The sequence below is a fragment of the Nitratireductor sp. GZWM139 genome (assembly GCF_030068685.1).
In the GTDB taxonomy this organism is placed as follows: domain Bacteria; phylum Pseudomonadota; class Alphaproteobacteria; order Rhizobiales; family Rhizobiaceae; genus Nitratireductor; species Nitratireductor aquimarinus.
The window spans coordinates 230,111-344,015 of record NZ_JAMQML010000003.1 but is presented as its reverse complement, the minus strand read 5'-3'; the positions used below and the strand labels follow the sequence as shown (position 1 = coordinate 344,015).

113 protein-coding genes (2 of these 113 cut by a window edge) are annotated in these 113,905 nt (G+C 62.7%); 67 read left to right on the top strand and 46 right to left on the bottom strand.

From position 1 onward, the window contains the following. The 10 genes from NDI72_RS05725 to NDI72_RS05680 all read right to left on the bottom strand — a co-directional run. Positions 1-614, bottom strand: the 5' portion of a protein-coding gene (locus tag NDI72_RS05725; RefSeq protein ID WP_206553658.1) for a 4-hydroxyproline epimerase. It extends 388 nt beyond the left edge of the window; 614 of the gene's 1,002 nt are visible here — the first part of the coding sequence; its start codon is at positions 612-614; its stop codon lies off the left edge, out of view. 2 nt (positions 615-616) lie between these two features. Beyond that, positions 617-1,846, bottom strand: a complete 1,230-nt coding sequence (locus NDI72_RS05720; protein WP_283799901.1) for an NAD(P)/FAD-dependent oxidoreductase — start codon at positions 1,844-1,846, stop codon at positions 617-619. Next, entirely contained in the window at positions 1,847-2,569 is a 723-nt protein-coding gene (locus NDI72_RS05715) for an amino acid ABC transporter ATP-binding protein (protein WP_283799900.1), read from the bottom strand. Continuing rightward, complete coding sequence (locus NDI72_RS05710; protein ID WP_206553660.1) at positions 2,562-3,215, bottom strand: amino acid ABC transporter permease; 654 nt, start codon at positions 3,213-3,215, stop codon at positions 2,562-2,564. Before NDI72_RS05710 ends, NDI72_RS05715 begins: the two co-directional genes overlap by 8 nt. 12 nt (positions 3,216-3,227) lie before the next feature. After that, complete coding sequence (locus NDI72_RS05705) at positions 3,228-3,893, bottom strand: amino acid ABC transporter permease (protein WP_206544109.1); 666 nt, start codon at positions 3,891-3,893, stop codon at positions 3,228-3,230. Between the two features lie 58 nt (positions 3,894-3,951). Beyond that, entirely contained in the window at positions 3,952-4,761 is an 810-nt protein-coding gene (locus tag NDI72_RS05700) for an ABC transporter substrate-binding protein (protein WP_113152818.1), read from the bottom strand. A 132-nt stretch (positions 4,762-4,893) separates the two neighbouring features. After that, positions 4,894-6,207: a TRAP transporter large permease gene (locus NDI72_RS05695; RefSeq protein WP_113152819.1), complete on the bottom strand. Its 1,314-nt coding sequence runs from the start codon at positions 6,205-6,207 to the stop codon at positions 4,894-4,896. A 1-nt stretch (position 6,208) separates the two neighbouring features. Next, on the bottom strand, positions 6,209-6,730 hold the full coding sequence (locus tag NDI72_RS05690) for a TRAP transporter small permease subunit (protein ID WP_113152820.1): 522 nt from the start codon (positions 6,728-6,730) through the stop codon (positions 6,209-6,211). A 16-nt stretch (positions 6,731-6,746) separates the two neighbouring features. Continuing rightward, positions 6,747-7,808, bottom strand: coding sequence for a TRAP transporter substrate-binding protein DctP (dctP, locus tag NDI72_RS05685; RefSeq protein ID WP_222474002.1), 1,062 nt, complete (start codon positions 7,806-7,808; stop codon positions 6,747-6,749). A gap of 250 nt (positions 7,809-8,058) precedes the next feature. Further along, positions 8,059-9,576 carry an aldehyde dehydrogenase (NADP(+)) gene (locus NDI72_RS05680; protein WP_283799899.1) on the bottom strand — a complete coding sequence of 506 codons (1,518 nt, stop codon included), beginning with the start codon at positions 9,574-9,576 and terminating at the stop codon, positions 8,059-8,061. A gap of 150 nt (positions 9,577-9,726) precedes the next feature. Between NDI72_RS05680 and NDI72_RS05675 the strand changes: the two genes are divergently transcribed. Continuing rightward, positions 9,727-10,755: an Ldh family oxidoreductase gene (locus NDI72_RS05675; protein WP_283799898.1), complete on the top strand. Its 1,029-nt coding sequence runs from the start codon at positions 9,727-9,729 to the stop codon at positions 10,753-10,755. Positions 10,756-10,840: 85 nt separating this feature from the next. On the opposite strand, the gene NDI72_RS05670 is transcribed toward NDI72_RS05675, so the two are convergent. The 3 genes from NDI72_RS05670 to NDI72_RS05660 all read right to left on the bottom strand — a co-directional run bounded on the left by NDI72_RS05670 (position 10,841) and on the right by NDI72_RS05660 (position 13,801). Continuing rightward, on the bottom strand, positions 10,841-11,803 hold the full coding sequence (locus tag NDI72_RS05670) for a dihydrodipicolinate synthase family protein (RefSeq protein WP_113155991.1): 963 nt from the start codon (positions 11,801-11,803) through the stop codon (positions 10,841-10,843). Between the two features lie 212 nt (positions 11,804-12,015). Further along, positions 12,016-12,720, bottom strand: a complete 705-nt coding sequence (locus NDI72_RS05665; RefSeq protein ID WP_283799897.1) for a GntR family transcriptional regulator — start codon at positions 12,718-12,720, stop codon at positions 12,016-12,018. A 163-nt stretch (positions 12,721-12,883) separates the two neighbouring features. Further along, entirely contained in the window at positions 12,884-13,801 is a 918-nt protein-coding gene (locus NDI72_RS05660) for a LysR family transcriptional regulator (protein WP_283799896.1), read from the bottom strand. 83 nt (positions 13,802-13,884) lie between these two features. Here NDI72_RS05660 and NDI72_RS05655 point away from each other — a divergent pair, with 83 nt between their 5' ends. Next, positions 13,885-14,808: a carbon-nitrogen hydrolase family protein gene (locus NDI72_RS05655; RefSeq protein WP_283799895.1), complete on the top strand. Its 924-nt coding sequence runs from the start codon at positions 13,885-13,887 to the stop codon at positions 14,806-14,808. Between the two features lie 73 nt (positions 14,809-14,881). Next, positions 14,882-15,061, top strand: a complete 180-nt coding sequence (locus NDI72_RS05650; protein WP_206994839.1) for a hypothetical protein — start codon at positions 14,882-14,884, stop codon at positions 15,059-15,061. A 40-nt stretch (positions 15,062-15,101) separates the two neighbouring features. On the opposite strand, the gene NDI72_RS05645 is transcribed toward NDI72_RS05650, so the two are convergent. Both NDI72_RS05645 and NDI72_RS05640 read right to left on the bottom strand, forming a co-directional pair. Continuing rightward, positions 15,102-16,769, bottom strand: a complete 1,668-nt coding sequence (locus tag NDI72_RS05645) for a ShlB/FhaC/HecB family hemolysin secretion/activation protein (protein WP_283799894.1) — start codon at positions 16,767-16,769, stop codon at positions 15,102-15,104. Positions 16,770-16,796: 27 nt separating this feature from the next. Continuing rightward, complete coding sequence (locus NDI72_RS05640) at positions 16,797-18,065, bottom strand: serine hydrolase domain-containing protein (RefSeq protein ID WP_283799893.1); 1,269 nt, start codon at positions 18,063-18,065, stop codon at positions 16,797-16,799. A gap of 224 nt (positions 18,066-18,289) precedes the next feature. On the opposite strand from NDI72_RS05640, the gene NDI72_RS05635 reads away from it, so the two are divergent. Then, on the top strand, positions 18,290-21,061 hold the full coding sequence (locus NDI72_RS05635; RefSeq protein ID WP_283799892.1) for an AAA family ATPase: 2,772 nt from the start codon (positions 18,290-18,292) through the stop codon (positions 21,059-21,061). 17 nt (positions 21,062-21,078) lie between these two features. Here NDI72_RS05635 and NDI72_RS05630 read toward each other — a convergent pair whose 3' ends face one another. Further along, on the bottom strand, positions 21,079-21,849 hold the full coding sequence (locus tag NDI72_RS05630) for a GGDEF domain-containing protein (RefSeq protein WP_224924567.1): 771 nt from the start codon (positions 21,847-21,849) through the stop codon (positions 21,079-21,081). A gap of 111 nt (positions 21,850-21,960) precedes the next feature. Beyond that, a complete protein-coding gene (locus tag NDI72_RS05625; protein ID WP_206547765.1) occupies positions 21,961-22,647 on the bottom strand; it encodes an outer membrane protein in 687 nt (228 codons plus the stop codon). 249 nt (positions 22,648-22,896) lie between these two features. On the opposite strand from NDI72_RS05625, the gene NDI72_RS05620 reads away from it, so the two are divergent. The 11 genes from NDI72_RS05620 to NDI72_RS05570 all read left to right on the top strand — a co-directional run bounded on the left by NDI72_RS05620 (position 22,897) and on the right by NDI72_RS05570 (position 35,902). Further along, a complete protein-coding gene (locus tag NDI72_RS05620; protein ID WP_206544121.1) occupies positions 22,897-23,670 on the top strand; it encodes a DeoR/GlpR family DNA-binding transcription regulator in 774 nt (257 codons plus the stop codon). A 35-nt stretch (positions 23,671-23,705) separates the two neighbouring features. Beyond that, positions 23,706-24,515 carry a BtpA/SgcQ family protein gene (locus NDI72_RS05615; protein WP_113152834.1) on the top strand — a complete coding sequence of 270 codons (810 nt, stop codon included), beginning with the start codon at positions 23,706-23,708 and terminating at the stop codon, positions 24,513-24,515. Between the two features lie 76 nt (positions 24,516-24,591). After that, positions 24,592-25,524 (top strand): ABC transporter permease, encoded by a 933-nt coding sequence (locus NDI72_RS05610; RefSeq protein ID WP_222473999.1) that lies wholly within the window; start codon positions 24,592-24,594, stop codon positions 25,522-25,524. Beyond that, a complete protein-coding gene (locus tag NDI72_RS05605) occupies positions 25,521-26,621 on the top strand; it encodes a M42 family metallopeptidase (protein ID WP_283799891.1) in 1,101 nt (366 codons plus the stop codon). The genes NDI72_RS05610 and NDI72_RS05605 overlap by 4 nt, the downstream gene beginning before the upstream one ends. Continuing rightward, positions 26,621-28,135 (top strand): FGGY-family carbohydrate kinase, encoded by a 1,515-nt coding sequence (locus tag NDI72_RS05600; RefSeq protein ID WP_283799890.1) that lies wholly within the window; start codon positions 26,621-26,623, stop codon positions 28,133-28,135. Before NDI72_RS05605 ends, NDI72_RS05600 begins: the two co-directional genes overlap by 1 nt. A gap of 56 nt (positions 28,136-28,191) precedes the next feature. Continuing rightward, the gene (locus tag NDI72_RS05595; protein ID WP_206544124.1) at positions 28,192-29,190 is read left to right on the top strand and encodes an autoinducer 2 ABC transporter substrate-binding protein; all 999 of its coding nucleotides are present in this window, start codon (positions 28,192-28,194) and stop codon (positions 29,188-29,190) included. 152 nt (positions 29,191-29,342) lie between these two features. Then, complete coding sequence (locus NDI72_RS05590; protein WP_283799889.1) at positions 29,343-30,857, top strand: sugar ABC transporter ATP-binding protein; 1,515 nt, start codon at positions 29,343-29,345, stop codon at positions 30,855-30,857. Further along, on the top strand, positions 30,854-31,870 hold the full coding sequence (locus tag NDI72_RS05585) for an ABC transporter permease (protein ID WP_283799888.1): 1,017 nt from the start codon (positions 30,854-30,856) through the stop codon (positions 31,868-31,870). The genes NDI72_RS05590 and NDI72_RS05585 overlap by 4 nt, the downstream gene beginning before the upstream one ends. A gap of 36 nt (positions 31,871-31,906) precedes the next feature. Further along, a complete protein-coding gene (locus NDI72_RS05580) occupies positions 31,907-32,902 on the top strand; it encodes a dihydroxyacetone kinase subunit DhaK (protein ID WP_283799887.1) in 996 nt (331 codons plus the stop codon). Positions 32,903-32,914: 12 nt separating this feature from the next. After that, the gene (locus NDI72_RS05575; protein WP_283799886.1) at positions 32,915-33,511 is read left to right on the top strand and encodes a dihydroxyacetone kinase subunit L; all 597 of its coding nucleotides are present in this window, start codon (positions 32,915-32,917) and stop codon (positions 33,509-33,511) included. A gap of 393 nt (positions 33,512-33,904) precedes the next feature. Then, the gene (locus NDI72_RS05570; protein ID WP_283799885.1) at positions 33,905-35,902 is read left to right on the top strand and encodes an alpha/beta fold hydrolase; all 1,998 of its coding nucleotides are present in this window, start codon (positions 33,905-33,907) and stop codon (positions 35,900-35,902) included. A 67-nt stretch (positions 35,903-35,969) separates the two neighbouring features. On the opposite strand, the gene NDI72_RS05565 is transcribed toward NDI72_RS05570, so the two are convergent. From NDI72_RS05565 to NDI72_RS05540, 6 genes are all read right to left on the bottom strand, one after another. Continuing rightward, entirely contained in the window at positions 35,970-36,650 is a 681-nt protein-coding gene (locus NDI72_RS05565; protein ID WP_206547771.1) for an SH3 domain-containing protein, read from the bottom strand. A gap of 91 nt (positions 36,651-36,741) precedes the next feature. Continuing rightward, complete coding sequence (locus NDI72_RS05560; protein ID WP_283799884.1) at positions 36,742-37,287, bottom strand: hypothetical protein; 546 nt, start codon at positions 37,285-37,287, stop codon at positions 36,742-36,744. Positions 37,288-37,403: 116 nt separating this feature from the next. Further along, positions 37,404-38,582 carry an OpgC family protein gene (locus NDI72_RS05555; RefSeq protein WP_283799883.1) on the bottom strand — a complete coding sequence of 393 codons (1,179 nt, stop codon included), beginning with the start codon at positions 38,580-38,582 and terminating at the stop codon, positions 37,404-37,406. 9 nt (positions 38,583-38,591) lie between these two features. After that, positions 38,592-40,388, bottom strand: coding sequence for a glucans biosynthesis glucosyltransferase MdoH (gene mdoH / locus NDI72_RS05550; RefSeq protein ID WP_283799882.1), 1,797 nt, complete (start codon positions 40,386-40,388; stop codon positions 38,592-38,594). An 81-nt stretch (positions 40,389-40,469) separates the two neighbouring features. Continuing rightward, positions 40,470-40,625: a hypothetical protein gene (locus tag NDI72_RS05545; protein ID WP_162742196.1), complete on the bottom strand. Its 156-nt coding sequence runs from the start codon at positions 40,623-40,625 to the stop codon at positions 40,470-40,472. After that, on the bottom strand, positions 40,609-42,147 hold the full coding sequence (locus NDI72_RS05540; RefSeq protein WP_348645697.1) for an OpgD/OpgG family glucan biosynthesis protein: 1,539 nt from the start codon (positions 42,145-42,147) through the stop codon (positions 40,609-40,611). Before NDI72_RS05540 ends, NDI72_RS05545 begins: the two co-directional genes overlap by 17 nt. Before the next feature lie 365 nt (positions 42,148-42,512). Here NDI72_RS05540 and NDI72_RS05535 point away from each other — a divergent pair, with 365 nt between their 5' ends. Next, positions 42,513-43,295: an SDR family oxidoreductase gene (locus NDI72_RS05535; protein ID WP_283799881.1), complete on the top strand. Its 783-nt coding sequence runs from the start codon at positions 42,513-42,515 to the stop codon at positions 43,293-43,295. Positions 43,296-43,312: 17 nt separating this feature from the next. Here NDI72_RS05535 and NDI72_RS05530 read toward each other — a convergent pair whose 3' ends face one another. Together NDI72_RS05530 and NDI72_RS05525 are read right to left on the bottom strand one after the other, a co-directional pair. Next, positions 43,313-44,668 (bottom strand): GH1 family beta-glucosidase, encoded by a 1,356-nt coding sequence (locus NDI72_RS05530; protein WP_283799880.1) that lies wholly within the window; start codon positions 44,666-44,668, stop codon positions 43,313-43,315. 56 nt (positions 44,669-44,724) lie between these two features. Then, positions 44,725-45,783 (bottom strand): LacI family DNA-binding transcriptional regulator, encoded by a 1,059-nt coding sequence (locus tag NDI72_RS05525; protein WP_244974852.1) that lies wholly within the window; start codon positions 45,781-45,783, stop codon positions 44,725-44,727. Between the two features lie 285 nt (positions 45,784-46,068). Here NDI72_RS05525 and NDI72_RS05520 point away from each other — a divergent pair, with 285 nt between their 5' ends. The 7 genes from NDI72_RS05520 to NDI72_RS05490 all read left to right on the top strand — a co-directional run bounded on the left by NDI72_RS05520 (position 46,069) and on the right by NDI72_RS05490 (position 54,202). Next, complete coding sequence (locus NDI72_RS05520; protein ID WP_283799879.1) at positions 46,069-47,424, top strand: ABC transporter substrate-binding protein; 1,356 nt, start codon at positions 46,069-46,071, stop codon at positions 47,422-47,424. A 281-nt stretch (positions 47,425-47,705) separates the two neighbouring features. Beyond that, positions 47,706-48,668, top strand: coding sequence for a carbohydrate ABC transporter permease (locus NDI72_RS05515; protein WP_283799910.1), 963 nt, complete (start codon positions 47,706-47,708; stop codon positions 48,666-48,668). After that, entirely contained in the window at positions 48,665-49,801 is a 1,137-nt protein-coding gene (locus NDI72_RS05510; protein ID WP_113152853.1) for a carbohydrate ABC transporter permease, read from the top strand. Before NDI72_RS05515 ends, NDI72_RS05510 begins: the two co-directional genes overlap by 4 nt. Positions 49,802-49,809: 8 nt before the next feature. Further along, positions 49,810-51,498, top strand: coding sequence for a beta-galactosidase BglA (gene bglA, locus NDI72_RS05505; RefSeq protein WP_283799878.1), 1,689 nt, complete (start codon positions 49,810-49,812; stop codon positions 51,496-51,498). Further along, positions 51,495-52,583, top strand: a complete 1,089-nt coding sequence (locus tag NDI72_RS05500; RefSeq protein ID WP_283799877.1) for an ABC transporter ATP-binding protein — start codon at positions 51,495-51,497, stop codon at positions 52,581-52,583. The genes bglA and NDI72_RS05500 overlap by 4 nt, the downstream gene beginning before the upstream one ends. A 260-nt stretch (positions 52,584-52,843) precedes the next feature. Continuing rightward, positions 52,844-53,536, top strand: a complete 693-nt coding sequence (locus tag NDI72_RS05495; RefSeq protein WP_113152856.1) for a helix-turn-helix transcriptional regulator — start codon at positions 52,844-52,846, stop codon at positions 53,534-53,536. Positions 53,537-53,548: 12 nt separating this feature from the next. Continuing rightward, positions 53,549-54,202, top strand: coding sequence for a response regulator transcription factor (locus NDI72_RS05490; protein WP_283799876.1), 654 nt, complete (start codon positions 53,549-53,551; stop codon positions 54,200-54,202). A gap of 6 nt (positions 54,203-54,208) precedes the next feature. Here NDI72_RS05490 and NDI72_RS05485 read toward each other — a convergent pair whose 3' ends face one another. The 6 genes from NDI72_RS05485 to motA form a co-directional block, all read right to left on the bottom strand. Continuing rightward, positions 54,209-54,649 carry a BspJ family T4SS effector nucleomodulin gene (locus tag NDI72_RS05485; protein ID WP_113152858.1) on the bottom strand — a complete coding sequence of 147 codons (441 nt, stop codon included), beginning with the start codon at positions 54,647-54,649 and terminating at the stop codon, positions 54,209-54,211. Positions 54,650-54,665: 16 nt separating this feature from the next. Next, positions 54,666-55,736 carry a flagellar biosynthesis protein FlhB gene (gene flhB / locus NDI72_RS05480; protein WP_206544139.1) on the bottom strand — a complete coding sequence of 357 codons (1,071 nt, stop codon included), beginning with the start codon at positions 55,734-55,736 and terminating at the stop codon, positions 54,666-54,668. A gap of 87 nt (positions 55,737-55,823) precedes the next feature. Beyond that, positions 55,824-56,834, bottom strand: coding sequence for a FliG C-terminal domain-containing protein (locus NDI72_RS05475; protein ID WP_113152860.1), 1,011 nt, complete (start codon positions 56,832-56,834; stop codon positions 55,824-55,826). A gap of 32 nt (positions 56,835-56,866) precedes the next feature. Beyond that, on the bottom strand, positions 56,867-57,253 hold the full coding sequence (gene fliN, locus NDI72_RS05470) for a flagellar motor switch protein FliN (protein WP_222473998.1): 387 nt from the start codon (positions 57,251-57,253) through the stop codon (positions 56,867-56,869). A 25-nt stretch (positions 57,254-57,278) separates the two neighbouring features. Further along, a complete protein-coding gene (locus NDI72_RS05465) occupies positions 57,279-58,217 on the bottom strand; it encodes a FliM/FliN family flagellar motor switch protein (RefSeq protein ID WP_206553685.1) in 939 nt (312 codons plus the stop codon). Between the two features lie 31 nt (positions 58,218-58,248). Beyond that, positions 58,249-59,127: a flagellar motor stator protein MotA gene (motA, locus tag NDI72_RS05460; protein ID WP_113152863.1), complete on the bottom strand. Its 879-nt coding sequence runs from the start codon at positions 59,125-59,127 to the stop codon at positions 58,249-58,251. Between the two features lie 144 nt (positions 59,128-59,271). Between motA and NDI72_RS05455 the strand changes: the two genes are divergently transcribed. The 38 genes from NDI72_RS05455 (at position 59,272) to NDI72_RS05270 (ending at position 90,900) form a co-directional block, all read left to right on the top strand. Further along, a complete protein-coding gene (locus NDI72_RS05455) occupies positions 59,272-60,396 on the top strand; it encodes a DUF1217 domain-containing protein (RefSeq protein ID WP_113152864.1) in 1,125 nt (374 codons plus the stop codon). Positions 60,397-60,404: 8 nt separating this feature from the next. Beyond that, positions 60,405-61,121 (top strand): flagellar basal-body rod protein FlgF, encoded by a 717-nt coding sequence (gene flgF, locus NDI72_RS05450; protein ID WP_206544141.1) that lies wholly within the window; start codon positions 60,405-60,407, stop codon positions 61,119-61,121. 8 nt (positions 61,122-61,129) lie between these two features. Next, positions 61,130-62,515, top strand: a complete 1,386-nt coding sequence (gene fliI, locus NDI72_RS05445) for a flagellar protein export ATPase FliI (RefSeq protein ID WP_245447652.1) — start codon at positions 61,130-61,132, stop codon at positions 62,513-62,515. Beyond that, positions 62,512-63,177 carry a hypothetical protein gene (locus NDI72_RS05440; protein WP_283799875.1) on the top strand — a complete coding sequence of 222 codons (666 nt, stop codon included), beginning with the start codon at positions 62,512-62,514 and terminating at the stop codon, positions 63,175-63,177. The genes fliI and NDI72_RS05440 overlap by 4 nt, the downstream gene beginning before the upstream one ends. 67 nt (positions 63,178-63,244) lie before the next feature. Next, entirely contained in the window at positions 63,245-63,622 is a 378-nt protein-coding gene (gene flgB, locus NDI72_RS05435) for a flagellar basal body rod protein FlgB (RefSeq protein ID WP_113152868.1), read from the top strand. 3 nt (positions 63,623-63,625) lie between these two features. Continuing rightward, the gene (flgC, locus tag NDI72_RS05430) at positions 63,626-64,045 is read left to right on the top strand and encodes a flagellar basal body rod protein FlgC (RefSeq protein ID WP_113152869.1); all 420 of its coding nucleotides are present in this window, start codon (positions 63,626-63,628) and stop codon (positions 64,043-64,045) included. Continuing rightward, on the top strand, positions 64,042-64,350 hold the full coding sequence (gene fliE, locus NDI72_RS05425) for a flagellar hook-basal body complex protein FliE (protein WP_283799874.1): 309 nt from the start codon (positions 64,042-64,044) through the stop codon (positions 64,348-64,350). The genes flgC and fliE overlap by 4 nt, the downstream gene beginning before the upstream one ends. Positions 64,351-64,362: 12 nt before the next feature. Beyond that, complete coding sequence (flgG, locus tag NDI72_RS05420; RefSeq protein WP_113152871.1) at positions 64,363-65,151, top strand: flagellar basal-body rod protein FlgG; 789 nt, start codon at positions 64,363-64,365, stop codon at positions 65,149-65,151. A 6-nt stretch (positions 65,152-65,157) separates the two neighbouring features. Further along, on the top strand, positions 65,158-65,625 hold the full coding sequence (gene flgA, locus NDI72_RS05415; protein WP_113152872.1) for a flagellar basal body P-ring formation chaperone FlgA: 468 nt from the start codon (positions 65,158-65,160) through the stop codon (positions 65,623-65,625). Between the two features lie 23 nt (positions 65,626-65,648). Then, the gene (locus NDI72_RS05410) at positions 65,649-66,725 is read left to right on the top strand and encodes a flagellar basal body P-ring protein FlgI (protein ID WP_244974854.1); all 1,077 of its coding nucleotides are present in this window, start codon (positions 65,649-65,651) and stop codon (positions 66,723-66,725) included. 9 nt (positions 66,726-66,734) lie between these two features. Then, entirely contained in the window at positions 66,735-67,247 is a 513-nt protein-coding gene (locus tag NDI72_RS05405; RefSeq protein ID WP_206544145.1) for a MotE family protein, read from the top strand. Beyond that, on the top strand, positions 67,244-67,948 hold the full coding sequence (flgH, locus tag NDI72_RS05400; RefSeq protein WP_113152875.1) for a flagellar basal body L-ring protein FlgH: 705 nt from the start codon (positions 67,244-67,246) through the stop codon (positions 67,946-67,948). Before NDI72_RS05405 ends, flgH begins: the two co-directional genes overlap by 4 nt. Positions 67,949-67,972: 24 nt before the next feature. Then, positions 67,973-68,473, top strand: a complete 501-nt coding sequence (locus NDI72_RS05395) for a flagellar basal body-associated FliL family protein (RefSeq protein WP_283799873.1) — start codon at positions 67,973-67,975, stop codon at positions 68,471-68,473. After that, positions 68,470-69,207: a flagellar type III secretion system pore protein FliP gene (gene fliP, locus NDI72_RS05390; RefSeq protein ID WP_283799872.1), complete on the top strand. Its 738-nt coding sequence runs from the start codon at positions 68,470-68,472 to the stop codon at positions 69,205-69,207. Before NDI72_RS05395 ends, fliP begins: the two co-directional genes overlap by 4 nt. Positions 69,208-69,445: 238 nt before the next feature. After that, on the top strand, positions 69,446-70,315 hold the full coding sequence (locus NDI72_RS05385) for a flagellin N-terminal helical domain-containing protein (protein ID WP_283799871.1): 870 nt from the start codon (positions 69,446-69,448) through the stop codon (positions 70,313-70,315). 204 nt (positions 70,316-70,519) lie between these two features. Further along, complete coding sequence (locus NDI72_RS05380; RefSeq protein ID WP_206544147.1) at positions 70,520-71,389, top strand: flagellin N-terminal helical domain-containing protein; 870 nt, start codon at positions 70,520-70,522, stop codon at positions 71,387-71,389. A gap of 119 nt (positions 71,390-71,508) precedes the next feature. Beyond that, on the top strand, positions 71,509-73,149 hold the full coding sequence (gene fliF, locus NDI72_RS05375) for a flagellar basal-body MS-ring/collar protein FliF (protein WP_113152880.1): 1,641 nt from the start codon (positions 71,509-71,511) through the stop codon (positions 73,147-73,149). Beyond that, positions 73,149-73,805 (top strand): FliH/SctL family protein, encoded by a 657-nt coding sequence (locus NDI72_RS05370; protein WP_283799870.1) that lies wholly within the window; start codon positions 73,149-73,151, stop codon positions 73,803-73,805. Before fliF ends, NDI72_RS05370 begins: the two co-directional genes overlap by 1 nt. Next, positions 73,802-75,136: a MotB family protein gene (locus NDI72_RS05365; protein WP_283799869.1), complete on the top strand. Its 1,335-nt coding sequence runs from the start codon at positions 73,802-73,804 to the stop codon at positions 75,134-75,136. The genes NDI72_RS05370 and NDI72_RS05365 overlap by 4 nt, the downstream gene beginning before the upstream one ends. Continuing rightward, the gene (locus NDI72_RS05360; protein WP_283799868.1) at positions 75,133-76,476 is read left to right on the top strand and encodes a MotC family chemotaxis protein; all 1,344 of its coding nucleotides are present in this window, start codon (positions 75,133-75,135) and stop codon (positions 76,474-76,476) included. Before NDI72_RS05365 ends, NDI72_RS05360 begins: the two co-directional genes overlap by 4 nt. Further along, positions 76,473-77,783, top strand: coding sequence for a flagellar hook-length control protein FliK (gene fliK, locus NDI72_RS05355; RefSeq protein WP_283799867.1), 1,311 nt, complete (start codon positions 76,473-76,475; stop codon positions 77,781-77,783). Before NDI72_RS05360 ends, fliK begins: the two co-directional genes overlap by 4 nt. Then, on the top strand, positions 77,755-78,309 hold the full coding sequence (locus tag NDI72_RS05350) for a lytic transglycosylase domain-containing protein (protein WP_283799866.1): 555 nt from the start codon (positions 77,755-77,757) through the stop codon (positions 78,307-78,309). Before fliK ends, NDI72_RS05350 begins: the two co-directional genes overlap by 29 nt. Before the next feature lie 139 nt (positions 78,310-78,448). Continuing rightward, positions 78,449-79,123, top strand: a complete 675-nt coding sequence (locus tag NDI72_RS05345) for a response regulator transcription factor (RefSeq protein ID WP_113152886.1) — start codon at positions 78,449-78,451, stop codon at positions 79,121-79,123. A 99-nt stretch (positions 79,124-79,222) separates the two neighbouring features. Next, positions 79,223-80,479: a flagellar hook protein FlgE gene (locus tag NDI72_RS05340; protein WP_206544152.1), complete on the top strand. Its 1,257-nt coding sequence runs from the start codon at positions 79,223-79,225 to the stop codon at positions 80,477-80,479. Positions 80,480-80,516: 37 nt separating this feature from the next. Continuing rightward, entirely contained in the window at positions 80,517-81,977 is a 1,461-nt protein-coding gene (gene flgK, locus NDI72_RS05335; protein WP_206544153.1) for a flagellar hook-associated protein FlgK, read from the top strand. Positions 81,978-81,988: 11 nt separating this feature from the next. After that, on the top strand, positions 81,989-83,038 hold the full coding sequence (locus tag NDI72_RS05330) for a flagellar hook-associated family protein (RefSeq protein WP_206544154.1): 1,050 nt from the start codon (positions 81,989-81,991) through the stop codon (positions 83,036-83,038). Positions 83,039-83,070: 32 nt separating this feature from the next. Continuing rightward, positions 83,071-83,421 carry a flagellar biosynthesis regulator FlaF gene (gene flaF / locus NDI72_RS05325; protein ID WP_113152890.1) on the top strand — a complete coding sequence of 117 codons (351 nt, stop codon included), beginning with the start codon at positions 83,071-83,073 and terminating at the stop codon, positions 83,419-83,421. Next, a complete protein-coding gene (flbT, locus tag NDI72_RS05320) occupies positions 83,418-83,855 on the top strand; it encodes a flagellar biosynthesis repressor FlbT (protein WP_283799865.1) in 438 nt (145 codons plus the stop codon). The genes flaF and flbT overlap by 4 nt, the downstream gene beginning before the upstream one ends. A gap of 3 nt (positions 83,856-83,858) precedes the next feature. Then, complete coding sequence (flgD, locus tag NDI72_RS05315) at positions 83,859-84,263, top strand: flagellar hook assembly protein FlgD (RefSeq protein ID WP_206544156.1); 405 nt, start codon at positions 83,859-83,861, stop codon at positions 84,261-84,263. Positions 84,264-84,266: 3 nt separating this feature from the next. Beyond that, complete coding sequence (fliQ, locus tag NDI72_RS05310) at positions 84,267-84,533, top strand: flagellar biosynthesis protein FliQ (RefSeq protein WP_007008607.1); 267 nt, start codon at positions 84,267-84,269, stop codon at positions 84,531-84,533. A gap of 114 nt (positions 84,534-84,647) precedes the next feature. After that, entirely contained in the window at positions 84,648-86,735 is a 2,088-nt protein-coding gene (gene flhA, locus NDI72_RS05305; protein ID WP_113152893.1) for a flagellar biosynthesis protein FlhA, read from the top strand. 72 nt (positions 86,736-86,807) lie between these two features. Then, on the top strand, positions 86,808-87,554 hold the full coding sequence (gene fliR, locus NDI72_RS05300; RefSeq protein WP_113152894.1) for a flagellar biosynthetic protein FliR: 747 nt from the start codon (positions 86,808-86,810) through the stop codon (positions 87,552-87,554). 2 nt (positions 87,555-87,556) lie between these two features. Continuing rightward, positions 87,557-87,946, top strand: a complete 390-nt coding sequence (locus NDI72_RS05295) for a hypothetical protein (RefSeq protein ID WP_113152895.1) — start codon at positions 87,557-87,559, stop codon at positions 87,944-87,946. Positions 87,947-88,006: 60 nt separating this feature from the next. After that, positions 88,007-88,552 (top strand): rod-binding protein, encoded by a 546-nt coding sequence (locus NDI72_RS05290; protein ID WP_222473995.1) that lies wholly within the window; start codon positions 88,007-88,009, stop codon positions 88,550-88,552. A gap of 22 nt (positions 88,553-88,574) precedes the next feature. Further along, positions 88,575-88,988, top strand: a complete 414-nt coding sequence (locus NDI72_RS05285; RefSeq protein WP_204360837.1) for a hypothetical protein — start codon at positions 88,575-88,577, stop codon at positions 88,986-88,988. Then, complete coding sequence (locus NDI72_RS05280; protein ID WP_206544157.1) at positions 88,985-89,503, top strand: hypothetical protein; 519 nt, start codon at positions 88,985-88,987, stop codon at positions 89,501-89,503. Before NDI72_RS05285 ends, NDI72_RS05280 begins: the two co-directional genes overlap by 4 nt. A gap of 456 nt (positions 89,504-89,959) precedes the next feature. Further along, entirely contained in the window at positions 89,960-90,493 is a 534-nt protein-coding gene (locus NDI72_RS05275) for a MarR family winged helix-turn-helix transcriptional regulator (RefSeq protein ID WP_113152898.1), read from the top strand. A 125-nt stretch (positions 90,494-90,618) separates the two neighbouring features. After that, a complete protein-coding gene (locus tag NDI72_RS05270) occupies positions 90,619-90,900 on the top strand; it encodes an SCP2 sterol-binding domain-containing protein (RefSeq protein WP_113152899.1) in 282 nt (93 codons plus the stop codon). Between the two features lie 136 nt (positions 90,901-91,036). Here the strand turns inward: NDI72_RS05270 and NDI72_RS05265 are convergent, their stop codons facing one another. Both NDI72_RS05265 and odc2 read right to left on the bottom strand, forming a co-directional pair. Next, positions 91,037-91,618 carry a GNAT family N-acetyltransferase gene (locus NDI72_RS05265; protein WP_283799864.1) on the bottom strand — a complete coding sequence of 194 codons (582 nt, stop codon included), beginning with the start codon at positions 91,616-91,618 and terminating at the stop codon, positions 91,037-91,039. A 121-nt stretch (positions 91,619-91,739) separates the two neighbouring features. Then, positions 91,740-92,873 carry an ornithine/lysine decarboxylase gene (gene odc2, locus NDI72_RS05260; RefSeq protein ID WP_206544159.1) on the bottom strand — a complete coding sequence of 378 codons (1,134 nt, stop codon included), beginning with the start codon at positions 92,871-92,873 and terminating at the stop codon, positions 91,740-91,742. A 543-nt stretch (positions 92,874-93,416) separates the two neighbouring features. Here odc2 and NDI72_RS05255 point away from each other — a divergent pair. The 4 genes from NDI72_RS05255 (at position 93,417) to NDI72_RS05240 (ending at position 97,425) form a co-directional block, all read left to right on the top strand. Continuing rightward, the gene (locus tag NDI72_RS05255) at positions 93,417-94,604 is read left to right on the top strand and encodes an amidase (protein ID WP_206553702.1); all 1,188 of its coding nucleotides are present in this window, start codon (positions 93,417-93,419) and stop codon (positions 94,602-94,604) included. A gap of 11 nt (positions 94,605-94,615) precedes the next feature. Further along, positions 94,616-95,518, top strand: coding sequence for a LysR family transcriptional regulator (locus NDI72_RS05250; RefSeq protein ID WP_113152903.1), 903 nt, complete (start codon positions 94,616-94,618; stop codon positions 95,516-95,518). A gap of 89 nt (positions 95,519-95,607) precedes the next feature. Next, a complete protein-coding gene (locus tag NDI72_RS05245; protein ID WP_224873473.1) occupies positions 95,608-96,252 on the top strand; it encodes a DUF1007 family protein in 645 nt (214 codons plus the stop codon). 3 nt (positions 96,253-96,255) lie between these two features. Further along, the gene (locus NDI72_RS05240) at positions 96,256-97,425 is read left to right on the top strand and encodes a nickel/cobalt transporter (protein WP_283799863.1); all 1,170 of its coding nucleotides are present in this window, start codon (positions 96,256-96,258) and stop codon (positions 97,423-97,425) included. A gap of 30 nt (positions 97,426-97,455) precedes the next feature. Here the strand turns inward: NDI72_RS05240 and NDI72_RS05235 are convergent, their stop codons facing one another. From NDI72_RS05235 to NDI72_RS05180, 12 genes are all read right to left on the bottom strand, one after another. After that, a complete protein-coding gene (locus NDI72_RS05235; protein WP_113155996.1) occupies positions 97,456-97,659 on the bottom strand; it encodes a hypothetical protein in 204 nt (67 codons plus the stop codon). A gap of 140 nt (positions 97,660-97,799) precedes the next feature. After that, positions 97,800-98,474, bottom strand: coding sequence for a GNAT family N-acetyltransferase (locus NDI72_RS05230; RefSeq protein ID WP_283799862.1), 675 nt, complete (start codon positions 98,472-98,474; stop codon positions 97,800-97,802). A gap of 261 nt (positions 98,475-98,735) precedes the next feature. Beyond that, positions 98,736-100,355: a TRAP transporter large permease gene (locus NDI72_RS05225; RefSeq protein ID WP_206544164.1), complete on the bottom strand. Its 1,620-nt coding sequence runs from the start codon at positions 100,353-100,355 to the stop codon at positions 98,736-98,738. Positions 100,356-100,360: 5 nt separating this feature from the next. After that, positions 100,361-101,056, bottom strand: a complete 696-nt coding sequence (locus NDI72_RS05220) for a TRAP transporter small permease (RefSeq protein WP_283799861.1) — start codon at positions 101,054-101,056, stop codon at positions 100,361-100,363. Positions 101,057-101,157: 101 nt separating this feature from the next. Next, positions 101,158-102,153 carry a DctP family TRAP transporter solute-binding subunit gene (locus tag NDI72_RS05215; RefSeq protein WP_206547800.1) on the bottom strand — a complete coding sequence of 332 codons (996 nt, stop codon included), beginning with the start codon at positions 102,151-102,153 and terminating at the stop codon, positions 101,158-101,160. Between the two features lie 244 nt (positions 102,154-102,397). After that, a complete protein-coding gene (locus NDI72_RS05210; protein WP_283799860.1) occupies positions 102,398-103,651 on the bottom strand; it encodes a phenylacetate--CoA ligase family protein in 1,254 nt (417 codons plus the stop codon). A 28-nt stretch (positions 103,652-103,679) separates the two neighbouring features. Continuing rightward, positions 103,680-104,360 carry a zinc metallopeptidase gene (locus tag NDI72_RS05205; protein ID WP_113152909.1) on the bottom strand — a complete coding sequence of 227 codons (681 nt, stop codon included), beginning with the start codon at positions 104,358-104,360 and terminating at the stop codon, positions 103,680-103,682. Positions 104,361-104,391: 31 nt separating this feature from the next. Next, positions 104,392-104,775, bottom strand: a complete 384-nt coding sequence (locus NDI72_RS05200) for an Omp10 family outer membrane lipoprotein (RefSeq protein WP_113152910.1) — start codon at positions 104,773-104,775, stop codon at positions 104,392-104,394. A 143-nt stretch (positions 104,776-104,918) separates the two neighbouring features. Next, complete coding sequence (locus NDI72_RS05195) at positions 104,919-106,364, bottom strand: homospermidine synthase (protein ID WP_206544168.1); 1,446 nt, start codon at positions 106,362-106,364, stop codon at positions 104,919-104,921. 94 nt (positions 106,365-106,458) lie between these two features. Further along, positions 106,459-106,743: a YciI family protein gene (locus tag NDI72_RS05190; RefSeq protein WP_206544169.1), complete on the bottom strand. Its 285-nt coding sequence runs from the start codon at positions 106,741-106,743 to the stop codon at positions 106,459-106,461. Between the two features lie 43 nt (positions 106,744-106,786). Next, the gene (locus tag NDI72_RS05185) at positions 106,787-107,941 is read right to left on the bottom strand and encodes an aminodeoxychorismate synthase component I (protein WP_283799859.1); all 1,155 of its coding nucleotides are present in this window, start codon (positions 107,939-107,941) and stop codon (positions 106,787-106,789) included. Positions 107,942-107,960: 19 nt separating this feature from the next. Continuing rightward, positions 107,961-109,820 carry a M3 family oligoendopeptidase gene (locus NDI72_RS05180; RefSeq protein WP_113152914.1) on the bottom strand — a complete coding sequence of 620 codons (1,860 nt, stop codon included), beginning with the start codon at positions 109,818-109,820 and terminating at the stop codon, positions 107,961-107,963. Positions 109,821-109,978: 158 nt separating this feature from the next. On the opposite strand from NDI72_RS05180, the gene NDI72_RS05175 reads away from it, so the two are divergent. Both NDI72_RS05175 and mepK read left to right on the top strand, forming a co-directional pair. Further along, complete coding sequence (locus NDI72_RS05175; RefSeq protein WP_206547804.1) at positions 109,979-111,493, top strand: sigma-54-dependent transcriptional regulator; 1,515 nt, start codon at positions 109,979-109,981, stop codon at positions 111,491-111,493. 280 nt (positions 111,494-111,773) lie between these two features. Further along, positions 111,774-113,495 (top strand): peptidoglycan L,D-endopeptidase MepK, encoded by a 1,722-nt coding sequence (gene mepK, locus NDI72_RS05170; protein WP_283799858.1) that lies wholly within the window; start codon positions 111,774-111,776, stop codon positions 113,493-113,495. Positions 113,496-113,571: 76 nt separating this feature from the next. Here mepK and NDI72_RS05165 read toward each other — a convergent pair whose 3' ends face one another. Next, positions 113,572-113,905, bottom strand: partial view of a 2-dehydro-3-deoxy-phosphogluconate aldolase gene (locus NDI72_RS05165; protein WP_113155999.1) — the 3' portion only. The gene runs 305 nt beyond the window's last position; 334 of the gene's 639 nt are visible here — the last part of the coding sequence; its start codon lies beyond the right edge, outside the window; it ends in the stop codon at positions 113,572-113,574.

Below are 113,905 nucleotides of genomic sequence, written 5' to 3'. Positions count from 1 at the left end.
TTGAGCGCCGCACGCAGTTTCGGGCTCAGGCCGATCAGCTCGGAGGCAGTGAAGTCGGCCATGTCGCGAAAATTCTTTTGCGGCTCGACAATGGCGTAGAAATTGCCGCCATAGGCAACGTCAACGACGATCTCGCCAAGCCCTTCCACCTCGGCGGAAAGCCCTTCGGCATAAAGGAAGGCGGGCACATTGGTCAGCCGCACTTCCTCGATGAAGCGGCCTTCCTGGCGATAGGTGACATCAACGCGGCCAGCCGGCGTTTCCAGCCGCAGTTCGCCCGGCGTCTGCGGGCGGATCAGGCCATTCTCCAGCGCGATGGTGACCGTGCCAATGGTGCCGTGACCGCACATGGGCAGGCAGCCCGACGTCTCGATGAAGAGAACCGCCACGTCGCAATCCTCGCGTGTCGGCGGATAGAGGATCGCGCCGGACATCTGGTCATGCCCGCGCGGCTCGAACATCAGGCCGGTGCGGATCCAGTCATATTCGGCCAGGAAATGCGCACGTCTTTCCAGCATGGTCGCGCCACGCAGCATCGGCGCGCCCCCTGTCACCAGACGAACCGGATTGCCGCAGGTGTGGCCGTCGATGCAGGGAAAAGTGTACTGGGTCATGTCTACCTCGTAAAACGCGCCGGCGAGAATGGCGCAATGTCGATGCCGGGCTCCTGCCCCGTCAAAAGATCGGCCACGATATCGGCCGTGCCGGTCGACTGGGTCAGCCCCAGATGACCGTGACCGAAAGCGCAGATCACATCCGGACGGCCCGGCAGCGGGCCGATGGCCGGCAGCGTGTCGGGCAGCGAGGGCCGGAAGCCCATCCACTGCCTGCCGCCGGAAATGTCCAGACCCGGCAGGAACGCGGACGCCTTTTTCAGCATCGCTTCGGCGCGCGCATAGTTTGGCGGCAGGTCGAGCCCGCCAAGCTCCACCGCGCCACCGACGCGCAGGCCCGAGCGCAGGCGCGAAATCACGAAGCCATGTCCGCCGAAGGTGATGTGCATGCGCAGGTCGAACCCACCGCCGGGAAAGGTGGTGTTGTAACCGCGTTCCGTCTCCAGCGGGATGCGCACCCCGGCGGTGCGCGCCAGACGATGCGAGAATGCGCCGGCTGCCAGAACGACAAGGCCCATCCGGTCACCGGCGGTGGTGCGCACGCCACCCGGTATCAATGCCTGCGCTTGGGCAATCTCGATCTCGCCGCCATCGGCGCGAAACCGCTCGGCCAGCGCCAGCGTGTAATCCTTCGGATCGTCTATGGTCGCCCAGCCCGGCGTGAAGGTGGCGTGAGTGAAGCGCGGCGAGAGCCCCGGCTGATATTCGGCGATCTCGTCGCCCTCAAGATGACGGAAAGCAATGCCCGCGGCCTCGCGCGCCTGCCAGCCGGACAGCGAAGCGCGAAACTCGCGCGCGCCTTCATAGACCTGCAACTGCCCCTCGCGGCGCAGCATGCCGGTCAGGCCAGCCCGCTCAAGGAAAGGATCGAGCGTTTCCTGCGCGCGGCGCATCATCGCCGTCTGCGCGACGATGGAGGCGCGCACCTGTGCCGGCCAGCTCGCCCGCCAGAAACGCAGCATCCAGGGCGCGATGCGCAGCGCATATCCCGGCCGGATGCTCAGCGGCCCGAGCGGATCGAGCAGCCATTTCGGGGCCTGGCGAATGATCCTCGGTGAGGCCAGAGGCAGGATGTCGGGAAAGGCGAATGCCCCGGCATTGCCGGCGGACGCACCCGCCGCCGGCCCTTCACGGTCGATCACCTGAACCTTCAGGCCGCGCGCCTGCGCCGCCAGTGCAACCGAAAGGCCGATGACCCCGGCCCCGACGACGACAACCTCAGGCCTGCTCATTCAGCGTACACTCGAAAGGAAATTGCGTGTCTCTTCATGCTGCGCATCACCAAAAATCTGCTCGGGCGGGCCGATCTCGGCCATGATGCCCTTGTGGAAGAACGCGACCCGGTTCGACACGTCGCGAGCAAAGCTCATCTCGTGGGTCACACAGATCATGGTCATGCCATCGTCTGCCAACATTTTCAGCGTGTCCAGCACTTCACCCACAAGCTGGGGGTCGAGTGCGGAGGTCACTTCGTCAAACAGCATGTAGTCGGGCGACATGGCCAGCGCACGGGCGATTGCCATGCGCTGCTGCTGCCCGCCCGAGAGCCGGTTGGGATAGACCTTCAGCTTGTCGGCGAGGCCGACATGGCTCAGCTGCTGAACGGCGATCTCCTCGGCGTCGCGGCGCGACATGCCCTTCACCTTGCGCGGCGCGAGCGTGACGTTTTCCAGAACCGTGAGATGCGGGAACGCGTTGAACTGCTGGAACACGATGCCGATCTTGCGGCGTAAGAGGTTCAGGTCCGTTGTCTTGGCGTGCACCTCCGTGCCGTCAACGAGGATGCGCCCGCTGTCGATGGGCTCCAGCCCGTTGATGCAGGTCAGAAGCGTCGACTTGCCGGAACCGGAACCGCCAATCACCGACACCACCTCGCCCTTGTCGACGGTCAGGTTGATGCCTTTCAGAACCTCCAGCGCGCCGAAGGATTTGTGAACGTTTTCAATCTCAATCATTCTCTTGCCACCTTTTCTCCAGCCGGCCTCCCAGGCGGGCGATGGGAAAACTCAGGGCGAAATAGATCGCGCCGGTAATGAGCAGGATGAACATGGGCTCCTGCAGGCGCGTTACGAGGATCTGGCTGGCGCGCAGCAATTCGATGATGCCGAGCCACAGAACCAGGGCGCTGTCCTTCATCACCCCCAGGGTGAGACCGATCCAGCTTGGCAGGGCCACGCGCAGCGCCATCGGAAAGACGATCTGCGTCATGTCCTGTCCCCAGCTCAGCCCCAGCGAACGCGCCGCCCGGCGCGTCACCACCGGCACTGCATCGATCGCGCCACGCACGATCTCGGTGCAATAGGCCGAGGTGTAGAGCGCCAGCACCACGCAGGAGGTGACGAAGGGCGAGAGTTGCAGTCCCGCAATGGCCTGAAAGGCGTTTGCGAGGATCAGCTGGATAAGCAGCGGGACCGAGCGGAAAATGTCGAGCACGAAGACCAGCGGCAGGGTGAGCCAAGGGCTGACATGGCTTCGAAGGACACCGAACAGCAGACCCAGAAGCGTGCCCCCGACCACCGCCAGAATGGTAATCGACAGCGTGACGCCTGCACCTTTGATCAGGAACAGAATGTCGTTGAAGCTCAGAGAGGTTTCAAACATCGCCTTTCCTCCTCAATACCGGAACAGGCGCCAGGCGACGAGCCGCGCTGCGAACATCACGGCCTTGGCGATGCAGTAGTAAAGCACGGCCGCCAGAGCGAAGAGCTCGAAGGTGCGGAAGGTGCGTGCGTTGAGATCCTGCGTCACACCGGTCAGATCGGTGCTCATGCCGACGGTCACACCGAGCGAGGTCATGAGGATCGCCCAGACCATCTGGTTGGTGGTCGGCAGAAACGCGATGCGAAACATCTGCGGCATCACGATCAGGCGAAACGCCTTGGCCTGCCCCATGCCGAGCGAGCGGCCCGCGCGCACCTGCGTGTCGGGGATCGCCCGCAGCGCGCCGCGAAAGGTCTCGCACAGATATCCGGCATTGTTGAAGGTGATGCCGGCCAGAAGCGCGACGAAGGGGCTGAGATAGATACCGAAGGAACCGAGGCCGAAATGCGCCATGTAGATCTGAAACAGGGCGGGCGTGTTGCGCGCCACCTCAACCCAGGCCATGGCCGGCCATTGCAGCCATTTTGAACCGGAGTTGCGCGCCACCGCCAGAAGCACCGCAATGGTTATGCCGATCACCATCGACAGAACCGCGATCTGCATCGTTACAAGCGCACCGTCCAGCATCTGCGGCAGGGCACGAAAGGCCTGCCGCCATTGAAAGGTGTAATCGAACATCCTGCGCTCCGCTTTGTGTCCGTATTGGGCGGGGGGCGCAAAGCCCCCCCTTCCCGGATCAGCGGTAGACCTTGTTGACCGTCAGGTCCGGTGCTTCGCTGCCGACCCACTTGTCGTAGAGTTCCGCGTAACGGCCCGTGCGCACCTGCTGGTTGATGAACAGGTCGAGATAGTTCAGCAGGCCGTATTCGCTGCGCAGCGTGATCAGCGACACATAGTCGGGCAGGTAAGGCGCGTCGCCGCCAATGGTCAGGCCCTCATAGCGGCCGCTCTCCACGATGGAGGAGGCAACCGTGGAGGTCACGACAGTGGCGTCGATCTGGCCCTGCGACAGCGCGAGGAACACGTCGGCCTGCGACTGGTAGGGACGGAAGCTGCCGCCCTCGCCCCACTTCTTGATGTCCTCTTCCAGAGCGATGGCCTCATAGGTGCCGGCAACCGATCCGACGGTGCGGCCCTTGAGCGATTCATAACCGTCGATCTCGGTGCCATCGCGGGTCAGGACAACATTGGTGAAGGCGAAGTAGGGAATGGTGAAGCCCGCCGTCTTGGCGCGCTCAAGCGTGTCGGACGTCGAGGCGACACCCACATCCGCACGGCCCGAAACGAGTGCGGGAATGCGGTCGGGGAACGGGGTTTCGACGATCTCGGCCTCGACGCCCAGCGCCTTGGCAAGGTCGTTGCAATAGTCGACGTCGAAGCCAATCGGCTCGTTGTTCTCATCGCGCGAGCCCATGGGCGGGAAGTCCAGCACCACCGCACAGCGCAGCGTGCCGGAGGCGATGATGTCGTCCAGCTTGTCGGCTTTTGCCGGGCCAGCAACCATGGCGGCAGCCATCAGGCCGCCAGCGATAATCTTGAAGTTCATGTCTCTCTCCCAGGTTTTTGAGTTTCAGCCGGCCGGCACGCAGCGCGGCTGAAACCAGTGCAGGCAATCACAAAACCTACAAAAATACAATTTGCATATTTATTGCCGACAGAAAAAATTTTCCATTTTTTGTCAGAATCCCACGATCCTGTCGGGAAGCCATGTGGCGAGCGCGGGGAAGGAAGCGACCAGCAGCAGGGTCAGAACCTGCAGGGCGATAAAGGGCAGAACGCCACGGCACATCTGGCCATAGGTCATGCCCGGCGGCGCGATCGATTTCAGGTAGAAGATCGACGATGCCATGGGTGGCGTCAGATATCCGGTCTGGATGACGATCAGCACCAGCGTCGCAAACCACACCGGATCAATACCGGCCGCACGGATGAAGGGCGTGAAAAGCGGCACGCAGATCAGCACGTTCGCGGTCCAGTCCAGAACGAAGCCAAGGACGAAGACCACCAGCAGGAAGAAGATGATCATTCCTGTCGGGCCAAGCCCGGCGCTGTCGATGAACTCGCGGATCAGCCGAGCGCCGCCATTGGCCGCGAACGCTCCCATGAACATCGTGCCGGCTGCAACGATCAGCAGGATCATCGCCGAAATCCGCACCGTGATCGCAAGCGCGTCGCGCAGCATCGGCACGGAGAAACGCCCATTGAGAACACAAAGGGCCAATGCGCCGGCAGCACCCACTGCGGCTGCCTCGGTCGGCGACGCGATGCCGGCCAGGATCGATCCCAGAACGGCAAGGATCAAAAGCACCACCGGCAGCATGACCGTGACCGTCAGCCACAGCTTTTCTCCGAGCGCGACCGTTTCCTCTTCCGGATCACCGGGCTCTGGCTGCGGCGGATTGATGAGGCCATGGATGAAGATGTAGCCCAGGAACAGGACCACCATCAAAAGTCCGGGCACCATCATGCCGGCGAGCAGCTTGCCCACCGACATCTGCGCGAGCGAAGCGTACATCACGGCAATGACGGAGGGCGGGATCATCGTCCCCAGCGAGCCGCCGGCGCAGATCGTGCCTGCGATCAGCGAGTTGCCGTAGCGCGCCCGTTGCATTGCCGGGATCGCCATCATGCCGATCATCACCTCGACCGCGCCGACAACGCCGGCGGCAGCAGCAAAGATCGCGCCCATGGCGACGGTCGCCAGCGCCAGTCCACCCGGCAGGCGGGCAAGCCACAGGTTCATGACACGGAACAGGCGTTCGGCGATGCCCGAACGCTCCAGCAGCGCGCCCATGAGAATGAACATCGGGATCGCCGACAGGATAAAATTCGTCGAGGCGGAATAGAACGAGCCGTAAAGCTGGTTGAAAGCCACCTCGCCGAAGGCCGCAAGCCCTGCCCCGACTGCCACGACGATCAGGGAAAAGGCGATGGGCAAGCCCAACAGGATCAGCGCGAACAGCGCCGGAAACATAAGTCCTGCAATCAGCATGTCAGGTCTCGATCTTGAAACTGTCGTCGCTACGCGGTGCGGTCAACGCCCGCAGCCCCTCGGCGACAAGTTGCAGCGCCAGCGCGGCAAGGCCGATCGCCAGAGCGCTGTAGAATGGCCACATCAGCGGGGCCCACGGGCTGACATGCTCCACCTCTCCGGTCTGCCAGGCGCGCAGCGCACGCTGGCCGGCGATCAGCGCCAGCCATGTGAAGACCGGGCAGAGCACCGCAAGAAAGGCAAAACCGTCGATAGCGCCACGCACCCGCACCGGCATGCGCGACGACAGGAAGTCGATGCGCACATGGGCGTCTTCGCGCAGCGCCTGCGCCGCTCCGAGAACGAAGAGCACGCCCGTGCTCATGTAAGCGATATCGAAGGCCCAGAGCGTCGGCGCGCCAAAGACATAGCGCGCCACCACCTCATAAAGCATGGAGGCGATCAGGATCAGCACCATCGCCTGCGCGATGTAGTTCAACCCGAGGGAAATCCGGTCTGCGACGGAGAGCAGGAAGCTCTTCATGATCGCCTCCCCGCGTCTAGTTGCCGTTGCGGATCAGATAGCCGCTCTGCTCCGCCCAGCGATTCTCATAGGCGAAGTACTCGTCGAGGATCTCGGCCATGAGCGGCTTGCCGTCGGCCTTCTGCGCTTCGGCGGTCTTGCGGATCCAGTCGCGCCCGGCATCGGACAGTTCCTGCTGGAAGGCAGGTTCCAGCTCGATCACCTCGGCCTTGCTGGAGCGAAGCGTCTCCATCGCCTTCATGTCCTGATCATAGAAATGGATCAGCGACTGCATCGTGGTCAGCTCGGATGCAGCTTCGATCTTTGCCTTGAGGGCATCGTCGAGTGCGTCCCAGGTCTCCTGCTTGACGACCACTTCCCACAGGAAGGTCGGCTGATGCACGCCCGGCACGACGATATACGGCGCGGCCTCATGGAACCCTTCCGGCAGATTGCCCGAGGGCGGGCCCCACTCAATGGCGTCGACGCCCTTGCGCTCCAGAAGCGTGTAGATTTCACCCGGCGGCACGACGGTCGGAACCGCACCGAAATAGTCGCGCATCACCTCGGCCCAGGGACCGGATGTGCGGTATTTCAGGCCCTTGAGGTCGGCAGCGCCTTTGATCGGCTTGTTGGCGTGCGCCATGATCTCGGAAGAACCAATACCGACGACAAGCGACTTCAGGCCTTCTTCGGCGCGCAGTTCGGAAAGCTTCTCACGGCCACCGCCTTCGAAGATCCAGGTGGAATAGGCTTCGGGGCCCATGCCGCCCGGAAAGCCTGCGAAGATCGCATTCACCGGGTTCTGGTTGACGAGATAGCTCGGCGTGGAGTGGCCGGCCTCGACAATGCCGTCCTTCACACCGTCATAGACCTGAAGCGCCGGAACGAGAATGCCCGCGCCGAATGGCTGGATCTCGACAGCACCATCCGTCAGGCGGTCGACATTGTCGGCAAAGCGCTCAAGGAAATTCACATAGAAGGGAGAACCTTCGGGCACCGAGGTCGGCACGCGCCAAGTCACTTCCTGCGCCTGTGCGGCCGTGGCGGCCAGCGCCACTGCTCCGGCAAAGGCCAAACCTTTGAGATCAAGAAACATATCAACTCCTCCTTTGACGTTCTTGGTGGCATCCAACCAAAGCCGGCTACGGATGCACTCAAAATTTATACAAACTCAATTCTCCATGTCGACAAAAAAAATAATTAAATTTTTGAAGGCGCGCGCCCCCTGTTCCGAAAGCCGGCGGAACCGGTTGAACCCAAAAAAGAAAAGGCGCGGCGCGCATCCATGATGCACACCGCGCCCCTTCAAGGACGATTGGAGCCAAGCTCCCTGAACCGCAGTGCGGTCAGCCGCGCGCGTCTTCCGGCAGCAGCGCCTCAGGCATGTTCTGGTAGCAGACCGGCCGCAGGAAACGCCGGATCGACAGCGTGCCGACACTGGTCGCTCCGAAATTGGTGCTGGCCGGATAAGGCCCGCCATGCACCATCGTGTCGGAAACTTCCACACCGGTCGGGAAGCCATTCACCAGCAGGCGACCGGCCTTGCGTTCAAGGATCGGACGCAGCGCCTGCGCAGCCTCGATGTCGGCTTCGTCGATATGCAGCGTCGCCGTGAGCTGCCCCTCAAGACCGCGCGCGATGGCCTCGAACTCCTCAGCCGAAGCCGCACGCACGACGAGGCCGAGCGGGCCGAACACTTCGTGATGCAGCATCGGGTTCTCGAGGAACTCCGCCGCCGTGGTCTCGTAGAGAGCCGGCGAGGCGCTGCGCCCCTCGGCCTCGGTCACCATGACCGGGCGCGCGGCGCTGCTTTGCGCAATCTGATCACGGCCAGAGCAGAAGGCCTGCGCGATGCCGTCCGTCAGCATCACCTGCGCGTCGATCTGCTTCAGCCCATCGGCGGTGGCCGCGATGAAACGGTCGGCAGCTTCACCATCAATGACAAGAGCGATGCCGGGATTGGTGCAGAACTGCCCTGCCCCCATGGTCAGCGACCCGGCCCAGCCGCGTCCGATTTCCTCGCCGCGCGCCTGAAGCGCCTCCGGCATCACGAACATCGGATTGACCGAACCAAGCTCGCCAAAGAAGGGGATCGGCTCGGGCCGCGCGGCGCACAGATCGAACAGGGCGCGTCCGCCGGCAAGGCTGCCGGTGAAACCAACCGCCTTGATCAGCGGGTGCTGCACGAGCGCGGCGCCAACCTTGCGGTCGCCGCCCTGGATGAGCGAAAAGACGCCGGCGGGCATGCCGCATTTTTCAACTGCCGCAAGGATCGCCTCGGCGACGATCTCGCCGGTGCCGGGATGCGCCGAATGGCCCTTCACCACGACCGGGCAGCCTGCGGCCAGCGCGGCGGCCGTGTCGCCACCGGCAGTCGAGAAGGCGAGCGGGAAATTCGATGCGCCGAACACCGCGACCGGCCCGATCGGGCGCTGCACCATCACCAGTTCCGGGCGCGGAGCGGGCTGGCGATCGGGAAGAGCCGCATCATGCCGACGGTCCAGATAGTCACCCTTGCGGATGTGATCGGCGAACAGGCGAAGCTGGCCGACCGTGCGTCCACGCTCTCCTTCGAGCCGACCGGCGGGCAGGCCCGTCTCCTGCGTTCCGATTTCGGTGATGTCTGCGCCACGCGCATCGATCTCGTCAGCGATGGTCTCGAGGAAGACGGCGCGCTGTTCGCGCGAGGTCGCCGAATAGGTCTCGAACGCCTGCTCGGCAGCCTGAACCGCGCGATCCACGAGATCGACGGTGCCCACCGAATAGTGATGGCTGGGACCGTGCGCGGGCGATGATTCGAACGTGTCGCTGCCAGCGATCCATTCACCTGCAATCAGGTGTTTGCCGTGAGGTTTGAAGGGCATGAGTCCCCTCCTTCTTGCTGTGGGTTTCAGTCCATCGCGAGGGTGTCGGAAAGCCGCAGGTCTTTGCTGCTGCATGGCTTGCATCCGCCTCTTTCTGCATACAATATGTATACAGGATTGCAACCCAGCAACCGGAGGAAAGGACATTTTATGACGGAAACAACGCTGGCCATCGGCGAACTGGAACAGCTCGTCGAGGAGATCCTGCGCAAGGGAGGACTGTCACCGCTTCATGCGGGAGCGGTTACGCGCGTGATCGTGGCGGGTGAGCGCGACGCCTGCAAATCGCATGGCGTCTATCGCATCGAGGGCTGCCTGCGCACCATCAAGGCCGGCAAGGTCGTGCCGGATGCCAAGCCGGCGCTGACCAGCGACGGGACCGCGATTGTTCGCGTTGATGCGCGCGGCGGCTTCGCCAATGCCGCGTTCGAGCTTGGCGCGCCGGTGCTGGCGGAGAAAGCCCGCACGATGGGGCTGGCCGCGCTCGTCATCAACGACTGCACGCATTTTGCGGCCCTCTGGCCGGAGGTCGAGGCACTGGCCGAACTGGGCCTTGCCGCCATGGCCATGTGCCCGAGCTATGCCAGCGTCGCACCCGCCGGCGGCAGCGCCCCGCTTCTGGGAACCAACCCGTTTGCCTTCGGCTGGCCGCGCCGCGACAGCGATCCCTATGTATTCGACTTCGCCACCAGCGTCGCCGCGCGCGGTGAGATCGAGCTGCATCGACGCGCCGGCAAAACCCTGCCCGAGGGCTGGGCCATCGATCCGGACGGCAACCCGACCACCGACCCGGAAGCAGCACTTGCCGGTGCAATGCTGCCCTTCGGCGGACACAAGGGCTCGGCCATCTCAACCATGGTCGAGCTGCTGGCCGGCGTGATGATCGGCGACCTGACCAGCCCCGAGGCGCTGGAAGCCCTGGGCACCACCACACTCGCGCCCGCCCATGGCGAACTGATCCTCGCCTTCGATCCCGCCCGCTTCGCACAGGGACGCGCAGGCGACCCGATGGCGCGCGCGGAGGTGCTGTTCGAAGCGTTTGCCGGACAGGGCGCACGCCTGCCATCGCAGCGCCGTTTCGCGGCCAGGGCAAAGGCCCGCGCGGAAGGCATTCGCCTCAGTGCAGACGAGATGGCGCTGCTGGAGCGGTTGCGCGAACAGGGGCTGGACGCGGTCTAACCCCTTAGGGGCAGCCTTCATTCCATCGAAGATAAAAAAGCCCTCCCGGAACCAGCCGGGAGGGCTTTATTTGTCGTCACAGGCCTCAGGCGGCGTATTTGGTCACCGCGCCGGGCAGCTTGCTCCACTCCGCATACCATTCGCGGAACAGGCGATACTGCGCCTCGGCATAGCCGCGCTGGCTGTCGGAGAGCTCGTCCGTCTCGTTGAAATGCAGGGTGTATTCCTTGTCGCCGTTCAGCACCATCATGTGCTTGTAGTAGAGGACGAGATCCGGCCCTTCGTCGAAGGAAGAGAGAACGGCCAGCGCCGCATCCAGCTCGGCGGCCCGCTGGCGCGCATCGGCGTCGCCGGCAGCGGCAGCCTGGCTGAGCGCAACCAGATGCAGCACTTCCTTCGGCAGCACATTGCCGATGCCGGTGATCGCGCCGCTGGCGCCGCAATTGACGAAACCATGAACGACAGTCGTGTCGACACCGATCATGAGCTTGATCGTCTCGTCACCGCTGGTGATGTTCTCGGCCGCGTAACGCAGATCGGCAGCGCCGCCGAATTCCTTGAAGCCAACCAGATTGGGATGCTCGGCGCGCAGCGCGAAGAACAGGTCGGCACGGGTGGCGAAACCATAATACGGGCTGTTGTAGATGACCGCCGGCAGGTCGGGCGCAGCCGCGAGAATGGCCTTGAAGTGGTTGCGCTGTGCTGCGGGCGAATTGCCGCGCGACAGGACACGCGGGATGACCATCAGACCATGAGCACCCACCTTGGCCGCATGCGCCGCATGCTCCACTGCCTTGGCGGTGTTGACCGCACCGGTACCGACAATCACGGGAACGCCGGCCTCGACCAGACGCGCCACGCCCTCCATGCGCTCCTCATCCGTCAGAAGCGGCCAGTCACCCATGGACCCGCAATAGACAACGCCGCGCATGCCTGCTGCGATCAGCTCTTTGCCCTTGCGCACCAGTGCATCGAAATCCGGCGTCCGGTCGTCCTTGCACGGGGTCATCAGCGCGGGAATGCAGCCCGTGAAAATATCGTTGCTCATGCTCGTCTCCTTCGAATGCATGGTTTCGCGCGGCGCACGACATCCGTCCGCACCTGATTCCAGATTGGATCAAGAGGAAAATATCACTTGTATTTTTTTTGTCGACACAAATTTTAGGCAATGTGCTTTCCCTGCCCCAGACATTGAGGCGCAGGGAAAACAGACATGCATTTGACAGGCCAGCGTCCCGGACAAAGGACGCCGACATTGGCCTAAAGCGCGATTTGCTGACGATGATCCCGGGCGATCATGTTGCGGATCTGCGCAACGATCTGATCGGCATGCTCGGTTGCCAGCTTGTCAGCCGTTTCCACGTCGCGGGCTTCGATTGCGGCGATCATGTCCTCGTGTTCGACGACATAGCGCTGCGGCAGCCGGTCGTTGAAAGACGAGTAATAGAGCCGCAGAAGTCGCCGTCCCTCGTCAAGCAGGCGCAGGAACAGGCTCTCATAATAAGGGTTGCGCCCGGCTGCAGCGATGGCTGCGTGAAATTCACGATTGGTGGCGATCATCGCCAGCGCATCCTGATCTTCCACCGCCTTGGCGAACTCTGCCTGGCGGGCGCGGATCGTGACCAGGTCTTCGGGCTGGTAGTGCAGCGCCGCCAGCCGCGTGGTCACGCGATACATCAGCGTGATGGCGTCAAAGAATGTGTGCAGGTTGAGAAAGTCGATATTGGCGACGACAGTTGAGCGGTTCGGAAGCGTGGTCACCAGCCCGTCACCGGCCAGACGCACGAGGGCCTCGCGGATCGGCGTGCGCGACATCGACAGGCGCTTGGCCAGCTGGATCTCATCGATGGGGCTTCCAGGAGCCAGCGCGAGATCCAGAATTTCGTCCCGCAATACGTCGTAGACAAACTGTACGCCGGAACCGCGCTTGCGTTCAGTAGTTTTGCGCGTGGCGCTATCAGACATTTTCGCTCCTCGTGTGCACAAGAAAAATACTGTTAGATGGCAGATGGATTAATCGTCAAGTTCAGTTGAGGCCATAAAGTCAGTTTGTGGCTGGCAAGACATGCCGCCTGCGATCCGTGACAGTAAATCCGCAGATCCGGGAAAGATCGGCTGGCGGGCGCGTTCAAAGAGGCAGTTCCTCAAACACGGAAACGATGGCGTCACGCACCACGAGCACCGCCGGATCGCGCAGCACGTCTGGCCTCCATCCCAGCTCAATGCCATAGGCCGGCAGCTCCAGCGGGCAGGACAGGACTTCCAGACCAGCCAGGTCGGCCACGGCCCGCGCCGCGTGGGTCGGCATCGTCGCGATTGCGTTTTCTCCGCTGAGAAGAAACGGCACGGCGGCAAAATGCGTCGTCGAGACCTCCACGCGTCGCCGCAGCCCAAGGGCGAACAATGCATCATCGACGATCCCGACATAGCCGCCCGACGAAATCAGCAGGTGATCGCGGCGCAAAAACGCCTCCAGATCCAGTTCTCCCGCCCCGCCGCCGGGGCGTTTTTGGGCAACACAGGAATATCCACCGGTCATGACCGTCTGGCGTCCAATGGAACGCGATGTAAACCCGCCCGCCGCCAGCACAAGATCCACCGTCCGGCCGGCGAGCATATCCGTCGCCTGATAGCTGTTCGTCTGCCGCAGCAGCAGGCGAAGCCCCGGCGCATCGACCCGCAGCCTGTCTGCCAGCGCTCGGCCAATGGCGATCTCCAGATCATCCGAGAGGCCAATGGATATGGTGCGGTCGCTGAAGGACCGGCTGCCTTCGTCCGTGGCGAGCAGGGTCTTTCGACACAGGTTCAGCGCCTCGCGGACCGTTGCGCTCAGTTCATGCGCCCGCGCGGTGGGCACCATGCCCCCGCCCCCCCGCTCAAACAGCCGGTCCTGATAGACCGTTCGCAAACGGGAAACCGCGGCACTCACGGCAGACTGGGTGAGCCCGAGCCGTAGAGCCGCCCTGCTCGCGCTGCCTTCCTCGTAGATCGCCTCGAAAACCTTCAGCAGGTTCAGGTCCACATCCAGAATATGAATTTCATTCATGATGGTTAGTTCCGACTCGACCTTGATTTATAGTACGTCAGGAACCTAGGGTCAGGCCCCATTAATATGGAGGCTCGCCGCTCATGACCAAATCCATCATTTCCGCGTTGCAGATCGGCTCATCGCCAGCCGGAAAGGCTGAGACGCTGTCAGCGATCCTGAGCCATGAACAGGAGATCCGAAGCACCGGCGCAAACCTTGTCGTCATGCCGGAAGCCGTGCTTGGCGGATATCCAAAGGGAGAGACATTCGGCACCCGGCTTGGCTACCGGCTTCCGCAGGGGCGCGAGGCCTTTGCCGCCTATTACGAAAACGCCATCGAGCTGCCCGGCCCGGAGACGGAAGAACTGGCCGGCCTCTCAGCCCGCACCGGGGCAAATCTGGTTGTCGGCGTCATCGAGCGTGGCGGCAACACGCTTTACTGCACGGCCCTGTTCTTCACCCCCGAAGAAGGGCTGGTCGCAAAGCACCGCAAGCTGATGCCGACCGGAACCGAAAGACTGATCTGGGGTCAGGGTGACGGGTCCACCATGCCGGTCATCGACACTGGCGCCGGACGCATCGGCGCGGCGATCTGCTGGGAAAACCACATGCCGCTTCTGCGGACAGCCCTTTACGCCAAAGGGATCGAGATCTGGTGCGCGCCGACCGTGGACGAACGCGATGTCTGGCAGGCTTCAATGCGCCACATCGCCCATGAAGGGCGTTGCTTCCTTGTCAGCGCCTGCCAGTATCAGCCATCCCCGCAAGAGCTGGGCGTAACCGTCGAAGACTGGGACGATGCGCGCCCGTTGATCAATGGCGGAAGCATGATCGTCGGCCCTCTGGGCGATGTTCTGGCTGGCCCGCTCACGGGGCGCGAGGGGCTGGTAACGGCCGAAATCGACCGCGCCGAGCTTGTCCGCGCACGCTACGATTTCGACGTGGTCGGCCATTACGCAAGACCGGATGTCTTCAGCCTCAACGTGGATGAACGGCCAAAGGCGACGGTGCGGTTTACCGGTTGACCTGATGGGTCGAAAGAGCCGACACCCGCAACCGCTGCCGGTTCATACACCAGCGCCGGGATGAGAGGAGCAGATGGCCAGTTTCGAATTCTACGGCGTTATCGTTGCTGCCGCTCTCCTCGCCACGCTGGTGGGGATCGGGTTTCATTCGATCATCGCAGAGCCAACCGAAAAACGAAGCTCCAGAGCACTCGCCGCCGCGATAGCCGTCGGCGTGGTGGTTCTGGGATCGATTGCGCTCGTGTTCGTGTAGAAGAAGCGTCGCCGGCCACGCGCGGCGAACGCCTGCCTCATCAAAATGCCTTGCCCATCCGGAAGAACAGCCGCGCGCCCGGATCTTCCTGCGCCTCCGGCCTGGTCCAGGGCAGTGCTGCGCCCACTTCAAACAACAGGCTCTCATTCAGCACGCCGCCCATGGTGAGACCATAAGAGCCCAGTCCCTGCTGCACGAGCACATCGCCCGTCCCGTGGTTCCACGCCGAAGCGTAATCGGCAAAAGCCGTGAAGGACAGGAACGGCAGCGCCGAGAGCCCCGTATCCACACGGTGGCCAAGCTCCACCGCCGCCGCAGCCACACTGTCGCCCATCAGGGCGCCTGCATCGAAGGCACGCCCATAGGCCTGCCCGCCCAGCGCGAATTGAACGGAGGCCGGCAATGCAGTGGGTGAATACTGGCCGGCAGCGCGAACACGAAAGCTGAAATGCTCACCCAGCGGGCGGGAATAATCCATCGAGCCGCGCAGATAGTGATAACTCCCCGGCACATCGCCAAGATCGAGATCGGAAACCACACCGAAATTGATCCCGGCCTCGGCGGAGAGCGAACCTTCACCCAGAACGCGGTCATAGGTCAGGGAAAACCCTGCCCGGCGCACACGGCTGCGCGAGACCGGCATCCCCATCACATCCACATGATCGTTGTGAATGACGACCTCGGCCCGCCCGACAAGGCTCTGCTGCAGGCTTCGCAGGAATGGGAAAGAAAGATAGCCCGTGCCGATCACCGATGCGATGCGGATATCCTGCGCACTGAGGTCACCACCCGGTTTCTGACCGATATAGGCAAGGCTGTAGCCTGCCTTCAGGCCATCATGGCCTATCGGCATGTCCTGTGCGAGCTGAAGAAAGACCATTTCCTGCGGATTGTCGGGAATGGTGAGCCCCAGAAGACTCGTCGTTTCAAAACGACCAAACAGATCGTTGAACTCCGCACTGGCGAGCAGTTCCAGCGGCCCGACGCTGCTCGACCCATAATTATCAAGAGAAATGACACCGGAGCGTGGCGAAAAGCCGACCTTGAGCTTCAGGAGACCACCGGCGCTCGGTGTTTCAGGGCGTACGAACGTGCCCTCGATCTCCAGCCCGCCCAGATCACTCATCAGAAGGAGAACCCGCTCCGCCTCTTTCACGCGGATCGGCTGCATGGCGAGAATACGATCGATATAGGGCGCAAGACGCTGCTCGATCCCGGGCAGATCGCTCGTGATCTCCACGCGCTGCACATAACCTTCATAGACCTGCAGGCGTACGCGCCCGGAGGCGAAATCCTGCACCGGTACGACAGTCATGGAGTAATAGCCGGCGGCGAGATAGGCCGCATCCACCGCATCGGCAATCCGGTAAAGCTCGGCCATGGTGATGGTCTTGCCAAGCTGGTCCTGCCAGATTGGAGCCAGCGCTTCCAGCGGCAGGCTGCGCGCGCCATCAACACTGACCGAGCGAAGTTGAATGCGCACGCCTTCCGCATCGGCATCGGAAACGCGTTTGCGCTGATCTTCAACCCTGATGTCCACCGTGCCCAGCGCCTGAGGCGGGGTGAAACGCTGCAGAATGACCGTTTGGCCGGCAACCGTGCGTTCAACCGGCGTTGACTGGGCGAAAGCCGTCTGCGGCATCAGCGCCGCAGACAGGAGTAAAGCCGCAAGAAATGCGTGACGGCTCTTGCCACGCACTGAAGACATCGCCTGCATTTCGTTCAACGCTTCCAATTATTCGGCGGGGGTCATGGAGAAGGGATGTCCCAGCGCCACCGAGACCGCATCAAAAATGCGGGAGGCAGGCGACGAGCAGCTCACATCGGTCGGGTTGTCCGGCAGCACATCTTCATCCGCGCAATCGCCCGAGCGGATGTCGCTGTTGCCCTGAACGACGACCGTGATGTCATGCGCCGTATTATAGAAGAGCGTCGTGTTGTAGCCCGGAAGCTCGCCGGTATGGCCAACCCAGCCGCCCGTGCAGCCCATGCCGATGCCGTAGCCCATGGGTTCGGGGAACGAGCGCAGACGAACCTCCTGCGCCTCTTCTCCCAAAAGCCCCTGCCCCGTGCCCAGGGCACGCCCATAAGTGAGGAGATCGTCGAGGTTCGAGATCATTTCACCAGCGGTCCAGCCCCAGGACGGGTTCCAGTGCGTCGCGTTGGAAGGGTTCTCCGGCGTCGCCGCATTGCCCTGCAGTGTAAAGCCCTGCGGGAAGGGTTCAGGGATCTCCGTGCTGTCGCCCGGCCAGACCGTATTCTTCAGGCCCAGCTTGTCGAACACCATCGTCTTCAGGGCTTCGGCGATGGGCATCCCGGTCACCTGTTCGATGACCATGCCCAGAAGAACCGTGTTGGTGTTGGAGTAGTCGAAGGCCTCGCCCGGCTCGAACACCGGCGAATCGGGAATGGCGAAAGCCAGAAGCTGCTCGGGCTTGTAGACCACCTGCGGATGCTCAAGGAAAACCTCCAGAAAAGGCTCGGCCCGCGTGTAGCTGGAAACGCCACTGGTCATGTTGGCCAGATGACGAAGCGTGATCTTGTCGCCATTCGGAACGCCCGGCACATAGGTCTCGATCTTATCGTCGAGGGAGAGCTTTCCCGCTTCCACGAGCTGCATCAACAGCGTGCCGGTGAAGGTCTTGGTGATCGAACCGATGCGGGTGTGCATGCCCACTTCCATCGGAGCACCGGTTGCGGGATCGGCCACGCCCCAGGCCCCGCTCCAGTGCCCCTCAGGCGTGCGCACGCCAACGATGAAGCCCGGCGCTGCGGCTTTGCCCAGCGCATCGCGAACCGCCGCATCAAGCTTTTGCGCAAGTGCGTCCGGCAGCGGCGTCTGCGTCATTGCGGCGGTAGGCGCTGCAGCGATGACGGCAGCCGGATCGGCGACACAGGCCTGCGCCGCCGCTGCCCCTGCGGACACGCACAGCGCTGCACCTGCCGTTGCCGCGAGCAGCGTTGCACGCCCCGTGATCTTTTTGGAGATGCCGGATTTCGTCATGTTGCTCTGCCCCTTGATGTGCGAAACGGCCCCGTCCGTCTTGCCAGAGGGGCTCGGCTCCACCAGTCTGAATCGGGTTTCGGTATGACGCGGGCTCGCCGGCAAACAAAGTGATGAAACGGTTCAATTTTGGTATAAAACCATCCCCGGACACGTGAAATCGGCGATGCGCGGATTCGCTTCTGAAGAGCGAGCATGACCAGCGCCAGAAGACAGGCAACTTATTGACACAGGTCGAACTCGACATCGCTGGCGGCGCGCTGCGGCGGGAGGGCGAAACCCTGCCATTGCGCCCGAAGACCCTGGCCGTTCTTCTTGCGCTCATCGAGCGGCAGGGCGAGACGGTCAGTCAGGACGAGTTGCGCCGACTGATATGGGGAAACCGGCACGGCAGCGATGCCGGCCCGAAACAGTGCATCCGGGAGTTGCGCCGCCTTCTGGGCGAGAGCGCCACCGCCCCCCGCTTCATTGAGACGGTTGGTCGCTACGGCTACAGGCTCTCCGGGCAAATCGACATTCCCGGCGCGAACACACCTTCCCCCTCCAGTGAACGCCCCCTGTGCGTGGGGCGCGAACGAGAACTGGAAGCACTCACCAAAAGCCTGACCGCCGCCCGCCGCGGCAATCGCGCCATCGCGCTGATCGCCGGAGAGAGCGGATCCGGCAAGACGCGCCTCGTCGACAGTTTTCTGGCCACCCTGACCGGCGCAGCCCCGGCCATGTGGATCGCGCATGGCCAGTGCCTGCCGCATCCGGGCGCCCGCGAGCCCTACGGCCCATTGCTCGAAATCCTCTCGCAGATCGTCAATGCCCGCCCCGTCGCAAACCTGCCGCGCCTCCTGCGTGAAACGGCCCCCACCTGGCTGGGGCATCTGCCCGGAGCCGATCACGGCCACAACCCGGCAACGTTCGACCCCGGCCAGAAATTCGGCCCCGACCGTCCGGACCCGATGCCGCGCGAATTCACGCTTCTCATGGAGCGGATCACCCGCGAACAGCCGGGCATACTGGTTCTGGAGGATCTGCACTGGTCCGACCAGAGCACACTCGCCTGGCTCTGCGCCTGGGGGCTGCAGCGCACACCCGCGCGCCTGATGGTGCTCGTCACCTATCGTTTCGATGAGGTGGATACTGCGGACGAACTCGCCACGACACTCAGCCACCTGAATCGGCAACCGGGCATCCAGACGCTGGCTCTGGAGGGGCTTGGCGCAGAAGCCGTGCATGACTATCTGGCGCAGCGCTTTCCCGGCAACGCATTTCCGCCCTCGCTCGCTGCCGCTCTGGCCCACCGCACGGAAGGTCACGCCATCCTCGTCGAAGCGGTCACGGAGCAATGGCTGCGGAATGGCGATATCGGTCGGGCGGCCGGACGCTGGCAGTTGAACCGCCCCGAGAAAGAACTGGTTCTGGCAATCGCCCCCGGCGTGCGTGACGTGATTTCAGCAGAAGTTGGCCGCCTCACACCGGCCGAGCGCCAGCTTCTGGAAGCTGCGAGCGTCGCCGGACCACGTTTCTCTGCCGCTGCCATGGCCGACACGCGGGAAGCACGGGAAGACGTCGAACACAGGCTGGAGAACCTTGCCCGCAATCGCCGCTTCATTGAACAGGCCGGCGTGAGCCAACAGCCCGATGGCACGCTCGCCACGCGCTATGCCTTCCGGCATGCGCTTTATCATGAAGCGATCTATGACGGCATCCCCGCCGCCATCCGGCAGGGCCTGCACCAGCGCATCGGCGACCGGCTCGAGACCATCTTTGCATCCGACGCTGCCGAAGTGGCGACAACGCTTGCAGACCATTTCGAGCGCGCGGCAGACTGGCTGAAGGCAGCCCGGTATCGGGGGCTCTCCGGCATACGCGCGCTTGATCGCGGCGCAGCCCATGACGCCGCCACGCAGCTTCGTCAGGCGCTTGCGCTTCACGAACGCTGTCCGGATGCCGACAGAAGCCAGAGCGCAGCCGAACTCAGGACACTTCTCGGCCTCGGCGCGGCGCTGATCGTCTCCGAGGGTTTTACGCGCGAAGAACTCAGGGCCGTCTACAAACGGGCCAGCACGCTCGCCCTTGAGGTGGGCGACCCTGCCGAAATCGCCCCGGTTCTGGCCGGCATGTGGAACTACCATCTCTCGCGCGCGGAATTCGGCAAGGCCGAAGAGATCGCCCTCGGTCTTCGCAACCTTTCAGCAAACGTCCCCGTGCAGATCGCCATGGCAACGCACAACGCCATTGGTCAGACCGCGTTCTTCACCGGATCCCTTGCGGCCAGCCTGCCTGAGATCGATGCCGCATTGTCCCTGCATGAGGGTGCCGAAGAGGAAGCCGGCGACACGCTGCTCGGCGAAAATGCGGGCATTGTCTGCCGACAATACGCCGCCTGCGTGCAGCAAATTCTCGGAAATGATGCAGAGGCCGACGCGCATTTGACGGCGGGCATGCGCGAAGCCGAAGCGCTCGATCAACCGTTCGGACAGGCCCAGATGTTCTGGGCAGGCGCGATCATTGCCCGCGAGCGTGGCGATGCGGCGCTCACGCTGGAGCGCGCGCAGCGCATGATCGAGACCTGCCGGCGCGCCGACATTCCCTACTGGATCCCTCCGGGAAACATGCTGGCTGGATGGGCGCGCGCAATGCTCGGAGACCCCGCAGGCGAGGAGCAGCTGCGCAATGGCCTCACCGCCTATGAGGCGATGAACGCGCGCCTGACCCTGCCCTATGGTCTGGGACTATTTGCCGAAGTTCTTCTCCACGACGGCAGGACCTCCGACGCGCTCAACACGCTCCGCCGCGCACTGCGCCTCGTTCGCTCCACCGGCGAGTGCTGGTATGAAGCCGAGCTTCACCGCCTCTGGGCGAAGCTGGCGCAGCAGACAGGACGGCCCAAGAACGCGCAACGCGCCCTCGAAAGAGCGCTCAACATTGCCCGCCGGCAGGGCGCAATCGCCTTTGAGAAGCAGGCTTTGGCGCAACTGGCGGAAATCAGCCTGAAAGCCTAGCCAGCGTTGATGCGGGATTACGCGCAGGCAGCGCGCAGACCGTCGCCCGGACCAAGAAAATCGGGCACGCAGATCCGATTGCGCCCGTTGCGCTTTGCCCGGTAGAGCTGGCTGTCCGCAATCGTCATGAGCACCGAGAAGTCAGCCCTGCTTTCCGCAAAGGCCACACCGATGCTCACGCTTAGCGGCACGACCATGTCAGACGGCGTGCGCAGCCCCAGCCGCTCGACATCGGCGCGCACCTTCTCAGCAAGCTGCACCCCGTCATCAAACGAAGCGGCTTCAACAAACACACCGAATTCCTCGCCACCGATGCGCGCCGCAAGCCCGGTCTCGCCAACCACGTTTCGGATAACGCTGGCAATGGCGCAAAGCGCCTGATCGCCGACCAGATGACCGTGCGTGTCATTGATGTTCTTGAAGTCATCCGCATCAATGACCAGCAGAACCCCGCCTGCCCCGCGCTGACCGATCTCATCCAGATCGGTGACAAACGAGCTGCGGTTCAGCAATCTCGTCATCCCGTCCGTGCGCGCGGCAATGGCCAGTTCGTCATATACATCGGCAAGCTCTGTGTGCGCTGCTTCCAGCTGCGCATGCGCAAGCGCGATCCGGTGGTTCTGGTAGAATGTGTAGGTGCACGTGGGAAATGCGATCAAAAGCGGACACAGAATGCTCATGATCACCGGAAACCAGTTGATCCCGCCGCCAGCCAGGCTGAGCACAGCCCAGCAGATCACCAGCGAGGCGATGATGGACATAAAGGTGGCGACTGCCGCTTTGAACAATACGAGCTTCATGCCCGCGGCGATTATCAGCGCATGTGTTGCGAGCCGGTTAAGAACGCAGACTGCCCACAGGACAAGCGATGGGCCATGCTTCCAGCACGCTTCCCTGCATCAGAACCTGTAGGACGCGCCCAGACGCAGACCGTGCGTTTTCAGCCCGATGCGCGAGGGGTTTGCGCCATCGTTGAAAACACGGCGACCAAAATCGCTGTAGCGATACTCACTTTTCAGAATGAGCCTGTTTCCCACGGCAAAGTCGACGCCGCCACCCAGCGTCCAGCCGACATGGATTTTCCGTCCACCCGGATCGAACACACCGTTGCCATGCATTCCCACAAAGCGCACGTCAGCGATTGCCGGACCAGCCGCAAGATAGGGCATGCGCCGATCCACCACATAACCGAGCCGTCCGCGCAGCGCCGCTATCCAGTCGAGCCGGGAACGCGCGACGTAACCCGGCGAAATCTGAAATCCGCCCCGCGTGTAGAAATGGCTCCTGCCTTCGGCACGCAGCCATGCCCCATCCAGCTCAACGCCGGCAACGACATTGCGGGTGACCTGTCGCTGATAACCCGCATGGAGGCCCGCAAAGAATGCGCTGACATCCGCCCGGGAATGGTCACCGACCGCGTAGGCCTGATGCAGAGCGCCGCGCAAATTTCCCACCTGCACCCCGGCATAAAAGCCATTCCAGTCAGACGCCGTTGAAAAAAACGCCGCGTCGGGTTCGGCGGACAGCGCCCTTGAAAGCGACAGAAAAAGAACCGCCGAAACGAGACATACCGTGCGCATTGTCATGCCTCTCTGCGCGTGCATTCAAGACAGGCAAGTGCATGCTCAAAAAATGAAAATTTAGTTGCACGGCAAATTAAATAGCGTCGCCTCTCCCTCTCTGTTCCGGCCCGGTGCGCGATTTCACACCCACGCGGTGCGGCAAAAGGGAGCGCTGCGCAGGAACCGCTCGTCAGGCTTCGCGCTTGTGGATATGATCGATAATTATTGACTCATACCCAAACGATCATTATCGATCATACCAGGGAGGATAAATTGACAAGTACGCGCCACCGTTTTCCGCAGGAACGCCAGCAGCAGATGATCGACGTGATCGTCGAGCGTAAGCGCGTGGGCACGGCCGAGCTTGCCAAACTCCTCAAGATTTCACTGCCGACGGTTCGCCGTGACCTGACGGTCCTGGAGCAGGCCGGCATCGTTGCCAGAACCCATGGCGGCGTGGTCGCGCGCGGCATTGGCGAGGGCGACACCGAACCGCTCTTCCTGGAGAAGGTGCGCCACCATCAGACACTCAAGCAGCGTATCGGCCAGAAGGCCGCCGCCAGCATTGAAGACGGTCAGGTGGCGCTGCTCGATTCCGGCACCACGGCGCTGGCCACCGCTCACGCATTGGCGGGAAGGCGCATCACCGTGGTGACGATGGACATAAAAGTCGCCGAGGCAGCCGCTGTCGGGCCAACCGAGGTCCACATCGTCGGTGGCCGTGTGAGAAACGGCTATTTCAGCCTGGTCGGCAACTGGGCGAAGACCGCGCTCGCCACCATTCAGGCCGACATCTGCTTCATCGCCGCCGACGCCATCGATGAAGGCGGCGTGACGACGGCAACCTTCGACGAGGCCGAGACCAAGCGGCTCGCCATGTCACGCGCCAAGCGCACCGTGGTCATCACCGATCACAGCAAATTCGGCAAACGCGTGTTCGCAGAAGTCTGCGGGCTCGACGCCATCGACGAACTCATCACCGACAGGGACGCGGAGGATCTGATTGCGCCCTATCGGAAGCTGATACCGGCCATAACGCTCGCCTGAGGGGGGCGGCCGACAACAAGAAAGAAAGGCACGGAATGTCAAAGTTCAAGCAGCTCTTCGGCGACAGGAAACCCATCATCTCGATGGTGCATCTTCTGCCGATGCCCGGCTCACCGCTCTATGATGCGGATGCGGGCATTGACGGCATTGTCGCCGCAGCGCGCAAGGATCTCACCGCCCTGCAGGAAGCCGATGTCGATGCGGTGATGTTCGGCAATGAGAACGACCGCCCCTATGAGCTCAAGGTCGACATCGCCTCCACCGCCGCCATGGCCTATGTGATCGGCCAGCTGCGCAGCGAGATCAAGAAGCCTTTCGGCGTCAACGTTCTGTGGGATCCGATGAGCACCGTGGCGCTCGCAACGGCAACCGGCGCTTCCTTCGTCCGCGAAATCTTCACCGGCACCTATGCCTCCGACATGGGCCCGTGGACGCCGAATGCCGGCGAGGCGCTGCGCTACCGCAACCGCCTTGGCCGTGACGATCTGGTGATGCTCTACAACGTGTCGGCCGAATTCGCCGATTCCATGGACAAGCGCCCGCTGGCCGACCGCGCCCGCTCTGCCGTCTTCTCCTCCATTCCCGACGCCGTGCTCGTTTCGGGCGCAATCACCGGCGAGGCCGCCGAGATGACCGATCTCAAATCGGTCAAGGAAAAGGTCACCGACACACCGGTTCTGGCCAATACGGGCGTTCGCCACAACACCGTGGCCGACATTCTCAAGATCGCCGATGGCTGCATCGTGGGCTCGTCGCTCAAGGTCGACGGCAACACCTGGAACCCGGTCGATCCAGAGCGGGCCAGGGAGTTCATGCAGATCGTAAAAGCCGCCCGCGGCGGCTAACCATCGGGACCTGGGGAGGAAGACCATGGACGCAAGACAGGACACCACAGGCTCACACTTAAAGAGCCTGGGAATATTGACGGCGCTGATATTCGTTGCGCTTGCAATCGCCAGTCCGACATTCCTGTCATCGTCAAACCTCAAATCCATGGGCTTCCAGTTCCCCGAATTCGGGCTTCTGTCCCTTGCAGTCCTGCCGACGATGATTTCCGGTGGCATCGACCTTTCGGTCGTCGCCATCGCCAATCTGGCCTCCATCGTGGCCGCGGTGACCATGAAAGCCGGACCGGAAGTGGCATGGCTCGCCATCCCCGCCGGTCTCGCCGTGGGGCTCGTCTGCGGCGCGTTCAACGGCTTTCTCATCGCCTATCTGCGGCTGCCGCCCATCCTCGCGACGCTCGGCAGCATGCAGCTCTTCGCCGGCATCGGCATCATCATCACGCGCGGCCCGGCCATCACCGGTCTTCCCGACTGGTACACGGCGTTCGGCAACTGGACGATCGGCGGCGTGCTCCCGCTTCCGCTTGTGCTGTTTGCACTGGTAGCCTCGGGCCTTGCCTTCCTTCTGCGCCGCACGCCGGTGGGCATGCGTCTGCGCCTGTTTGGCGCAAACCCGGTCGCCGCCGATTTCGCCGGTGTGCCCGGCAAGAAGCTGATCATCCAGATCTACGCAATCGCCGGCTTTATCGCCGCACTTGCCGGTCTGGTGGTTCTGGCGCGTGTCAACTCGGCCAATGCCGACTATGGCAGCTCCTATCTGCTGCTCGTCATCCTCATCAACATCCTTGCCGGCGTCAGCCCGGCCGGCGGTTTCGGCACCGTCACCGGCGTGGCTCTGGCCGTGATCTGCCTGCAGTTCATCTCCAGCGGGCTCAACATTCTCTCCTTCAGCGCCTTCTCCCGCGACCTCTTCTTCGGCGGCCTGCTCATTGCGGTCATGTCCTATCGCGCGGCTTTCGGTTCCTTCGATGTGAAGGCGTTCTTCAAACGAAAGGCTCACCAATCATGAAAGAGCGTCTCCGCTCCCTGCTCAAAACCCTGATGCTGACACCGGGCCTGTCCGGGCATGAAGACCGCGTGCGCCGCCGCATCGAGAAAGAGCTCGCCGATCTGCCGCTTTCCATGCGCACGGATCGCCTCGGCAATCTGATCGCCACACTGGAAGGTGACGAAGGTGCACCCTCCGTCATGCTGTTCGCCCACACCGACCAGCTCGGCTTCATGGTGCGCAAGATCGAGGATAACGGTCTGGTGCGCATCGAGCGGCTGGGCGGCATCCCGGAAAAGGCCCTGCCCGCGCAGGCCGTTCTGTTCTGCGTCGGCGAGGGCCGCGATGTGCAGGGCGTCATTGCCAACAAGAGCCATCACGCCACGCCGCCGGAAGAGAAATACAAGGTCACGCCCTATCAGGAAGTGTTCATCGATGTGGGCGCGGAAGACGCCGAGGGCGTCAAGGCGCTGGGCATCGAGATCGGCACGCCGGTGGTCTATGACCCGCGCGTCATTGAACTCAATGAAAACCGCCTGATCGGCACTTCGGTCGATGACCGCGCGGGCTGTGCCGTCATCGTCGAGGTCGCCCGCGCACTCGCCGCTGAAGGCCCGCGCCCAACGGTGCATTTCGTCTTCGCCGTGCTGGAGGAGTTCAATCTTCAGGGCGCAATGGTCGCGGCCCGCGCGATCAACCCCGACATTGCCATCCAGCTCGATCTGGCGCTCAACGCCGACACGCCCGACATGACCCAGCGCGGTGAAGTCGCGCTCGGCAACGGCCCGGCGATGAGCCTCTACTCGTTCCACGGACGCGGCACGCTGAACGGCACGATCCCGCACCCTGCCCTGCCAAAGCTCTTCTCCGACACGGCTTCATCCGAGGGGATCAATCTCCAGCGCACGGCCCACACGGGTGCACTGACCGATTCCTCCTATGTTCAGCTCGTCAATGAGGGCGTGGCCTGTATCGATATGTGCTTCCCCTGCCGCTACACGCACACCTCGCTTGAAATGTGCGACCTGCGCGATCTGGAAGCCCTCACGAAACTGCTGATCGCCGCGATCCGCCGGGTCGACGCCGGTTTCAGCCTCAACCGGGATGACTACACCTGATGGATTGCTACCTCGGCATCGACATCGGAACCTTCGAAACAAAGGGCGTTCTGGCCGACGGTCAGGGACGCATTCTGGCCACGGCAAAGCGACGGCACGATATGATCGTGCCGCAGCCCGGCTGGGCCGAACATGACGCCGAGAAAGACTGGTGGGGCGAGTTCTGCGCCATAAGCAAAGAACTGATCGCCACCACCGGCATCGCCCCCGGCGACATCAAGGCCGTGGCGGCAAGCGGTATCGGCCCCTGCATGCTGCCGGTCGATGAAGACGGCAAGCCGCTGATGAACGCCGTGCTCTATGGCGTCGACACCCGCGCTTCCGAGGAGATCGAGGAACTGACCGCGGAGATCGGCGAGGAGACGCTGCTTGCCGAATGCGGCAACACCCTCACCTCCCAGTCGGTCGGCCCCAAGATCCTGTGGCTGAAGAAGAACCGGCCCGAGCTTTATGCCCGCACCCACAAGGTGATGAACTCCTCATCCTTCCTGGTGCACCGGCTGACGGGACGCTTCGTCATCGATCATTATTCCGCGTCTTCCTCAAGCCCGCTCTACGACATCCAGGCCAACCGGTGGAGCGACCGTTACGCCGACCGCATCATCGCGCCCGAGCGTCTTCCGGAGCTTCTCTGGAGCACCGAGATTGCGGGCCATGTCACGGAACAGGCGGCGAAGGAAACCGGGCTTGCGCCCGGCACGCCGGTCACCGCAGGCACCATCGATGCGGCGGCGGAGGCCGTCAGCGTCGGTGTTCTGGGAACCGGCGAAATGATGATGATGTATGGCTCGACCATGTTCATCATCCTCGTTACGGATCACCGCGTGGAGGATGGGCGGCTGTGGTATGCGCCATGGCTTTTCGAGGGACAGCACGCCTGCATGTCCGGCACCTCCACCAGCGGCACGCTCACCCGCTGGTTTCAGGAACAGTTCGCCCGCGAGCTGGACGCCGAAGAGGCGCTGCGGCTGCTCGCCGAAGAGGCGCAGGGCGCGCCGGTCGGCGCAAATGGCATCGTGGTCCTGCCCTATTTCTCCGGCGAACGCACGCCGATCCACGATCCCCATGCGCGCGGCGTCATTTTCGGCCTCGACCTCACCCACACGCGGGCAGACCTCTATCGCGGTTTCCTCGAGGGCATCGCCTATGGCGTGACGTCGGTGATCGAGACCTATGAGGGTGCCGGCGCAGCGATCGAGCGCATCGCCGCCGTCGGCGGCGGCACCAAGAACGCCGTCTGGTCGCAGGCCATCTCGGATGCGAGCGGCAAGACACAGGACGTGGCGGCCAACACGGTCGGCGCAGCATTCGGCAACGCATTTCTCGCAGCCGTCGCCGTGGGAGCGGCCGGGCGCGACGACATCCGGCGCTGGAACCCGATGGAGCGGCGCATCGCGCCGCAGGAGGAGAACCGCGCCGTCTATGACGCGCGCTATCGCACATTCAAGGAATTGTACGCCCGCAACAGCGATCTGATGAGGGGAGCGGAACAGCGGACGTCCGATGAAGCCTGACTGACGGCCATCCCGGCCGACGGGGCGCACTGGAAGTGTATCAAGAGGAGGAAAACATGGCTTTGAATTTGAGGAAACTGACCGCCGGCGTGGCGCTCGGCGCCGCGCTGATCGTCGGGGCCGGCGCCGTTACGCACGCGCAGGATGCCAAGCACTCCATCGTGACGGTGGTGAAGCTTTCGGGCATCGCCTGGTTCAACCGCATGGAAGACGGCGTCAATGAATACGCCGCAGAAACCGGCCACGATGCAACGCAGGTTGGACCGGCTTCCGCCGACGCGGCGCTGCAGGTGCAGATGATCGAAGACCTGATCGCCAAGAAGGTCGACGCCATCACCGTCGTGCCGAATTCGCCGGAGGCTCTGGAACCGGTTCTCGGCAAGGCGCTCGACGCCGGCATCAAGGTCATCGGCCACGAGGCGTCCAGCCTCCAGAACATCACCTATGACGTGGAAGCCTTCGACAATGCGGCCTATGGCCGTCACCTGATGGAAGCGCTCGCACAGGCCATGGGCGGCGAAGGCGAATATGCCGTGTTCGTCGGCCATCTGACCGCCAAGACCCACAATGAATGGGTCGACGCCGCCATCGAGTACCAGAAAGAAAAATACCCGAACATGACGCTTGTCACCGACAAGCTGGAGAGCAACGAGCAGCAGCAGACCGCCTACCAGAAGACCAAGGAGCTTCTGCGCACCTATCCGAACCTGAAGGGCATTCAGGGCTCGGCAGGCGAAGATGTCGTGGGTGCGGCTCTGGCCGTTGAAGAAGCCGGTCTCGACGGCAAGGTCAAGATCGTCGGCACCAGCCTCGTTTCGGTTGCCGGCCCTTATCTGGAGACCGGCGCCATCGAGATGATCTCCTTCTGGGATCCCGCGAAGGCAGGCATCGCCATGAACAAGGTCGCTTCCATGGCCATCGCAGGTGAAGAGATCACCGACGGCATGGACCTCGGCGTCGAGGGCTACAACGCCATCAAGCTCGACGGCAAGGTGCTCTACGGCCAGGCCTGGGTCGATGTCACCACGGACAACATGAGCGAATACGACTTCTGATCGTAGCGTGTTGACGTGACCGGAAACGAGAGACGCATGGAGCCCGCCTGCGGTCCTGGCATCAGGACCGGCAGCCGTCTGCGCGCCTCTCGATCCAACCGCCGCCGGGCCTTGTGCGCCCGGCGGCCTTGCCTGAACAACAGAGATTTCCCATGAACGACGAAGCGAGCGGAAGCACGCCCATCCTGCAGATGCGGGACATCCGCAAGGCCTACGGGCCGGTGCGCGTGCTCGAAGACGTCAATCTCGAACTGAGCACCGGTGAGGTGCGCTGTCTGGCCGGCGAGAACGGCTCGGGCAAATCGACACTGATCAAGATCCTGTCAGGCGTGGTGAGCGCGGACGCAGGCCAGGTTTCGCTGAACGGCCGCCAGTTGGGCAACGACCCGATGGGCGCCATCACCGCCGGCCTTTCGGTCATCTATCAGGACTTTTCACTGTTTCCCAATCTGAGCGTCTGCGAAAACATCGGCTTCCTGACCTCGGTTACCTCCGCAGACGTGCTGCACAAACGCAGCGCGCGCCGCAGGCTGGCCATCGACACGCTGAAGCGCATGCAGGTGGAGATCGACCCCGACACGCCGGTCGAACTCCTCCCCGTCGCGTCCAAACAGCTCGTCGCCATCGCCCGCGCGCTCGCCAACAGGGCGCGCATCATCGTCATGGATGAGCCGACCACCGCGCTGACCCGCAGCGAGGTCGCCCATCTTCTCGAGATCGTCGGCGCACTGAAGAAGGAAGGCGTTTCCTTCCTGTTCGTCAGCCACAAGATCGAAGAGGTTTTCGCCGTCTGCGACACGGTCACCGTGCTGCGCGATGGCTCCGTGGTGGTGGAAGGCCCCATCGGCGAATTCGATACCGAGCGCCTGGTCGAGGCCATGACTGGCCGTTCCGTGGACAGTCAGCGACTGCCGCGCGAAGAAAGCCCGGTCCAGCGCCCGTTCCTCGCCGCCAGCGGCCTCGGCCGTCGCGGCAATTTCGTCGATGTCGATCTGGAGCTGCGTCCGGGCGAGATCGTCTCCGTGGTCGGCCTTCTCGGCTCCGGCCGCACCGAACTCGCCCAGACCCTGTTCGGCTACATGAAGCCGGATGCCGGGCGCATCGAGATCGATGGCGAGGCCGTCACCTTCAAAAGCCAGCACGACGCCATCGAGCGGGGCATCGCCTATGTGCCGGAAGACCGGCTGACGGAAGGGCTCTTCCTCAACCAGTCGATCCGCGACAACATCACCGTCTCCAGCCTGGAAAAGTCGACTCATTTCGGCATCGTCAGCGCCGCAAGCCTGTTGCAGCGGGCACGCGACGCGGTGAAGAACCTGCGGATCAAGACGCCTGACGTAACACCCGCCGTGGCGACGCTTTCGGGCGGCAACCAGCAGCGCGTCGTGCTGGCGCGCTGGATGGAGATCGATCCCCGGCTTCTCATTCTCAACGGCCCGACGGTCGGCGTCGATGTGGGATCCAAACGCGAGATCCACGAACTGCTCGTTTCGCTCAGCCGCAGCGGCACGGCGGTCATGGTCGTCACTGACGACATCGCCGAGGCCATCGCTTTGTCCGACCGCATTTTGGTGATGGTGCGCGGGCGCATCACCGCAGGCTTCGACGCCGCGACGGTGGACGAAGACACACTCTACAACGAAGTCATCAGGGAGGACCGGACATGAACGCGCTTGCCCGCATCTTTGCAACCCCGCAGGGCATCGTGTTCCTCGTCGCGCTGCTTTTCGCAGTCGTTCTCGGCCTGCTGAACCCGGCCTTCTTCACGCCCTCCACGCTGATCGACCTTGCCCGCAACGGGCTGGTGACCGGCATTTTTGCGCTGGGCGTGATGATGGTCCTGGCCTCCGGCGGCATAGATGTCTCGCACACCGCCATCGGCGCCTTCGCCATGTATGCGACCATGAAGATCGTGCTGGGCATCGATCTCGACCTGCCGATCATCGCCTATTTCGTCATCGCCGCCGCCATTGGCGCGGGGCTCGGGCTCGTCAACGGCCTGCTCATCGGCGGTCTGGGCCTCAACACGCTGATCGTCACGCTCGGCACGCTTTCCTTCTTCCGCGGCGCGCTGCTCACCTTCCTTGGCACCACCTACATCACCTCGGTGCCGCGTGAAGTGATCAATTTCTCCCGCACCATCCTCATCCGCATCGAGAACGCGGTCGGCCAGATGGTGTCGCTTCCCGCCTCCTTCCTCGTGCTCGTGGCGGTCACCATTGCGCTCGCCATCATCATGAACTTCACCCTGTTCGGGCGGAAGGTCTACGCAATCGGCGGTTCGGAAGAAGCAGCCCAGCGCATCGGCATCCGCATCAAGCGGGTCAAGGTGCTGATCTATGTGATCGCCGGCGCGATTGCCGGTCTTGCCGGCATGACGCATGTGACGCTCTCGCGCATGGCCAACCCGTTCGATCTCGTCGGCATGGAGCTTAACGTCATCGCCGCCGTGGTTCTGGGCGGGGCGCGCATCACCGGCGGGCACGGAACCGTGCTCGGCACGCTTCTCGGGGTGTTCGTGATCACCATGATCAACACCACGCTGCTGATGGCCGGGGTTCCGTCCTACTGGCAGAAATTCGTCATCGGCTGTCTGATCATTGTGGGCACCGGCCTGCCCATCGTCTTCGACCGTCTGGCAAAACACCGCCAGCGCATGGCGCGCCCGCTGGAAGCCTGAACGCCGGCTTGAACACACCCCCTTGGAGGACAAGGCATGAAAAAGATCCTGAACAACCCCGCAGACTATGTCGATGAAATGCTCGAAGGCATGATCGCGGCCCATCCCGAAACCTATGCGCAGCCGGTGCGCCGCGTGATTGCGCGGGCAGCGGGCGCGAAGAAGGGCAAGGTCGGCATTGTGACGGGCGGCGGCTCCGGCCATCTCCCGATCTTCACCGGCTATGTGGGCACCGGCCTGCTCGATGCCTGCGCCATTGGCGACGTGTTCGCCAGCCCCTCCGCCGAGCAGATGGCCGAGGCGATCCGACTGGCCGATGGCGGCGCGGGCGTGCTGCGCCTTTATGGCAATTACGGCGGCGATGTCATGAATTTCGACATGGCCGGCGAAATGGCCGAGATGGAACACGACATCCGCACCACCACCGTGCTTCTGACCGACGATGTGGTTTCAGCCCCGAAGGAAGAGGCCGAGAAGCGGCGCGGCGTGGCCGGCATGGTCTATGCCTTCAAGATCGCAGGCGCTGCCGCCGAGCGCGGCGACGACCTGGATGAAGTCACCCGCATCGCCCGGAAAACCGCTGATGCCTGCCGCTCCATCGGCATGGCGCTGACGCCCTGCACCATCCCGCAGGCAGGCAAGCCAACCTTCGAGATCGGCGAGACGGAAATGGAAATGGGCATGGGCATCCATGGCGAGCCCGGCATCTGGCGCGACGCGATCAAACCCGCCGACGAAATTGCAGAAGAAATGCTGGAGCGCCTCATGGCCGACCAGCCTCTGGCAAAGGGCGACCGTATTTCCATTCTCGTGAACTCGCTTGGCGCAACGCCCGCCGAAGAGCTCTACATTCTCTACCGCCACGCAAAGCAAAAGCTTGATGCGCTCGGTGTCGAGATCGTGATGCCGCTGGTTGGCCGCTACGCGACCTCCATGGAGATGACGGGCGCGACCATAACGGTCGTCAAGCTGGACGAAGAGCTTGAAACCCTGCTCAAAGCCCCGGCAGAATGCGCTTTCTGGCGCGTATAGGGAGAGGACGCGATGATCGACAGTTCAACCATCGCGACAGCGTTGCGCGGCATCGCCGCTCAAACCGCGACTGCCAGCGAGGAGCTGTGCAGCGCCGACGGCGCACTCGGTGACGGCGATCTCGGCATCACGGTTTCCAAGGGGTTTGCCGAAGCCGCAGAAACCGAGCTTCCCGACGATGTGGGCATGGCGCTTTTTGCAGTCGCCAAGGCCTTCCAGCGCGTCTCGTCATCCTCCTATGGAACGCTGCTGGCCACCGGTTTCATGGCTGCCGCGAAGCTGGAGAAGGGAAAGACGGAAATTGCGCCGGACGACATTCCGGGCCTCGTCGCCGCCGCCCGCGACGCCATGATGGCGCGCGGCAAAGGCAATCTCGGCGACAAGACGGTGCTCGACAGCCTCGACGCCATCGCAGAGGCGCTCGAAGGCGCAGCGCCGGAAACCATGGTCGACACGGCCATCACCGCCGCCGGCGACGCCGTTGAACAGTTCCGCAACCAGCCCAACAGGCTCGGCCGCGCCCGTATGTTCGGCGAGAAGAGCATAGGACTGGCCGACCCCGGCCAACTGGCCTTTCTGCGCATCGTCGAAGGGCTGAAACACGGCTAGAGCAATTCCAGGAAAAGCGGGAACGCTCTAGCCACATGCCGGCGGTGCGCATCACCGCCGGTTTTCCGGCGACAGGCAAAACTGCCTGCCCCCGCAACACCCTATCCGATAGTGGTGCTGGCTCGGGTTTCGCCATTCAGGCATACTGCCCCTCCTGACTGGTTCATTCCACAGACCAGATCATTGAGGGGCGCATGTGCTTTGTTAAGCGGACATGGCGATTTACCATCAAGGCGATGGTGCTTTTGTTCGCCCATAACCGCCCCTTCCCCATGAGCAATAACCGGCACTTCGGGCAGGTTCGCCAGATCTGCATGCCCGCGAACAAGGTGTGGACGCACAACACGCATTCAGCCGCAATGCATAACGCGCCAGCAGAAATGGGAGGCTAGCATGTCGACGTCGTACGACCAGATTATCGCCCTGATCATCGCGCTCTCCAGCGGAGAAGCAGATGACATGCATTTCCGAACGATCATGGAAGGTGGCGCACAGAAGGCCTATCCGGTCGCGCTTGCGCCATGCCCGCGCCCCCTTGGAAGAACGGAGATCGAAGGCAAAACCATCGTCTGTGGCACGGTGACGGTTCCCGAAGATCACGCGCAGCCCGAAGCGGGAACGCTTGATCTGGTCTTTACGGTTCTGCGCTCCAATTCCTCCTATCCCGCCCCCGATCCCGTCGTGCATCTGCATGGCGGTCCCGGAGCGGGGGTGCTTGGCGGACTACGGAAATTCGCGGAGATATTCGATCCCTGGCGTGACACGCGGGACATCGTGATCTTCGATCAGCGCGCCGCCGGTCTCTCGGCGCGTTCCACCACCTGCTATGACGCACTCACCATCAATGTGATCGACATTGCCAAGGAGACAATCACCTCCACCGAAACCGAGGAGGATACGGTGCGGCCATCGAAACTGGTGGCGGACTGTGTGCGGGAACTGCAGGAAGCAGGCGTCGGACTTGAGAACTTCAACACCTATCAGAATGCGCTCGACGTGCGTGCGGTGGTGAAAACGCTCGGATATGAAACCTACAATCTCTACGGCATATCATACGGCACGAAACTCTCACTGGAAGTCATGCGCAGCGCACCGGAAGGACTGCGCTCGGTCATCATCGATGGCGTCGCACCGCCAGCGATCCATCTCTATGACACGCTTGCGGTGCCGGAGCATGAGGCCATTCTCGCCTTCCTGGCGGAATGCAAGGCAGACGAAGCCTGCAACCGGGCTTATCCGGACCTCGGCCAGAAGCTCAACGAAGCCTATGACAACGCTCTTGCCGGCAAGGTCCGGATTCAGGGCGCGACCATGCCGCCGCAGATCGTTTCCGTCCTGCTCAGCAAGCGCAACGGGCAGTACGGACAGGGCAGCTACACGGCCTATATACCCGCAGCGATCTATGAGATGGCGCGCGGCGAAGAGATGCCGACGGTGGCCATGCTTGTCGAAAAAGAGCTGAGCTTTCCCCTGCCCGGCGCCACAGACGCCCGCAATGCAGCAAAGAAACTGACAGATGCAGAAGAGCGTCTCGTAAACATCGTGCTGGCCGAAGCGGAAGCGCTGAAAGCAAGCGACAGCGCGCTCGACCTGACCATACAGGAACTCAAGGACGCACTGTTGCGCGACCGCACCTTCGGTCCTCTTGCAGCCCTTTTCGATGAAGAGATGTCAAAGGCGATCGGCCCGCTTACCACCAACCCGGAACGCCTGCGGGCCGCGGTGATCGACTATGCCGCCATGCAGAACGCAACGCCCTCGAAGGATCTTCTGCGCAATTTTGTCAGCCAGTATTTCGATGGCGCGGCGCAGCAACGACTTCAGGCGCTGGTCACGGCAATGTCGGATAGCGAGGTGCAGAAGGCCTTCGACGCCATCAGGGCCGCGACAGCACGTCTGGAGAAGGACATTCTCGGCAGCTCGCACCTGTGGATCTACGCCTGCCAGGAAGACCGGCCCTACAACAGCCTCGAGCGCTACAGGGAGGTAACGGACGGGCTTGAGTACGGGCGCATCATCCGATCAGGCTGGGACAGGATGGCCCAGGATTTCTACACGGTGTGCGAACTCTTCGAACCGCAGCCGCGTGAGGGGTTTCACGACCCGGTCGTCAGCGACATTCCAACCCTCTCAATCGGCTCGACATGGGATGTGCAGACCGCGGCAAGCTGGGCGCAGCTGGCCACCGAGACGCTGAGCAACAGCCAGTCCTTCATCATTCCCGAAGCCGGGCATGGCGCGGTGGTCTATCAGCCCTGCGTCGTGGATATGGGGGTGGCTTTCATCAACGACCCGAGCCGCAAGCTGGACAATAGCTGTGCGGAAAGCGCCAGACCGACATTCTACATTGCTCCCTGGGTAGAAGAAGCTTCGCAAGCGCAGGACCCGTGAGGCGCCAGCATCTCATTCACCGGCGCTTCACAGGGCGTTTATGCGCAGAACAAGGGAATGAACCGCGCTAAGGCCCGGCCGCTTCAACCAGATAGCGTCCATTGACCCAGCCAGTCATGCTCTGGTCGCCGCCAAGTCCGATGCGGCACCAGCGGGACTTGGCCACCATGCGACAGCCGAGGTTGCGCACCCGGTCGCCATTGGCCAACTGGCCGATCACTGCGGACTTCGTGCCGGGCGCGGTCCGCACATTCAGGAGATCGTTGCGCGCAACACCGGACACCGCCCAGTAATCGGGACCACCGCTCAGACCGTCTGCAAAATCAGGATTGGCGCTGCGTCCCGCACCATCGGCTTCGATGTCGACGGAAAGCCGGTAATTGGCCACTTCATCGCGGCGGGCCGCACTGCGCATCATGTAGACGCGGATGCGATAATCGCCATCGGCCGGCAGGACACCGGTATATTCGTTCCCGGCGACCGACCCCGTGTGAATGGCCGTCTCGCTGCCAGCCGGCAGCAGGTTGAAGTAATTCGCCAGATTGTCGGTGCCGAGATCAATGGCAATGCGCTGGCCGCGTCTTGCGCCCAGAACGTAATCGACAATCTCATATCCCTTGATCCGGCCATTGATCGTTGTGCCGGAGCGACCCGCCTCGAACTGCACCCGGACCTCACGGAGGTCCTGCGCGGACGCCGGCGACCAGGCAAGCGCCGCAACCAGAAGAACAAAACCCAGAATGCGCATTGCAGATCTCCTTTATCGGCGCACAGAAACCGTGTCACCCGATCCTCAGGGTACCGGGCAGATCCCCGCTGCTCAACCGAACCCTGTCGCTTCAGGCCCTGCAATCGGCGGCGCTGGCCGCCGCCACCGTCTGATAGCGGCCATCGGCCGTGACAACCCGGGCGCATGTGCCCGTGGACGCCTTCCACCAATAGGCTGTCAGTCCCTGGGTTCTGGCCAGCGTGTAGCCACGCGCCATGAGCTGGGTCTCACCGCCAGCGCCCCGCGCGCCGACCAGATCTGCAATGTCTGCCGGCGGCCCGCCAGCCGGTGCAGACGCAGCCATCGAAGCCTGCCCGCATTCGGTCGGACCAACCGGATCGACGCTCTGATAGCGTCCATCGCTGGTCACCACCCGTACACAGTTTCCGCTGGCCGCGTTCCACCAATAGGCGGTCAGTCCCTGCGTTCTGGAAAGCGTGTAACCGCGCGCCATGAGCTGCGTTTCACCGCCAGCGCCCCGTGCGCCAACGAGATCGGAAACACCGGCCCCGCCGCCCGCAGGCTGCATGGTCGTCATGGGTTGTGATGTCTGGGTGTCGGACTGGCACCCCGCGAGCCCGACAACGAACAGGCATGCAAAAAGTCGCTTCATCATGGAAATACCCTCGCAAATTTCCCTCGCCTGCCGAGAGTATAAAATGCCGGCAAAACGTCTGCGACCGCGTAATTAGTGGTACGGAACACCGCTTCTTGCTGCGGGAATACGTGGGTTCACACGCTTTCGCGGAGGCGTTCCTTTTCCTGCGAGCCCGGCATGAACCTGTTTTCAGCGGCCCGCTTCCTGCCCTTCTTTGCTTCTTTCTGCTGCGACAGGAACCACGCCACGCCATACTGGATGGCGATGCCAATGCCCAGCAGGGCAGCGTCCGACGCAAAATCGGACTCATAGCGCAGCTTCAGCACCTGAAGCACGATTGCAAGAACCGAACCGGTGGCGAAAACGGCAAGCCCGTTCTTGCCCATCAGCTCAACGGGGCGGAAGACCGGCCACTGGAAGATGCGCAGAACCCAGGCGACATTGGTCAGCACATAGGCCAGCGCCAGCGCATGCAGAAGACGCGGGAGCGACAGGAAGGTCTTGTCGAAACCGGCAATGAAGAAAGGCAGCATCTTGCGGCCCGGCAGCGCCCCTGCCCTGAGCGACACCCAGATGCAGGAGAACACGAGGAAGGCCGTGCAGAGCCAGAACAGCCATGCGCGGTAAGGCACCAGCTTGCGCCCTTCCATCATGGAGAGCCCGCCGGCAATGCCCACGGCATAGATCAGCTGCCAGGCGACAGGGTTGAAGAACCAGCCGCCGGGATTGGGGTAATTGGGCAGGTTGAGCCGGAAGGTTCCCGCCAACAGCCACACGCCCACCGCAACACCGATCAGCGCCAGCGGACTGCGCAGGCCAATCATGATGTAGAGCGGCGAGATCACCAGCAGCACGGCATAGAGCGGCAGAATGTTGAAATAGCCAAGCTGGTGCCCGAGAAGCGGCAGCCCGACCATGGTCTCCAGCGGCTTTGCGAGCAGCGGGCCGAAATTGATACGGGTCAGCATCTCATACACGCCGAGATATAGCGCGCCGGCCGCCACAATGCCGATGGCGATGACCGAGGTCACGATGTGCGTGACGTAGAGCACACCGGCCCGCCGCCACACTTTCATGCAGGCCTCAAAGAACGGACCGCTGCGGAAACCGCGCGAATAGGCAAGACCAACCGCAATCCCGGACATGAGAACGAACGCCTCGGCCGCATCGGAAAAGCCGAAATTGCGCGACGTCAGGTTCTCATAAAGATTGCCCGGCACATGGTTGATGAAGATCGTGATCAGCGCGAGACCGCGAAACACGTCAAGGCGCTGGTCTCGGCCAACGCTTGCGGGAACGAAGGGTGCGTTCATGGCTGGGCCTTACCGCTCCGCGTCGGCGGCTTCAAATGCCGGCTCAGGAACCGGCCGGAATGCCGGCGCAGACGCCTCGGCGCCGCGCCAATGCGCGAGAATGGCCTCCTGCCGCAGCACGACGGGAGACGGGTTGCGGTCATCGGCGGTTTCAAACAGCCCCGCCTCGGCCGTGCCCAGCGCGCTTCGCGAACTCACATGAATGAGGATCGGCGCAAACACCTGTGGCCCTGCCACAAGAAGCAGCCAGCCGACATATTCAGGCGCAAACTGGAAAGCAAGGCCCAGCGTCACCAGACCCGTCGCGCTGATCCACCAGCTCGCAGACCAGGCTTCCGAAAGGCTGACGGACCCCGCCTCGCGATCCGTTGCCGGCCAGCCGCCATCCATGCCGAAGAAAACCTCAAGCACGGCGCGGCACTGATACATGAGCATGATCGGTGCGAGCAGGCTCGTCGAAAGGATCTCGGTCAGCGTGTTCAGGAGCGCGCGGCCGGTGCCGCCAAAAGTCTCGTTCACACCGCTGATCGCCCCGCGCGCCACGATCAGAAGCTTGGGCCCGATCAGAAGGCCGAACACACCGACCAGAAGCGTCAGCGCCAGCCCCTGCTCCACGCGCGGAAAGACCGCGGAGAGGCCGGGCTCCGGGAAATAGTCCGGCACGCCTTTCAGCGTGGGGGCTGCAATGGAGGCGATGATGAACAGCGCCCAGAGCGGCGACGCCACATAGGCCATGATGTTCTGCACGAAGACGAACCGGCTCCACGGCTTCAGGCCCGGGGCCACCATCACGCGGCCATGCTGGAGATTGCCCTGGCACCAGCGGCGGTCGCGCTTGGCGAAGTCCACCACATTGTCCGGCCCCTCTTCATATGAGCCCGTCAGATCGGGATCGACACGCACGGTCCAGCCATTGCGGGTCAAAAGCGCGGCCTCGACATAGTCATGGCTGAGAATATGCCCGCCAAAGGGCGGACGGCCCGAAAGCTCCGGCAGACCGCAGCTCTGGGCAAAGGCGCGGGTGCGCACAATCGCATTGTGGCCCCAGAAAGGACCGGCCGTGCCCTGCAACGCGGCCAGGCCGCGCGTGTAGATCGGGGAATAATAGCCGGTCGAAAACTGCATGGCGCGACCGAAGAAGGAGCGTGCGTGCACGATCTTCGGCAGGGTCTGCAGCAGGCCAAGCCGTGGATCGTCATCCATGCGCCGCACCATCTCGGCCATGGTCACGCCTTCCATCAGGCTGTCGGCATCGAGCACGATCATGTATTCGTAGAGCGCGCCGGATGTGCGGATGAAATCGGCGACATTGCCGGCCTTCTTGCCGGTGTTCTGCTCACGCCGGCGATAGAAGATGTCGGTATGCGCGCCGCATTCGAGCTGCAGCCGCTGGAACCAGCGCTCTTCCTTTTCCGCCACTTCGGGGTCGCGCGTATCCGACAGGATGGCGAAGTCAAAGCGGCCCGCCACACCAAGGGCATGCAGGCTGCCGATCATCGCCGCCACATGCGAGAAGGTCTTGACCGGATCTTCATTGTAGACCGGGACCAGAACCGCCGTGCGGGCGCTGGTCGGCACAAGTTCAAAGGTCTTGTCTTCACGCTTCAGCGGCAGGCTCAGAAGACCGTTGAACGCATAGGCAGCGCCCCATGCGAGCCAGCCAGTGCTGGCCGCCAGAAGCACGATCCTGACCGCGTCGATCCACTGGATGCCGTCAGCGGAAAAATAGCCGACGGCAAGCGAGGAGACGAGGCCAGCCATAAGCAGGCAGAACAGGATCGATAAAACGCGTCTTACGCTGACCATCACTCACTCATAATTGCCGGCATCATTGCCGACATCATTGCAGGGCCGGACCGATGCCGCGCCGATGCGCGTCATGTCGGGTCACTTCCAGGCGAAGCGTTTCAGAAGCATCGAGAAAAGCGCCGGACGGGCGCGGCGGCGCTCCAGCACCTGATCGGGCATGGCCATGGGGGCTGCCGGCAGCGCATGGCGTGCGAGCGTCACGTGCCTGCTATCCGTCTCAAGAACGTGCGTCATCTGTCTCTCTCCACTGATAGCTCCAAATTTCCGAAAGCCGTTTGTCATCCAGCTTGAGATGACCATTCATCTCCACTGGCCCGGAGCCGTTTGGCTTCAGGTCGATCACCAGCCGCCACATCCCGTTGCTCCCGATGCGGGAGACGGTGGAATGGGCGATCTCGCCACGGCTGACATTCACAACGGCTTCAATGTTCGAGTCACCCGGAAGGTTCCGCAAAACCTCACCGTCAAAGTCGACAACGAACTTGCGCAGCCCTTCCTCGTTCTTCACGCCGGAGACACCGCCCTCGCCGCCGCGCAGCGCCATGACGCGCGCAAAACGGTTGGTTGGCTCTTCGATCGCGCCCCAGGTCAGGCGGTAGTTGAATTCCAGCTCATCGCCGGCCTTCACCGCCTTTTCGGGAACCCAGAAAGCAACAATGTTGTCGTTCACCTCGAGATCCGTCGGGATCTCGACCAGTGTGACATTGCCGCGTCCCCACGATTCCAGCGGCTCGACCAGAAGCGAAGGCCGCTCCTCATAGTGCGCACCGGCGTCCTGGAAGTTCGCGAAATCGCGGTCGCGCTGGAACAGGCCGAATGCCTGCGGGCTGTCCTCGGTGAAAAAGGATGTCGCCAGCTCGGACGGGTTGTTCAGATTGCGCCAGAGCTCATCGCCATCCTGACGCACGATCTTCAACCCGTCGCTGTCATGCACCTGACCGCGATAATCGTCGAACGCGCTGTCATTGTTCTCGGCGAACAGGAACATGGAGGTCATCGGCGCAACGCCCAGACGACCGATATCCCTGCGCGCAAAAAGACGCGCCGTCACATTCATCACCGTATTGCGGCCGGGCGAAATGACGAAGCGGTATGCGCCGGTCACGCTCTCGCTGTCCATCGCCGCGTAGACGGTCACTTCCTTGCTGCGGCGATTCGGCTTCTCGATGTAGAAATCGGTGAAACGCGGGAACTCTTCGCCATTGGCGGTCGCCGTATCGATGGCAAGGCCACGCGCCGACAGGCCATAAAGCGTGTCGCGGCCGAGCGCGCGGAAATAGCTTGCGCCAAGGAAGGAGACGAGTTCGTCCATCACGTCCGGCGCATTGAGCGGGTAGTGCAGACGGAAACCCGCCTCGCCTTCCATCACCAGATCTTCAAAAGCGGTCGGGTCGAGCGGTTTGCGATACTCGAAATCGCGGCCGGTGAAGAGGATCGGTTCAGCCGTCTCACCCTCGACGGCGTAAAGGCGCACCGGCTCCTTGAAGAGCCAACCCATGTGGAAGGCCTGAAGCTCAAATGGGGCCTCGCCCTGCCACAATGCGTGATCGGGGCGGAACCGAATCGCACGGTGCTGATCGTAGGTCAGTTCGGCGATCTGCTGCGGCAGTTCGAAACCGGCCTTTGCAAAAGGTTGGGAAGCCTTGTTCTTCATGGCCTCCGTCAGCGCATCGAAGGAGAAGGGCTGCGCCCCGCTCTTCACCCCGCCGCCTTGCGCGGCAACGTCTTCGGCGCGCGCAGAGGTTGCGATTGTCATCAAGCTGGAGGCGCCCAACAGCGAGGCTGACAGGCAGGAAACAAGAAAGGATCGTCGGTCCATATATGGAACTCGTATGCAGAAAGTCTCAGGGTGAAGCCGCGGCACAAACCACGCGCTTTCAACGCATCAATTGCGGTTTAGTTTCGGCAGGGCACATAACATTCCAAGACTGCGCGTTACCAAAATTTGAAGGGACAGCGCCAAGCGGCGGATCGCTTTACAGCGTCCCATACCGACTTGCAATCCTCATCTGAATCGTGCCCAATCCCCCACCTCACCCAGGGTGAGAGAACCCACCAAAAGCCGCTGCACCCCAGGCATGTCAGGGCGAACCGCGGCGCAGAAATCCGGGGAATTTGTCAATGGATCTAGGACTTAACAACAAGCGCGCGCTGGTGCTCGGCGCAAGTCGCGGCCTCGGCGCGGCCATCGCGGAAGGGCTGGCGCGTGAAGGCGCAACCGTGATCGCCGCCGCGCGCAGCAAGGACAAGATCGAGGCCTGGGCCGGCAAACTGCCCGATGGCGCAGGCGCGGTGGAAGCCTGCGCGCTCGACATTTCAGACCTTGCCGCCATCGATGAGCTCGCCGACAGGCTTCTGGCCGAAGGCGGCGTCGATATTCTTGTGAACAACACCGGTGGCCCGCCCCCGTCATCGGCTGTCGATGCCGGTCGCAGCGACTGGATCTCCAATTTCGAGACCATGGCGGCCAATGTCTTCCACCTGACCGGGCGTCTTCTGCCACCAATGCGCGAGCGCAAATGGGGCCGCATTCTCACCGTCACCTCTTCGGGTGTGGAACAGCCGATTCCGATGCTGGCGCTTTCCAACGGCATCCGCTCGGCCATTGTCGGCTGGTCCAAAACGCTCGCCACCGAAATTGCGCGCGACGGCGTGACGGTGAATGTTCTCATGCCAGGCCGCATTCACACGCAGCGCGTGGTCGAACTGGACACCGCCGCCGCAAACCGCTCCGGCAAGCCGGTGGAAGAGGTTTCGGCTGCTGCCGCCGACACGATTCCCATGGGGCGTTACGGCGATCCCGAAGAATTCGCCAACATGGCCGTTTTCCTCGCTTCCGAACGTGCGTCCTATGTCACGGGCACCAAGGTCCGCATCGACGGCGGCGCGACCCGTTCAGTCTGATCGCCTCGAGTCAGGACCTAGCGCTTCAGCGCACGCCCAAGAGCATACCATGATGCCTTGGGCGTGCGCTCCAGCGTTTCAAAGTCCACATGGACAAGCCCGAAACGCTTTTCATAGCCGAGCGCCCATTCGTAATTGTCCAGAAGCGACCAGACGATATAGCCCTTCACCGGCGCGCCCTCATCCATGGCGCGCCGCACAGCTGCGAGATGCCGGTTCAGAAAATCGATGCGCGCGGGATCATCGACCCGCCCGGCCGACAGCCGGTCCGGCGCGGCCATGCCGTTTTCCGTCACATAAATCGGCAGACCCTTCGTGTAGTTCTCATGCGCCCATGTGATGAAATGGTGCAGGCCGTCGGGATAGATCTCCCAGTCCATGAACGTTTTGGGCAGCGGCCCCTCGACCTCTTTCAGCGCCGGAAACCGGCCTGAACCGTCCGGGGCGATCAGCTTGCGCGTGTAATAATTGATGCCCAGCCAGTCGACCGGCGTGCCGATCACGCCAAAGTCCTTCTCAAAACCCTGCGGCATGTGAGGCCCGAGCCCTTCCAAAACATCCTCGGGATAGGCTCCGTCGAACACGCCGCCAAGGAACCAGCGATTGTAAATGCCGTCGTAAAGACGGGCGGCCTTCCGCGCCGCCTCGCTGTCATCGGCGGGAGCGGCGTATTCGAAATTGGTGACCAGCCCAAGATTGTCCATGCCGAGCGCGCGCATCGCCTGCGTCGCCCGCCCATGCGCCAGAAGCACGTGGTGCATGGCGCGGGCGGCGGCGCGAATGTCGCGCAATCCCGGCGCATGTGCGCCCATGAAATGGCTGAGCCAGGCCACGCACCAAGGCTCGTTGATGGTCGCCGCCGTCGCCACCCGATCTCCGATGCGCTTCATCACCAGTTCCGCATAATCGGCAAACCAACTGGCGATATCGCGATTGCGCCAGCCGCCCAGATCGGCAAGCGGCGCCGGCAGATCCCAGTGATAGAGCGTGGCGAAGGGTTTCAGCCCGCGCTCCAGCATGCCATCGACAAGGCGGTCGTAGAAATCGAGCCCCTCTGGATTGGCGTCTCCCCTTCCATCCGGCAGCACACGCGACCAGGAGATCGAGAAGCGATAGCAGTCGAACCCGGCGTCACGCACCAGATCGAGATCGCTTTCCCAGCGGTGATAGTGATCGCAGGCCGTGGCCCCATCCTCGCCGCGCACCGTGTTGCCGGGCGTTGCCGCAAACGTGTCCCAGTGCGAGGTTCCGCAACCGCCAAACCGGCTGCCCTCGATCTGATAGCTCGAAGTGGCCGTGCCAAAGACGAAATCCCCGGGGAAATCGTCGCGTGAGAATTCAAGCTCCATGGCTTCCATTCCGTTGGCGGGCATCAGCCTCTCCCCGTTCTTTCTGGACCCGTTCTTTCTGAAAATGCCGTTTCCGCCCTTTAGCGGCGGCGTGGCGGTGCGGTCGTCTGGCCGATCACGAAGTCGGCCTCCCAGAGCTCGCTCAGAGGCGGCCCGTCCGGGGTCTCGATGCGCTCAAGAAGTAACTGCGCCACCCGTTTTCCCGCCTCCCGGATGGAGGAACGAACCGCCGTGAAATAGGGAATGTCCGGCGCGCTGCCCTTGTAGCCCGACTGTAGAAAGGACAGGCAGTCGTCAAAGGCGATCACGGAAACGTCTTCGCCAGCCCGCAGGCCAAGATCGACCAGCGCCCGCGTTACGCCCATGGCCGGCAGAACACTCGCCACCAAAATGGCCGTCGGCGGCTCATCCAGTTCCATCAGCGCCCGCGTCGCCTGATAGCCATAGGGCTCGACCATATCGGCGCTGTGAAGCAGGCGCTCGTCAAGTGCGACGCCGGCCTCTGCCAGCGCCGCCTCATAGCCCTGCCTGCGCCGCTCGGCAAAGTTCATCGTCTCAAGACCGTTAATCAGCGCGATGCGCTCATGTCCCAGATCCAGCAGAAACTTCGTCGCACGATGGAAGGCCCGCCGGTTGTTGACGTCCATCCAGCAATAATCCGCCCCCTCCTCATCGCAGCGCCCATGAACCACGAAAGGCATTCCCAGTGCATTCAGAATGCCGATGCGGCTGTCGCCGGTCAGCGGCCCATGAACCACCACGCCATCCACACGCTGGTCTTCGGCAAGGTTCAGATAGATGCGCTCCTGCTCTTCCAGCGGCGCGAGCCGAAGGAGAATGTCGTAGCCGCTCTGCGCATAGATTTCGCCCGCCCCGGCGATGAAATCGGCGAAATGCGGATTGATCATGATGTGTTCGGAAAGGCTCACCACATGCCCGATCATGCGTGACTTGCCGGTCGCCAGACTTGCCGCGCTGGGGCTCGGGCGATAGTTCAGCCGCTCCGCCGCCTCGACCACGCGGGCGCGTGTTTTCTCCGCCACTTCCGGAAAGCCGTTGAGCGCGCGCGAAACGGTGGTCTGCGACAGGCCAAGCGCCTCGGACAGCATCTTCAGGTTCATGGCTTTGCGGGTAGCCAAGGCGGTTCCTTTCCTTCAAAGCGCTTTAAAAAAAATTGGTGTCACAGCGTTTTGGGGAGATCAAGCCCTTCAGGCGGACAATTGGTCGTTTTCATATCAATACGGCGGTGAAACCAATTTTCTTCATGAATCTTCGCGCTGACAGCAAGGCGCTCTTGACTCAAAGGCTTCCCGGATTGATGCTGCCAAAATCCAAAGCGCTTTGAATTTCGTTTAAAACGTTAGCAATGCGCCGGACCCGCAAAGACCTGAGGAGGAGCGGCTCCGGCCGCAATTGGAGGAACCATGAAGACGTCCATGCTTATTGGCGCGTTTGCCCTGGCACTGTCCGGCAGCGTCGCCCATGCCGCCGATCTCAAATTCGCCCCGGGCGAGGATGCCCGTTTCAACTGGCAGAGTTTCGAAGACTTCAAGGCCGCGCACGATCTCTCCGGCCAGGAGATGAGCCTGTTCGGCCCCTGGCTCAGCTCCGACAAGGATCTGATCGAATCCGTCACCGCCTATTTCGAGGAAGCGACCGGCGCAAAGGTCAATTACTCAGGCTCCGACTCCTTCGAGCAGCAGATCGTCATCGACACGCAGGCCGGCAGCGCACCGAATGTCGCAGTCTTCCCGCAGCCGGGCCTCGCAGGCGACCTCGCCTCCAAGGGCCTGCTCGTGCCGCTCGGCAACGAAACTGCCGGCTGGATGAAGGAAAACTATGCTGCCGGCCAGTCCTGGGTGGATCTCGGCACCTATGCCGGCAAGGACGGGGCGAAGGCCTTCTTCGCCTTCCCCTACAAGGCAGATGTCAAATCGCTGGTCTGGTACGTGCCGGAAAACTTTGAGGATGCGGGCTATGAAGTGCCGCAGACCATGGAAGAACTGAAGGCGCTTTCCGACCAGATCGTCGCCGATGGCGAAACGCCCTGGTGCATCGGTCTCGGTTCGGGCGGCGCAACCGGCTGGCCGGCCACTGACTGGGTGGAAGACCTGATGCTGCGCACCCAGTCGCCCGAGGTCTATGACCAGTGGGTGACCAATGAAATCCCGTTCAACGATGAACGCGTCGTTGCGGCCATCGAGGAATTCGGCGCGTTCGCGCGCAATGACGACTATGTGGATGGCGGCGCCGGCGCCGTGGCCTCCACCGACTTCCGCGACAGCCCCAAAGGCCTCTTCGCCGTCCCGCCGAAATGCTACATGCACCGGCAGGCGTCCTTCATCCCCTCCTTCTTCCCCGAGGGCACGCAGCTTGGCCGCGACGCAGACTTCTTCTACCTGCCGGCCTATGCGGAAAAGGATCTCGGCACCCCGGTTCTGGGTGCTGGCACCGTGTTCGCCATCACGAAGGATTCGGATGTGGCGCGCGCCTTCATCGAATTCCTGAAGACGCCCATCGCGCATGAAATCTGGATGGCGCAGGCCGGCTTCCTCACCCCGCACAAGGGCGTGAACCCGGAGGCCTACGCCAATGATGCGCTGCGCAAGCAGGGCGAAATCCTGACCAATGCGACCACATTCCGCTTTGACGGCTCCGACCTGATGCCCGGCAAGATCGGCGCAGGCGCGTTCTGGACCGGCATGATCGATTATGTCGGCGGCCAGCCCGCCGAAGAGGTCGCCGGCGAGATCCAGAAGGAATGGGACGCCATCAAGTAGGACTGCGCATGCAACACCGCCCACCCCGCCGCCATTGAGCATGCGGGGTGGGAGCACCGGCACAGCCGGCATGCGCCCAGGAGGCTGACATGGCCATCTCCTCGACCGAAGCCGCCCCGCGGTCCCGTCCATCGGGCCTCGGCCGCTTCCTTTTCAATATGGCGATTGCGCTTGGCATCATGATTGCCGGCATCGTCTTTGCGGTGCTCTGCGCCGTCGCCGTCTTCACCGCGCTCAACACGGTCCTGCCCGACATCAAGCTCGTCCAGGCAGTGCTTGTCATGGTGCTCGGCGTGGCCGCCTGCTTCGGCTATTTCTGGGGTTCCAACCGGCTCCTCGACCTGATCTATCCGCCACGCGGCAGCCGCGTCGCGGACAACATCAACGCCGCCAACGGCATCCGCCCCTGGCTCTTTCTGGGGCCGGCCATCGTCATTCTCGGCATTTATCTGGTCTATCCGGTCATCAACTCGATCTTCCTGTCGTTCCACGGGCCGAGCGGCGAAACCTGGGTCGGCGGAGCCAATTACGCCTGGCTTGCCAAGGACGCAGCCTTCCGCGAGAGCATGCGCAACAACATTCTGTGGCTCATCGTCGCGCCCGCCGCCGCCACCTTCTTCGGCCTCATCGCCGCCGCCCTCACCGACCGCATCGGCTGGGGCAATGTCGCCAAGAGCCTCATCTTCATGCCCATGGCGATCTCCTTCGTCGGCGCGAGCGTGATCTGGAAATTCATCTATGATTACCGCGCCGAAGGCTCCGAACAGATCGGCATCCTCAACGCCGTCGTCACCTTCTTCGGTGGCGAGCCACAGGCGTGGATCACCATCCCCTTCTGGAACAATTTCTTCCTGATGGTCATCCTGATCTGGATCCAGACCGGCTTTGCCATGGTCATCCTCTCGGCCGCGCTGCGCGGCATCCCGGAAGAGACCATCGAGGCGGCCATCATCGACGGCGCCTCGCCCTTCCAGATTTTCTACAAGATCAAGGTGCCGCAGATCTGGGGCACCATCGCCGTGGTCTGGACCACCATCACCATTCTGGTTCTCAAAGTGTTCGACATCGTGCTGGCTATGACCAACGGCCAGTGGGGCAGCCAGGTGCTCGCCAATTACATGTTCGACTGGATGTTCCGCGGGCTCGATTTCGGCCGCGCCTCGACCATCGCGCTGGTCATCATGGCCATGGTCACGCCGATCATGATCTGGAACATCCGCGAAGCACGGAAGGACATGAAATGAGCACGCCCGTCGGCTCGCGCCCTGCCCTCTCATGGGTTGTCAACATATCCGTCCTCCTGCTCGTGGCGCTGTGGACCCTGCCGACCTTCGGCATTCTCGTCTCATCGCTTCGCGACAAGGACCAGCTCGCCGTGAGCGGCTGGTGGACCGCCCTCACCGCGTCCGAACGCAACGTGGTCGCACGCGCAGCCCCGCCGGAAAACGCCACGCTGGAAGACGGCCGCTACGTGCTCACCGGCAATGTGTTCGAGGATGGCAGCGGCAAGGCCGTCGGCTTCGGCATATCATCGCGCGCACCTTCAGCCTTCGCCGTCGGCGAGAGCGCTGAATTGCGCGACGGTGGCATGCTCACCGTCGAGGCCAGTGGCGACTACACCATCACCTATGCCGAACAGCCCGAACCCGGCCGCGGCCAGCGCATCTTCGTGAGCTCGGTCGAGCCGCCGCGCTTCACCACGGAAAATTACAAAAACGTCCTGTTCTCCGAAGGGCTCGGCAAGAGCTTCATCAACACGATGACCGTGACCATTCCGGCGACCGTCATTCCGATCCTGATTGCGGCCTATGCAGCCTACGCACTGGCATGGATGGAGTTTCCGGGCCGCGCGCTTCTGCTTGCCGCCATTGTCGGCCTGCTCGTCGTCCCGCTACAAATGTCGCTGATCCCGCTTCTGCGTTTCTACAACACGATCGGCATCGGCAAGTCGTTCATCGGCATCTGGCTCGCACATACGGGGTTCGGCCTGCCGCTCGCCATCTATCTCCTGCGCAACTACATGGCCGGCCTGCCGCGCGAGATCATCGAAAGCGCGCGCGTCGATGGCGCGTCGGATTTCGAGATCTTCCGCAAGATCATTCTGCCGCTGTCGTTTCCCGCACTCGCCTCTTTCGCCATCTTCCAGTTCCTCTGGGTCTGGAACGACCTGCTCGTCGCCACCGTCTTCCTTGGAAACAATGAAGAACAGCTGGTGCTGACCGGCCGACTGCGCGAACTGCTCGGTTCGCGTGGCGGCAATTGGGAAATCCTCACCGCATCGGCCTTCGTGGCCATCGTGGTGCCCATTCTCGTTTTCTTCGCATTGCAACGTTACCTGGTCCGCGGCCTTCTGGCCGGGTCCGTCAAAGGAGGCTGACCGCTCCCATGAATGTCCTTCACGATGCTCCCTTGGAACATGCTCCCGGAGCCGTAAGCCGCCACGCCGAAGACGCCGACTGGTGGCGCGGCGCCGTCATCTACCAGATCTATCCGCGCTCCTTTCAGGATTCCAACGGCGACGGGATCGGCGACCTCAAAGGGATCACCCAGCGTCTGCCCTACATCGCTTCGCTTGGGGTTGATGCGATCTGGCTGTCACCCTTCTTCAAGTCGCCCATGCTCGACTTCGGTTATGATGTCTCCGACTACACCCAGGTCGATCCGATGTTTGGTTCGCTGGCCGATTTCGACGCCATGATCACCGAGGCCCACCGGCTCGGCCTCAAGGTGATGATCGATCAGGTGATCTCGCATTCTTCCGCGCAGCATCCCTGGTTCGTGGAAAGCCGGCAGAACCGCACCAATTCACGCGCCGACTGGTATGTCTGGGCCGATCCGAAACCCGATGGCAGCCCGCCCAACAACTGGCTGTCGATCTTCGGCGGCTCCGCATGGGAATGGGACACGAGCCGCTGCCAGTATTATCTGCACAATTTCCTGGCCAGCCAGCCGGACCTGAACTTCCACAATCCCGATGTTCAGGACGCGCTGCTTGAGACGGTCCGCTTCTGGCTGGAACGCGGCGTCGACGGTTTCCGTCTCGACACGATCAATTTCTATGTCCACTCGGCCGGTCTGGAAGACAATCCGCCGCTTGAGCAGGACCAGCGCAACGCCTCCATCGCGCCTGCGGTCAATCCCTACAACTTCCAGAACCACCTCTACGACAAGAACCAGCCCGAGAACCTGGAATTCCTGAAACGCTTCCGTGCGCTGCTCGATGAATATCCCGGCACCACGGCTGTCGGCGAAGTGGGGGATGCGCAGCGCGGCCTCGACATCGTCGCCGAATATACGAGCGGCGGCGACAAGGTTCACATGTGCTATTCCTTCGACTTCCTGTCGCAGGAACCGCTCACGCCGGGCCGTGTCCGGCGCGTCATCGAGGCATTCGGCGACAAGGCGCCCGATGGCTGGTCGTGCTGGAGCTTCTCCAATCATGACGTGGTGCGCCATGCCTCGCGCTGGGCCGATCAGGTCCACGACCGCGACGCCTTCCTGAAGATGACCACGACGCTGCTTCTGTCACTGCGCGGTTCCGTCTGCCTCTATCAGGGCGAGGAGCTGGGCCTCACCGAAGCCGTGCTAGACCTGAAAGACCTGCAGGACCCGTATGGCATCCAGTTCTGGCCGACCTTCAAGGGGCGCGATGGATGCCGCACCCCGATGGTCTGGTCTGAAACGCAGGTCAATGGCGGCTTCTCGGGCGCAAAGCCCTGGCTGCCCGTGCCGCCGGAGCACCTCCATCTGGCCGTGTCGGCGCAGGAGGGGCCGGACACGCTCCTGTCGCACTATCGCAATGCACTTGCCTTTCGCGCCCGCCATCCCGTTTTCGCCAAGGGCGGAATCACCTTCCGGGAAGGCACTGAGGAGGTGCTTGTCTTCGAGCGCTCCATGGCCGGCCACGCCATTCTGGTGGCGGTGAACATGAGCGACGGGCCGGTCACGCTGAAGCTCGATGTCCGGGATTATGCGACCATGGCCGATTCCGGCGCAGCCGGAACGGTGGAGGACGGCATCGTCACGCTGCCGGCCTATGCAAGCTGGTTCGGCAGCAAGGGGATGGAGACATGACGGATCTCTCGCTCAAGAACATCCAGAAGAGCTACGGCAATACCAGGGTCATCCACGGTATCGACCTGGACATAGAGGAAGGCGAGTTCATCGTCTTCGTCGGTCCTTCGGGCTGCGGCAAGTCCACGCTCCTGCGCATGATCGCCGGGCTTGAAAGCATCACCGGTGGCGAGATGTTCATCGGCGGCGCGCGCGTGAACGACATCCCGCCATCGCAGCGCGGCATCGCCATGGTGTTCCAGTCCTATGCGCTCTACCCGCACATGACGGTCTACGACAACATGGCGTTCGGCATGAAGATCGCCAAGGCCCCGAAGGAAGAGATCGACAAGCGCGTACAGGAAGCGGCCGAGATCCTGCAGCTGACACCATATCTTGATCGCCTGCCCAAGGCGCTTTCAGGCGGTCAGCGACAGCGCGTCGCCATCGGCCGCGCCATCGTGCGCAATCCGAAAGTGTTCCTGTTTGACGAACCGCTCTCCAATCTGGATGCAGCGCTTCGTGTCGCCACCCGCATCGAGATCGCCAAGCTCAAAGGCTCAATGCCCGACACCACCATGGTCTACGTCACCCACGATCAGGTGGAGGCCATGACGCTTGCAGACCGCATCGTCGTCCTGTCGGCGGGACATATCGAGCAGGTCGGCGCGCCCATCGAGCTTTACGAAAAACCCGCCAATCTTTTCGTCGCCCGGTTCATCGGCTCGCCCGCCATGAACATCCAGCCGGCCCGCATCGAAAAGACCGGCGGGCAGACCGTGATTTCCCTTTCCGGCAGGCAGGTCGCCGTTCCCATCCCTTCTCCCGAAAGTCTGGCAGGCGCGCCGGCCCATTTCGGCGTAAGGCCGGAAGATCTGCGGGTTGCAGATGGAGATGACTTTCTCTTCGAAGGCGAAGTGCACTTTGTCGAACGGCTCGGCGAGGTCACGAATGTTTACGTAAATGTGAAAGATGTGGATGAACCGGTCGTCGTGAAGATCGCCGGCGTCCAGAAACATGCCAGGGGCGAGCGCCTTCGCCTCACCGCATCCGCAGAAAAGATGCATCTTTTCACTGAAGAGGGGCGTTCTCTGTTCTACATTTGAAGCATTTCAACCGGTTTGAGCTTTTCTTGACCCGAATCGAAACCTTACCTAACGATTAACGAGGTGACTGGGGGGCCACTGAATGACAAAGCTGTTCTGGCCCGAGAGCGCTGCCCGTTTCAAAGCGTATTTATACGGTCATGCCGGTTGTACGGACACCGATTTCGACGCTGGGCGGGGGACGTTGCGGGCCTCGTATTGCGTATCCGCAAAACCAACAATACCGGCTTCCCGCCGGTGGGGATTTGCGATGAGAGCGAATGGCAACTGATACACGCGAAAAGCAATCCGTCCGGCCCTTGAGGGCCATATCGCGGCGCGACCTCGCCAGCCTTGCCCGCAGCTATTGCCCCAACAGTGGCAACACCTCCTACCTGATCGCCGAAGCAGCACCCGACAGTTCCACCGGCATGGCCCGGATCCTCGTTTCCAACTGGAGCTTCGACACAATCGAAGATGTCGGGATGACGGCCATATCCCGGCTTATCGAGAGCTCTGCTTCCACCTTTCCCGGCCTCACCTCACGCCCCTGGCACCCGGCTGCACTTGCCGCCCTTCTCTCCTGTGAAGACATTGCCAATCTGAGCCTTCATGATCATCAGGAAATCTTCCTCCTCAAACTGCCAGCGGGAAAGAAGCGTTACATCGCGCTGATTTCCGGGGATCGGCCAGGCGCTCTCGATCCGGCAGACCTGCGGCGCATGCACATCAATCTGTGCCACCACCTTTCAGGCTTCAGAACAAAGACCAATGCGCTCGGCGAACCCTTATCGGAACGCGAGCGCGAGTGCCTTTACTGGGTCTCCGAAGGCAAGACCGCGGATGAGGTCTCTCTCATCCTCAACGTGTCTTCCAACACGGTAAACAGCTACGTCGCCCATGCGATTCACAAGCTGGCAGCAAAAAACCGAGCCATGGCCATCGCAACGGCCATTCGCAACGGGCTAATCTAGAACGGCAGATCAATGACGCTTTCGGACATCGCACAGGAGCTGCAAAAGCTCACCGAAAGCACCGGTGCCGACCGGTTCCATCTCTATACGGTCAAGGGCCTCACAAGACAGCGACTGTCACCCGCCCTCACCGGTAGAAGCCCGCAGACAGATGATGAAGCGCAGGAACTCGCCGGTCGATTACCAAAGCGTTTCTGCAAGAAAATCACCGAGGCCTTTCACCCCTTTCACTGGGGCATCGCCATGCCCGGTGACGACACCGGCATGCACAGCGAGGAAATCCCGCCTGCGCATGAGGCCAGTGGGCTTGTCCTGCCGCTCACCACAGAGCAGAGACACCTTGGCGCGGTCATCATGATCGGTCAGAACATCCAGATCGAGCGCGACGCGCTGCTCGACCTGCACAGCCGGTGCAATGCGCTTTTTGCACAGATCACGGAGCAGGACCCGCTCCCCGAGGACAGCGAAGGCGCAGCGATCTCCAAACGCGAGCTGCAATGCCTGAAACTCACCGCCAACGGGCTGACCAGCGAAGAAATCGCCAAACGCCTCGGCCTGTCGGTGCACACTGCAAACCAATATCTCGCAAACACCACGCAGAAGCTGGATGCGGTCAACCGCGTTCACGCGGTCGCCAAGGCGCTCCGCAACGGGCTTATCGACTGAAGAAGGCTAACCGTTGATCAGCGGTCGCTCGCTACGCACGATCCGCGAAGCCTGCAGCGCATCGGCCAGGTAGCGCGAATTCACTTCCGGGTCTTCGGCCGGATCATCAAAGGCCACGTAATTGACCTCGACAGCCGCATTGTCGTCGCTCAGTTCGAGCGTGAAATAGACGGTCACGCCACCCGGGCGCAGTTCCAGATCGAGAGAAATTTGCGGGCTTCCGCTCCACGAAACACGCGCATCGCAGCCATGGCCCAACCGTAATGTGCCCGGCATGAAATAGAGTTCGGCAGCGGACTCCACGATATCCGCAACACTCGCCAGGCTCTCAAGCCTGATGAACGCGATGTAGTCGGCAACATCGACAAGACGCAATTCGTTCGCCACCGCGCGAATGGCATTGGCGACTATGATTTCGCGAGCAGGCGAATGCGGCTGCTTATCCATAATATAATCCTGCTGACTACGGTTTATCGCCAGTTCGATAGATGCGGCGGATCAGCTCCGCGACAGCCTTGTAGAACTGTGATGGAATCAAACTATCAACCGAAACTTGTTTGTACATGGATCGGGCGAGCAGTGGCTCTTCGAAGACGGGGATGTTATGATTCGTCGCTATCTCCCTGATTTTCAGCGCAATGAGGTCCTGCCCCTTCGCAACCACGACGGGCGCTGCGTCCTCGTCACGGCGATATCGAAGGGCAATTGCAAAGTGCGTCGGGTTGGCGATCACAAGCGTGGCCTGCGGCACGGCCGACATCATGCGCTGGCGTGCGCGGTCGCGGGCGAGTGAGCGCAGGCGTGCCTTGACGATCGGATCGCCCTCCACCTGCTTGTGCTCATCCTTCACTTCCTGCTTGGTCATGCGCAGGTCGACACGCCACTGATGGCGGGACCAGAACAGATCGGCCACCGCGATCACCGCCACCACGAGCGTGACAACCACGAGGCTTTCCACAGCAATGTCGCGGATGACCGTGCTGAACTCGACCGGATTGGTGATCATCCCGGCAAGCAGGCGGGTCTCCGCCTCACGCATCGCAAATATCAGGAACCCGCCCGCCACAAGGATCTTGCCAAGGGATTTGGCGAATTCGACCATGCCCTTGACGCCGAAGATGCGGCTCCAGCCTTCCTTGAGCGAGATGCGCGAGACCTTCGGCTTGATGCGGTCGAGCACGAAACGGGGCGTGTTTTGCAACACCGAAGCTGAAATGCCGGCGGCCACCAGAAGCAGCATCACGACGCCGACCACCTTGGCGATCTCGAAGAACACCAGCTGATAGATCGCCATCGCATCCGAGCGGGTTTCGAGCGCCCAGCCATCGGCCCGTTCAAGGAAGGTCGACAGGAAGCTGCTCAGCCGCACCGCGCTGTCCTGAGCGAAGAAGATCGTGAAAGTGAGTATCGCCAGAAAAGATGCAAAAACAGGCACCTCCTTCGAGAAAGGCAATTGTCCCTTCTCGACGGAGTCACGGATTTTCTTCTCCGTGGCCTCTTCTGTTTTGCTTTCCTTGTCAGCGCCTTCCGCCATCAGACCCTTCGCTCAAACGCATTCAGACCAGACCGGCCGCCCGGAACGCCTTGTCAGGCGCGACCCGGACAGGCCTTGCGAAAAGCGTCAGGCGGCGGCCTGCTGCTGCATTCCGGGCAGTTCGAAACTGCCCTGCTGCGATAGCTGAACCGCCATCGCGGAAATGCGCTTGCGGGCCTGATGGATCTCCGTCTCCGGCACATCCTCGGAACCGACACTGAGTTCCGCCTCGATCATGCGCCGCGTGCGCTGGCCAAGAGCGGAAAGAACCGCCTCCACCGCATCGGGCGAAGCATTGCGCAGCGCGGTCGTGACAAGATCGCTCGAAAGACCGTCGAACAGGGCGACGCGCGCCTTCTGGTCGAGAAGAACGATCTCCTCGAAGCTGAAGAGCTGCGAACGGATGGCTTTCACATCGCTCGTGCCGCTGCGCTCCAGCTCGTGGATGACCTCGTCGGCCTGTTCCTTGTCGAGTTCGTTGAGCAGCGAAGCCACGCGCGCCAGACCCACGGTGGAATCCTTGCCGGCGCGCATGTCGCGCAGCAGATCGGCCATGCGGTTCTCGATCAGCTTCTTGGCCGCAGCCGGCATGTCGCCGGTGGCCGCCATGCGCGCCACAACGGCGGTGCGCAGCGCCTTTTCCAGGCTCACCAGAACCTTGGCCGCAATCGCCGGCGAAATACCGCTCAGAATGGCGGCGATCACCTGCGGATGCTCGCTCGAAACCAGCTCGATCAGCTCTTCGGATTTCAGCTTTTCCAGCTCGGCCCAGATTTCCTCGGCCTCGCCGGCCTTCGGGTCGTTGCGGCCCATGAGGAGGTTCATCTCCTCCTCGGAAAGCGTCTCGGTCAGAATGGTGTCAATGCTGTCGGCAGAATCCAGCAGGCCGGCGCCTTCGGTAAACTCGGCCTCGAATTCGCCGACCACCTTTTCCAGCTCCGCCTGCGGAATGGTCCGCAAAAGGCGTGCGCCTTCCATCAGCGCCTTGAGCTCATCCTGCTTGAAGAATTTGAGCAGGCGGCCCGCTGCGGGCTTGCCCATAGCCACCAGAATGGTGGCCGCTTTCTGCGCCTGTGTCAGAGCCAGAGCTTCCGTCATGACCAATCCGACCTTTCTCTTCGCAATCCAGTTTACTGGGCAGAAGCCCTGCCGGCAATTTCCGTAAGCTTCACGCCAAAGCGCGAAGGATCATCCTCGACCAGCGTGATCTCGCCGCGCGCGATGCGCCGGCCGTTCACCACGATCTCCACCGGCTCGCCGACACGACGGTTCAGCGAAACCGTCGATCCCTTCTTGAGCGCCATCAGCTGGGAAACAGGCATTTCCGCACTGCCCAGAACGATCTGCACCTCCACCGGAATGCTCATCACCAGTTCGGGATTGCTCGCAAAAGACCCGGCTTCGCCGCTGGTGCCCGACGTTTCCTCGTGGAGAACGTCCTTCAGCTCCTCAATGGCCTTGTTGAGCTCTTCCTCGCCGTTTTCCTGCGGCTCAGGCTCGGCATTGGTCATAGTCATTCTCCTTCACCGCGTTCCCGGCGCATCATTGCGCCAGAAGACCTTCGACGACGTCCTTGCGGGCATCGAAGGGTTGTTTGATCCGCACCGTGTAGTGATGTCCGGCCTTGCCGAAATCACAGGTGAACACCGTCTTGTCGCGCACCGCCAGCCGCGCCTCGGGCTGCGCGCCGTCACCGAACTCGATGACCTGGCCTTCGTGCAGCGAGGCAAGCTCGCCGAGCGCCATACGCATCAGCGGGATGGTCGCGCGAATGCGCACATTGGAGCGCATCACTTCATCGCTGAAACGATTGTGCCAGTCGGCCGCCTTCGCATTCTGCTGGCGCTGGTCGCTGCCTTCCAGCTCCCGCGCTTCCAGAAGCAGGCGCTGCGGCATCCAGGCCGTAAGAACGCCGCCGCTTTCCTCACCGCCGATAGCGAAGCGCATCCGCACGCCCGGCCCGTCGCGAACGACGAAACGGCGGAAATCCGCTCCCGATTGAACGGTCGGCAGCAAAAGGCGCAGGCCAAGCGAGCGAGCGCCCTTGCCATTGAGAGCCTTGGCGAAAATATCAAATGTCAGCGCCGCCACATCGCGCTCAATCGCCGATGGCGGGCGCTGCAGCGGAACAGCCGGCAGTTCCGGATTGCCGCCAAACATCGTCCCCACGAGAATGGAGATGGCCGTCGGGTCAAGACGCATGGTCAGCGCATCGCCCGAAACTTCGCCGGCGATGACCGCGAGCGCGTCGCAGCAATCTTCCTTCGGCTTCAATTCCGCCAGTCGAACGATCTCCACATCGATCAGCTCAACCTTCACCGCTGCGGGGAGTTTTTCTTCCAGAGCGTCCATCACGCGCGTCAGGGCGCGGGTCGCACAGGAGCGCGCTGCTTCCGACACGCGGCGCGGATCGCCGGTGGCTCCCACCAGACGCTCCACGACGAGCGCACGCATCAGTTCTGGATCTTCGGTCAGCGCCATGGTCGGTTGTTGCTCCGTTGACGATCGCGCATCACGCGGCCTGCTTGTCACCGGCCCCGCCGGTGTTCATCGTGCTCTGCTCCACCGCATCGATGGTCGGCCGGTCATGGGCCGAAATGGTCTTGCGGCCGAACTCCAGCGCCACCTGCGGCAGCGAGCCGTTCATGTAGGCAAGCAGGGTCTGCTTCACGATCACGTAAAGCCGGTTCTTCTTCTCACGCACGATCTTGATCTTGGTGGCGATCGGACCGACCACCGCATAGGACATGAAAATGCCGAGGAAGGTGCCGACGAGCGCCGCACCAACCAGGCCACCCAGGATTTCAGGCGACTCGTTGATGGCGCCCATGGCCTTGATGACGCCCAGCACCGCCGCAACGATGCCCAGCGCCGGCAGACCTTCGGCCACCGCAACGAGCGCATTGTAGGATTTCAGCTTGTCGCGGCGGATGGTCTGGATTTCCTCATCCATCAGCGCCTCGATCTCGAACGGACGGGCATTGCCGATAATGATGATGCGGCAGTAATCGCAGATGAAGCTGGTCAGATCCTTGTTCGCCAGCACCGTCGGGTAGGACTGGAAGATCGCCGATTCCTCGGGATTGTCGATATGCGCTTCTACTTCGCTGCGCGACTTGGTGCGCAGTTCCCGCATCAGGCTGTGCAGGACGCCCAGCGTCTCCAGGTAGTCTTTTTCCTTGGGAACCGAGCCCTTTAGCGCTTCGACACAGGCTTTGCCGGCGTCCTTGACCGTCGACATCGGATTGGCGACCAGAAACGTTCCGAAAGCCGCGCCGCAGATGATCACGACTTCCCAGGGCTGGAGAAGCACGTCCACATGGCCGCCCATCGCCATGTAGCCGCCAATCACGCAGCCGAGCGTTACCACGAGTCCGACAAGAATACCCATCTATACCGCCATCTTTTATAGGCCTTTTCTCCTGTGTACCCGCCGTGGCTTGCGTGAGGCTTGAAACCCGGAACGGCGCGCGGAAAGCCTCGCGCAAGATACGCAGACTAATTTGGCGCAACCGAAGATGGCGGAGGGTGCGCCTTGATCAACACGTTCACGAGCTACAACCTGATCAACCGCGACTTGTCGCGCTCGCTGGAGCGCGTCCAGTCCCAGCCAATGGTGCAGCGCGAGACGGAATATTATCAGCAGAACATCGGCCGGGTGACCTCCATCGAGGAATTCGTCAATGATGACCGCCTGTTCCGCTACGCCATGAAGGCGCACGGTCTGGAAGACATGGCCTATGCCAAGGCTTTCATGGTGAAGGTGCTTGAAGAAGGCATCAGCGACCCGGAAAGCTTCGCCAACAAGCTGACCGACAAGCGCTATATCGAGTTCGCCCGCACCTATAATTTTGCCGCCGGCGGCCCCGACACCACGAATTACAACCCGGCCCAGAAGGGCACCGTCGACAAATATCTCACGCGCGCCATCAAGAATGGCGTGCCGCCAAACGACCCGACGCTGATCGCCAGCCTCAACAACTATCTGGCGAAGATCCCCGACATCAAATCGGTCGACGATCTGATGGGCGATCAGGAGATGCTGACCTTCGCGCTCATGGCGCACGGTTTCGATGTCGAGGAAGTGATCGACCTCCGCTTCCTGCGCTCGGTGCTCGAAGGCGGGATCGACGATCCGCAAAGCCCGGCCAACCAGACCGAAGACAAACGCTACAGGGCGCTGGCCGAAGCGTTCAACTTCGCCCGCTATGGCGAGGACGCGACGACCTACAACATCGCCAACAACCTGGCCGTCGAGCGCTATATGCGCCAGACGCTCGAAGAGGATGCCGGCAAGGAAAACGAGGGCGTGCGGCTTGCGCTCTATTTCCAGCGCAAGGCCCCCGAATTCCGCTCCTACTACGAATTGCTGGCCGACAAGGCCATCGCGCAGGTGGTGCGCACCGCGCTCGGCTTCCCCCCTGCGCTGGCGCAGGCCGACATCGACAAGCAGGTCGAGATGATCAAGGAGCGCGTCGAGATCGCGGACTTCAAGGATCCCGAGAAGCTTGAGGATTTCCTGAAGCGCTTCACCACCATGTGGGAGCTGGAAAACCCCTCCGGCTCGCAGCAGACCTCCATCGCCGCGCTGTTCAGCCAGCCGGCGGAGTTCGGCATTTCCACCGACATGCTTTTCACCATTGCGCAGTTAAAGAGGTAGCAGACCAGATGCAGACCGGACTTTACGTCGCTCTTTCTTCTCAGGTCGCACTGGAAAAGCGCCTCGGAACTCTGGCCGACAACGTCGCCAATGCCGGCACGGTGGGCTTTCGCGGCACATCGGTGAACTTCCGGGATCTGGTGAGCGGCGACGGGCCGGATTCCGTCTCTTTCGCCGCACCCGGCTCCCCCAACATCGACACCCATCAAGGGGGCCTGCGCGAAACCAAGAACCCGTTCGATTTCGCGGTACAGGGGGAAGCCTGGTTTGGGCTCGAAACACCGGCGGGAACCGTGGTCACGCGCGATGGCCGCTTCACCATGCGCGAGACGGGCGAACTGGTCAGCCTCGACGGGCACCCGGTGCTTGATGCCGGCGGCGCGCCGCTGCTGCTCGATCCGCTGGCCGGCCCGCCGGAAGCCAGCGCCGATGGCACACTGCGCCAGAATGGCCAGCTTGTCGGCGCTATCGGCCTCTATGAGTTCGCCCCCTCGCAAAACTACGCCCGCTTCGGCAATTCCGGCTTCGTTGCCGATGACGCACAGCCCGTTGTCGATCAGCCCGGCGTCGGCGTGGCGCAGGGCTTTGTGGAAGAAGCCAACGTCAATCCCGTGCAGCAGATGATGAACCTCATCGAAGTGCAGCGCACCTTCGAGCACGTGTCGGCGCTCATGAGCGATAGCGACACCGCGCTCAAGGACGCCATCAAGCTTCTGGGTGGGTGAGCATCACCGTGACAGAACTGCCCTCCTCCGCAACGCCGCCACGGGAAACCGTGCTGACCGCCCTGGAAGAAGCCTATCGGCGGATTGCAGGCGATGCGCGTTTTCTCGTCAGCCATGGCGGCCGGGTGAGCGAGGTCTCGCCCAGCCATTACAGCGTGCGCGGCCTTTCGGAAACGGCAAGGCTTGGCGATCTCGTGTCGCGTCGCGGCCGCAATGGCGGCGCTGCGGGTGCGGGCGAAGTCGTGCGGATTGCCCGCGACGGCGTGGTGGTTGCGCCTTATGAACGGGCCGGTGAAGTCGGGCTCGGCGAAGCGGTCTTCAATCGCGGACCGCTCAGCCTCGCCCCCGGCCCCTCATGGCGTGGCCGCGTGGTGGATGCGCTCGGACGCCCCGCAGATGGCGGCCCTGCGCCCGCCGGCGGACCGGTCACCACGGGCCAGGCCCCCGTCACACCGCCCGCCATGCAGCGCCAGCGGGTTTCGGAAGGTTTCCGCACGGGCGTGCGCGTGATCGACATTTTCACACCGCTCTGCCACGGGCAGCGGCTTGGTGTCTTCGCCGGTTCCGGCGTCGGCAAATCGACGCTCCTTTCCATGCTGGCGAATGCCGACGCATTCGACACGGTGGTGATCGCGCTCGTTGGCGAGCGTGGCCGCGAAGTGCGCGAGTTCCTCGAAGACACGATTGGCCCGCAGGGCATGGCGAAATCCGTGGCGGTGGTCGCCACCAGCGACGAAAGCGCCATGATGCGCCGCCGTGCGCCGGACACGGCCATGAGCATCGCCGAATATTTCCGCGACCGTGGCGACCGGGTTCTGCTCATCGTGGATTCCATCACGCGCTTTGCCCACGCCCTGCGCGAGGTCTCCATCGGAGCCGGCGAACCGCCGGTCGCGCGCGGCTACCCGGCCTCGGTCTTCACCGAACTCCCCCGCCTTCTGGAACGCGCCGGCCCCGGCGAGACGGGAAGCGGCTCCATCACCGCCATCCTGTCGGTGCTGGTCGATGGCGACGATCACAATGACCCGGTGGCCGATGCGGTGCGCGGCATTCTCGACGGTCACGTGGTGCTCGACCGCGCGATTGCCGAACAGGGGCGCTTTCCACCCGTCAATCCGCTGGCCTCGATCTCGCGTCTTGCGGACCGGGCCTGGACCCCGGACGAAAAGCGCCTCGTCACGCGGCTGCGCGCCATGATCGCCCGCTTCGAGGACACACGAGACATCCGCCTGCTCGGCGCTTATCAGCCCGGTCATGACCCCGAGCTCGATCAGGCCGTGCGGCAGATCCCGCTCATCTACGACGCCCTCACGCAGTCGCCGAACGATCAACGCTCCGCCGATCCCTTCACGGATCTGGCGATGAAACTGAAAGCCGGGGAGCCGGTACAATGACAATCAGACTGGCAAGTCTCGAACTTCCGGACGGGCGGCGAACGGAGCCCAACCCGACCGCAGCAGACCCCATGCCCGAGCCCCCGCAGGCGGCAAAGGCAGCGCCACGGCGCAGGTCCGGTTTCCTGCCCCGGCGCATACCAAAGCCCGGCATGCTGCACACGCCGAGCAGCAGCCGCAGCGACTGGATGATCATGCTGGGCGGGATCGGCCTCGCCGCCGTCTGCGCCATGTTCCCCTGGTACATCTTCTTCAACCAGGAACAGTTCGGCGTGCGCCCGATGACCTTTGCCGGACGTCCCTCGCCGGAAGGCCCATCGCGCGACGCCCTGCCCGCGCTCATTGGCGCGCGTCTGCCCACCAACATGATCCCGCTGCCGCAGGTGGACTACACCGCCACCGGCACCGTGGACCGTGGACCGGCGGCGGTGCTCGAGGATCAGCCCTTCCCCGGAGACGAGCCGGGCTTTCGCCTGGTTCACGTGGTCGGCGGCCGCGCCATGATCGAAGACGAAGATGGCTACTGGATGCTCCAGCGCGGTTCGCGCCTGCCCGATGGCAGCCGCATCTCCCGTATCCAGTGGAAGAATGGCCACTGGGAAGTGATCACCTCACGCGAACTCGTCATCACGCTTTCCGCCGACGCCGGCAACGGCACGTAAGGCCCGCACAAGACTGGCTGCCTAAAGTGCCGGAAGACATGTTCGCATAGACCGAGAGACTTGCCAGATGCAGCCCGTCAATCTGTTCGACCTCGCCACACAGCAGGCCAAATGGCTGTCCGTGCGTCAGACGACGGTGGCCAGCAACGTCGCCAACATCAACACGGCCGGCTACAAGGCGCTGGAAGTGGAGCCGTTCGAAAACGTTCTGAACGGCACGCGGGTGGCGCTCCGGAACACCAATCCGAACCATCTGCAGTTTGGCGCAACGAATGCCTCCTTTTCCGTGACCAGCAAGGATGACCCGGCAGTCCTGCCATCGGAAAACACGGTGAACATGGAAGACGAGCTGTCCAATGCCGGCGAGGTGCGCCGCTCGTTCGAGCTCAACACCGCCATCGTCAAGGCGTTTCACCGCATGCTCATGACCACGTCGAGGGGGTAAATCTTGGATCCGCTTTCCGCTTCCCTGAAAGTCGCCGCATCCGGCCTGCAAGCGCAGTCCGAACGCATGCAGGTGGTTTCGGAAAACCTGGCGAACGCCAAGTCCACCAGCGACGTCCCCGGGGGCGATCCCTATCGCCGCAAGACGATAAGCTTCGTCGCGGAACTCGACCGCAATATCGGCGGCAGCGTCGTCGAGGTCGGCTCGGTCGCCCGCGACCCGTCCGATTTCACGCTGCAGTTCGACCCCGGCCATGAGGCGGCGGACGAGCGCGGCTACGTGAAGATGCCGAATGTGAACGTGCTGATCGAAATGGCCGACATGCGCGAGGCCAATCGCGGTTACGAAGCGAACCTGCAGGTGATCAAGCAGGCGCGCGAACTCATTTCCATGACCATTGATTTGATGCGGAGCCAGTCATGATCCCTCCAGTCGGCAGCATTGCCCCTTCGACCCTGACCGAGACCACGGGCCTTCAGCCCACCCGCCAGATGCCCGCATCCGAAACCGGCGAGGCTTTCTCCGCCATGCTCGGCGAGGCGGCGGCCAGCACGGTTGCCAAGCTCAACCATGCCGAAGGCGTTTCGCTCAAGGCCCTGCAGGGCGAGGCCGACACCCGCGAAGTGGTGGATGCCGTGATGAGCGCCGAACAGGCGCTGCAGGCCTCCATCGCCGTGCGCGACAAGCTCGTCACCACCTATCTCGACATCAGCCGCATGGCCATCTGAGGAGCCTGATCCATGAAAGCCCTTTCGATCGCCGCAACCGGCATGAGCGCCCAGCAGCTCAACCTCGAAGTCATCGCGAACAACATCGCCAACATCAACACGACGGGCTTCAAGCGCGCCCGCGCCGAGTTCTCGGATCTGCTTTACCAGACCGAGCGCATGCAGGGCGTGCCGAGCCGCGCCAATCAGGCCATCGTGCCGGAAGGCGCGAATGTCGGTCTTGGCGTGAAGGCCGCAGCCGTGCGCAACCTCCACATTCAGGGCCCGATGAACAACACGGGCAACAAGCTCGACGTGGCGCTGGTCGGCAAGGGCTGGTTCGAGATCGAAGGCACCGATGGCGAACCGCTCTACACACGCGCCGGCTCCTTCAACACCAATGCCACCGGCCAGCTCGTGACCACGCAGGGCTACAACGTCAACCCGGCCATCATCGTGCCGGAGGACGCCATCGAGATCGTGATCAACAAGACCGGCCAGGTCTTCGCCCGTCTCGACGGACAGGCCGACCTTCAGGATCTCGGTCAGCTCACGCTTGCCAATTTCGCCAATGAAGCGGGTCTCGACCCGATCGGCGACAATCTCTTCCGTGAGACGCCGGCTTCCGGCGAAGCCATTCAGGGCGTGCCGGGCGATCCGGGCTTCGCCGTCATCGAACAGGGCTATCTCGAAGGCTCCAACGTGGACCCGGTGAAGGAAATCACCGAGCTGATCTCCGCGCAGCGCGCCTATGAGATGAACTCCAAGGTCATCCGCGCGGCCGATGAAATGGCCGCAACCGTCACCCAGTCGATCCGGTAGGTTCGCATGATACGGCACAACCCCATCCCCGCGCTTTTCCTCGCACTGGCAAGCCTCTTCGCCACGGGCCTTTCGGCTGTGGCGCAGGAGCAGGCGGTTGTGTCCACCCGCGTCATCTATCCCGGCGAGACGATCTCCGTCGATGCCCTCAACGAGGTGATGCTGCGCCGCCCGCCACGCGGCAACACCGCCGTTGCCCGCATGCTGGAAGACATTGACGGCAAGGTCGCCCGGCGCACCCTGCTGCCGGGCCGGCTCATTCCCATCAGCTATGTCCGTGAGGCCTATCTGGTGGAAACGGGCAGCCCCGTCACCGTCACCTTCAATGAAGGCGCGCTCTCCATCTCGCTGCGCGCCGTGCCGCTTGAGCACGGGGCAGCCGGTGACATGATCCGCCTGCGCAATATCGAAAGCGGCCGCACCTTCACCGGTGTGGTCCTCGCTGACGGAACCGTCGAGGTCGGCGCCATATGATTTCCCGTCTCCTTTTCGCAGTGATGATGAGCGTCACGCTGGCCCTCCCGGCCGGCGCGGCTTCGCGCATCAAGGACATCGCCGTCTTGCAGGCCGCGCGCGACAATCAGCTTGTCGGCTACGGTCTGGTTATCGGCCTTCAGGGCAGCGGCGACAGCCTGCGCAACTCGCCCTTCACCGAACAGTCCATGCGCGCCATGCTCGAAAATCTCGGCATCGCGTCCGAAGGCGTGCGCTCGCGCGCCAAGAACGTCGCCGCCGTCATCATCACGGCAAACCTGCCGCCCTTCGTTCAGTCGGGCGCACGCATCGACGTCAACGTCTCTTCGCTGGGCGACGCCACATCGCTTGCCGGCGGCACGCTGGTCATGACGCCGCTGCGCGCTGCCGATGGCGAGATCTACGCCGTGGCGCAGGGCTCCGTCATCGTTTCCGGCTTCAATGCGCAGGGCCAGGCCGAAACGCTGACCCAGGGCGTGCCCACATCCGGACGCGTGCCCAGCGGCGCAATCATCGAGCGCAAGGTCGAGGCCTCCATGTCCGACAGCGCAACGCTGGTGCTTCAACTGCGCAATGCCGATTTCTCGACCGCCGTGCGTGTTGCCGACGCCATCAACTCCTACACCGGCCCGCGTTTCGGCGCGCAACTCGCCAAGGAAGAAGACGCGCGCACCATCCGCATTCGCCGGCCTAAGGGCGTTTCCTACGCCCGTTTCTACGCCGAGATCGAAAACCTGATGGTCGAATCCGACGGACCGGCCCGCGTCGTGGTGGATGAGCGCAGCGGCACCGTGGTCATCGGCAATGATGTGCGCATCTCCCGCGTCGCCATCAGCCATGGCGCGCTCACCGTGCGCATCACAGAAACGCCGCGCGTGGTTCAGCCCGAACCCTTCTCGCGCGGGCAGACGGCTGTCGAGCCGTTCACCGAAATCGAAGCCACCCAGCCGGACGCCAGAGTGGCGGTGCTGGACGGCCCCAACCTGCAAACCCTCGTTTCCGGCCTCAACCGGCTGGGCGTGAAGCCCGATGGCATCATCGCCATCCTTCAGGGCATCAAGTCCGCCGGCGCGTTGCAGGCCGAACTCGTGCTGCAATAGGTGCGCCGCATGTCTCGCAGGAACCCATTGAAGAAATTCGCAACGGGCGCTTTTGCCGGCGTTCTCCTTGCCGCGCAACTTGCGCCGCTGCACGCGCTGGCAGCAGAAAATCCCGCCACCATGAAGCCCGCCGAAGTGGAACGCTTCTGCGCCAACATCGCCGATGCGGCGCGCGACCGCCGTTACGCCCTTCAGGCCATGGAGCTGGAAAAGCTCAAGGGCGAAGTGGACGAACGCATCGCGGCTCTTGAGCAGAAGCGGGCCGACTACGAAGGCTGGCTCCAGCGCCGCAACATCTTTCTGGCGCAGGCCGAGGCAGGCATTGTCGAGATCTATTCGTCCATGCGGCCCGACGCCGCCGCAGAACGACTGGCGGAAGTGCGCGTCGAACTCGCCGCCGCCATCCTGATGAAGCTCGAGCCACGCACGGCCGGCATCATCCTCAATGAAATGAACAGCAAGTCCGCAGCGACGCTGACGACCATCATCGCCAGCGCCGCGCGGCCGGAGGACCCGTCATGACGTTCCGGCCCCTACTGATTCTGCCGCTGGCGCTGGTCGCCGGCTGCTCGCAGTCGATGAAGGAAATCGGCAAGGAACCGGCCATGACCCAGGTCGGCGCGACCATCGACCCGGAAGTCATGGCCGCCTACAATTATCCAAAACGCCCGGCCCCGGCCCTCACCCGCTATTCGCTGTGGGACGACAAGCAGAGCCGGCTCTTCACCGATGCCCGCGCGCTCAATGTGGGCGACATCCTGACGGTCGAAATCTCGATCAACGACAAGGCGCGTTTCAAGAACGAGTCGGAGCGCTCCCGCGACGCCTCGCGCAGCCTTGGCCTGTCCGGCTCCTATTCGGTGGGCGGTGCCGGTTCTTCGGCAGCAGCCGAAGGCCAGATCGGCTCGGGCACCTCCACCACCGGCGGCGGCCAGACGGAGCGCTCGGAAAACATCCGCCTGCTCGTTGCAGCCGTCGTCACGCAGGTTCTCTCCAACGGCAATCTGCGCATCCGCGGCACGCAGGAAGTGCGCGTCAACGCGGAACTGCGCATCCTCACCATTGAGGGCATCGTGCGGCCGAGCGACATCAACCCGCAGAACATGATCTCTTACGAACGCATCGCCGAAGCGCGCATCTCCTATGGCGGGCGCGGACGGATCAGCGAGGTTCAGCAGCCGCCCTACGGCCAGCAGTTCCTCGATCAGGTGCTTCCCTTCTAACCCGCCGCTGGAGCCTCAACACGCATGGCGCTGCTCGAACAACAACCACCGGAAAGCAAGGGACCATCCCTCGTCGTCCAGCTGGCCATCCTGCTGGTCATGTCGGCGCTTGCCGGTGGCGCTGCCTGGTTCGCCGGCAGCTATCTGGAAAGCAGGACCGCCGTCGCGGAAAGCGGCACGGCGGAAAGTGAAGACGCCGCGCACGGCAATGCCGGCAGCGAACAGGCTGCCGTTCCCGGTCCCGTTGGCGTCTACACGATCGAGCCAATCACCACCAATCTCGCCGAGCCCAGCGAAATCTGGGTGCGCGCGGAAATGGCGCTGGTCTTCGAGGGCGAACCCGACCCGGTTATTGCCGAGGCCGTCCATCAGGATCTCTTTGCCTATTTGCGCACGATCAAGCTGCGCCAGGTGGAAACGGCCAGCGGCTTCCAGCATCTGCGCTCCGATCTGGAAGAACGCGCCAGAGTTCGCAGCGACGGCGCCGTCAAGCAGATCCTCTTCAGGGCGCTGTTGTTCGAATGAAACGTTTATTCCTGGCCCTTGCCGCCGTGCTTGCGCCCTCCGCAGCGGCAGCACAGTCCATCGATCTTGGCGCGCTGACCGGCGCGGACGGATCGACCATCGGCACGATCATCCAGCTTTTCGGCCTGTTGACGGTTCTCTCTGTCGCGCCCGGCATCCTGATCATGGTCACGAGCTTCACCCGCTTCGTGATCGCCTTCTCGATCCTGCGCGCCGGCATGGGCCTGCCGACCACACCGGCCAACCTGATCCTGATCAGCCTTTCGCTGTTCATGACCTTCTACGTGATGGCCCCCACATTCGACCGGGCCTGGGCGGACGGCATCCGGCCGTTGATGAACAACGAGATCAGCGAACAGGACGCGGTGCAGCGCATCACGGAGCCGTTCCGTGGCTTCATGGTCAACAATGTGCGCGAGAAGGATTTCGCCCTCTTTGCCGACCTCGCCGCAGAACGCGGCAATGCCGACATCGACGTCACGGTCGAAAGCGCCGATCTGCGCGTGCTGGTGCCTGCCTTCATGATCTCTGAAATCCGGCGCGGCTTCGAGATCGGCTTCCTGATCGTTCTGCCATTCCTGGTCATCGATCTGATCGTCGCAACCATCACCATGTCGATGGGCATGATGATGCTGCCACCGACCGTCGTATCGCTACCGTTCAAGATACTTTTCTTCGTCCTGATAGACGGGTGGAACCTGCTCGTGGGCAGCCTCGTCCGGTCATTTGTTTAGGGCTTTGATCCGGCAATGCGGGGCGGCGTGATCCGCCCTGCCTGAAAAGCCGACAAAAATTTTCCAGACTCTTCCAAATTAACTTTCCCGGTTATCCTTTTGGTAGGAAATCGCCGCCATAAATGCTCGTGCATGGCGGACAGATCCTGCAACGGGATCAAGGGCATGATGCCACTCCGTCAAACCGGTCAGCCCGGTATGTCCCTCGTTTATTTTGTATTTCAGGGGCGTTTATCCCATGTCTAGTCTTATGACCAATGCGTCGGCAATGACCGCGCTGCAGACCCTCAACACCATCTCCAAGAACATGGCCACCACCCAGTCCCGCATTTCGACGGGCCTGCGCGTTGGTGAAGCTGCCGACAACGCAGCTTACTGGTCGATCGCGACTTCGATGAAGTCCGACAACAAGGCCCTGTCCAGCGTTCAGGATGCTCTGGGTCTCGGAGCCGGTAAAGTCGACACGGCTTACACGGGCATCAACGAAGTCATCGACACCGTCGACAAGATCAAGCAGAAGCTTGTCACGGCACGCGGCGCTTCGCAGGAAGACCAGCAGAAGATCCAGGGCGAAATCAATTCGCTTCAGGAGCACATCACGTCGGTCGTCGGCAACTCCAACTATGCCGGCTCCAACATCATCCAGGACAACGCCGATGTTAACATCGTCGCTTCCTACAACCGCACCGGCACGACCGTCTCCATCGACGAAGTCACGCTGACGGGCGCCGAAGTTCTGGTGCTCGACACGGCCGGCACCGCCGGTACTGCAGCAAACGTCGTTGCAACCGCTCTGTTCGACGCTTCCGGCGGCCAGGTTGCCGACACGGCAGTCGACACGGCTCTTGGCACCGTCGAGACGGCTCTTGCCGCCCTCGCCGACCAGGCAGCAGAGCTCGGCGCAGCCAAGTCGCGCGTCGATCTGCAGAAAGACTTTGTTGGCAAACTCTCCGACGCCATCGAGCGCGGTGTTGGCCAGCTGGTCGATGCAGACATGAACGAAGAGTCGGCCCGTCTGTCGGCCCTGCAGGTTCAGCAGCAGCTGGGCATTCAGGCGCTGTCGATCGCCAACTCCAACTCGCAGAACATCCTTTCGCTGTTCCGCTAATGGATTGATCCCGGTGCTCAGGCACCGGCATCTTTCACAAGACCCGCGGGCCGTTCGCAAGAACGGCCCGTTTTTTATTGGCCTTATCCATAACAGTTAACCTGCGTTAACAGCCTGTTAACCATGTGTGCCTACCTATTGTTAACCATACCCGGCGTCATCGCATGGCGCTGATCGGGGGCGGCTGAACAAAGGGGTGATCACGTGGCCAGCATCATGACCAACACATCTGCAATGGTTGCATTGCAGAGCCTGAAAATGACCAACAAGTCCATGGACGTGGTTCAGGGCCGCATTTCCACCGGTTATCGCGTCGCCGAGGCAAGCGACAACGCCGCCTACTGGTCGATTGCAACGACCATGCGCTCCGACAACAAGGCGTTATCCGCCGTGCAGGACGCACTCGGTCTGGGCGCAGGCAAGGTCGACACCTCTTATACCGCCATGAACAACGTGCTGGAAGCCGTCGACGCCATCAAGTCGAAGCTGGTCACCGCACGCGGCGCAAGCGCCGAGAACCAGGGCAAGATCCAGGCCGAAATCAGCATCCTGCTTGACCACATCAAGAGCGCCGCCACGGGCGCAAGCTATGCCGGCACCAACATTCTGGCGACCGACGACACCGGCGATATGGAAGTGGTTTCCGCCTACAACCGCTCCTCCGCAGGCGCTGTCACCGTTGGCACCATCAAGATCGACATCGGCAGCGTCAAGCTGTTCGCTGCCGGCGGCGCCGCCGGCGGTCTGGCTGACGACATCATGCTGATCGACATCGTCGCCAACGGCACGGACGCCCAGATTGACGGTTATCTGACCGATATCGAAACCGCCCTGTCGGCAATGTCCAATGCCGCAGCCGATCTCGGCGCGGCGAAGACCCGTCTCGACCTGCAGAAAGACTTCGTCTCCAACCTGATGGATTCCATCGAGCGCGGCGTCGGACAGCTTGTCGATGCCGACATGAACGAGGAATCCACGCGCCTGCAGGCCCTTCAGGTTCAGCAGCAGCTTGGCATTCAGGCCCTGTCGATCGCCAACCAGAACGCCCAGAGCATTCTCGCGCTGTTCAAGTAAGACACCGCACCGCACATCCCGGTATTCTTTCCAGTGGGGCCGCGAAACGGCCCCATTTCATTTTCGCACAAGCTTCGGCGTCTACTCTCCCTTCAGAATTCGTATGGGAGCATTGGGCGTTGCCTGAGCAGATTCAGACCGTTGTCGCTAACCTGAAAAGCCTCGGCCCCCGCCGGCTCGCCCTTCTGGGCGGCATGCTGGCGCTGGTCATGGCCGTCGTTGTCGCGGGCGCGGCCTATCTCAACAAACCCGCCTACGAAACACTCTATGTCGGGCTCGACCGGTCCGACGTGAACCAGATCGGTCTGGTGCTTGGCGAAGCCGGTATCGGCTTCGACGTGGTCTCGGACGGAACCGCTGTTCTGGTTCCCGCCGGCAAGACCGCGCAGGCGCGCATGCTCCTCGCCGAAAAAGGCCTGCCGAGCAGCACCAATGCCGGTTACGAACTTTTTGACAATGTCGGCTCGCTTGGCCTGACCACCTTCATGCAGCAGGTCACGCGGGTGCGGGCCCTTGAAGGCGAAATCGCCCGCACCATCCAGTCCCTGACCGGCATCAAGGCCGCCCGCGTCCACATCGTCATGCAGGAGCGCGGCACGTTCCGCACCGAAGAGCGCCAGCCCTCCGCATCCGTCGTCATCCGCGCCTCCAGCCTCGACGCCACCAACGCCGCCTCCTCGATCCGCTATCTGGTGGCCGCTGCCGTGCCGGGGCTCGACGCGGAAAAGGTAACCATTCTCGATTCCACCGGCACGCTGCTCGCTTCCGGCGACGATCTGTCAAACAGCACCGCACAGCGCTCCATCGGCGTTGAACGCACCGTGGAAAACCAGATCGAACAGAACATCCGCCGCGCACTCTCTCCGTATCTCGGACCGGACAATTTCCGCGCCAGCGTGAAGGCCGACGTCAACACGGACGCGCGCCAGATCGAAGAAGTCATCTTCGATCCCGATTCCCGCGTCGAGCGCTCGGTTCAGGTGGTGCGCTCCAGCGACAGCGCCAACCGCGAAACCGCAATCCAGCCCACCTCCGTCGCCCAGAACCTGCCCGAAGACGAGGCCGCCGCAAGTGCCGGACCGAAATCGTCCGAGGAGAGCGAGCGCCGCGAGGAAACCACCAATTACGAGCTGAACACCAAGCGCATCGCCACCACCAGCAACGGCTACAGCGTCGACAAGATGTCCATCGCCGTCGTGGTCAATCAGGCACGCATCATGGACATTCTCGGGCCGAACGCGACCCCTGACCAGATCAATGCGCGCATCGCCGACATCCAGAAAGTCGTCGCTTCGGCCACCGGCTTCAACGAAACGCGCGGCGACGTGATCAACGTTTCCTCCGTCGAGTTCATCGATGGTCTGGATGGCGTACCGGTCGCCGAACCCGGCATCATCGACGCCGTCGGCCAGCACACCGGCACGCTCATCAATGCAGCCGCCTTCATTCTGGTCGCCTTCCTCGTCACCTGGTTCGGCCTGAAGCCGCTCGGCGCAAACCTGATGCGCCCGGCAATCGCGCAGGGGCCTGCCGATGAAGAGATGCAGCGTTCGCTGCCCAACCCGGAAGAAGAGCAGGCCCGCCTCACCGATGGCGGCTACTCCGAGACCGAGTTCGAGGAAGACGATACATATGGCACCCATCGCCTGAAAATCCGTCCCGCACCGCAGGAGCGTCTGGCCCGCATGGTCGACCTCAATGAGGAGCGCACCGCGCACATCCTGCGCAAGTGGGCGCGCGTTGAGGCGGAGGCGAGCTGATGCCCCCCGCCCTCTCGCTGTTCGACGTTCTGCCGGATTTCGGCGCGCCAACGCCGCCGCCTTCTCCCGGCGACCATGCGGCGGATCACGGTTTCAACCCGCTCTCCCAGCCGGACGAGCAGCCGGTGGCAGCGGCAGAGCCCGTCCGCCCGCTCCAGACCCAGACGGACGAACTCATCGCGGCCGCACAGATTGCACTGGCGGAGCGTCTTTCACGTGAACATGCCGAGGCCATGGAGCAGGAACGCCAGCGCCATGCCGACGAGATGGACGCACTGCGCGCCCAGCTTGGCGAGGCCGCCGGCCAGACCATCACCCAGCACTTCACCGTTCTGGAAAATCAGGTGGTCGAGCTCGCCACGCAGGCAACCGCGCGCATGCTTGGTTCGGTTCTCACCGAGGATCTGCAAAAACGCTCCATCACCGAACTGGAGCGGGTCGTGCGCAGCGCCATCGATGATCGTGAGGCCCTGCGCATTCGCGTCAGCGGCTCGCCGGCCCTCTGGGAGGCGCTGAAAGCCGGGCTCGGCGAAAAGGCCAGCCACGTGGATTTCGCCGAAGCGCCGGGCTTCGACATAAGCGTCACAATCGATGAAGAGCTGTTTGAAACGCGGCTCACCGAGTGGTCGGAAACACTGGCAGGATTGATCTCATGAGTTTGGCCGAGAACGAGGATCGGGCATCCGAGATCATTATCGTTCGCCGTGGCGGCGGCGGCGAGGACGAGGGCCATCATGGCGGTGCATGGAAGATCGCTTTTGCGGATTTCATGACCGCCATGATGTGCTTCTTCCTGGTCATGTGGCTCATCAACGCTACGGATGACGACACCAAGACCGCGCTTGCCAGCTATTTCAATCCCGTAAAGCTGATCGACCAGAGCACCAACAGCAAGGGTCTGGAAAGTCTGGACGGCGATCCGGCTGATCCCGCACCGGAGGATGTCGAGGTCGATGCGCCCGGCGCACCCTCGCAGGATCACGACCAGACCTCCGGCCCGATGAGCTTTGAAAGCGCCGTCGGCACCTCCGACACGCGCGAACTCTCCGACGAAAACCTTTTCTCCGATCCCTATGCCGTTCTGGCCGAGATCGCGTCGAACACCGACACCATGCAGAACGTGTCGACCAAGGGCGAAGGCGGCGCGCAGAATGCAGGCCCGTCATCGGGCGCGTCGGGTGGTGAATCCTACCGCGACCCGTTTGCGCCCGATTTCTGGTCGCAGCAGGTTGCCCGCCCCGGCATCGGCGTTCAGGGCGATCCCGACGATGTGCGCGAAAACGCAGCCGGCAGCGATGTCGATCTGCCCACGAATGGCAAGAATGCGCCTCCGACCGTCGCCCGCGAAGCGCCGAAGGAGGGCGACGGCAACGCCATCGCCCTGACGCCCGTTCCAGACGTCCAGCCCCTCAAGCCGGAAGAAAAGGCAGAGGCCGAACCGGTCGAGGCCGTGCCGCCCGTCGCGCAACAGGCAGACGCGACCGCCGAGGCTGAAACCGCTGCCCCTGAGGAAACGCCAGGCGAGCGCGGCCAGAAGCTCGCCGACCAGATCCGCGAGCAGCTTGCTCAGCAGTTTTCCGGCAGTCCCCTCGAAGGCTCCATCTCCGTTGTCGCCACCGATGAAGGTGTGCTCGTCTCCATCACCGACGATCTGGAAAACGGCATGTTCCCGGTCGGCTCCGCCGTGCCGCAACGCGATCTCGTGCTCGCCATGGACAAGATCGGCCAGACCCTCTCCGATCAGTCGGGCAATGTCAGCGTGCGCGGCCACACGGATGGGCGTCCCTTCCGCAGCGAGACCTATGACAACTGGCGTCTTTCCAGCGCCCGCGCACAGGCAGCCTATTACATGCTGGTTCGCGGCGGTCTCGACGAGCAGCGCATCGAACAGGTCGCCGGCTTTGCCGACCGCAAGCTGAAAGTGCCCGAAGACCCCTATGCGGCCGCCAATCGCCGCATCGAAATCCTGCTGGAAGTGCCGCAATGAGAGTGATTGCGAAACTGGCCGCTGTCCTGGTGGCGGGCATGTTTCTCGACAACAGCGCCCAGGCAGCGGCCATGCAGCCCTATCAGATGGTGCGTTCGCTCCAGCGCGTGCAGGACCGCATCGCCGATGGCGATCACGCAGCACTCCCCATGCAGCAGAAGCTTCTGGGCATCATCGACGGCCGCATGAGAAACGCCACGCCTGAGGATTTCGAAGACGAGCGAAACCTCCAGGCGCTGCTTATCTACGGTCTGAGCGGCGGCAATCCGAAGACGCTCGAACTGCTTTTCTCCAGGCTCACGCTTGAGGGCAAGAAGGCCGAACTCGGTCAGGCCATCGTGCACTACGCGCTTGGCGATTATGCCTCGGCCCGCGCCACATTGCAGACGCTCGATCCAAAAACGCTGCCGCCGGAAGTCGGCCCGTCGGTCGCGCTTGTCAGCGCAACGGTCACGGCGCGTGACAATCCCCTGTTCGCCGTGAAGATGCTGGATCAGGCGAGGCTGTTAAGCCCCGGCACGCTCATCGAGGAAGCAGCCCTGCGCCGCAGCATTCCGCTGGCCGCAGCACTCAACGATACCGAACGCCTCTCGCGCGCGTCCGAGCAATATGTCCGGCGCTATCTGCGCTCGCCCTATGCGACCCAGTTCGTCGACACGTTCGTGGCCGCCGTGGTGGAGCTGCACGACACGGTGGACCCGACCATGGTCGATGAAATCACCGCACAGATGTCCGACGAGCAGGCGCGCATCGTCTATCTGCGCCTCGCCCGCAAGAGCGCCATCGAGGGCTACGACCGGCTTCTCTCCTTCGCCGCCATGAAGGCCATGTCCTACAGCCAGACGACTGAGGGTGAGAGCGATCCCCGCGCCATTCTATACGCCAACATGGCGTCGGTTACCTCCGACAATGTGGACGAGGTGCTCGCCGCGCTGAATGGTCTGGATGCAGAACGTCTCTCCGCCCCCGACCGTGAATTGCTAGACGCGGCCAAAACCATCGCCAAGGCGGTTCTCGATGAGCCCCGCCACACCTCGGCCGTGTCCGAAGAGCCGGCACCCACGCCAGCACCTGCCGCCGTGCCCGTCGTCACACCTGCCGCGGCGCCCGTCGCCGTACAACCGGAGCCGCAGAACGACCCGCTTCTGCCGGATATCATTCCCGACGCCGATCTCATCCCGGACCTCGTGGAGACGCAGCCGGAGAGCGCGCCGCAGGAGCCTGTGGAGGCCGCATTCCCGGGCGACCCGATCAACGAAGCCGCCGACGCTTACATGCTGGAAATGCGCAGCAAGCTCGATGACATCGACGCGCTGCTTGAGAAGGAAACCGGTCAATGAACGCTGCCATCAGTCGCGGACTGCCCGCTGCCGCACAGGCACTCGATTCAGCACCGAACAAGCGCGCCAATGGCGCTGCTGACGAAGCCGGGTTTGAAGAAGCCATGCAGGAAAGCGCGGCCAAGAAAACCAAATCCGCGCCCGGTGAGGAAACGCAGGGCGAAGACAGCGCATGGCGTCCCATCCGCTGGACCCTGCCCCACCAGATGGACACGCAGAAAACCGAGACTGCAGAGGGCGACGCCAGTGCGGCCGACCCTGCCCTTACTGACCCTGCCCTTACCGACCCTGCCCTTCCGGCCAATCCGGCTCAGGCGACCGAAACGCCTGCCGCGCCGCCGGCAGCCGCCACACCAGCCAAAGCAGACCATGCCGCCATCCCGGCGAATGCCGATGCAGAAACCACCGGGGAGCAGGCGAACACCGCCGGCAAAAGCGGAACGACCCCGGCACAGCCCGAACTGCCGGCACCCGAACTGCCGGCAAATACCGCAGCAGCAGCACAGACGGCAGGCGCTTCGCAGCCCGCGCCACAGGCAGGCGACCGTGCGCGCGAGCGCTACGCTCCTGCATCCGCATTAAACCAGCCCGCCCGCGCCCTGCCGGAAGCGGCCAGCGCAACCGCAAAGGCCCATGCAGCACTTGGCGAAAAGGCCGTTTCCCGGACGCCGGAAGAACAGCCGGTCCAGACCGGCAGAGGCGAAAACCAGACGCGCGGCGGCGGCGAGACGCTGTTGCGCGATGGCCCGCAGCAACAGCAGCAGCCCCAGCCCGAAATCCGCGTTGTCTCGATCCAGCGCGCACCTGCACCGGCAGCGAGCAGCGAACAGGCTGCAGCCACCCAGCGCGCCGCAGCCGGTGAAGCCGCACATCTGCAAACCACGCAGCAGGGTGAAGCCGGCCGCATGGTCCAGACCCTGAAGATCCAGCTTCAGCCGGCAGAGCTTGGCCTTGTCACGGCGCGCCTGCGCATTGTCGCCGATCAGCTCACCGTCGACCTGCAGGTGGAGAACGCGGAAGCCCGCCATCGCCTCAGCACCGATAGCGAGAGCATCGTCAAGGCGCTGCGCTCGCTCGGCTATGACATCGACCGCGTGACCGTCCAGCAATCCGCACCCGGAGGCCAGAGCAACACTGCCACCGGCGGCAACACGCGCGATGGCAGTTTCCAGTCGATGAACGGTCAAAACGATGGCGACCTTTCGCGCGGAGGCAATGGCGAACGCTCCTCACGCGAACAATCGGGCCGTGACGGACGGCAGACGCAGGATGGCGGCGATGCGGCGAATAACGGCCTTTATATTTAGCCTCGCAACTCTCACCGCAGGCGCTCAGGCCGCGACCAATGCCTGCGAAAGCGAAATCCTGCGCGCCGCCGAACGCTACCATGTTCCGCCTGGCATTCTTTACGCCGTCGGCCTCACCGAGACCGGCGTGAAAGGAAGCCTCCAGCCCCACGCACTCAACATCGAAGGCAAGGCCGTGTTCGCCCGTAGCACCAGTGAGGCGATCCGCACCTTCGAGAAGGCGCGCAGGGAAGGCAGAAAGCTGATCGATCTGGGCTGCATGCAGATCAACCACCACTACCATGGCGATCAATTCAGGAATCTGAACGCCATGCTCGACCCCCGCCAGAATGTCGATTACGCCGCCCGTTTTCTGGTTCAGCTGAAGAAGCGTCACGGTTCCTGGTCAATGGCGGTGGCCCGCTATCATGCCGGGCCGAATAACGATCCGGCACAGAAACGCTATGTCTGCCGCGTCATCACAAACATGGTCGCGACCGGCTTCGGAGCGTGGACGCCAGAGGCACGCAGTTTCTGCAACCCATAATTGAATCTACTGAACAGCGATACCGGAAGCCGGACCGCTCTCCGGACTCCCCATTATTGACTCCTGAGAATTCATAGTTGTGCGCGATTCGCCCGACCAGTTACCACTTGACACATTAGTTGATTCGGAGGGCGGGCCGGTGATTGTGGTGATAGACGAGCGTGAGCTGGTGACGGAAGGTTACCACTCACTTTTCAATCGAGAAGGGGTGGCGAGCGCGGGTTTCGCGCCGCAGGAATTCGGCGAATGGGTCGAAACCGTTGCAGATGATGAGTTGAAGGCCGTCAGCGCCTTTCTTCTCGGTCAGTGCGACGAAGGCGACATCCGCGCCCAGCGCATCCGCGAACGTTCGGCAGCACCGCTGATCGCGCTCAGCGAGCGCAATTCGCTCGATGACACGCTGCGCATGTTCGAATGGGGCGTCGATGATGTCGTGCGCAAGCCCGTTCACATCCGCGAAATCCTGGCGCGCATCACGGCCATTCGCCGCCGCGCCCAGCAGGATACGGCAACCTTCACCGAAATCGGCGCCATGCGCATCTATTTCGACGGGCGCGACCCGGAAGTGTCCGGCGAGCCTCTTCCCCTGCCGCGCCGCGAGCGCCGCATTCTGGAATATCTGGCCGGCAACCCGACGCGCCGCGTGACCAAGACCCAGATCTTCAACGCCATCTACGGCATTTTCGACGAAGACGTCGAAGAGAACGTCGTGGAAAGCCACATCAGCAAGCTGCGCAAGAAACTGCGCCAGAAGCTCGGCTTCGATCCCATCGATTCCAAGCGGTACCTCGGTTACAGGCTGGCGGACGGATAATCCGCCAGTTTTCTTCCTCAAAACGCGCCACCACCAGTTTCACGCAAGTCACATCCCCTACCGTGATTGCAATCGGCGTAGACTACGAGGAGACTTCCGATGGGCCTTTACGGCATGATGCGTACCGGCGTTTCCGGCATGGCGGCACAATCCAACCGGTTGTCCACCGTTGCCGACAACATCGCCAATTCCAGCACCAATGGGTACAAGCGCGCGAAGGCTGAATTCTCCTCGCTCGTCCTGCCATCGTCCGGCGGGTCCTACAATTCGGGCGGCGTCACCACGTCGATCCGCTACGAGATTTCCAAGTCCGGTCCGCTTCAGTACACGACGTCGGGCACCGACCTCGCCATTGAGGGCGGCGGCTTCTTCGTCGTTCAGGGCACCAACGGACAGCCCTTCCTGACCCGCGCCGGCTCCTTCGTTCCAAATGCCCAGGGCGAACTGGTCAACGCCGCCGGTTACAAGCTCATGGGCTACAGCTACGCCAACGGCACGCCCGCAGTCACCGCAAACGGCTATGCCGGCCTTGAAGCAGTCACCATCGCCCAGTCGGAACTCGTCGCAACGCCCTCGCGCAACGGCAAGCTCGCAGCCAACCTGCCGGCAAGCTCGACTGCGGTTGCAGCAGCCGATCTCCCCTCCGCCAACGCCGCGACGGCGCAGTACACCCACAAGAGCTCGCTGGTCGCCTATGACAATCTCGGCGGCAAGCAGCTGCTCGACGTCTACATGACCAAGACCGGCCCCGACACCTGGGAGATGACGGTCTACGACCGGGCGGATGCAGCGCCCAACACGTCGTTCCCCTACGCCAATCCGCCGCTTGCAACGACAACGCTCACCTTCGACCCGACAAACGGCAAGCTGGCCGGCGGCAGCCCGACCGACATTTCGCTGACGGTGCCCGGCGGCGATGCGTTGACCATCGACCTGTCCGACATGACCCAGCTCGACACCGGTTTCTCGGTGACCGGCGAAGTCGACGGCAGCGCGCCCTACGCCATCGACAGCGTGGAGATCGCCGAGGACGGCACCATCTTCGCGCAGTATGCCGACGGCTCCATGCGCGCCCTCTACCGCATCCCGCTCGCCAATGTGCAGAGCCCCGACCAGCTCAACGTGATCACCGGCAACGTGTTCTCCGAAAGCGCGGATTCGGGCGGCGTACAGCTCGGCTTCTCCGGTTCGGGCAATCTCGGCAAGGTCGTCGCCGGCGCGGTCGAAAGCTCCAATGTCGACATCGCCCAGGAGCTTACCGACATGATCGAGGCGCAGCGCAACTACACCGCCAACTCCAAGTCGTTCCAGACCGGCTCGGAGCTGATGGAACTGCTGGTCAACCTGAAGCGATAAGCGTCGATTTCTGGAACGGGGAAGTGGAAGAATATAAATGTCACTGACATCCGCACTTAGCATCGCACAGACCGCGCTCTTCAACACCTCGCGCCGGACTTCCGTCGTCTCACGCAACGTTTCAGAAGCCAGCAACCCCGATTACGCACATCGCAGCGCGCTGTTGACCAGCATGGTCCCCGGCGCGCGCATCGCCCAGATCCGGCGGGCAGCCGACGAGGTCCTGTTCCGGCAGAACCTCTTTGCCATCTCCGCATGGCAGGGGCAGAAAGCCATGTCCGGCGGGCTCGACACGATGCGCCTGACGGTCAATGGCGTCGACGACGCCAATGCGCCGGCCACCGCCATCAGCAAATTGCAGGAGGCGATGCAGCTCTACGCGGCAACGCCTTCCAACGCCACGCTCGCCGAAAGCGCGGTACAGGCCGCGCATCAGGTCGTGCGCTCGCTCAATGACGGCGCCAATGGCGTCCAGACATTCCGCGCCGACGCCGACCGCGACATCGTCACCGCGGTCGACGACCTCAATTACCTTCTGGGCGAGTTCGAAACGGTCAACACCGAGATCGTCAACGGCACCCGCGCGGGCCGCGACATCTCCGACGCGCTGGACCGCCGCGACGCGCTCCTGAAGAAAATCTCCGAGTATGTGGCGATTTCCACCACCACGCGTGCGGCCAACGACATGGTCATCGTCACCGCAGACGGCGCGACGATGTTCGAGACGGTCCCGCGTCCCGTCACCTTCACACCGAACACGGCCTATGGCCCCGGCACGACCGGCAATGCGGTCTATGTGGACGGTGTTCCGCTGGTGCCGGGCAGCGGCGGCAACACCGACGCCAAGGGCTCAATCGCGGCAGCCCTGCAGTTGCGCGACCAGACCGCCCTTCAGATGCAGCGCCAGCTCGACGAAGTCGCGCGCGGCCTCATCACCGCCTTCGCCGAAACCGATCCGAGCGGCATACAGCCGGACATGGCCGGTCTCTTCAACTGGGCAGGCGGCCCCGGCATTCCGCCGGCTGGCACACTGATCGACGGCCTGGCGGGCGCAATCCGCGTCAATGCCGCCTTCGACAAGAATGCCGGCGGCGACCCGTCGCTCCTGCGCGACGGCGGCGCGAATGGCGCGGTCTATCTGCACAACACCACGGGTGCTGCATCCTATTCGGATCTGCTCCTCAGCTATTCCCAGCGGCTTGACGAGCCGATGACCTTCGACCCGCTGGCCGGGCTCGATACGACCCGCAGCGTCACGGCCTTCTCGTTCGATTCCGTGAGCTGGCTGGAAGCCACCCGCAAGCAGGCGGCGAGCGGAGCTGAAGGCAAACAGGCGCTCGCCGTGCGCTCGGCGACGGCCTTATCCAATGCAACCGGCGTCAATGTCGACAACGAGATGGCGCTGCTGCTGGACCTGGAAAACGCCTATGAAGCGTCCGCACGTCTCATCTCGGTGATCGACGAAATGCTCAAAACCCTGATGCAGGCCACCCGGTAGAGAGAGAGCACATGAAAACCTCCTTCATCTCATCGCTCGCCATGTCGCAGACGCTGCGCTATCAGACGATGCGCATGCAGTCGGAGCTGGCCGAGAGCCTGAAGGAGTCGCAGACCGGCCGTCACTCCGATGTGGGCATAGCCCTTGGCGCGCATGCCGGCCGCAATCTCTCCATGGACCGCAACATCGACCGGCTGAAAGGCCTGATCGACGCAAACGCGCTCGCCGCCAACCGGCTTTCGGCAACGCAGAACGCCATGTCGCAGATCGGCGACATGGGCCAGAGCCTTCTCGCCTCGCTGACCGCAGCAAAATCCGACATCGATCAGGTCGCCGTTTCGCAGGCCGAGGCGGAGCGTGTTCTCAAAACGCTGACCGGCGTGCTCAACACCAATCTGAACGGCGAATATCTGTTCGCGGGCATCAACACCGATGTGAAGCCCCTGACCGATTTCCACGATGCAGGCTCGCCGGCAAAGACCACCTTCGACGCCGCCTTCATGGCCAAGTTCGGCTTCACGCGCGACGATCCGGCAGCCGCCACTATCAGCGCGGCCGACATGGACGACTTCATCACCAATTATGTGGAGCCGCAGTTCACCGGCGCGGGCTGGGAAACCAACTGGTCCAGCGCATCGAACCAGAAGATCACGAGCCGCATCGCCATGAACGAGACGGCCGAGACCTCGCTGACAGCCAATGAGAACGGCATCCGCAAGCTCGCCATGGCAGCCGCCACCATCTCCGACCTCCTCAACGGACCGCTTGGCGAAGAAGCCCGCAACGTTCTCTACGAAAGATCGCTCACCATGGTCGGCGAGGCCATTGCCGACATCGCCAACGCGCAGGCGCATGCCGGCGTCGTGGAGAACCGCGTGTCAGACGCCAGCGCGCGGGTTTCCGCGCAGGTGGATCTCTTCAAGACACTCATCAAGGACAGCGAGGGCATCGACCCTTATGAAGCCGCGACACGGGTCAACGACCTGCGCGCGCAGCTTGACGCATCCTATGCACTGACCGCCCGCCTGCAGCAGCTCAGCCTGCTCAACTATCTGCGTTAACCGACAGCCGGAACCAAACGAACGGGAAGCACATGTACCAGTTTTCCTACAGCGAAGTTCAGACAGACTCGCTTGCCGACGCCCGGGACAGGGAGGAGCAGGTTCTGAGCCGATCGATCGAGCTTCTTCAGAGGGCGCGCGAGAAGGGCCTGAACTCGCAGGAGGCTGTCGAGGCCATTCACTTCATGATGCGCGTCTGGACCGCCTTCATCGACGATCTCGGCAGCCCGGACAACGAACTGCCCAATGAGTTGAGAGCCAATCTCATCTCCATCGGCTTATGGCTTCTGCGCGAAGGTGAAGAAGTCCGTCAGGGGCGTTCCCAGAACCTGGACGGCCTCATAGAGGTGTCGCAGATCATTCGCGACGGCATCCAGCAATGAGCACACTGAAAATATCCCTGAAGGCGAATGAGAAGATCTACGTCAACGGCGCGGTCATCAAGACCGACCGCAAGGTGACGCTCGAATTCCTGAACAATGTCCAGTTCCTGCTCGAGAACCACGTTCTGCAGGCAGAGGATGCGCGCACGCCGCTGCGCCAGATCTATTTCACGGTGCAGATCATGCTGATCACGCCGGAAAACGCCGATGATGCGCGCCGGCTCTTCAATCAGCTTCTGCCGCGCCTGCTCGACAGCTTCACCAATGAACGCATTCGCGCCGGCCTCAAGCATGTCGAGGAACTCGTTTCCAACGGGCAGGTCTATGACGCCCTGAAGGAAATCCGCGCGCTCTATCCAATCGAAGACGAGATCATCGCACAGCCTGCCGCGCCCACCGGGGACAACAGGCTGGCTGCAATGGCAGGGGAGTAAGTCATGAACGTCGAAGCGACTTCGGGCGCACAGCAGGCCCAGAAGGCCGGCGCCGCCCGGCAGGCCAACGCGCCGCAGACCGTCGACTACCAGTCGTTTCTGCGCCTTCTCGTGGCCGAGATGAAAAACCAGGATCCCACGAGCCCGATGGAGTCCACCGACTACGTGGCCCAGCTCGCCAGCTTCTCGCAGGTGGAGCAGTCGGTGCAGGCCAATGCCAAGCTCGACCAGATCCTTCAGGCCTCGGCGCTGGCGCAGGCCGGCAGCCTGGTCGGCCGCGAAGTCACCTCCGCCGATGGCGAGATCACCGGAACGGTTGCCGAAGTGCGCCTCTACAGCGATGGCGTGATGGCCGTGCTGGAAAGCGGCGACAAGATCCCCGTCGGCCCCGGCGTTGTGATACGCTAGGCCATGAACGAAGCCGACGCCCTCGATATCGTCCAGTATGCGATCTGGACCGTTCTGGTGGCATCCAGCCCCGCGGTCATCGTCGCCATGGTGGTCGGCGTCGGCATTGCGCTTGTGCAGGCCCTGACACAAGTGCAGGAAATCACCCTCACCTTCGTGCCCAAGATCGTTGCGATCCTCGTTGCGGTGGCGTTTTCGGCACCTTTCGTCGCCTCGCAGATCTCCGGCTTCAGCAACGTCATCTTCCAGCGCATCGAGGGCGGGTTCTAGACCCAGCCTTAATTACAGCCGGCAATCCTCCCACGCTCCTCTTTCGCGCAAGCTTGAGACGCTAGCTTCGGCGCAAAGGCGTGCGAACGCCTTCCATCGAGTGGGAAGACCGGCATGGCGTTAAGCGAAGCAATCACAGGCGCAGAGACCCGAAAGCACGGCCGCGACATCGGCTTCGCAATCGGCGTCGTCATCATTCTGGCGGTGCTCTTCCTGCCCATCCCGCCATTCCTGATCGACGTCGGCCTGGCATTCTCCATCGCTCTTTCGGTTCTCATCCTCATGGTGGCGCTGTGGATCCAGCGGCCGCTGGACTTCTCGTCCTTCCCCACGATCCTGCTCATCGCAACCATGCTGCGCCTGTCGCTCAACATCGCGACAACCCGCGTCATCCTGTCGGAGGGCCACGAGGGCGCGAATGCCGCCGGCTATGTCATCGGCGGCTTCTCACGCATGGTGATGAGCGGCGATTTCGTGATCGGCCTCATCGTCTTCATGATCCTTGTCGTGGTGAACTTCGTCGTCATCACCAAGGGCTCGACCCGTATCGCAGAGGTGGGCGCACGCTTCACGCTGGACGCCATTCCCGGCAAGCAGATGTCCATCGACGCCGACCTCTCCGCCGGCACCATCGACGACAAGGAAGCCCAGCGCCGACGCGCCGAACTCGAAGAGGAAAGCTCCTTCTTCGGCGCCATGGACGGTGCATCGAAATTCGTGCGCGGCGACGCCATTGCCGGTCTCATCATCACCGCCATCAACATCGTCGGCGGCATCGCCATCGGCTATGCGCGCCACGACATGAGCATCGGCGAGGCAGCCGATGTCTTCACCAAGCTTTCGGTGGGTGACGGTCTCGTCTCGCAGATCCCGGCGCTGATCGTTTCGCTCGCCGCCGGCCTGCTCGTTTCCAAGGGCGGTACGCGCGGCTCTGCCGATCAGGCCGTGTTCGGCCAGCTCAGCGCCTATCCCCGCGCGCTGTTCGTCGCCGCCATGCTGCTCACCGTTCTCGGTCTGGTGCCCGGCCTGCCGTTCCTTCCCTTCATCACGCTTGCCGTCATCATGGCCGCCATCGGCTACACGCTGCCGCGCCGCGCGCGTCAGCGTCAGGAAAGCGCCGACGAGGCCCAGCGTCAGGAGCAGCTCTCGCAGGAAGAGGAAGAGCGCAACTCCGTCAAATCCTCGCTCAAGACCGCGGAGATCGAACTTCTCATCGGCAAGCAGCTCTCCACGCGGCTTCTCGCCTCGCATCAGGAGCTCGCCTACCGCATGGGCAAGATGCGCAAGAAATTCGCTGCGCAGTACGGCTTCGTGGTCCCCGAAGTGCGCCTGACGGATGATTATACGATCCCGCCAAAGAGCTACCGCATCAAGATCCACGGCACCGTGGTGACCGAATATCAGATGCGTGTGGGCGAGTTGCTCGTGCTGGTCGGCAACAATCGGATGCCGGACATGCCCGGCGAAGAGGTCAAGGAACCCGCCTTCGGCATGCGCGCCTTCTCCGTGCCGGAGATGTTCGCCGACGATCTGAAGCGCGAGCGCTATGCGTTCGCCGACAACATGTCGGTGTTACTCACCCATCTGAGCGAAGTGATCCGCAACAACCTGCCGCAGCTTCTTTCCTACAAGGACATGAAGGCGCTGATCGAGCGGCTTGATCCGGAATACCGGAAGCTCGCCGACGAGATCTGCTCTTCGCACATCACCTATCCGGGTCTGCAGGCAGTGCTGAAACTGCTCCTTGCCGAGCGCGTCTCGATCCGCAACCTGCACCTCATCATCGAGGCCATTGCCGAAATCGCCCCCCATATCCGCCGCACCGAGCAGATCGTCGAGCATGTGCGCATCCGCATGGCGCAGCAGATCTGTGGCGATCTGACGGAAGGCAACACGCTCAAGGTGCTGCGGCTCGGCGGCCGCTGGGATCTGGCCTTCCACCAGGCGCTCAAGCGCGACGCCAAGGGCGAGATCCGCGAATTCGACATCGACCCGCGCCAGCTCGAAGAGTTCGGCCAGGATGCGAGCAAGGCAATCCGCAAGCATCTGGACGCCGGCGAGCGCTTCGTTCTCGTCACCGCGCCGGAAGCCCGCCCCTATGTGCGCATGATCACCGAACGCCTGTTCCCCACCCTGCCGGTGCTCAGCCATGTGGAAATGGCCAAGGGCGTCGAGCTCAGCGTTCTGGGCTCCATCTCCTGATGCGGCGTCCGCCCCTTCCTTCATGCAGACCCGGCATCCACCGCCGGGTCATTCCTGCCACGGGCTGACGCGATGCTTGAAACGCCGCTCCTTGCAGCCTTTCTGGCGTTCTGCCGCATCGGCGGCTGTTTCCTGTTCATGCCGGGCCTTTCCAGCGTGCGCGTTCCCATGCAGGTGCGGCTGTTCGTGGCCGTTGCCGCCACGCTTGCCATGCTCGCGCATCTGTGGGACCTCATCACGCCGCATGTGTCGAGTGAGCCCGGACCACTTTTCCTGCTCATCGCTTCGGAACTCGCCATCGGCGCGCTGATCGGGCTCATCGCCCGGCTTTATGTCCTGTCGCTACAGTTCATCGGCACATCCATGGCGATGTTTGCCGGTTTCGGCATGGCTGCCGGCGGCACCGCAATCGAAGAAGCCGAACCGCAGCCGCCGCTTACCGCGCTCATCTCGCTGTCGGCGCTGATGCTGCTTTTCGTTCTGGACTTCCACCACGAGATCATCCGCGCGCTCGTCGTGTCCTATCAGCTCGCGCCGATCGAAAGCCTGTTCGATCCGCAATCGGCCCTGACCGACATCACCGACACGCTCTCCGACGCCTTCTACGTGATGATCCGGCTTGGCAGCCCGTTTCTCGCCTACGCCATTCTGGTCAATCTGGGCATCGGCTTCATCAACAAGCTCACGCCGCAGATCCCGATCTACTTCATCTCCCTGCCCTTCGTGATCGCGGGCGGCCTGATCCTGCTTTATTTCGCCATTCCCTCGCTGCTCGGCCTGTTTGCCGAGGGCTTCTTCCCGATTTTCGAGGGGCGCTAGCCATGGCGACGCCAAGACAAAAACGCCTCCAGAAACTGGTTCTCGTGATGCAGCGCCTAAAGGATTACCATCAGGCCCAGCACGCGACCCATCTGGCGCAAGCGATTGCCGCCGAGGAAGAAGCAAAGGCCATCACCGACACGCTCGACACCGGCACGGACATGACCAACCTCTTCCCGGAACTCTATCATCGCCGGGTGGCCAGTGCGATGGAGCGCAGGCAGGCCAGCGCCGCACGCGCCCGACAAGAGGTCGGCAACATCATGCAGGCGGATGCCCGCGGAAACGCGCTGGCGCGCGCCTATCGCGAAGCCACCGATCTCGAAGAGCGCAGCGCCGCCGACAAGGAACGTCTCGAATTCATCGAGCGCCGCAGGTCAAACGAGGCTTAAGCCTCCCACAAGCTTGATCTGGGAATATGCCGGTTACAGACACGAGCGATGGAGGACGCCTTGGCGATATCGCCTCCCGGCGACATTGTTTTGAATGTGGCGCGCGCCGCAGATCCGGCCAAAGCCGCCGCCGCGAAGGAGCGGTTGCAGGCAAAGTCGGGCGCGACGGCCAGCTTCCAGGCAGTGTTCGACGCAAGACCCGTCGGCGCAACCAGAACCGACGCCAGCGCACCTTCCGATGTGGAGAAGAAGTTCGAGGCCATGGTGCTTCAGAACTTCATGCAGTCGCTCCTGCCGGAAGAGACCTCCTCCGTTTACGGCGAGGGGCTGGCCGGCGAAATGTGGCGCTCCATGCTCGCGCAACAGCTTAGCGAGTCCCTCGCCGAGCAGGGCGGGCTGGGCATCGCGCGCAATGTGCTGCGCGACTACACGGTCGAAAACGAAGAACGGGTTCCAGTGGGCGCTGTCTCGCAGACACCCGAGCAGGAAGAGGCAGGCAGGCGGGCTCTCATGTCCACCGCCATGGTCGAGGAAATCGAACGGCATGCAGCAAGGACACTCGGGGTAAACCCAGCCGCTGCCGCACGTGACGAAAAAGAGAGCTGAAGCTCAGAAACGGAACGAACCCATGTATGATATGACCTCCGCAGCCAATTCCGAGAAAGCCGCCCTGGCCATGAACCAGCATGGAGGCGCGAGCGCCTTGGCAATCATGCGCCGCATCGAGGAAACCATCGACGCCGAGACGGACGCGATCCGCAACAATCCCGGCTTCGACATCAAAGCGTCCAATGCGCGCAAGAGCCGTCATCTCTACGAACTCACCCGCGCCCTGAAAGGCGCAAATGAAGCAGGCCTCGCCAACGCGCACCGCGATGCGCTGGAGCGCCTGCGCGACAAGCTCGCCGTCAATGAAGAGACCATTCGCGCCCATATGAGCGCCGTCAACGATGTGGCCGACCTCCTGCAGGAAGCCATCGAACGCGCCCAGACCGACGGCACCTATTCCGAACGCGAATTCGGGCAGGCCTCACCCGCATGATCAAGTTCGTCCTTGCAGCCCTGTGGATCTGCGCCGTCACGGTGGGAACGATGCTTTATTCGTTCCAGTTCTCACAGGCCAAGAACAGCGCCGAGCCGCCGCCCGCCTTCTTCGGCGGCCTCGACTATGTGAGCACCGACGTGATCTCGGTGCCGGTCGTGAAGAACGGCGCGGTGGATGGCTATTTCCTCGCGCGCCTGTCCTATTCGGTGGATTCCAAGAAGATCAAGGCGCTCAGCATTCCCATGGACGCCATGCTGGTGGACGAGATCTACTCCCATCTCTACGCCAACCCCACCATCGATTACGCAAGCGAAGACGGTTTTAACGTAAACGCCTTCCGCGACGGGCTGATCGAGAGCATCAATGCCCGGGTCGGCGACGAACTCGTCCATGAAGTGTTTATCGAGCAGGCCGACTATCTGTCGAAAGCGGAAATCCGCAATCAGGGAGCACGGAGCCGGCTCGGTCCGGATTCCGAGAGCAGCGCTCCGGCATCAAAAACCGATCACTAGGGGCACGACTGACACTGTCGTCCTGCTCCTGAAACACCTTCTGCGAGCCAAAGATCCCAGGCCCTGAAAATCGCCATGGTTTTCAGGGCTTTTTGCTTGTCTGAGATCAGGCAAAGCCGATGGATCGCTGCCAAAATCTTCAAGACTCAGCGCGCCGAAAATAGAGATTATAATTTTAAAACTTGAAATATTATAAAGAATAAAAGCTATCGCAGGACGGCCATTTTTTGCGAAATTAGCCTAATTCGTGAACTTTTGTTTCCGAACGCCTCATTCCTGTCCAAAATCGATTTGTTTAATGCAGATATAAAGCGTTGCCTTATACAGCGAACCTATGCAAACGGTCTTTTGCTACTGCGATTATCCCGGTCATTTTTCGTCCGGGGTGCAGAGCGCTGTTTCGTTGCCGCCCTTCGCGCGGGCCGAAAGAGTATATTTTGGAGATTTATAGTGACGATGACGCACACCACGGTCGATATTTCGCCGCCGACCACGGATAAGGAATATATCGAAGCTTTTGACACCGACACCAACGGTACGTGTTTACCGCCCCTGGCAACGGCCATCGGATACAAGCTGCGTCGTGCGCAGCTTGCAGTCTTCCAGGATTTTCAGAAGTCGTTCGCTTCGGTGAAGTTGCGTCCAACCGAGTTTGCGGTGCTTTCCCTGATCGCCGCAAACCCCGGCCAGAAGCAGACCGAAGTTGCAGAACAGCTCGGCATCAAGCGCGCCAATTTCGTCGCATTGATGGACTGTCTGGAAAACCGTGGCCTTGCCGAACGCCGGAAGGGCGACATAGACCGCCGCTCCCACTCTCTGCACCTCACCGAGAAGGGCGCGGATTTCATCACCGAAATCTCGAAGCTCTGGGCACAGCATGAGAAACGGATCATCGACAAACTGGGCGGAGAGGACAACCGCAACGCCCTCATAGCACTGCTCGACCGCCTGCTGGCCCCCAAGAAAAGAACCCCGCTACCGCGCCGGTGAACGCCAGAAAAACGTTGACGTAAACGTCAACAAATGACTAGTGTCGCCATGTCAGGCCGCACGCTCTCAGAGCGGGTGAAGCCATCGAAACAAGAAAGCGCATCCGGGTTACAGGGAGAATACGCATGGGGATGGACGCAATTGCCGAGAAGGTGAAAGCACGTGTCGCAGATTCGGGCTTTGGCAGCTCGGTGAAATTCGATTGCGGCGATGACGGTGTCATCGTCATCGACGGAAACAGCGTCTCCACCGAGAACGGTGATGCCGATTGTGTCATCAGCCTCGCCAAGGAAGACCTCGAGGCCATGATCGCGGGCGATCTCGACCCGACAGCTGCTTTCATGCAGGGAAAACTCAAGGTGGCCGGGGACATGTCCGTCGCCATGCAGCTCAGCCAGGTGCTCTAAACGACAGCTGAACAGCAGGTCTCCTGCACCATTGCAGGAACCATAACGCATCAGGGCGGATCGCTTTTGTCAGGAAAGCGCTCCGCCCTTTTTCATTTCGGAATGGCACGCAGGTCTTATCCCCAGGATCAGAACCCTAGACAACCCGCCCATGCGCCCCGGCGCGCGCGGCGATCAGGCGGCCACTCGCCTCAAGCGTCCCGGAAGCACCGGCAAGCACGCCGGGCCTGAACTCGAGCGCCTGAAAGCGTTCCGCCTCATAGGGTCCGGGCATGGCAAGCGCACCCGTCAGACTGGCCGAGAAGCCGAAGCGCTCATAATAGGCGGCGTCTCCCACCAGTAGAACGGCTGCGTGCTCAAGCCGCCTGGCCTCGGCCAGCGCATGGCGCATCATGGCCGCGCCCACCCCGCGCCCGGCAAGCGCGGTTTCGACAGCAAGCGGCCCGAGCAGCAGCGCGGCAGGACCGCCCTCGCCGAGACGCACATCCCACAGACGCACCGACCCGATCATGAAGCCGTCCGCATCGCGCGCAACAAACGCCAGCCCCTCGGCCGGCACCCGGTCACGGCGCAGCGCCTCGGATGATTTCAGCCTGCGTTTCGGTCCCATGACGCGGTCGAGCAGCGCCTCGCGCTCGATCTCGTCATGCGCTGTTTCGCAAATAATGGAGAAGGCAGGCGCAAGCGCTCCACCGACAACAGCCTGGGTCATGGCCATGTCCTCGATGTTCTATCAATCGCACAGATCGCCCTGCGCGTCCGAATGGGCGCAGGGCGATCTGGAGGCAGTGTGGAATGAGAAGCCCGCGCGTTCCTGCGCGGGCCGGATGTCCGATGCGTCAGATGACGTAGGATCGGAGCGGCTCAAACCCGTTGAAGGCCACCGAAGCATAGGTCGTGGTGTAGGCGCCCGTGCCTTCGATCAGCACTTCATCGCCAATGGTCAGCGACAGCGGCAGCGGATAGGGCGTCTTCTCATACATCACGTCTGCGGAATCGCAGGTCGGGCCGGCCAGAACGCAGGGTGCGGTCTCACCGCCGTCATGCGGCGTCACCAGCGGGTAGCGGATGGCCTCGTCCATCGTCTCGGCCAGACCGCCGAACTTGCCGATGTCCAGATAGACCCAGCGCACATTGTCGTTGTCCGCCTTCTTGGAGATCAGCACGACTTCCGACTTGATGACGCCGGCATTGCCGACCATGCCGCGGCCCGGCTCGATGATGGTCTCGGGAATGCGGTTGCCGAAATGCTTGCGCAGCGCCGAGAAGATCGCCTGGCCATAGGCCTGTGCGGCCGGAACGTCGCGCAGGTAGCGGGTCGGGAAGCCACCGCCCATATTGACCATGCGCAGCACGATGCCTTCGTCAGCCAGCGCGCCGAACACGCCACGGGCGTCTTCCAGCGCGCGGTCCCATGCATCGAGATCGGTCTGCTGCGAGCCGACATGGAAGGAAACGCCATAGGGGTCGAGGCCAAGCGTGCGGGCATGGCGCAGAACATCCACGGCCATGGCCGGCACGCAGCCGAACTTGCGCGACAGCGGCCATTCAGCGCCAGCGCCGTCCGTCAGCACGCGGCAGAACACGCGCGAGCCCGGTGCGACGCGCGCAATCTTGTCCACCTCTTCCTCGCAGTCCACCGCGAACAGGCGAATGCCAAGCTCATAGGCGCGCGCAATGTCGCGCTCCTTCTTGATCGTGTTGCCGTAGGAGATGCGGTCGGGCGTCGCGCCGGCGTTCAGCGCCATCTCGATTTCGGCCACCGAAGCGGTATCGAAGCTCGAGCCCAGCTGGGCGAGCAGGCGCAGGATCTCCGGGGCCGGATTGGCCTTCACGGCGTAATAGATCTTGGAATCGGGCAGCGCCTTTTCAAAGGCGCAGTAATTGTCATGCACGACGTCGAGGTCGACGACCAGGCAGGGACCATCGGGACGGCGGGTGGCGAGGAAGTCAAGAATGCGCTGAGTGGCCATCAGTCTCTCCAATTGCGGCCCTGCTGGCCGCATTACCGAAGCTTCGAAACTGCAAATGCCGTCAGGCATCCGCGGTGGACAAAGGACGCGGCGTGCACACACTGGGGCCGGCAGGTGGAGAGCACCGGAACCAGGTCATGCGTAACGCGTATCGATGCATTCCCGCCTTGCGGCGAATATACGCTTTGTCTGCCTCAGCTTTGGATGGGAGACCCCAACCGCACTGCCGGCAATGAAGGTGTGCCTCTTCAGTAACCCCGGCTTTTGGACAGCCGGCAGACACCAGAAAGGCCCGCACCGTCGTTGCTTCAAGATGTCCTCGATCTATCGGTTGGCCGTAAGATCGACTGGAGCGGTTAGGTCCAGGTACCGTACCGGTTTCCTCGCCATTTTCGAGGTCCGGCGGACACCCACAGGCACGTGCGACTTTGGGCAGCGCGGATATAGGGGCAACGCCTGTCACAATCAACGAAAATTTTTGTGTGCTTGAAAAAAAGTTCCTGAATGCCAACCTGTTGCCGCAGGACCCAGCGAGGAAAAACAATGACAACGACCCGCGACACGCTGAATGCTTTCCTCGACTACCCGAACATCCCCCTTCCAGCCTCCGGCGAAGGCCCGCTCAACGGGCTGACACTCGGCGTCAAGGACATCTTCGACGTGGAAGGCTACCCGACCGGCGGCGGCAATCCGGATCGCGCCAAAGCCTTTCCCGAAGCGACGGGCACCGCGCCCGCCATCCAGCGCCTGCTCGACGCCGGCGCGCAGTTCATCGGCAAGACCCAGACCGACGAGCTCACCTTCTCCATGATCGGGCTCAACGCCCACTTCCCGGCTCCGGTCAATCGCGCCGCCCCGCAGCGCTTTACCGGCGGCTCCTCTTCCGGCTCGGCTGCGGCCGTGGCCGGCGGGCTTGCCGACATCGCCGCCGGTTCAGACACCAATGGCTCCATCCGCGCGCCCGCTTCCTATTGCGGCCTGATCGGCCTGCGCACCACCCATGGGCGCATTTCACTTGAGGGTTCGATGCCGCTTGCCCCCTCCTTCGATACGTTCGGCTGGTTTGCGCGCGACGCCTCGCTCTATGCCCGTGTGGGCGATGTCCTCCTCGGTGAGGACACGCACCGGACACGCCTGACCAAGCCGGTTCGGATCGCGGAACTCGAAGCGCTTCTGTTCGGCGAGCAGGAGCGCGCCGCCTACACAACCATGCTCCACGCAGCCGGTCGTCATTTCGAGCGCGAAGCGGCGTTTCTCGCCCTTCCCGGAACGGTCGATGCGCTCTTCTCCTGCTTCCGCACCATTCAGGCTTACGAGGCCTGGCAGTCCCATGGGGATTTCATCCGCAGGGAAAAACCGCAGCTTGGGCCCGGCGTGAAGGACCGGTTCGAATTCGGCAGCCGGATCAGCGCCGAAACCGTTGCCGGGGCCCGTGCCGAACGCCACCGCTTCCAGCAGGATTTCGCAGCGCTCTTCGAAGACGACATGGTGCTGGTCATGCCCACCCAGCCAACGGTCGCCCCGCTCAAGGGCGCGACCGAGGAGGAGCTGGACCGTTTCCGCGGCCTCGCGCTCAGCCTCACCTCCATTGCCGGCCTGCTTGGCTGGCCCCAGATCACCCTCCCCCTCGGTCACGTGCATGATGCCCCCTTCGGCATCTCGCTTCTCGGGCCAGCCGGCAGCGACCGGCAGCTCATTCGCATGGCCGCAGACATTCTCTCCGGAACCTGAAGGATACGCCCTTGGACACCCTCAGCCGCATGCGCGCCTTTGTCGACGTGGTCGAAGCGGAAGGCTTCTCCGCAGCCGCCCGCAAGGTCGGCAAGTCGAAGGCCCTGCTCTCGAAATATGTGCGTGAGCTCGAAGACGAACTGGGCGCGCTGCTTCTGAACCGGACCACAAGGCAATTGTCGCTGACGGAAGCCGGCCACACCTATTACGCGCGCGCCGTGGAGCTGCTGCGCGATGTGGAAGACCTGGCTGAATCCGTGCGCGATTCCTCCGGTGACGTGCGCGGCCGCGTCCGCCTTTCCGCCCCGCGCACCTTCGCCGACGCGCCTGTCGGCCAGTCGCTGATCGATTTTGCCAAGGCGCATCCCGACATCACGCTGGAGATCAATCTGGATGACCGGTTCGTCGATCTCGTGGAAGAAGGTTTCGACCTTGCGATCCGGATCACGAAGCTCTCCGATTCCTCGCTCATCGCAAAGCGCCTCGCCCCCTTCCGCGTCGTGCTCTGCGCTTCCCCGGAACTGATCGCCACCCATGGCGAGCCCAAGAGCCCGCAGGATCTGACCCACCTGCCCTGCATCGTCGACACCAACAGCCGCTATCGCCAGAACTGGCCCTTCCGCGACGAAGATGGCGAAATCGTCAACATCCCCGTCACCGGGCGCATCGAGGTCAACAGCCCGATGACCGCGCGCGCTGCCGCGATCTCCGGGCTGGGTTTCGCCGTCCTGCCGGACTTCATCGCCGATCCCGAGGTCGAGGCCGGCCGTCTCGTGCCCCTGCTTCAGGACAATGCCGCCAATGGCGCGGGCATCTACGCCATCTACCCGCATCGCCGATACCTTCCGGCAAAGGTGCGCGCTTTCGTCGACTATCTGGCGCGCTGGCTGAAGGAAAATTATCCCACGCGCTAACAATTGGTCTAATTTCCGCCGGGTTCGTGTAAAACACAGCACAAACGAGACGGGAGCAGACATTTCAAATGCCGACTTGCAAAAAAACCATGCTGAGAACCGGCATCGCGCTTTTGGCCATCGCCTGCGCGGCTCCCGCATTCGCGCATCCGCACGTCTTTGCCGAAGCGCGTCTCGACGTGAATGTCGACGATCAGGGCAACATCGCATCCCTGCACCATGTATGGCGTTTCGATGATCTGTTTTCCAGCACCGTGCTGGTCGAGTTCGACAAGAACCAGGACCTCGCGCTCAGCCAGGAAGAGCTGGACGAGGTGGCAGGCGTCGTTCACGCCTCGCTTGGCGACTTCAACTATTTCCAGCTCGTCACCAGGGACGGCAAGGATGTCGCGATGGAAGCGCCGGACCGGCTCATTGCCGATTTCGTCGACAACCAGCTCATCATCCTGTTTGAATCGAAGCCCGAAGCGCCGCTCGCCCTCGACGGCAAGATTTCGCTCGGCGTCTACGATCCCACCTTCTACACAGCCATCGACTTCATCGAAGACAGCTACATGACCGTCAACAATCTGCCGGCCGGTTGCACGCAGAGCGTCGTCCGTCCCGATCCCGATGAAGCGCTCGCCCAGAACCAGCAGACGCTGACCGAGGCCTTCTTCGAAGATCCGACGGGCAACGACATGAGCAAGATTTTTGCGACCCGGCTGGAGATCGCCTGCAACAAGGACAGCTGACCAATGCTTCCATCCCGCCGTGTTGTCATCGCAGCCGCCGCGCTGACCGTTCTGGCCACGGGCGCGGCCCTCGCGCAAAGTTCGCTCGGCATCGGCGCGGCAGAGCCGGCAATTACGCCGACAGGCCCCTTCGCCGGCACGCTGCAATGGATCAACACCCAGCAGCAGGCGTTCTACCGCACGCTCACCGGCGCGCTGAAAGCGATGCGGGACGATGGCAGCAATCTCTGGATCCTGATCGGCCTGTCATTTGCCTATGGAGTCTTTCACGCCGCCGGCCCCGGCCACGGCAAAGCCGTCATCTCGTCCTATATGCTGGCCAATGAAGTGGCGCTTCGGCGCGGCGTGGTTCTCTCCTTCGCCTCCGCGCTCCTGCAGGGGCTCACCGCCATTGTCCTCATGAGCATCGTCTTCCTCGCGCTGCGCGGCACCTCCATCTCCATGACAGACGCCGCCCGCTTTCTGGAAACCGTCAGTTTCGGCCTCATCGCAGTGTTCGGCGCATGGCTCCTGTGGCGCAAGCTCTCGGGCATGATGCGCAGAAGCCCGGCGCCAGAGCCCGCGCCGCAGGCCATGCACAGCCTGTCTGCCGCCCATGCCGGCAACCACGCGCATGAGCACCACGATCATTCCAGCTGCGGCCACGCGCATCATCACGATCACGCACATGATCATGACCACGGACGTGACGGGCACAGCCATGACTGTGGCCACGACCACCACGACCATGCGCACACGCATGACCATGGGCATGATCATGAACATGACCACGGGCACGCTCATGGTCCGGGCGAAGTCTGCCCCTCCTGCGGCCATTCGCACGCACCCGATCCCGCCCTGCTTTCAGGCGAGCGGTTCGACTGGAAAACCGCAAGCACGGCCATTGCCGCAGTCGGCATTCGCCCCTGCTCGGGCGCGCTCATCGTGCTCACCTTCGCATTCCTGAACAGCCTGTGGCTCGGCGGCATGCTCTCGGTCATCGCCATGTCCATCGGCACGGCCATCACCGTTTCTATTCTCGCGACACTCGCGGTCACGGCCAAGAACTGGGCAATCGCGCTGTCGGGCAGCGACCGCGCCAGCAATCGCGTTCACAATGTGATCGAGATCGGCGGCGCAGCCATGGTCATGCTCCTGGGGCTCACGCTTCTGGCAGCGAGCCTCACCGCCTGAGATTTCCTGTCTGACGAAAAGGGAGCGGGGTCAGTCCCGCTTCTTCTTCTGGGCGCGCGCGCGAAGCCAGAACACGCCGAAAAACGCGAGTACGAACAGCGCCGCGAAAGTGCCCGCCGCCCAGGGCGAATACTCGCCAATGGCCAGCATGATGCGTGGCATCAGATACGCCACGACGCCAAAACCGATGAGGATGAGCGCGGCCGCGATCGCCGCCTTGCGATTTTCCGACAAGTGATCCCGTCCGTCTTCCAGATCGTCCCGCGTCCATTCCGACGCACAAAGGACCATCGCAATCATTGATGCAGCCCCGGGCATTCCCGCCCGCCTGCACGTTGCCACAACAAAAGCGCCTGCAATCAATCCGCCCCGGATCAGTCCCGGAACGCTTCCAGCCGCTTCTTCTGTCGGCCTTCCTTATCGAAATTGGCCGGATCAAGCCATCCGTCAAATGCACTTTTTAGGGCCGGCCACTCGCTGTCGAGCATGGAAAACCACGCCGTGTCACGGTTCTCACCCTTGACCACCATATGCTGCCGAAACAGCCCCTCATGGGTGAAGCCAAAGCGCTCAGCCGCCCGCCGCGAGGGTTCGTTGGCGTTGTTGCACTTCCACTCGAAGCGCCGGTAGCCCAGATCCTCAAACACATGGCGCGCCACCAGATAGAGCGCTTCGGTCGCCCGCACCGTTCGTGAAATCCCCGGCCCCCAATAGATGTTGCCCACCTCGATCACGCCATTGGACGGATCGATGCGCATCAGCGCCTGCCGCCCGCCAACCGCGCCCGTCTCCTGATCGATCACCACATGGAAAAACGGATCGGCGCTGGCAGCCGCCTGTTCCAGCCATTCCTGAAACGCCTCACGGCTCAGCGGCGGATAATCGCCCAGCCAGCGGAACCGTTCGCCAGCATCGGGGACGGTCGAAACCGCGTAGAGCCCGTCGCCATGGCGCGCCGGATCAAGCGCCTCCAGCCGCACGGTGCGCCCCTCCAGAGCGGCGCGCCCGGGACGCGGCCTTGCTGTCCAGCCGGAGAGATCGGTCTGCATGTCGGTTTCCTCCAAAAGCGCCTTTTCTCCTGAAAAGCACGCCCGCCCTGCACAGAACAGACCCAGCTCCAGACGCAGGCTGCGCCAGAAACACCAAGAGCACCTTGGAAGAGGAAATATCAGGGTGGAAAACGGGCGGAGCGGCCACTGGTCGGCCGCCCCGCTTCGAACCGTGCTTGGGAGGAGGAAAGCCGATCCGACATCCAGAATCCTAAGCGCGAATTCGTTAACGTTTACTTAACGCAATCCCTCAAATCCCGATTATCGCGTCACAATCTCAGGCCCCATAAGGCTATAGGGCAACCATGTTGACATAAACGGTACATAGGTGACGAGGATCAGGAAGACGAACAGCACCAGCACGAAGGGCGCTGCCGCCCGCACCACCTGGATCAGACTCATGCCGGTGATGCCGCTCGTCACGAACAGATTGAGCCCGATCGGCGGCGTGATCATGCCGATCTCCATATTCACCACCATGATGATTCCGAGATGCACCGGATCGACCCCAAGCTCCATGGCGATGGGGAACACCACCGGCGCAACGATCAGAAGAAGCCCCGACGGCTCCATGAACTGGCCACCCAGAAGCAGGAGCAGGTTCACGGCAATCAGGAAGGTGAACCAGGTGAAGCCCGCATCGACCATGAGGGCGGTGATCGCCTGCGGAATGCGCTCGGCGGTCAGCACATGGGCGAACAGCAGCGCGTTGACGATGATGAACATCAGCATCACCGTCGTGCGCGCGGCGTCCACCGTCACCTTGCGCGTTTCCTCGTTGAAGAAGGCGCGCAGGAAATTGCGCCCCATCAGCCCCAGATTGCGCCGCCAGATCGGCAGGCTGGCCACCAGAAGCCCCGCAAGGCCGCGGGAACCGGCCTGCTTGCCGCGCCACAGCGCATAGGCGACCATCGCCACCAGCGACAGCACGATGCCCGTCAGCGTGCGCCCCTGAAGCGTGACGCCCTCCCAGTCCGCCGTCAGGAAGAAGGTCAGGATCATCCAGACGAAGAAGAAGGCCAGCGCATAGACGGTCGCGGAGAACCCGATGCGCGCATTGACGCCATCCTCATCGCGCACCCATTGCTCGCCCTTCATCGGCCCCATGTCACGGTAGACAAAGACCGCCACAAGGAAGGAATAGACAGCGGCAACGGCCGCCGCCTCGGTCGGCGTGAAAACGCCGCCATAAATGCCGCCCAGAATGATGATGATCAGGAACAGGCCCCAGCCGGCTTCCTTGCCGCCCGCGATGATCTCGCCAAAGCCCTTCCAGTCTTCCGCAGGCAGGTTGCGCACCCGCGCCATCACATAAATGGCGATCATCAGCATCAGGCCCGCCACCAGCCCCGGCACCACACCAGCCAGGAACATGCGGCCAACCGAAACATCCGTCGCCGCCGAATAGACGACCATCACGATGGACGGCGGAATGAGAATGCCGAGCGTGCCCGCATTGGCGATGATGCCGGCCGCAAACTCCTTGGTGTATCCGACCTGCCGCATGCCCGCGATGGCGATGGTGCCAATGGCCACCACCGTTGCCGGCGACGAGCCGGAAAGGGCCGCAAACATCATACAGGCCAGAACCGACGCCATGGCCAGACCGCCACGGAAATGACCGACCGAGGCGATGGCGAAGCGGATGATGCGCCGCGCCACACCGCCCGTCGACATGAAGGCCGACGCCAGAATGAAGAACGGAATGGCAAGCAGCGTGTAGTTCTGCGACGCGGTGAACAGCTGCAGCGCCACCGACGATATGGAATCGCTGGAAAAGAACGCGATGATGATCAGCGACGAGAGGCCGAGCGCCACCGCCACGGGAACGCCCATGAACAGAAGGAACAGGACGAGGATGAACAGAATGGCTGGTTCCATCGCCGCTACTCCTTCAACGCGTCTTTGTTTTCGGCGACCAGATCCTCGGCCTCATGGCCGGCAATGATCAGATCGCGCTCGCCACGGGCGATGCTCACCACGCCCTGCAGCGCGCGAAAAGCCAGCAGCGCAAGCCCGACCGGCAGCATCAGATAGGCCACCCAGCGCTGCACACGGTCCTGCAGCCCAAAGGCCTCCTGCATCCACAGGGGATAGCGCAGATCATCGAGGCCGGTGCCCCGGTCGAACATGAATTTCCAGTAGCCGATGGCCCCGGTCTGCCGCCAGTTGGTGGAGACATCCGCGCCGACCAGCGTCATCCAGCCCGCATAGAGCAGGATGAAGGCATAGAGGAAGACACACACCGCCCCGAAGATCGCCGCCAGCTTGAAGAGCCGCGACGGCATCATGCGGATAAAGGCGTCGACCCCCAGATGGATGCCGTTCTTCACGCCATAGCTCATGCCGAAAAGGATCATCCAGGCAAACAGGATGCGCGTGAATTCCAGCGCACCGCCCCAGCCACTGTTGAAGCCGTAACGCGCGATCACCTGCGTGAACGAAACGAATGTGATGGTTGCCAGAAGAATGGCGAGAATGTTTTCCTCAAACCGCCCCACCGCATCGGGATAACGCCGTTCCAGTACGAACAGCACAATCACGAGGGCGACGAGTCCGAGCGCCGGCCACAAGAGCGCCATGTTTTCCTCCCGAAAACACCTGCCACAAGACCGCCCGCTGAAAGCGGACGGCCCTGCAAGGCGCGGCGAGGGGAAACGCCGCGCCGGGATTGGTTATGGGATCAGGAGCCGCTGGAAGCAGCAGACTCGATCAGCTCCGCGCCGATGTCGCCTTCGAACTGCGTCCATACCGGCTTCATGGTCTCAACCCATACGGCGCGCTGCTCGGGCGTGAGCTCGCGGATCGTGCCGCCTGCATCCAGAATGTTCTGGCGGCAGGTCGCTTCCTGCTCGGCAACATTGTTGTTCGCCGTCGTGGTCACCTCTTCCACGATGGCCACGAACTGATCGCGCACCGCCGGATCGAGACTCTCAAGCCATTCGGTCGAGGTCACGAGAAGATAGGCAAGGAGCTGGTGGTTGGTCTGGGAGATGCCGTCCTGCACCTCGAAGAATTTTTGGGTGTAGATGTTGCACCAGCTGTTTTCCTGGCCGTCCACAACGCCCGTCTGCAACGCGCCATAGACTTCCTTGAAGGCGAGCTTCTGCGCCGATGCACCCATGGCCTCGATCATGGCGACGGCCACGTCGGAGGTCTGCACACGGAACTTCAGCCCCGCCGCGTCCTGCGGCTCGATCAGCGGCTTGCCAGCCGAAAACTGCTTGAGGCCCGAAGACCAGAAGCCAAGCCCCTCATAGCCCTCGTCTTCCATAACCTTCAAAAGCCCGTGCCCTTCCTCGGAGCCGATGAAGCTGTTCACCGCATCCAGTGTGGGGAACAGGAACGGAAGGTCAAACAGGCGGTATTTCAGCGTGTAGGCCTCGAATTTCGCAAGCGAGGGGGCAGCGAGCTGCACATCGCCCAGAAGCAGGGCTTCCATCACCTTGTCATCGTCGTAAAGCGTCGAGTTCGGGAACACTTCCATACAGGCGGTTCCGTTCATCTCCTCATTCACGCGCTCGGCAAGAAGCGTCGCTGCATCGCCCTTGGGGTGGCCCTTGTCGGCAACCACATGGCTGAACTTGATGACCATTTCGCCATCGTCACACTGGGCCTGGGCCTGCGTGGCTAAAGCGGTCAGGGCAAGCGCCGACACGGCGCCAATCAGAAATCGCATGAGTGTCTCCTCCACTGTGCACGCTCCGTCATGCGCGTCATACGCGACGGGTCATCCAATGCGGCCTTTGTGAGCCGCTTCATTCTTGTTTTGGGGCGCTACCTTATTCTTGGGCGCTACCTTGTTCTTGGGCATTGCACGAAAGGCACACGCCATCCGAGCACCGCTATAATTGTATCCTGTGATACGGGTGCCCTGAAATCAAGCGAGAGGAGGAGCCCTCAATGGGTTTCGCTCTTATGCTTTAGTCTGAGTAGTCGCGTTCGTCGGCGATCACCTTGCCGTCGCGCGGCAGGCTTCCGGGCTCCGCCAGATGCACCTGTCCGCCAACCTTGGTCACTTCGCGCAGCGTCGCCTCAATGGCGGCTGCGTCCGGCTCAGCGCCCGCATGCGCCTCCACATGCAGGGCCATCGCATCGCTTGCGCCATCGCGCGTCACCACCAGCCGCGCCCGTTCAACCGCGCCATGCCGGCGGATCAGCTCCGCGATCTGCTTCGGGTCGATGAACATGCCCTTGACCTTGGTGCGCTGGTCGGCGCGCCCCATCCAGCCCCGGATGCGCATGTTTGTGCGCCCGCAGGGGCTTTCCCCCGGCATGATTGCCGAGAGATCGCCGGTGCCCAGCCGCACAAGCGGATAGGCAGGATTGAGCGATGTGACCACCACCTCTCCGACCTCGCCTTCCGGCACCGGATCGTCAGTGCCCGGCCGCACGATCTCCACGATCAGATTCTCGTTCAAGACCATGCCCGGCAGCGGCGCACCGTCCTGCCCGGAGGTTTCATAGGCGATCACCCCGAACTCCGCCGTCGCATAGCATTGCAGCACCGAAATGCCGCGCGCGCGATAGGCTTCCCGCATGGAGGGAAACAGCGCACCACCGGAAACAAGGCCGATGCGGATGGATGAGAGGTCCCTGCCATCCCTGTCCGCGCGCTCCAGCATGATCTGCAGAAAGTCAGGCGTTCCCGCATAGACGTCGGGCCGAAACGCCTCTGCCGCCTCCACCTGCATGTCGGTGTTGCCGGTGCCGGCGGGAAACACCGCACAGCCCAGCGCCCGCGCGCCCGTGTCGAGCACGAAGCCGCCCGGCGTCATGTGATAGGCAAAGGCGTTGTGCACGCGCGCACCCGGCCGCACACCGGCGGCAAAGAAGGCGCGGGCCGCCTGCCAGGGATCGGCCCCGGCTCCCTGAATCTCCCAGATCGGCCCCGGCGACATGAACACCCGCGCGCCCTCCAGCGCATCCGGGTCGACAAACCCGCCAAAGGGCGGGTTCTGCTTCTGTCGTTCCAGAAGCTCCGGCTTGCGCAGCACAGGCAGGCTGGCAAGAGCCTGCCGATCCACAATTTTTGAGAGATCATGGTCGGAAAGCCAGTCCGCAAGGCCTTCGGCTTTGCCAACGGCGTCGCTCAGAAAGCGCGGCAGGCGTGAAAACAAATCATGCTCGCGCTCCGCCGGATCGCGGATTTCCAGCGCATCGAAATGCGGTGACATGGCTCCTCCCCCATGGGTTCAGGCCATGTTATCGCAACAATCGCACCCAGCGGGCAAGATCGACCAAGGTAATGAGTGCCGCCGCCAGATAGGTCAGCGCCGCTGCCTTGAGCACCGAGCGCACGGCCGGCATATCCGTCTCTGAGACATAGGCGCCCTTCTCCAGAACCGGCAGCGCCTTGCCGAAACTGGCGTCCAGCTCTACCGGCAGCGTGGCGAGCGTCACCAGAACGCGCACCGAAAGGAGCCCGACCCCGACCGCGAGAAGCGCCACCAGCGCCATGGGCGTGCGGGCCAGAATGGCGAGAAAAGGCGCAGCGATGAAGAAGATGCCCGCCGCCTTGTCCGTCACCATGGCAAAGCGCGCAAGCCCCTGCCACGCCCTGAAGGAGCGTTCGCCATTTGCGTGCTGAACCGCGTGCGAAACCTCATGCGCGGCAACGGCCACCGCCGTCAGCGAACGCCCGGAATATACATTTTCGGAAAGACGGACCGCCCGCGCCTGCGGGTCGTAATGGTCGCCCCGGTCACTGGTTTCGACGGGAACATCCGGCAGCGAGAAGCGGTCGAGCAGATGGCGGGCAAGCTCCCCGCCGGTTCCGGGAATGTCCGGTCGGTCATCCCCGTGCTTTGCCAGCGTGTGCCGCACCCAGAACTGCGGCAACACGATCACGGCAAGCAGAAGAAGGGCGAGGACGGCAAACAGCATGTGTCGCGGCTCGTCCCCGCCCCTTCAAGGTTCAGGAAACGCCGGAGGCGCGGTTGAGAACGAAGTTCGTTCCGTTGGCCAGCGTGCAGTTCATCCGGTCGCTTGAGGCCAGAAGGCATGTGGCTGCCGTCTGCTGCTGGCTCTTCAGCGAATAGAAGGAAAGCTCGATGGTCTGCCCGCCACGGTGCGAGTACGACCCCTCGGTCAGCACTTCACCGGTCTGGATCGAGCGGGAGCTGAAGCGTCCGCCCTGCAGGGTCGAAACGGCCACACCGTCCGTGCCCATCCACTGCCCTTCGACGCCGGTCTGCCGCGCCATGCGCGGGCCGCCGCCGCTGCCCATATCGGTCTGACAACCAGCCACCGCCAGTGCAGCCGCCACCGCTCCAAGCGTCAAAATATTACGTGTTCTCATAGCCTTGGCCTCCTGTCGCCAACCGGCTCCTGCCGGTCGCGCACCGTCTTTTCATCAGGCCCGGCCCCCGGCGGGGACCGAACTATACCCGTTTCAATTGCCCGATTTTGCCGGCATTGCAAGCGCAGCGCGCCGCCTGACGCTCAGCGCACGAGAATGTTGCGGAACTGCCACGGGTCGGATTCGTCCAGATCTTCAGGGAAGAGGCCCGGCCTCCCCTCAAGCGGCGTCCAGTCGGTGTAATAGCCTTTCACCGGTCCGAGATAAGGCAGCTGCACTTCGAGACAGCGGCGGTAATCCACCTCGTCCGCCTCGACGATGCCGGCTTCCGGGTTCTCCAGCGCCCACACCATGCCTGCGAGCACGGCGGAGGTAACCTGCAGTCCCGTCGCGTTCTGGTAGGGCGCGAGCTTGCGGGCCTCTTCCAGCGTCAGCTGCGAGCCGAACCAGTAGGCATTCTTGTCATGGCCGTAGAGCAGCACGCCCAGCTCGTCCATGCCGTCGACCAGCTCGTTCTCATCCAGCACATGCTGCTCGGGCTGCGCCTTGCCTTCCGCACCGAACATCTCGTGTAACGAAAGCACGGCGTCGTTGCAGGGGTGATAGGCGTAATTGCAGGTCGGGCGGTAGACCAGCTTGCCTTTCTTGTCGCGCACGGTGAAAAAATCCGCGATGGAGATCGATTCATTGTGCGTGACGAGAAAACCGTATTGCGGGCCGGGCGTCGGGCACCAGCTGCGCACGCGCGTGTTCGCGCCCGGCTGCTCCAGGAAGATGGCTGCCTTGTTGCCCTTCTTCTGCTTGCGCGCGTTTTTCGGCGTCCACTTCTCATGCGTGCCCCAACCCAGTTCCGCCGGCTGCAGCCCCTCGGCCACGAAACCTTCCACCGACCAGGTGTTCCAGAACACGTTCATGGGCTTCGGGTTCTTCGCGCGCTGGGTGTCGCGCTCGGCGATGTGAATGCCCTTCACACCGCATTTCTTCATGAGCTTCGCCCAGCCCTCGCGGTCATCGAACGCGGGCTCCTCGAATTTTAGCCCAAGATCGCCGGCAAGGTTCACCAGCCCCTGCTTCACGAACCACGAAACCATGCCCGGATTGGCCCCGCAGGTGGAAACCGCCGTGGTTCCGCCCGGGTTCTTGGCCTTTTCCCGCCGCACCGTCTCACGCAGCGCATAATTGGTGCGCGATGCGTTGTCGGCCTTGTCGTCGAAATAGAAGCCAAGCCACGGCTCGACCACCGTATCGACATAGAGCACGCCGAGCTTGCGACAGAGCTTCATAAGGTCGAGCGAGGACGTGTCCACCGAGAGATTGACGCAAAAGCCCTGCCCTTCGCCCTCGGTCAGAAGCGGCTTGAGCAGCTCCTTGTAATTGTCTTTGGTGACATGCGCCTGCACGTAGCGGATGCCGCGGTCGTCCAGCAGCTTGCGGTCGGTATCGACCGGGTCGATCACCACCATGCGCGTCTTGTCGAATTTGAAATGGCGCTCGATCAGCGGCAGCGTGCCGCGCCCGATAGAACCGAACCCGATCATCACGATCGGTCCGGTGATTTCACCATGGATGGGCCAGTCGTTAGCAGCCATTGCGCGCCTCTCCGAAACAGAATGTCTGAATTTCCAAAACATATAAGCCTGTCATAATAAAGAGCAAAAACGGTTCTGGTTCAGACAGGCTTTGTTATTCCTTAAGAGCATCCAGCCTGTCGACCGTGCGCGAGATGGCGCATTCGATGATCTCGAATTCGGCAACCCCGTGCACCGCGAAGGGATCTTCCGCAAGACACGCTTCCAGCGCCGCGCGCTCGCCCCGCGCCAGGATCACCCCGCCGGTGCGCGGCACCTTGCGCCCGGAGGCAATGAAAATGCCGTCGGCATAGCAGCGGTCCAGCCACGCCATATGACCGGCCATATGCGGCTCGACCTCTTCGACCGGAACCACATAGCGCAGCGAAACAATGAACATGCCCTGATCTCCAATAACAATTCCAGGAAAAGCGGGAACCGCTCTAATTCTCGATTTTCGCGAAGCGCGCCTTCACGAGCGCTTCCTCATATTCACCCCGGGCAGTGGAATCGAACACGACCCCGCCGCCCACATTGTAGATCGCAGACCCGTCTTCAAAGAGCGAAACCGTGCGGATCGCCACGTTGAACCGCATCGTGCCATCGGGCGCGACCCAGCCGACCGAGCCGCAATAGGCCTCGCGCGGCCCCGCCTCCAGCGCATGCAGGATTTCCATCGCGCGTATCTTGGGCGCGCCCGTCACCGAGCCGCAGGGAAAAAGTGCGGAAAAGATTTCGCGCAGCCCCGTTCCCGGCGTCAGCCGCGCCCGAACCCGGCTCACCATCTGGTGCACCGTCTGATAGGTCTCCACATGGAACAGCTCCGGCACGTCCAGCGTACCCACCTCGCTGATGCGCGAAATGTCGTTGCGCAGCAGGTCGACGATCATCCGGTTTTCGGCCTGGTTCTTCGGATCGTTGCGCAGAAAATCCTTCAGCGCCGCATCCTCGTCCGGCGTCTCGCCACGCGGCGCGGTTCCCTTCATCGGCATGGTCTCGATCCAGCCATCGCGCGAAACCTGAAAAAACAGTTCCGGCGAGCGCGAAACGATGACCGGCCAGCCAAGATCCAAAAGCGCCGCATAACGCACGGGCTGGCGCGCGCCGAGCGCATCGAACAGCGCCGCCGGTTCCCCCTCCCAGCGCGCATGGACCGGAAAGGTCAGGTTCGCCTGATAGCAGTCGCCTGCGCGCAGATGCGCATGCAGCCGCTCAAAACGCGGAGCGTAATCCTCAAAGGTCCAGAGCGGCTGCGCATCGCCAAGCGCCGCATCGCGCACATCAAGCACGGGCCGCACCGCGCGTTCTTCCGGCGCATCAAACACGCCGAAACACAAAAGCGGCCCCCGCCGCCCTGCTTGCTGTAGCTCTTCCGGCAGGAGCGGTTTCAGCTTCGGCTCCAGCAGATAACCGGCCTCGTAGGCCATGTATCCGGCAAGCCAGAACCCATCGCTCCGCGCCTTCTCGGCGCGGGCGAGCATGTCGTCAAATGACGGGCCGTCCCATGCGATCAGAACATCGCGCGGGCGGGAGAAGAAAAGCTCCCGCCCGGCCATGTCGTCTCGAAAAAGAGCCTGCCCCCGAAGGTCCGTCAGCATCGGGTCGAACGCGCCCGGATCAGCCGTCGAGCGTCTCGAGCTCGTCGATCAGCCCCTCGATGACCGACAGCCCCTTGCTCCAGAAGTCCGGATCGCTCGCATCGAGGCCGAACGGCGCGAGAAGCTCGGAATGATGCTTCGTGCCGCCTGCCTCGAGCATGGCGAAATACTTCTCCTGAAAGCCCTCCGGCGCCTGTTGGTAGACCGCAAAGAGCGAGTTCACCAGGCAATCGCCGAACGCATAGGCATAGACGTAGAAAGGCGAATGGATGAAGTGCGGGACATAGGCCCAGAAGGTCTCGTATCCCTCGCGCAGCTTCACCGAAGAGCCAAGGCACTCGTTCTGTGCCTCAAGCCACAGCTCGCCGATCTGCTCGGAGGTCAGCTCGCCATCGCTGCGCCGCCTGGAGTGCACCTTGCGCTCGAACTCGTAGAAGGCGATCTGGCGGACAACCGTATTCAGCATGTCCTCCACCTTCTGCGCCAGCATCGCCTTGCGCTCGCGCTTTTCGGTGGTTCGGTCAAGCAGCGAACGGAAGGTCAGCATCTCGCCGAACACGGAGGCCGTCTCGGCCAGCGTCAGCGGCGTCGGCGCCATCAGCGCGCCCTGCTTTGCCGCCAGCACCTGATGGATGCCATGGCCCATCTCATGCGCCAGCGTCATCACATCGCGCGGCTTGCCCAGATAGTTCAGGAGCAGATAGGGATGCGCGGAAGGCACGGTCGGATGGGCAAACGCCCCCGGCGACTTGCCCGGACGCACCGGCGCATCGATCCAGTTGCGGTCGAAGAAGCGCCCGGCGATCTCCGCCATGCGCGGATCGAACGCCGCATAGGCGTCGAGCACGGTCTTCTGCGCTTCCTCCCAGCCGATCACCGCCTGCGGGGTTTCCGGCAGCGGCGCATTGCGGTCCCAGTGGTTCAGAACCTCCATGCCCAGCCATTTCGCCTTCATGGCGTAATAGCGGTGCGACAGTTTCGGATAGGCCGTGCGCACGGCTTCGGCCAGCGCGTCGACAACCGGGCGTTCAACGCGGTTCGCCAGGTGGCGGGAGTCGGCAATGTCCTCGAAACCGCGCCAGCGGTCGGAGATTTCCTTGTCCTTGGCGAGCGTGTTGGTGATCAGCGTGAAGGTGCGCAGGTTCTTGCCAAACGTCTCCGCCAGCGCTTCGGCGGCCCTGCGGCGCTTCTCGCCATCGGCGTCCTGCAACAGGTTGAGCGTCTGCTCCAGCGCCAGTTCCTCGCCATCGACCGTGAAGCGAAGCCCCGTCAGCGTCTCGTCAAAGAGACGGTTCCACGCACCGCGCCCGGTGACCGACTTTTCATGGAAAAGCTGCTCGATCCGGTCTTCCAGCTCATAGGGCTTGTCGCGGCGAATATCGAGCACCCAGGGCCGGTAATGAGCCAGCCGGGCATCCGCCTCAAGCGCTGCCTCAATGGCCGCATCGTCAATCTTGTTGAGCTCCAGCGTGAAGAAGATCAGATGCGCGCTCGCATCGGTCAGCTTCTCCTGCACGTCGCCATAAAGCTTTGCGCGCTTCGGGTCGGAGGTGTCGCCTGCATAGAGAAGCCCCGCATAGGACACGATGCGCCCCATGAGTTCCTCAAGCCCCTCATAGGCCTCCACGGCCTCGCCCAGCCGGCTCTCCGCGCCCTTGGCCACCTCGTCGGCGAGCTTGCCCTTCCAGGCCCTCTCAAAACCGGCAGCCTCTGCCGCTGCGCGGTCCAGATCGCGCTTCAGCTCAGGCGACTCGATTGCGGGATAAAGATCCGTCAGATCCCATTCTGGCAGCTTGCCGAATTCCGAAGCGGCCCTGTCAGCCACAATTGCCGCATCCGTTGCCGCAGGGCGCGCGACCCTGCCAGTGTACTTGGCCATGTAATCCTCGTTCTGCCGAATTCGGTCATTTCTCCGCGACGACGAAAGGTTTCGTTCACCGGGATTCTTGAACCCTTGTTTAGAAGCCTATGCCATTTTGATCCAGCCCGTGCGCGGAAAGCGCGCTCGATACTCTAACGCCATTGCATAAATGCGACATGTCGGAAGCCGTTCTCATAGTCGATGATGACCCGGTCCAGCGCCGCCTCCTTCAGGCTGCGGTGGAGAAACTCGGGCACACGGCGCTGCTTGCCGAGAACGGACGCGAAGCGCTTGGCGTTCTGGAGCGCACCGAACAGACGCCGCGCACCATCGTTCTCGATCTCATGATGCCGGAGATGGGCGGGCTTGAAATGCTCGAACACCTCAATGGCGACGGAACAGACATTCCCGTCATCGTCCAGACATCGCGCGGCAGCATCGACACGGCTGTCGAAGCCATGCGCGCCGGCGCGTTCGACTTCATCGTCAAGCCCGTTGCCCCTGCGCGCCTTGGCGCCGCCATCGGCAATGCGCTCAAGGTCCGCGCGATGGAGACGCGCCAGCGCAGGAGCCAGAAGCCCGCCGAAACCGCCTCTTTCGAAGCCCTCGTCACCAACAGCCCCTCCATGGCGCGCGTCATGAAGCTGGGAGAGAAGGCCGCCGCGAGCGACATCCCGGTTCTCATCGAAGGTGAATCCGGCGTAGGCAAGGAGCTGATCGCCCGCGCCATTCAGGCAGCAAGCGCCCGCCGCCGCAAACCTTTCGTCACCGTCAATTGTGGCGCGATCCCCGACACGCTGGTGGAGAGCATCCTGTTCGGTCACGACAAGGGCGCGTTCACCGGCGCAACCGAAAAGCGCGCCGGCAAATTTGCCGAGGCCGACACCGGCACCCTGTTTCTCGATGAGATCGGCGATCTGCCGCTCGACGTGCAGGTCAAGCTTCTGCGCGCGGTGCAGGAAGGCGAGATCGATCCGGTCGGCGGACGCGGCACGCGCAAGGTGGACATCCGCCTCGTCTCGGCCACCAATCAGAACCTTATTGAGCGGGTGAAGGAGGGCCGCTTCCGCGAAGACCTCTTCTACCGCCTGAACGTCTTCCCGATCATGGTTCCGCCGCTGCGCGACCGCAAGGAAGACATACCGCTTCTCGTGCAGGCCTTCATCGCCCGCTTTGCAGACAGTGCGGCAAGCCGCGTCACCGGCATTGCGCGCCCGGCCCTTGCGCTTTTGGAACGCTATGACTGGCCCGGCAATATCCGCCAGCTCGAAAACGCGGTCTTCCGCGCCGTGGTGCTTTGCGAGACCGGCGTCCTCGATGTCGCCGACTTCCCACAGATCCGTGCGCAGGTGGAAGGGATCGACCCCTATGAGGCGCAGTTCGAGGCTGTCACCGCCTCACCCGCACAGGAAGCGCTGGCCCCCGAGCACCGCCAAGAGACAACGGGCGGGACAGCAGCAACGCCGGCAGAGCGGGTTCGGAAGGGTTTCATCAAGGCGTTGGACGGTCACAATGAGATCCGTCCGCTGGAAGAGATCGAGAACGACATGATCCGGCTCGCCATCGAACATTATGGCGGCCAGATGAGCGAAGTAGCGCGCCGTCTCGGCATTGGTCGCTCGACATTATACCGCAAGCTCAAGGATCTCGGGATCGATCCGACCGGGCGCACACGCCCGAATGAAGACTGAGGCCAATAGAGCACAGTCCACGCATTAACCTGGCATTTACCCTGCGGCGCGTCGTCACGCTTCGCCACGATATCGCCATCGTCTTTGCGCATTCCTACTTTAATAAGATGGAATTAACCATTAAATCGAATACTCGTAAGGTGGGAAGATAGAGTTCCGGGCCAAAGGCTCGGGGGACAAACACCAGCCTGTAAGGCCACGGACCTTGAGACAGAACGACGTTCACGCACCTGTATGGCGCTTGGCTTCACTCGCACGCGTGAGGTTCCTCGCCGGATTGATGCTCGCAGCCAGCGCGCTTTTGGCAGCAGCGCCTGCCGCGCACGCTGAAACGCGCACGCTGAAGCTCTACTTCATCCATACCAAGGAGCGCGCGGAAATCACCTACAAGCGCAACGGACGCTACATCCAGAGCGGCCTGAAGCAGGTGAACCGTTTCCTGCGCGACTGGCGTCGAAACGAACCAACCAACATGGATCCGCAGGTTCTCGACCTGCTTTGGGAGACCTACCGCGCCGCCGGTGCCCGCGATTACATCCATGTCGTGTCCGCCTATCGTTCGCCGCAGACCAACGCCATGCTCCGCAGCCGCTCCAGCGGCGTCGCGAAAAAGAGCCAGCACATGCTCGGCAAGGCGATCGACTTCTACATTCCCGGCGTGAAGCTCTCCACCCTGCGCAATTCCGCCCTGAAGTTTCAGGCCGGCGGCGTCGGCTATTACCCGCGTTCCGGCTCGCCCTTCATCCATATCGATGTCGGCGGCGTGCGCCACTGGCCGCGCATGAGCCGCAAAGAGCTTCTCGCCGTGTTCCCGAGCGGCAACACGATCCACGTGCCGACCGACGGCAAACCGCTCCCCGGCTACAAGCAGGCGCTCGCCTCCTATGAAGCGCGCAAGCGCAAGGGCAGCACCATTCAGGTCGCCCGCGACACCGGCAGCAAGAGCAATAGCGGCGGTGGACGCGGTCTTCTCGCCACGCTGTTCGGCGGCGGCGCCGACGAGGAAGAGGATAACGCAGAAACCACAACGGTTGCCGCGCGTCAGCCGGCAGCCCGCCGCGCGCCTGCCCCGGAAGCCGCACCTGAGCCGCAGCCCGAAACGCCGGGCACGATCCTTGCCGCCCTGCCCCAGCGCAGCGTTCCCACGCCGCGCGCCGCACCGCGCCCTGCCGCCGAAGTTGGCCAGCAACCCCTGCCCTTCGAGGTAAAGCCGGTTGAGGAAGCGCCGACCATTGAGGAGGCAACGCCGCAGGATGCAGGCACTGCCGTTCTGGTCGCAGCGAACATTCCGACGCCCACGCAGCGTCCGGAATACGCGCCTGAAACCTCGACGCAGGAAGCGCTTGCACAGATCGCCGCTGCAGAGCCCCAGGCCTCCGACGCCATTGCCGGCGTGCTGGCCGATGCCGCGCAGGAAGAAGAACCGATCACCACGGCCGCCTACATGCCGCTGCCGTCCAGCCGTCCGGCTCAGGCTCTTGCGCCGTCCGACGAGTTCACCCTCGCCGCACAGCCCCAGCCGCGCCCGCAGCCCGCAGCAGTCACCGCGCCTGAGAGCGACTTTGCGCTCAAGGTAGATGAGCAGGCTGCCGTCACGGTTGCCGCGGCTCCGGCACAGCCTGAACGTGGCCAGCCGGTCTCCGCATCGCCGCGTCAGGCGCTTCTGGCCCGTGCGGACCAGCAGGCTGCCCCGCGCCCGGAAATCCGTTCGCGCAGCACGCGCAAATCGGCCAAGCCCGGCCCCAACGACATCGCACCGGGCGCACAGCCCGTCGTCGTTGCGGCAACCGGCGAAGCGCCGATCCGCGCACTCAGCCGCAACTCCATGCTGAACGAAGCCGTAAAGCCGACACAGCCGCCGGCATTCGACAGCGAGTTCGTCCGGTCGCCTGAAACCGTCTACACGACCGGGTTCCAGCAGGACGTGACCGTCGCCGACGCCACGCGCTTCACCGGCAAGGCCGTGAACTTCATTTCCATGGCCCGGTTCCGCACCAACTGACGAGCCGAAAACAGACATGAAAAAAGCGGGGCCAGGCCCCGCTTTTTTTTGTGCGTTGGTTTTCGCGAAAAGGCGATCAGCCCCTAAGGCCACTTGCCTCACGCGCCAGCGCTTCGATGGCGTCCCAGTCGCCTGCGTCAATCGCCTTGTCAGGCGCAACCCAGGAGCCGCCCACGCAGATCACGTTGGGCAGCGAAAGATAGTCACCCACATTCTTCGGCGACACGCCGCCCGTCGGGCAGAAGCGGATGGAAGCCAGCGGGGACGAAAGCGCCTTCAGGAAGGGCGCACCGCCTGCCTGTTCGGCCGGGAAGAACTTCAACAGGCTGTAGCCTTCCTCACGCGCGGCCATCACCTCGCTCGGCGTCGCCGCGCCCGGTAGGAAAGGCACCTCGGACATGGAGGCCGCA

Coding starts and splice junctions, on each gene's coding strand:
- NDI72_RS05720 (WP_283799901.1), bottom strand. CDS start 1,846: ATGAGCAGGCCTGAGGTTGTCGTCGTCGGGGCCGGGGTCATCGGCCTT.
- NDI72_RS05715 (WP_283799900.1), bottom strand. CDS start 2,569: ATGATTGAGATTGAAAACGTTCACAAATCCTTCGGCGCGCTGGAGGTT.
- NDI72_RS05710 (WP_206553660.1), bottom strand. CDS start 3,215: ATGTTTGAAACCTCTCTGAGCTTCAACGACATTCTGTTCCTGATCAAA.
- NDI72_RS05705 (WP_206544109.1), bottom strand. CDS start 3,893: ATGTTCGATTACACCTTTCAATGGCGGCAGGCCTTTCGTGCCCTGCCG.
- NDI72_RS05700 (WP_113152818.1), bottom strand. CDS start 4,761: ATGAACTTCAAGATTATCGCTGGCGGCCTGATGGCTGCCGCCATGGTT.
- NDI72_RS05695 (WP_113152819.1), bottom strand. CDS start 6,207: ATGCTGATTGCAGGACTTATGTTTCCGGCGCTGTTCGCGCTGATCCTG.
- NDI72_RS05690 (WP_113152820.1), bottom strand. CDS start 6,730: ATGAAGAGCTTCCTGCTCTCCGTCGCAGACCGGATTTCCCTCGGGTTG.
- dctP (WP_222474002.1), bottom strand. CDS start 7,808: ATGTTTCTTGATCTCAAAGGTTTGGCCTTTGCCGGAGCAGTGGCGCTG.
- NDI72_RS05680 (WP_283799899.1), bottom strand. CDS start 9,576: ATGCCCTTCAAACCTCACGGCAAACACCTGATTGCAGGTGAATGGATC.
- NDI72_RS05675 (WP_283799898.1), top strand. CDS start 9,727: ATGACGGAAACAACGCTGGCCATCGGCGAACTGGAACAGCTCGTCGAG.
- NDI72_RS05670 (WP_113155991.1), bottom strand. CDS start 11,803: ATGAGCAACGATATTTTCACGGGCTGCATTCCCGCGCTGATGACCCCG.
- NDI72_RS05665 (WP_283799897.1), bottom strand. CDS start 12,720: ATGTCTGATAGCGCCACGCGCAAAACTACTGAACGCAAGCGCGGTTCC.
- NDI72_RS05660 (WP_283799896.1), bottom strand. CDS start 13,801: ATGAATGAAATTCATATTCTGGATGTGGACCTGAACCTGCTGAAGGTT.
- NDI72_RS05655 (WP_283799895.1), top strand. CDS start 13,885: ATGACCAAATCCATCATTTCCGCGTTGCAGATCGGCTCATCGCCAGCC.
- NDI72_RS05650 (WP_206994839.1), top strand. CDS start 14,882: ATGGCCAGTTTCGAATTCTACGGCGTTATCGTTGCTGCCGCTCTCCTC.
- NDI72_RS05645 (WP_283799894.1), bottom strand. CDS start 16,769: ATGTCTTCAGTGCGTGGCAAGAGCCGTCACGCATTTCTTGCGGCTTTA.
- NDI72_RS05640 (WP_283799893.1), bottom strand. CDS start 18,065: ATGACGAAATCCGGCATCTCCAAAAAGATCACGGGGCGTGCAACGCTG.
- NDI72_RS05625 (WP_206547765.1), bottom strand. CDS start 22,647: ATGACAATGCGCACGGTATGTCTCGTTTCGGCGGTTCTTTTTCTGTCG.
- NDI72_RS05615 (WP_113152834.1), top strand. CDS start 23,706: ATGTCAAAGTTCAAGCAGCTCTTCGGCGACAGGAAACCCATCATCTCG.
- NDI72_RS05605 (WP_283799891.1), top strand. CDS start 25,521: ATGAAAGAGCGTCTCCGCTCCCTGCTCAAAACCCTGATGCTGACACCG.
- NDI72_RS05600 (WP_283799890.1), top strand. CDS start 26,621: ATGGATTGCTACCTCGGCATCGACATCGGAACCTTCGAAACAAAGGGC.
- NDI72_RS05595 (WP_206544124.1), top strand. CDS start 28,192: ATGGCTTTGAATTTGAGGAAACTGACCGCCGGCGTGGCGCTCGGCGCC.
- NDI72_RS05590 (WP_283799889.1), top strand. CDS start 29,343: ATGAACGACGAAGCGAGCGGAAGCACGCCCATCCTGCAGATGCGGGAC.
- NDI72_RS05585 (WP_283799888.1), top strand. CDS start 30,854: ATGAACGCGCTTGCCCGCATCTTTGCAACCCCGCAGGGCATCGTGTTC.
- NDI72_RS05580 (WP_283799887.1), top strand. CDS start 31,907: ATGAAAAAGATCCTGAACAACCCCGCAGACTATGTCGATGAAATGCTC.
- NDI72_RS05575 (WP_283799886.1), top strand. CDS start 32,915: ATGATCGACAGTTCAACCATCGCGACAGCGTTGCGCGGCATCGCCGCT.
- NDI72_RS05570 (WP_283799885.1), top strand. CDS start 33,905: ATGTCGACGTCGTACGACCAGATTATCGCCCTGATCATCGCGCTCTCC.
- NDI72_RS05565 (WP_206547771.1), bottom strand. CDS start 36,650: ATGCGCATTCTGGGTTTTGTTCTTCTGGTTGCGGCGCTTGCCTGGTCG.
- NDI72_RS05560 (WP_283799884.1), bottom strand. CDS start 37,287: ATGATGAAGCGACTTTTTGCATGCCTGTTCGTTGTCGGGCTCGCGGGG.
- NDI72_RS05555 (WP_283799883.1), bottom strand. CDS start 38,582: ATGAACGCACCCTTCGTTCCCGCAAGCGTTGGCCGAGACCAGCGCCTT.
- mdoH (WP_283799882.1), bottom strand. CDS start 40,388: ATGGTCAGCGTAAGACGCGTTTTATCGATCCTGTTCTGCCTGCTTATG.
- NDI72_RS05545 (WP_162742196.1), bottom strand. CDS start 40,625: ATGACGCACGTTCTTGAGACGGATAGCAGGCACGTGACGCTCGCACGC.
- NDI72_RS05540 (WP_348645697.1), bottom strand. CDS start 42,147: ATGACAATCGCAACCTCTGCGCGCGCCGAAGACGTTGCCGCGCAAGGC.
- NDI72_RS05535 (WP_283799881.1), top strand. CDS start 42,513: ATGGATCTAGGACTTAACAACAAGCGCGCGCTGGTGCTCGGCGCAAGT.
- NDI72_RS05530 (WP_283799880.1), bottom strand. CDS start 44,668: ATGCCCGCCAACGGAATGGAAGCCATGGAGCTTGAATTCTCACGCGAC.
- NDI72_RS05520 (WP_283799879.1), top strand. CDS start 46,069: ATGAAGACGTCCATGCTTATTGGCGCGTTTGCCCTGGCACTGTCCGGC.
- NDI72_RS05515 (WP_283799910.1), top strand. CDS start 47,706: ATGGTGCTCGGCGTGGCCGCCTGCTTCGGCTATTTCTGGGGTTCCAAC.
- NDI72_RS05510 (WP_113152853.1), top strand. CDS start 48,665: ATGAGCACGCCCGTCGGCTCGCGCCCTGCCCTCTCATGGGTTGTCAAC.
- bglA (WP_283799878.1), top strand. CDS start 49,810: ATGAATGTCCTTCACGATGCTCCCTTGGAACATGCTCCCGGAGCCGTA.
- NDI72_RS05500 (WP_283799877.1), top strand. CDS start 51,495: ATGACGGATCTCTCGCTCAAGAACATCCAGAAGAGCTACGGCAATACC.
- NDI72_RS05495 (WP_113152856.1), top strand. CDS start 52,844: ATGGCAACTGATACACGCGAAAAGCAATCCGTCCGGCCCTTGAGGGCC.
- NDI72_RS05490 (WP_283799876.1), top strand. CDS start 53,549: ATGACGCTTTCGGACATCGCACAGGAGCTGCAAAAGCTCACCGAAAGC.
- NDI72_RS05485 (WP_113152858.1), bottom strand. CDS start 54,649: ATGGATAAGCAGCCGCATTCGCCTGCTCGCGAAATCATAGTCGCCAAT.
- flhB (WP_206544139.1), bottom strand. CDS start 55,736: ATGGCGGAAGGCGCTGACAAGGAAAGCAAAACAGAAGAGGCCACGGAG.
- NDI72_RS05475 (WP_113152860.1), bottom strand. CDS start 56,834: ATGACGGAAGCTCTGGCTCTGACACAGGCGCAGAAAGCGGCCACCATT.
- fliN (WP_222473998.1), bottom strand. CDS start 57,253: ATGACTATGACCAATGCCGAGCCTGAGCCGCAGGAAAACGGCGAGGAA.
- NDI72_RS05465 (WP_206553685.1), bottom strand. CDS start 58,217: ATGGCGCTGACCGAAGATCCAGAACTGATGCGTGCGCTCGTCGTGGAG.
- motA (WP_113152863.1), bottom strand. CDS start 59,127: ATGGGTATTCTTGTCGGACTCGTGGTAACGCTCGGCTGCGTGATTGGC.
- flgF (WP_206544141.1), top strand. CDS start 60,405: ATGCAGACCGGACTTTACGTCGCTCTTTCTTCTCAGGTCGCACTGGAA.
- NDI72_RS05440 (WP_283799875.1), top strand. CDS start 62,512: ATGACAATCAGACTGGCAAGTCTCGAACTTCCGGACGGGCGGCGAACG.
- flgB (WP_113152868.1), top strand. CDS start 63,245: ATGCAGCCCGTCAATCTGTTCGACCTCGCCACACAGCAGGCCAAATGG.
- fliE (WP_283799874.1), top strand. CDS start 64,042: ATGATCCCTCCAGTCGGCAGCATTGCCCCTTCGACCCTGACCGAGACC.
- flgG (WP_113152871.1), top strand. CDS start 64,363: ATGAAAGCCCTTTCGATCGCCGCAACCGGCATGAGCGCCCAGCAGCTC.
- flgA (WP_113152872.1), top strand. CDS start 65,158: ATGATACGGCACAACCCCATCCCCGCGCTTTTCCTCGCACTGGCAAGC.
- NDI72_RS05410 (WP_244974854.1), top strand. CDS start 65,649: ATGATGAGCGTCACGCTGGCCCTCCCGGCCGGCGCGGCTTCGCGCATC.
- NDI72_RS05405 (WP_206544145.1), top strand. CDS start 66,735: ATGTCTCGCAGGAACCCATTGAAGAAATTCGCAACGGGCGCTTTTGCC.
- flgH (WP_113152875.1), top strand. CDS start 67,244: ATGACGTTCCGGCCCCTACTGATTCTGCCGCTGGCGCTGGTCGCCGGC.
- NDI72_RS05395 (WP_283799873.1), top strand. CDS start 67,973: ATGGCGCTGCTCGAACAACAACCACCGGAAAGCAAGGGACCATCCCTC.
- fliP (WP_283799872.1), top strand. CDS start 68,470: ATGAAACGTTTATTCCTGGCCCTTGCCGCCGTGCTTGCGCCCTCCGCA.
- NDI72_RS05385 (WP_283799871.1), top strand. CDS start 69,446: ATGTCTAGTCTTATGACCAATGCGTCGGCAATGACCGCGCTGCAGACC.
- NDI72_RS05370 (WP_283799870.1), top strand. CDS start 73,149: ATGCCCCCCGCCCTCTCGCTGTTCGACGTTCTGCCGGATTTCGGCGCG.
- NDI72_RS05365 (WP_283799869.1), top strand. CDS start 73,802: ATGAGTTTGGCCGAGAACGAGGATCGGGCATCCGAGATCATTATCGTT.
- NDI72_RS05360 (WP_283799868.1), top strand. CDS start 75,133: ATGAGAGTGATTGCGAAACTGGCCGCTGTCCTGGTGGCGGGCATGTTT.
- fliK (WP_283799867.1), top strand. CDS start 76,473: ATGAACGCTGCCATCAGTCGCGGACTGCCCGCTGCCGCACAGGCACTC.
- NDI72_RS05350 (WP_283799866.1), top strand. CDS start 77,755: ATGCGGCGAATAACGGCCTTTATATTTAGCCTCGCAACTCTCACCGCA.
- NDI72_RS05340 (WP_206544152.1), top strand. CDS start 79,223: ATGGGCCTTTACGGCATGATGCGTACCGGCGTTTCCGGCATGGCGGCA.
- flgK (WP_206544153.1), top strand. CDS start 80,517: ATGTCACTGACATCCGCACTTAGCATCGCACAGACCGCGCTCTTCAAC.
- NDI72_RS05330 (WP_206544154.1), top strand. CDS start 81,989: ATGAAAACCTCCTTCATCTCATCGCTCGCCATGTCGCAGACGCTGCGC.
- flaF (WP_113152890.1), top strand. CDS start 83,071: ATGTACCAGTTTTCCTACAGCGAAGTTCAGACAGACTCGCTTGCCGAC.
- flbT (WP_283799865.1), top strand. CDS start 83,418: ATGAGCACACTGAAAATATCCCTGAAGGCGAATGAGAAGATCTACGTC.
- flgD (WP_206544156.1), top strand. CDS start 83,859: ATGAACGTCGAAGCGACTTCGGGCGCACAGCAGGCCCAGAAGGCCGGC.
- fliQ (WP_007008607.1), top strand. CDS start 84,267: ATGAACGAAGCCGACGCCCTCGATATCGTCCAGTATGCGATCTGGACC.
- flhA (WP_113152893.1), top strand. CDS start 84,648: ATGGCGTTAAGCGAAGCAATCACAGGCGCAGAGACCCGAAAGCACGGC.
- fliR (WP_113152894.1), top strand. CDS start 86,808: ATGCTTGAAACGCCGCTCCTTGCAGCCTTTCTGGCGTTCTGCCGCATC.
- NDI72_RS05295 (WP_113152895.1), top strand. CDS start 87,557: ATGGCGACGCCAAGACAAAAACGCCTCCAGAAACTGGTTCTCGTGATG.
- NDI72_RS05285 (WP_204360837.1), top strand. CDS start 88,575: ATGTATGATATGACCTCCGCAGCCAATTCCGAGAAAGCCGCCCTGGCC.
- NDI72_RS05280 (WP_206544157.1), top strand. CDS start 88,985: ATGATCAAGTTCGTCCTTGCAGCCCTGTGGATCTGCGCCGTCACGGTG.
- NDI72_RS05275 (WP_113152898.1), top strand. CDS start 89,960: ATGACGCACACCACGGTCGATATTTCGCCGCCGACCACGGATAAGGAA.
- NDI72_RS05270 (WP_113152899.1), top strand. CDS start 90,619: ATGGGGATGGACGCAATTGCCGAGAAGGTGAAAGCACGTGTCGCAGAT.
- NDI72_RS05265 (WP_283799864.1), bottom strand. CDS start 91,618: ATGGCCATGACCCAGGCTGTTGTCGGTGGAGCGCTTGCGCCTGCCTTC.
- odc2 (WP_206544159.1), bottom strand. CDS start 92,873: ATGGCCACTCAGCGCATTCTTGACTTCCTCGCCACCCGCCGTCCCGAT.
- NDI72_RS05255 (WP_206553702.1), top strand. CDS start 93,417: ATGACAACGACCCGCGACACGCTGAATGCTTTCCTCGACTACCCGAAC.
- NDI72_RS05245 (WP_224873473.1), top strand. CDS start 95,608: ATGCTGAGAACCGGCATCGCGCTTTTGGCCATCGCCTGCGCGGCTCCC.
- NDI72_RS05240 (WP_283799863.1), top strand. CDS start 96,256: ATGCTTCCATCCCGCCGTGTTGTCATCGCAGCCGCCGCGCTGACCGTT.
- NDI72_RS05230 (WP_283799862.1), bottom strand. CDS start 98,474: ATGCAGACCGATCTCTCCGGCTGGACAGCAAGGCCGCGTCCCGGGCGC.
- NDI72_RS05225 (WP_206544164.1), bottom strand. CDS start 100,355: ATGGAACCAGCCATTCTGTTCATCCTCGTCCTGTTCCTTCTGTTCATG.
- NDI72_RS05220 (WP_283799861.1), bottom strand. CDS start 101,056: ATGGCGCTCTTGTGGCCGGCGCTCGGACTCGTCGCCCTCGTGATTGTG.
- NDI72_RS05215 (WP_206547800.1), bottom strand. CDS start 102,153: ATGCGATTTCTGATTGGCGCCGTGTCGGCGCTTGCCCTGACCGCTTTA.
- NDI72_RS05210 (WP_283799860.1), bottom strand. CDS start 103,651: ATGTCACCGCATTTCGATGCGCTGGAAATCCGCGATCCGGCGGAGCGC.
- NDI72_RS05205 (WP_113152909.1), bottom strand. CDS start 104,360: ATGCTGTTTGCCGTCCTCGCCCTTCTTCTGCTTGCCGTGATCGTGTTG.
- NDI72_RS05200 (WP_113152910.1), bottom strand. CDS start 104,775: ATGAGAACACGTAATATTTTGACGCTTGGAGCGGTGGCGGCTGCACTG.
- NDI72_RS05195 (WP_206544168.1), bottom strand. CDS start 106,364: ATGGCTGCTAACGACTGGCCCATCCATGGTGAAATCACCGGACCGATC.
- NDI72_RS05190 (WP_206544169.1), bottom strand. CDS start 106,743: ATGTTCATTGTTTCGCTGCGCTATGTGGTTCCGGTCGAAGAGGTCGAG.
- NDI72_RS05185 (WP_283799859.1), bottom strand. CDS start 107,941: ATGCTGACGGACCTTCGGGGGCAGGCTCTTTTTCGAGACGACATGGCC.
- NDI72_RS05180 (WP_113152914.1), bottom strand. CDS start 109,820: ATGGCCAAGTACACTGGCAGGGTCGCGCGCCCTGCGGCAACGGATGCG.
- NDI72_RS05175 (WP_206547804.1), top strand. CDS start 109,979: ATGTCGGAAGCCGTTCTCATAGTCGATGATGACCCGGTCCAGCGCCGC.
- mepK (WP_283799858.1), top strand. CDS start 111,774: ATGCTCGCAGCCAGCGCGCTTTTGGCAGCAGCGCCTGCCGCGCACGCT.